101 protein-coding genes, 5 tRNA genes and 1 riboswitch (1 of these 107 running past the window's edge) are annotated in these 115,343 nt (G+C 56.6%); of the genes, 63 read left to right on the plus strand and 43 right to left on the minus strand.

Features of this window, described 5'->3' with window-relative positions; all coding sequences use genetic code 11:
- Positions 1-604, plus strand: a 604-nt coding sequence (locus AEAC466_RS34090) for a M16 family metallopeptidase (RefSeq protein WP_023458331.1), incomplete at its 5' end; no start/stop codon positions are given.
- Between the two features lie 92 nt (positions 605-696).
- Positions 697-2,487, plus strand: a complete 1,791-nt coding sequence (locus AEAC466_RS34095; RefSeq protein ID WP_023458332.1) for a putative bifunctional diguanylate cyclase/phosphodiesterase — start codon at positions 697-699, stop codon at positions 2,485-2,487.
- A gap of 16 nt (positions 2,488-2,503) precedes the next feature.
- On the opposite strand, the gene AEAC466_RS34100 is transcribed toward AEAC466_RS34095, so the two are convergent.
- On the minus strand, positions 2,504-3,133 hold the full coding sequence (locus AEAC466_RS34100; protein ID WP_023458333.1) for a YqgE/AlgH family protein: 630 nt from the start codon (positions 3,131-3,133) through the stop codon (positions 2,504-2,506).
- Between the two features lie 160 nt (positions 3,134-3,293).
- Between AEAC466_RS34100 and AEAC466_RS34105 the strand changes: the two genes are divergently transcribed.
- The gene (locus tag AEAC466_RS34105) at positions 3,294-3,776 is read left to right on the plus strand and encodes a peroxiredoxin (RefSeq protein ID WP_023458334.1); all 483 of its coding nucleotides are present in this window, start codon (positions 3,294-3,296) and stop codon (positions 3,774-3,776) included.
- Positions 3,777-3,862: 86 nt separating this feature from the next.
- Here the strand turns inward: AEAC466_RS34105 and AEAC466_RS34110 are convergent, their stop codons facing one another.
- Complete coding sequence (locus tag AEAC466_RS34110) at positions 3,863-5,650, minus strand: acyl-CoA dehydrogenase C-terminal domain-containing protein (protein ID WP_023458335.1); 1,788 nt, start codon at positions 5,648-5,650, stop codon at positions 3,863-3,865.
- Between the two features lie 40 nt (positions 5,651-5,690).
- Entirely contained in the window at positions 5,691-6,098 is a 408-nt protein-coding gene (locus tag AEAC466_RS34115; RefSeq protein ID WP_023458336.1) for a MerR family transcriptional regulator, read from the minus strand.
- A 199-nt stretch (positions 6,099-6,297) separates the two neighbouring features.
- Between AEAC466_RS34115 and AEAC466_RS34120 the strand changes: the two genes are divergently transcribed.
- From AEAC466_RS34120 to AEAC466_RS34130, 3 genes are all read left to right on the plus strand, one after another.
- Positions 6,298-7,992 (plus strand): hypothetical protein, encoded by a 1,695-nt coding sequence (locus AEAC466_RS34120; RefSeq protein ID WP_023458337.1) that lies wholly within the window; start codon positions 6,298-6,300, stop codon positions 7,990-7,992.
- Between the two features lie 148 nt (positions 7,993-8,140).
- Complete coding sequence (locus AEAC466_RS34125) at positions 8,141-9,811, plus strand: lysine--tRNA ligase (protein WP_023458338.1); 1,671 nt, start codon at positions 8,141-8,143, stop codon at positions 9,809-9,811.
- A 137-nt stretch (positions 9,812-9,948) separates the two neighbouring features.
- Positions 9,949-11,133: a serine hydrolase domain-containing protein gene (locus tag AEAC466_RS34130; RefSeq protein ID WP_023458339.1), complete on the plus strand. Its 1,185-nt coding sequence runs from the start codon at positions 9,949-9,951 to the stop codon at positions 11,131-11,133.
- Between the two features lie 10 nt (positions 11,134-11,143).
- Here the strand turns inward: AEAC466_RS34130 and AEAC466_RS34135 are convergent, their stop codons facing one another.
- Together AEAC466_RS34135 and AEAC466_RS34140 are read right to left on the minus strand one after the other, a co-directional pair.
- The gene (locus tag AEAC466_RS34135; protein ID WP_023458340.1) at positions 11,144-11,581 is read right to left on the minus strand and encodes a PaaI family thioesterase; all 438 of its coding nucleotides are present in this window, start codon (positions 11,579-11,581) and stop codon (positions 11,144-11,146) included.
- A complete protein-coding gene (locus AEAC466_RS34140; protein WP_031238807.1) occupies positions 11,578-12,018 on the minus strand; it encodes a PaaI family thioesterase in 441 nt (146 codons plus the stop codon). The genes AEAC466_RS34135 and AEAC466_RS34140 overlap by 4 nt, the downstream gene beginning before the upstream one ends.
- Before the next feature lie 131 nt (positions 12,019-12,149).
- Between AEAC466_RS34140 and queC the strand changes: the two genes are divergently transcribed.
- Positions 12,150-12,890 carry a 7-cyano-7-deazaguanine synthase QueC gene (queC, locus tag AEAC466_RS34145; protein WP_023458342.1) on the plus strand — a complete coding sequence of 247 codons (741 nt, stop codon included), beginning with the start codon at positions 12,150-12,152 and terminating at the stop codon, positions 12,888-12,890.
- Positions 12,887-13,522: a 7-carboxy-7-deazaguanine synthase gene (gene queE / locus AEAC466_RS34150; RefSeq protein WP_031238808.1), complete on the plus strand. Its 636-nt coding sequence runs from the start codon at positions 12,887-12,889 to the stop codon at positions 13,520-13,522. Before queC ends, queE begins: the two co-directional genes overlap by 4 nt.
- Positions 13,523-13,563: 41 nt before the next feature.
- Here queE and AEAC466_RS34155 read toward each other — a convergent pair whose 3' ends face one another.
- The 4 genes from AEAC466_RS34155 to AEAC466_RS34170 all read right to left on the minus strand — a co-directional run bounded on the left by AEAC466_RS34155 (position 13,564) and on the right by AEAC466_RS34170 (position 17,280).
- Complete coding sequence (locus tag AEAC466_RS34155) at positions 13,564-14,277, minus strand: pirin family protein (RefSeq protein WP_023458344.1); 714 nt, start codon at positions 14,275-14,277, stop codon at positions 13,564-13,566.
- Positions 14,278-14,340: 63 nt separating this feature from the next.
- Complete coding sequence (locus AEAC466_RS34160) at positions 14,341-15,039, minus strand: hypothetical protein (protein ID WP_162148949.1); 699 nt, start codon at positions 15,037-15,039, stop codon at positions 14,341-14,343.
- Positions 15,040-15,081: 42 nt separating this feature from the next.
- Positions 15,082-16,188: a chorismate synthase gene (aroC, locus tag AEAC466_RS34165; RefSeq protein ID WP_031238810.1), complete on the minus strand. Its 1,107-nt coding sequence runs from the start codon at positions 16,186-16,188 to the stop codon at positions 15,082-15,084.
- 75 nt (positions 16,189-16,263) lie between these two features.
- Positions 16,264-17,280, minus strand: a complete 1,017-nt coding sequence (locus AEAC466_RS34170; RefSeq protein ID WP_023458347.1) for a family 43 glycosylhydrolase — start codon at positions 17,278-17,280, stop codon at positions 16,264-16,266.
- 133 nt (positions 17,281-17,413) lie between these two features.
- Here AEAC466_RS34170 and AEAC466_RS34175 point away from each other — a divergent pair, with 133 nt between their 5' ends.
- The gene (locus AEAC466_RS34175) at positions 17,414-18,685 is read left to right on the plus strand and encodes a dicarboxylate/amino acid:cation symporter (RefSeq protein ID WP_023458348.1); all 1,272 of its coding nucleotides are present in this window, start codon (positions 17,414-17,416) and stop codon (positions 18,683-18,685) included.
- On the opposite strand, the gene AEAC466_RS34180 is transcribed toward AEAC466_RS34175, so the two are convergent.
- Both AEAC466_RS34180 and AEAC466_RS34185 read right to left on the minus strand, forming a co-directional pair.
- On the minus strand, positions 18,682-19,407 hold the full coding sequence (locus AEAC466_RS34180) for a GNAT family N-acetyltransferase (protein ID WP_023458349.1): 726 nt from the start codon (positions 19,405-19,407) through the stop codon (positions 18,682-18,684). The genes AEAC466_RS34175 and AEAC466_RS34180 overlap by 4 nt on opposite strands.
- Before the next feature lie 72 nt (positions 19,408-19,479).
- Complete coding sequence (locus AEAC466_RS34185; RefSeq protein WP_162148950.1) at positions 19,480-20,271, minus strand: DnaJ C-terminal domain-containing protein; 792 nt, start codon at positions 20,269-20,271, stop codon at positions 19,480-19,482.
- A 76-nt stretch (positions 20,272-20,347) separates the two neighbouring features.
- Between AEAC466_RS34185 and pdxH the strand changes: the two genes are divergently transcribed.
- The gene (gene pdxH / locus AEAC466_RS34190) at positions 20,348-21,046 is read left to right on the plus strand and encodes a pyridoxamine 5'-phosphate oxidase (RefSeq protein WP_052025122.1); all 699 of its coding nucleotides are present in this window, start codon (positions 20,348-20,350) and stop codon (positions 21,044-21,046) included.
- Here pdxH and AEAC466_RS34195 read toward each other — a convergent pair whose 3' ends face one another.
- Positions 21,047-21,670 (minus strand): HAD family hydrolase, encoded by a 624-nt coding sequence (locus tag AEAC466_RS34195; RefSeq protein WP_031238815.1) that lies wholly within the window; start codon positions 21,668-21,670, stop codon positions 21,047-21,049.
- A gap of 108 nt (positions 21,671-21,778) precedes the next feature.
- On the opposite strand from AEAC466_RS34195, the gene AEAC466_RS34200 reads away from it, so the two are divergent.
- The 3 genes from AEAC466_RS34200 (at position 21,779) to AEAC466_RS34210 (ending at position 27,952) form a co-directional block, all read left to right on the plus strand.
- Entirely contained in the window at positions 21,779-23,200 is a 1,422-nt protein-coding gene (locus AEAC466_RS34200; RefSeq protein WP_031238817.1) for a bifunctional aminoglycoside phosphotransferase/ATP-binding protein, read from the plus strand.
- A gap of 229 nt (positions 23,201-23,429) precedes the next feature.
- Positions 23,430-24,242 (plus strand): DUF1499 domain-containing protein, encoded by an 813-nt coding sequence (locus tag AEAC466_RS34205; RefSeq protein ID WP_023458354.1) that lies wholly within the window; start codon positions 23,430-23,432, stop codon positions 24,240-24,242.
- A gap of 704 nt (positions 24,243-24,946) precedes the next feature.
- Positions 24,947-27,952, plus strand: coding sequence for a TonB-dependent receptor plug domain-containing protein (locus AEAC466_RS34210; RefSeq protein WP_031238819.1), 3,006 nt, complete (start codon positions 24,947-24,949; stop codon positions 27,950-27,952).
- 343 nt (positions 27,953-28,295) lie between these two features.
- Here AEAC466_RS34210 and sppA read toward each other — a convergent pair whose 3' ends face one another.
- The 4 genes from sppA to AEAC466_RS34230 form a co-directional block, all read right to left on the minus strand.
- Positions 28,296-30,080, minus strand: coding sequence for a signal peptide peptidase SppA (gene sppA, locus AEAC466_RS34215; RefSeq protein ID WP_023458356.1), 1,785 nt, complete (start codon positions 30,078-30,080; stop codon positions 28,296-28,298).
- 136 nt (positions 30,081-30,216) lie between these two features.
- Positions 30,217-31,128, minus strand: a complete 912-nt coding sequence (gene trhO / locus AEAC466_RS34220) for an oxygen-dependent tRNA uridine(34) hydroxylase TrhO (RefSeq protein WP_023458357.1) — start codon at positions 31,126-31,128, stop codon at positions 30,217-30,219.
- Positions 31,129-31,147: 19 nt separating this feature from the next.
- A complete protein-coding gene (locus AEAC466_RS34225; RefSeq protein WP_031238821.1) occupies positions 31,148-31,621 on the minus strand; it encodes an MEKHLA domain-containing protein in 474 nt (157 codons plus the stop codon).
- Positions 31,584-32,396 (minus strand): alpha/beta fold hydrolase, encoded by an 813-nt coding sequence (locus AEAC466_RS34230; protein ID WP_162148951.1) that lies wholly within the window; start codon positions 32,394-32,396, stop codon positions 31,584-31,586. Before AEAC466_RS34230 ends, AEAC466_RS34225 begins: the two co-directional genes overlap by 38 nt.
- A 48-nt stretch (positions 32,397-32,444) precedes the next feature.
- On the opposite strand from AEAC466_RS34230, the gene AEAC466_RS34235 reads away from it, so the two are divergent.
- Positions 32,445-32,518, plus strand: a tRNA-Gln gene (locus tag AEAC466_RS34235).
- 377 nt (positions 32,519-32,895) lie between these two features.
- Positions 32,896-33,906, plus strand: a complete 1,011-nt coding sequence (locus AEAC466_RS34240; protein ID WP_023458360.1) for a calcium/sodium antiporter — start codon at positions 32,896-32,898, stop codon at positions 33,904-33,906.
- A 27-nt stretch (positions 33,907-33,933) separates the two neighbouring features.
- Here AEAC466_RS34240 and alr read toward each other — a convergent pair whose 3' ends face one another.
- The 3 genes from alr to AEAC466_RS34255 are packed head-to-tail and all read right to left on the minus strand — an operon-like array spanning position 33,934 to position 37,879.
- The gene (gene alr, locus AEAC466_RS34245) at positions 33,934-35,232 is read right to left on the minus strand and encodes an alanine racemase (RefSeq protein ID WP_031238825.1); all 1,299 of its coding nucleotides are present in this window, start codon (positions 35,230-35,232) and stop codon (positions 33,934-33,936) included.
- Positions 35,229-36,851, minus strand: coding sequence for an N-acyl-D-amino-acid deacylase family protein (locus AEAC466_RS34250; protein WP_023458362.1), 1,623 nt, complete (start codon positions 36,849-36,851; stop codon positions 35,229-35,231). Before AEAC466_RS34250 ends, alr begins: the two co-directional genes overlap by 4 nt.
- Positions 36,848-37,879, minus strand: coding sequence for a cyanophycinase (locus AEAC466_RS34255; protein WP_023458363.1), 1,032 nt, complete (start codon positions 37,877-37,879; stop codon positions 36,848-36,850). Before AEAC466_RS34255 ends, AEAC466_RS34250 begins: the two co-directional genes overlap by 4 nt.
- Positions 37,880-38,209: 330 nt before the next feature.
- On the opposite strand from AEAC466_RS34255, the gene AEAC466_RS34260 reads away from it, so the two are divergent.
- Both AEAC466_RS34260 and AEAC466_RS34265 read left to right on the plus strand, forming a co-directional pair.
- The gene (locus AEAC466_RS34260; protein WP_052025124.1) at positions 38,210-38,722 is read left to right on the plus strand and encodes a sigma-70 family RNA polymerase sigma factor; all 513 of its coding nucleotides are present in this window, start codon (positions 38,210-38,212) and stop codon (positions 38,720-38,722) included.
- Complete coding sequence (locus AEAC466_RS34265; protein WP_023458366.1) at positions 38,715-39,377, plus strand: NrsF family protein; 663 nt, start codon at positions 38,715-38,717, stop codon at positions 39,375-39,377. The genes AEAC466_RS34260 and AEAC466_RS34265 overlap by 8 nt, the downstream gene beginning before the upstream one ends.
- A gap of 23 nt (positions 39,378-39,400) precedes the next feature.
- Here AEAC466_RS34265 and AEAC466_RS34270 read toward each other — a convergent pair whose 3' ends face one another.
- The 3 genes from AEAC466_RS34270 to bufA2 form a co-directional block, all read right to left on the minus strand.
- A complete protein-coding gene (locus AEAC466_RS34270) occupies positions 39,401-40,126 on the minus strand; it encodes an HvfC/BufC N-terminal domain-containing protein (RefSeq protein ID WP_023458367.1) in 726 nt (241 codons plus the stop codon).
- Positions 40,123-40,983, minus strand: coding sequence for an MNIO family bufferin maturase (bufB, locus tag AEAC466_RS34275; protein ID WP_023458368.1), 861 nt, complete (start codon positions 40,981-40,983; stop codon positions 40,123-40,125). The genes AEAC466_RS34270 and bufB (AEAC466_RS34275) overlap by 4 nt, the downstream gene beginning before the upstream one ends.
- Before the next feature lie 66 nt (positions 40,984-41,049).
- A complete protein-coding gene (gene bufA2, locus AEAC466_RS34280) occupies positions 41,050-41,334 on the minus strand; it encodes a BufA2 family periplasmic bufferin-type metallophore (protein ID WP_023458369.1) in 285 nt (94 codons plus the stop codon).
- A 273-nt stretch (positions 41,335-41,607) separates the two neighbouring features.
- Here bufA2 and AEAC466_RS34285 point away from each other — a divergent pair, with 273 nt between their 5' ends.
- The 7 genes from AEAC466_RS34285 (at position 41,608) to AEAC466_RS34315 (ending at position 46,093) form a co-directional block, all read left to right on the plus strand.
- Entirely contained in the window at positions 41,608-41,880 is a 273-nt protein-coding gene (locus tag AEAC466_RS34285) for a BufA1 family periplasmic bufferin-type metallophore (protein WP_023458370.1), read from the plus strand.
- A gap of 22 nt (positions 41,881-41,902) precedes the next feature.
- Positions 41,903-42,751, plus strand: coding sequence for an MNIO family bufferin maturase (bufB, locus tag AEAC466_RS34290; RefSeq protein ID WP_023458371.1), 849 nt, complete (start codon positions 41,903-41,905; stop codon positions 42,749-42,751).
- Complete coding sequence (locus tag AEAC466_RS34295) at positions 42,744-43,535, plus strand: HvfC/BufC family peptide modification chaperone (RefSeq protein WP_023458372.1); 792 nt, start codon at positions 42,744-42,746, stop codon at positions 43,533-43,535. Before bufB (AEAC466_RS34290) ends, AEAC466_RS34295 begins: the two co-directional genes overlap by 8 nt.
- On the plus strand, positions 43,532-43,993 hold the full coding sequence (locus AEAC466_RS34300; protein ID WP_023458373.1) for a DoxX family protein: 462 nt from the start codon (positions 43,532-43,534) through the stop codon (positions 43,991-43,993). The genes AEAC466_RS34295 and AEAC466_RS34300 overlap by 4 nt, the downstream gene beginning before the upstream one ends.
- 62 nt (positions 43,994-44,055) lie before the next feature.
- On the plus strand, positions 44,056-44,325 hold the full coding sequence (locus AEAC466_RS34305; protein WP_023458374.1) for a hypothetical protein: 270 nt from the start codon (positions 44,056-44,058) through the stop codon (positions 44,323-44,325).
- Positions 44,326-44,705: 380 nt separating this feature from the next.
- The gene (locus AEAC466_RS34310) at positions 44,706-45,194 is read left to right on the plus strand and encodes a hypothetical protein (protein WP_155913637.1); all 489 of its coding nucleotides are present in this window, start codon (positions 44,706-44,708) and stop codon (positions 45,192-45,194) included.
- On the plus strand, positions 45,194-46,093 hold the full coding sequence (locus AEAC466_RS34315) for a M23 family metallopeptidase (RefSeq protein WP_023458376.1): 900 nt from the start codon (positions 45,194-45,196) through the stop codon (positions 46,091-46,093). Before AEAC466_RS34310 ends, AEAC466_RS34315 begins: the two co-directional genes overlap by 1 nt.
- 17 nt (positions 46,094-46,110) lie before the next feature.
- Here the strand turns inward: AEAC466_RS34315 and AEAC466_RS34320 are convergent, their stop codons facing one another.
- From AEAC466_RS34320 to AEAC466_RS34330, 3 genes are all read right to left on the minus strand, one after another.
- Positions 46,111-47,265 carry a carbohydrate porin gene (locus AEAC466_RS34320; RefSeq protein WP_023458377.1) on the minus strand — a complete coding sequence of 385 codons (1,155 nt, stop codon included), beginning with the start codon at positions 47,263-47,265 and terminating at the stop codon, positions 46,111-46,113.
- Positions 47,266-47,336: 71 nt separating this feature from the next.
- Positions 47,337-47,903, minus strand: coding sequence for a GNAT family N-acetyltransferase (locus tag AEAC466_RS34325; protein ID WP_235074266.1), 567 nt, complete (start codon positions 47,901-47,903; stop codon positions 47,337-47,339).
- On the minus strand, positions 47,866-49,986 hold the full coding sequence (locus tag AEAC466_RS34330; protein ID WP_023458379.1) for a S9 family peptidase: 2,121 nt from the start codon (positions 49,984-49,986) through the stop codon (positions 47,866-47,868). The genes AEAC466_RS34325 and AEAC466_RS34330 overlap by 38 nt, the downstream gene beginning before the upstream one ends.
- Positions 49,987-50,133: 147 nt before the next feature.
- Between AEAC466_RS34330 and AEAC466_RS34335 the strand changes: the two genes are divergently transcribed.
- Complete coding sequence (locus tag AEAC466_RS34335) at positions 50,134-51,012, plus strand: S1 family peptidase (RefSeq protein WP_031238835.1); 879 nt, start codon at positions 50,134-50,136, stop codon at positions 51,010-51,012.
- Positions 51,013-51,020: 8 nt separating this feature from the next.
- Here AEAC466_RS34335 and AEAC466_RS34340 read toward each other — a convergent pair whose 3' ends face one another.
- Positions 51,021-52,781: an acyl-CoA dehydrogenase gene (locus AEAC466_RS34340; RefSeq protein WP_023458381.1), complete on the minus strand. Its 1,761-nt coding sequence runs from the start codon at positions 52,779-52,781 to the stop codon at positions 51,021-51,023.
- 196 nt (positions 52,782-52,977) lie between these two features.
- Between AEAC466_RS34340 and AEAC466_RS34345 the strand changes: the two genes are divergently transcribed.
- A complete protein-coding gene (locus AEAC466_RS34345) occupies positions 52,978-54,252 on the plus strand; it encodes a YceI family protein (protein ID WP_023458382.1) in 1,275 nt (424 codons plus the stop codon).
- Entirely contained in the window at positions 54,249-55,166 is a 918-nt protein-coding gene (locus AEAC466_RS34350) for an L-threonylcarbamoyladenylate synthase (RefSeq protein ID WP_023458383.1), read from the plus strand. Before AEAC466_RS34345 ends, AEAC466_RS34350 begins: the two co-directional genes overlap by 4 nt.
- On the opposite strand, the gene yaaA is transcribed toward AEAC466_RS34350, so the two are convergent.
- Entirely contained in the window at positions 55,163-55,948 is a 786-nt protein-coding gene (gene yaaA / locus AEAC466_RS34355) for a peroxide stress protein YaaA (RefSeq protein ID WP_023458384.1), read from the minus strand. The two genes, AEAC466_RS34350 and yaaA, sit on opposite strands and share 4 nt — an antisense overlap.
- Positions 55,949-56,325: 377 nt before the next feature.
- Here yaaA and AEAC466_RS34360 point away from each other — a divergent pair, with 377 nt between their 5' ends.
- Positions 56,326-57,144, plus strand: a complete 819-nt coding sequence (locus AEAC466_RS34360) for a response regulator (RefSeq protein ID WP_031238837.1) — start codon at positions 56,326-56,328, stop codon at positions 57,142-57,144.
- 15 nt (positions 57,145-57,159) lie between these two features.
- Here AEAC466_RS34360 and AEAC466_RS34365 read toward each other — a convergent pair whose 3' ends face one another.
- Positions 57,160-58,590: an FAD-binding oxidoreductase gene (locus AEAC466_RS34365; protein ID WP_023458386.1), complete on the minus strand. Its 1,431-nt coding sequence runs from the start codon at positions 58,588-58,590 to the stop codon at positions 57,160-57,162.
- 82 nt (positions 58,591-58,672) lie between these two features.
- Here AEAC466_RS34365 and AEAC466_RS34370 point away from each other — a divergent pair, with 82 nt between their 5' ends.
- The 5 genes from AEAC466_RS34370 (at position 58,673) to AEAC466_RS34390 (ending at position 64,706) form a co-directional block, all read left to right on the plus strand.
- The gene (locus AEAC466_RS34370; RefSeq protein WP_023458387.1) at positions 58,673-59,101 is read left to right on the plus strand and encodes an NUDIX hydrolase; all 429 of its coding nucleotides are present in this window, start codon (positions 58,673-58,675) and stop codon (positions 59,099-59,101) included.
- A gap of 628 nt (positions 59,102-59,729) precedes the next feature.
- A complete protein-coding gene (locus AEAC466_RS34375) occupies positions 59,730-62,240 on the plus strand; it encodes an ATP-binding protein (RefSeq protein ID WP_081714630.1) in 2,511 nt (836 codons plus the stop codon).
- 115 nt (positions 62,241-62,355) lie between these two features.
- On the plus strand, positions 62,356-63,294 hold the full coding sequence (locus AEAC466_RS34380) for an SPFH domain-containing protein (RefSeq protein WP_035429916.1): 939 nt from the start codon (positions 62,356-62,358) through the stop codon (positions 63,292-63,294).
- Between the two features lie 4 nt (positions 63,295-63,298).
- Positions 63,299-63,787: an NfeD family protein gene (locus AEAC466_RS34385; RefSeq protein WP_023458391.1), complete on the plus strand. Its 489-nt coding sequence runs from the start codon at positions 63,299-63,301 to the stop codon at positions 63,785-63,787.
- A gap of 109 nt (positions 63,788-63,896) precedes the next feature.
- Positions 63,897-64,706, plus strand: a complete 810-nt coding sequence (locus AEAC466_RS34390) for a class II aldolase/adducin family protein (protein WP_023458392.1) — start codon at positions 63,897-63,899, stop codon at positions 64,704-64,706.
- Positions 64,707-64,709: 3 nt separating this feature from the next.
- On the opposite strand, the gene AEAC466_RS34395 is transcribed toward AEAC466_RS34390, so the two are convergent.
- A complete protein-coding gene (locus AEAC466_RS34395) occupies positions 64,710-65,243 on the minus strand; it encodes a c-type cytochrome (protein ID WP_235074267.1) in 534 nt (177 codons plus the stop codon).
- Positions 65,244-65,390: 147 nt separating this feature from the next.
- Positions 65,391-65,882, minus strand: coding sequence for a methylated-DNA--[protein]-cysteine S-methyltransferase (locus AEAC466_RS34400; protein WP_023458394.1), 492 nt, complete (start codon positions 65,880-65,882; stop codon positions 65,391-65,393).
- Between the two features lie 153 nt (positions 65,883-66,035).
- Here AEAC466_RS34400 and AEAC466_RS34405 point away from each other — a divergent pair, with 153 nt between their 5' ends.
- Positions 66,036-67,799: a hybrid sensor histidine kinase/response regulator gene (locus tag AEAC466_RS34405; RefSeq protein ID WP_023458395.1), complete on the plus strand. Its 1,764-nt coding sequence runs from the start codon at positions 66,036-66,038 to the stop codon at positions 67,797-67,799.
- 65 nt (positions 67,800-67,864) lie between these two features.
- Here the strand turns inward: AEAC466_RS34405 and AEAC466_RS44475 are convergent, their stop codons facing one another.
- Positions 67,865-68,266 carry a hypothetical protein gene (locus AEAC466_RS44475; protein WP_155913639.1) on the minus strand — a complete coding sequence of 134 codons (402 nt, stop codon included), beginning with the start codon at positions 68,264-68,266 and terminating at the stop codon, positions 67,865-67,867.
- Between the two features lie 11 nt (positions 68,267-68,277).
- Between AEAC466_RS44475 and AEAC466_RS34410 the strand changes: the two genes are divergently transcribed.
- Complete coding sequence (locus AEAC466_RS34410) at positions 68,278-69,588, plus strand: PQQ-dependent sugar dehydrogenase (protein ID WP_023458397.1); 1,311 nt, start codon at positions 68,278-68,280, stop codon at positions 69,586-69,588.
- A gap of 74 nt (positions 69,589-69,662) precedes the next feature.
- Here the strand turns inward: AEAC466_RS34410 and AEAC466_RS34415 are convergent, their stop codons facing one another.
- Positions 69,663-69,923 (minus strand): hypothetical protein, encoded by a 261-nt coding sequence (locus tag AEAC466_RS34415; protein ID WP_023458398.1) that lies wholly within the window; start codon positions 69,921-69,923, stop codon positions 69,663-69,665.
- Between the two features lie 154 nt (positions 69,924-70,077).
- The gene (locus AEAC466_RS34420; RefSeq protein WP_023458399.1) at positions 70,078-71,328 is read right to left on the minus strand and encodes a serine hydrolase domain-containing protein; all 1,251 of its coding nucleotides are present in this window, start codon (positions 71,326-71,328) and stop codon (positions 70,078-70,080) included.
- A 602-nt stretch (positions 71,329-71,930) separates the two neighbouring features.
- Here AEAC466_RS34420 and AEAC466_RS34425 point away from each other — a divergent pair.
- A complete protein-coding gene (locus tag AEAC466_RS34425) occupies positions 71,931-74,810 on the plus strand; it encodes a glycoside hydrolase family 31 protein (RefSeq protein WP_023458400.1) in 2,880 nt (959 codons plus the stop codon).
- A gap of 197 nt (positions 74,811-75,007) precedes the next feature.
- The gene (locus tag AEAC466_RS34430; RefSeq protein WP_235074269.1) at positions 75,008-76,846 is read left to right on the plus strand and encodes a glycoside hydrolase family 97 protein; all 1,839 of its coding nucleotides are present in this window, start codon (positions 75,008-75,010) and stop codon (positions 76,844-76,846) included.
- Positions 76,847-76,894: 48 nt separating this feature from the next.
- Here AEAC466_RS34430 and AEAC466_RS34435 read toward each other — a convergent pair whose 3' ends face one another.
- A complete protein-coding gene (locus AEAC466_RS34435; protein WP_023458402.1) occupies positions 76,895-77,221 on the minus strand; it encodes a hypothetical protein in 327 nt (108 codons plus the stop codon).
- Between the two features lie 43 nt (positions 77,222-77,264).
- Positions 77,265-77,369, minus strand: a riboswitch (SAM-I-IV-variant riboswitch).
- Between the two features lie 644 nt (positions 77,370-78,013).
- Here AEAC466_RS34435 and AEAC466_RS34440 point away from each other — a divergent pair.
- The 3 genes from AEAC466_RS34440 to AEAC466_RS34450 all read left to right on the plus strand — a co-directional run bounded on the left by AEAC466_RS34440 (position 78,014) and on the right by AEAC466_RS34450 (position 85,294).
- Positions 78,014-80,956: a TonB-dependent receptor gene (locus AEAC466_RS34440; RefSeq protein ID WP_023458403.1), complete on the plus strand. Its 2,943-nt coding sequence runs from the start codon at positions 78,014-78,016 to the stop codon at positions 80,954-80,956.
- 184 nt (positions 80,957-81,140) lie between these two features.
- Positions 81,141-81,968, plus strand: a complete 828-nt coding sequence (locus AEAC466_RS34445) for a FadR/GntR family transcriptional regulator (protein ID WP_023458404.1) — start codon at positions 81,141-81,143, stop codon at positions 81,966-81,968.
- Positions 81,969-82,327: 359 nt separating this feature from the next.
- Positions 82,328-85,294 carry a glycosyl hydrolase 115 family protein gene (locus AEAC466_RS34450; protein ID WP_031238852.1) on the plus strand — a complete coding sequence of 989 codons (2,967 nt, stop codon included), beginning with the start codon at positions 82,328-82,330 and terminating at the stop codon, positions 85,292-85,294.
- Between the two features lie 86 nt (positions 85,295-85,380).
- Here AEAC466_RS34450 and AEAC466_RS34455 read toward each other — a convergent pair whose 3' ends face one another.
- A complete protein-coding gene (locus AEAC466_RS34455) occupies positions 85,381-86,592 on the minus strand; it encodes a hypothetical protein (protein ID WP_023458406.1) in 1,212 nt (403 codons plus the stop codon).
- Positions 86,593-86,704: 112 nt separating this feature from the next.
- Positions 86,705-88,051 carry a DUF389 domain-containing protein gene (locus AEAC466_RS34460; protein ID WP_162148952.1) on the minus strand — a complete coding sequence of 449 codons (1,347 nt, stop codon included), beginning with the start codon at positions 88,049-88,051 and terminating at the stop codon, positions 86,705-86,707.
- Between the two features lie 206 nt (positions 88,052-88,257).
- Here AEAC466_RS34460 and AEAC466_RS34465 point away from each other — a divergent pair, with 206 nt between their 5' ends.
- On the plus strand, positions 88,258-90,105 hold the full coding sequence (locus AEAC466_RS34465) for an SLC13 family permease (protein ID WP_023458408.1): 1,848 nt from the start codon (positions 88,258-88,260) through the stop codon (positions 90,103-90,105).
- A gap of 93 nt (positions 90,106-90,198) precedes the next feature.
- Here the strand turns inward: AEAC466_RS34465 and AEAC466_RS43755 are convergent, their stop codons facing one another.
- From AEAC466_RS43755 to AEAC466_RS34475, 3 genes are all read right to left on the minus strand, one after another.
- Positions 90,199-90,447 carry a phage integrase central domain-containing protein gene (locus AEAC466_RS43755; protein ID WP_023458409.1) on the minus strand — a complete coding sequence of 83 codons (249 nt, stop codon included), beginning with the start codon at positions 90,445-90,447 and terminating at the stop codon, positions 90,199-90,201.
- A 160-nt stretch (positions 90,448-90,607) separates the two neighbouring features.
- The gene (locus AEAC466_RS43760; protein ID WP_023458410.1) at positions 90,608-90,817 is read right to left on the minus strand and encodes an Arm DNA-binding domain-containing protein; all 210 of its coding nucleotides are present in this window, start codon (positions 90,815-90,817) and stop codon (positions 90,608-90,610) included.
- Between the two features lie 164 nt (positions 90,818-90,981).
- Positions 90,982-91,057: transfer RNA gene (locus AEAC466_RS34475), tRNA-Thr, on the minus strand.
- Between the two features lie 160 nt (positions 91,058-91,217).
- Between AEAC466_RS34475 and metG the strand changes: the two genes are divergently transcribed.
- Together metG and AEAC466_RS34485 are read left to right on the plus strand one after the other, a co-directional pair.
- Positions 91,218-92,933 carry a methionine--tRNA ligase gene (metG, locus tag AEAC466_RS34480; protein WP_023458411.1) on the plus strand — a complete coding sequence of 572 codons (1,716 nt, stop codon included), beginning with the start codon at positions 91,218-91,220 and terminating at the stop codon, positions 92,931-92,933.
- 99 nt (positions 92,934-93,032) lie between these two features.
- Positions 93,033-93,455, plus strand: coding sequence for a DUF805 domain-containing protein (locus AEAC466_RS34485; protein WP_023458412.1), 423 nt, complete (start codon positions 93,033-93,035; stop codon positions 93,453-93,455).
- Here the strand turns inward: AEAC466_RS34485 and AEAC466_RS34490 are convergent.
- Both AEAC466_RS34490 and rlmB read right to left on the minus strand, forming a co-directional pair.
- Positions 93,452-94,246, minus strand: coding sequence for a YjbE family putative metal transport protein (locus AEAC466_RS34490; protein ID WP_031238855.1), 795 nt, complete (start codon positions 94,244-94,246; stop codon positions 93,452-93,454). The genes AEAC466_RS34485 and AEAC466_RS34490 overlap by 4 nt on opposite strands.
- A gap of 84 nt (positions 94,247-94,330) precedes the next feature.
- A complete protein-coding gene (gene rlmB / locus AEAC466_RS34495; protein ID WP_031238857.1) occupies positions 94,331-95,221 on the minus strand; it encodes a 23S rRNA (guanosine(2251)-2'-O)-methyltransferase RlmB in 891 nt (296 codons plus the stop codon).
- A gap of 163 nt (positions 95,222-95,384) precedes the next feature.
- Between rlmB and AEAC466_RS34500 the strand changes: the two genes are divergently transcribed.
- From AEAC466_RS34500 to tuf, 3 genes are all read left to right on the plus strand, one after another.
- Positions 95,385-95,468: transfer RNA gene (locus AEAC466_RS34500), tRNA-Tyr, on the plus strand.
- Between the two features lie 88 nt (positions 95,469-95,556).
- Positions 95,557-95,630 (plus strand) — tRNA-Gly (locus AEAC466_RS34505).
- A 182-nt stretch (positions 95,631-95,812) separates the two neighbouring features.
- A complete protein-coding gene (gene tuf / locus AEAC466_RS34510) occupies positions 95,813-97,003 on the plus strand; it encodes an elongation factor Tu (protein ID WP_023458415.1) in 1,191 nt (396 codons plus the stop codon).
- A 184-nt stretch (positions 97,004-97,187) separates the two neighbouring features.
- Here the strand turns inward: tuf and AEAC466_RS34515 are convergent, their stop codons facing one another.
- Complete coding sequence (locus AEAC466_RS34515) at positions 97,188-98,030, minus strand: hypothetical protein (RefSeq protein ID WP_023458416.1); 843 nt, start codon at positions 98,028-98,030, stop codon at positions 97,188-97,190.
- Positions 98,031-98,187: 157 nt separating this feature from the next.
- Between AEAC466_RS34515 and AEAC466_RS34520 the strand changes: the two genes are divergently transcribed.
- The 12 genes from AEAC466_RS34520 (at position 98,188) to rplA (ending at position 110,244) form a co-directional block, all read left to right on the plus strand.
- Positions 98,188-98,538, plus strand: coding sequence for a YbaN family protein (locus tag AEAC466_RS34520; RefSeq protein ID WP_031238860.1), 351 nt, complete (start codon positions 98,188-98,190; stop codon positions 98,536-98,538).
- Between the two features lie 7 nt (positions 98,539-98,545).
- Positions 98,546-98,776, plus strand: a complete 231-nt coding sequence (locus tag AEAC466_RS34525; RefSeq protein WP_023458418.1) for a putative signal transducing protein — start codon at positions 98,546-98,548, stop codon at positions 98,774-98,776.
- A 165-nt stretch (positions 98,777-98,941) separates the two neighbouring features.
- Complete coding sequence (locus AEAC466_RS34530) at positions 98,942-101,167, plus strand: S9 family peptidase (RefSeq protein ID WP_035429923.1); 2,226 nt, start codon at positions 98,942-98,944, stop codon at positions 101,165-101,167.
- Positions 101,168-101,303: 136 nt separating this feature from the next.
- Positions 101,304-102,140: a GIN domain-containing protein gene (locus AEAC466_RS34535; RefSeq protein WP_023458420.1), complete on the plus strand. Its 837-nt coding sequence runs from the start codon at positions 101,304-101,306 to the stop codon at positions 102,138-102,140.
- Between the two features lie 120 nt (positions 102,141-102,260).
- A complete protein-coding gene (locus tag AEAC466_RS34540) occupies positions 102,261-104,258 on the plus strand; it encodes a DUF3857 domain-containing protein (protein WP_023458421.1) in 1,998 nt (665 codons plus the stop codon).
- A 61-nt stretch (positions 104,259-104,319) separates the two neighbouring features.
- Positions 104,320-105,522 (plus strand): endo-1,4-beta-xylanase, encoded by a 1,203-nt coding sequence (locus AEAC466_RS34545; protein WP_031238864.1) that lies wholly within the window; start codon positions 104,320-104,322, stop codon positions 105,520-105,522.
- A gap of 108 nt (positions 105,523-105,630) precedes the next feature.
- Positions 105,631-105,706 (plus strand) — tRNA-Trp (locus AEAC466_RS34550).
- Positions 105,707-105,868: 162 nt separating this feature from the next.
- Positions 105,869-106,201: a preprotein translocase subunit SecE gene (secE, locus tag AEAC466_RS34555; RefSeq protein ID WP_023458423.1), complete on the plus strand. Its 333-nt coding sequence runs from the start codon at positions 105,869-105,871 to the stop codon at positions 106,199-106,201.
- 6 nt (positions 106,202-106,207) lie between these two features.
- Complete coding sequence (gene nusG / locus AEAC466_RS34560; RefSeq protein WP_023458424.1) at positions 106,208-106,783, plus strand: transcription termination/antitermination protein NusG; 576 nt, start codon at positions 106,208-106,210, stop codon at positions 106,781-106,783.
- Between the two features lie 150 nt (positions 106,784-106,933).
- Complete coding sequence (locus AEAC466_RS34565; RefSeq protein ID WP_023458425.1) at positions 106,934-108,943, plus strand: TonB-dependent receptor; 2,010 nt, start codon at positions 106,934-106,936, stop codon at positions 108,941-108,943.
- 184 nt (positions 108,944-109,127) lie between these two features.
- Positions 109,128-109,556 carry a 50S ribosomal protein L11 gene (gene rplK / locus AEAC466_RS34570; protein WP_023458426.1) on the plus strand — a complete coding sequence of 143 codons (429 nt, stop codon included), beginning with the start codon at positions 109,128-109,130 and terminating at the stop codon, positions 109,554-109,556.
- 1 nt (position 109,557) lies between these two features.
- Entirely contained in the window at positions 109,558-110,244 is a 687-nt protein-coding gene (gene rplA, locus AEAC466_RS34575) for a 50S ribosomal protein L1 (RefSeq protein ID WP_023458427.1), read from the plus strand.
- 122 nt (positions 110,245-110,366) lie between these two features.
- Here rplA and AEAC466_RS34580 read toward each other — a convergent pair whose 3' ends face one another.
- Positions 110,367-110,978, minus strand: a complete 612-nt coding sequence (locus AEAC466_RS34580) for a tRNA-(ms[2]io[6]A)-hydroxylase (RefSeq protein ID WP_023458428.1) — start codon at positions 110,976-110,978, stop codon at positions 110,367-110,369.
- A 1,127-nt stretch (positions 110,979-112,105) separates the two neighbouring features.
- Here AEAC466_RS34580 and AEAC466_RS44480 point away from each other — a divergent pair.
- The 5 genes from AEAC466_RS44480 to AEAC466_RS44495 all read left to right on the plus strand — a co-directional run.
- Positions 112,106-112,249, plus strand: a complete 144-nt coding sequence (locus AEAC466_RS44480; RefSeq protein WP_155913647.1) for a hypothetical protein — start codon at positions 112,106-112,108, stop codon at positions 112,247-112,249.
- A gap of 25 nt (positions 112,250-112,274) precedes the next feature.
- Entirely contained in the window at positions 112,275-113,027 is a 753-nt protein-coding gene (locus AEAC466_RS34585) for an ATP-binding cassette domain-containing protein (protein ID WP_081714635.1), read from the plus strand.
- The gene (locus AEAC466_RS44485) at positions 113,011-113,862 is read left to right on the plus strand and encodes a HEAT repeat domain-containing protein (RefSeq protein WP_155913649.1); all 852 of its coding nucleotides are present in this window, start codon (positions 113,011-113,013) and stop codon (positions 113,860-113,862) included. The genes AEAC466_RS34585 and AEAC466_RS44485 overlap by 17 nt, the downstream gene beginning before the upstream one ends.
- A gap of 1 nt (position 113,863) precedes the next feature.
- The gene (locus AEAC466_RS44490; protein WP_155913651.1) at positions 113,864-114,775 is read left to right on the plus strand and encodes a hypothetical protein; all 912 of its coding nucleotides are present in this window, start codon (positions 113,864-113,866) and stop codon (positions 114,773-114,775) included.
- A gap of 201 nt (positions 114,776-114,976) precedes the next feature.
- A protein-coding gene (locus AEAC466_RS44495; RefSeq protein ID WP_155913653.1) for a hypothetical protein crosses the window boundary here: on the plus strand, positions 114,977-115,343 show its 5' portion. 215 nt of this gene lie beyond the right edge of the window; only the first 367 of its 582 coding nucleotides appear in the window; it begins with the start codon at positions 114,977-114,979; the stop codon falls past the right edge of the window.

Below are 115,343 nucleotides of genomic sequence, written 5' to 3' on the forward strand. Positions count from 1 at the left end.
GCCGGCGGCTCTGCGTTTCACGGCCAACAAGGCCGTTCAGCATCGCCGTATTGAACAGGCCAATATTACGCTGGCATTCAACGGGATAGGTCGTATGGAGGCCGATATTATTCCTCTACGGCTGTTCAGTGAAATCCTCGGCGGGGGCATGGCGTCGCGCCTGTTTCAGGAGGCGCGGGAGGCGCGGGGGCTGGCCTACAGTATCGATTCCTTCACGACGCCATATCGCGACGGGGGAATTTTCGGCGTCTATGCCGGCTGTGCCGCCACTGATGTCGATCCACTTATCGAACTCATACAACAGGTTATTGTCGATCTTTCGTCAGCACCTTCAGTAGCGGAACTGGAACGGGCCAAGGCTCAGTTCATGACCTCGCTCTTTCTCAATCACGAAGGCGCGGCATCGCGGTCGGGAACGTTCGCCAGCCAGTTGTCGACCTTTGGGAAAGTGTTTACGCTCGATGAGGTGGCTGCGGACATAGACCGTGTCAGCCGGGATGATCTGGCGCGCGTCGGAGCGGGCATAACGACACAGAAAACCTGCGCGAGCGCGCTCCTCGGCCCTAAATCGATGGGCGCCGGCGCCGGTCTCATCGCAGCGTGACGATTTTCGTGTTTTAAGCGGTGGTCGGCAAAATCTTATCCACGTGTTAAGCCTGTCGAGGTTAATCGGTATATAAAGTTTCTGAGAGACCTATGTCGGATATCAATCTGTTCGGATGGAAAATGGGCGGGCCGGGCGGCCGAACCGGACATGAGGTGCTGGGGGCTGCGCGTGATCGCGTGCCCTCGCTCGATGATCCCCGCACTCAATCGGATGCCCTGCGCGCGGCGGATTCTCTGTTGTGGTCTTACGACTTGCCTCAGGGGCGTTTCGAGTTCCGCGGCGATACCCTGGCATTGGACCTCCCTCCGCTTAAGGGCAGCCTTGGTCTGGATGAGTTGGCGCCCGTGTTCGACAAAGGCGAAATCGATCGTCTCGACGTAGCTTTGCGTGCCCTGGAAGTCCATAGGGCGGCGGAAGTGCCGGGTGACGATCATGTGCAGTGTCTGTTACGCCTGAAAGACCGGCGCTTCCTGTATTTCAAGGGGCGCAAAGTCTCCCGCGCACTCGTGCTTGGTACGGTAACCGAATTGAGCCGCGACATGCGCCGCATCAAGCGCAGCGACGAAACCGGTTTCAGCCTGCACGACGTCAATATTGATCCGTTGACCGGCCTGTTTAATCGTCAGGGCTTCCTGAGCGCCGCCCATGCCCTCCTATTGGGGGAAGGGGATTACGATCTGGTTGTGGGCGACCTCAATCGCTTCCGCCGCCTGAATGAGGCCTTAGGCCACGAACGGGCGGATCTGGTGCTGGGCATCCTGGCTCAGCGTCTGCGTGATGCCTTTGGCGATGCGTCAGTACTGGCGCGGCTGGGCGAAGATGAATTTGCCGTCTTGACCTTGCGCGGTTTTCCGCGTGTGTCCGAACGCATGCGCAACGCGTTGGAACGCACGATTCTGGTGGCGGGCTTCGATATTCATCCGACCTTCTCGATGGGCGCAGTGTCGGTTGAAGGCGGAGATGCGGCTCTGGAAAGCGCGGAGCTGCTGCGGCGGGCCGAAATGGCTGTGGAGGCCGCCAAGTCGAAGGGCGTAGGGGGGGTCGCTTCGTATAAGCGCGACCTGGAAAGCGATGGGCTGACGCGTCTGGCGCTGGAAGCCGAATTGCGCAAGGCCTTCATCAGTGGCGAAATCCATGCCTGGTATCAGCCGATCGTCAATCTGGAAACCGGCGTTATAGCGGGCTTCGAAGCCCTGGCGCGGTGGGTGCATCCAAAGCGCGGGGTTATTCCACCAGATAATTTCCTGACCGTGACGCGCGACTTAGGGATGATGACCGACCTTGGGACGATTATCCTGAATGCCACGGTCAAGGCGCTGAGCCGCTGGCAGAAAGCCTATCGCCTGCCAGCCAACTTCTTTGTCAGCGTCAATTTGTCGGCGCCCGAAATTGAGCGTCCCCATCTGGTCGAAGATGTTTCACGTCTGATTCGCGATGCTGGTCTGGCGCCGAAATGTCTGAAGCTGGAAGTGACCGAAAGTGACGTCATGCGCGATCCCGTGGCGTCGGCACGCGTCCTGGAAGCCTTGCGCGACGCCGGCGCGGGCATTGCCCTAGATGATTTCGGCACCGGGTTTTCCTCCCTGAGCTACCTGGCCAGGCTGCCCTTCGATACCTTGAAGATTGACCGATCCTTCGTCAGTACCCTTAAAACCGAGGAATCGTCCGAAAAGATCGTTCGGGCCATTCTCACTCTGGGCCGCGATTTGGGGCTTGATGTGGTGGCGGAAGGGGTCGAGGACATGAGCCTGGCCGAACGCCTGCATGGTCTGGGCTGCGGGTTAGGGCAGGGCTACGGCTTTGCCAAGGCACTGAAGCTTAATGAAGCCGAAGCCTTCATGGTCGCATCGTTGGGATGCGAGGCGGACATGTCCGCGTAATGTGTCGGCCTCTGCGTTAGGCTGTCCCCGCAAGACCGGATAAATGGCCGGGTTCGATACCCATGCTGGCCAGGGCGCGTCCCCACAGATGTTCCGGATCGCCGCCGAAAATCAGCTCCTGAGTCGCGGGCGCGACCAGCCAGGCATTCTGGCTCAATTCGGATTCCAATTGACCGGGCCCCCAACCGGCATAGCCCAGCGCAATCAGGCTGCGCGCGGGACCGGCGCCGCCGGACAGATCTACCAGAATGTCGCGTGAGGCGGTCAGGCCCAGTCCCAGTTCTTCGCCATCGGGACGGCTGATGAAAGGGCCGCCGAGATCAAGCGTAATATCGCTGATCTGGTAATCCAGACTGTGCAACACAAAGCCGCGATCGTTTTGGACCGGGCCGCCGCGATAGATTTTTTGCGTCGCCAGCCGCCGGTTGCCGCTTTCGATCCCCAGTTCCTTCATCATCTTGCTGAAATTCAGCCCGCTGATCGGTTGATTAAGAATCAGGCCCATGGCGTGTTGTTCGTCATGCTGACACACGTAGATAACGCTATGCTCAAACGGCTCGCTCATGGCGGGCATGGCGATAAGAAGCTGGCCCTGATAGGAGACGTGGCCCGGCAGGGGGCCGTCTTCGGTCATCAGATCGCTCATTGTCTGCTCCTTCGTATCCAGCGGTATAGAGATATCATATTAACCCATATAGGTGCCCGTTGTCGCGATTGCAAAAAGGCACAAACCGGCGTAGCCATCCGCATCGCTTTTTGATGGCGTCGCGGTTAAGAGGCGCTTCTTCCTTACAGAAAGATACAACATGACCTTGAAAGCCGGAGACAAGATTCCCGAACTGACCCTGACCGTGGTCGATGAAGCCGGGCCGAAGGCGACCGCCTCCGCCGACTTTTTCGCAGGCAAGACGGTTGTGCTTTTCGCCGTGCCGGGAGCATTCACGCCGACCTGCTCGGCCCGCCACCTGCCGGGGTTTAAGGACCACGTCGCCGATTTCAAGGCCAAGGGCGTTGATACGGTCGCCTGTACCTCGGTGAACGACTACTTTGTCATGAAGGCGTGGGCCAAGGATCAGGGCATCGCCGACGAAGTGGTCATGCTGGCCGACGGCAACGGCGATTTCGCCACCGCTATGGGATTGACCCTCGACGCCTCGGGCTTCGGTATGGGGCCGCGGTCGCAGCGCTATGCAGCCGTTATCAAGGATGGTGTCATCGACAAGTTGTTTGTTGAGGACAAGGGCGAGTTCCGCGTGTCATCCGCCGAATACGTGCTTGAAAACCTGTAGAGCCAAGCAGGTTTCTATATGAAAACAGGCCTTCCGGACGTTCCGGAAGGCCTGTTTTTTTTTAGTGGTTGCGGTGGAGAGCGGCACTAGAATTCGTCGTCAGACAAAGCCATTAAGGCCTCGGCGCCGCCCTTCATCTTGGCCAGATGTGCATCGGCATCGGGCAGTATGCGTTCCAGGAAGACGCGGCCCACCTTGAGTTTGGTGGCATAGAACGGATCGTCCGAGCCGGCGTCGATTTCAGCCTGAGCCGCCTTGGCCATCATCGCCCACATATAGGCGGTGCAGGTCAGACCGAAGAGGTGGAGGTAATCGAGCGAGCCGGCAGCGGCGTTGTCAGGGTTACCCATGCCATTCTGCATCAGCCACATCGTGCCCTCGAACAGCTTGGCCTTCGTTGCTTTCAGCCCTTGGATATAGGCCGGGACTTTGGAGCCCGCTTCTTCCGCTGCGATATAGGCATCGATTTCGCCCATGAAGCTTTGCAGAGCGCGTCCGCCCTTTGACGGCAGCTTGCGTCCGACGAGGTCGAGCGCCTGCACGCCATTCGTGCCTTCGTAGATGAGCGTGATACGGACGTCGCGCATATATTGCGAGGCCGGGAAATGCTCAGTGAAGCCGGAACCACCATGTACCTGCATGGCATCTTGCGTGACCTTCAGCCCCTTTTCAGTCAGGTACGCCTTAATAACCGGCGTGAGCAGGCCCATATAGTCATTTGCTTTTTCACGGCTTTGTTCGTCTTCGGCCACATGAGACAGGTCGGCCTGCAAGGCGACCCAGGTCAGGAAGGCGCGGCCGCCTTCGATCAGGGCGCGGCTTTCCAGAAGCATTCGGCGCACGTCCGGATGGACCAGGATGCTGTCGGCAGGCTTGTCCGGCGATTTGGGGCCGGTCAGGGCGCGGCCCTGGAGGCGGTCCTTGGCGAATTGGTTGGCGGCGACCAGGGAGGCGTGGCCGATGGCCAGGCCCTGAAGGCCGACGCCGAAACGGGCATTATTCATCATGTAGAACATGATCTTCAGGCCTTCGTTTTCCTGACCGAGCAGGAAACCCTTGGCCTCGTCATACATCATGACGCAGGTCGAATTGCCGTGGATGCCCATCTTGTGCTCAAGACCGGCACATTCCAGGCTGTTGCGCTCGCCCGGATTGCCGTCGGCGTCGGGCAGGAATTTCGGGACGAGAAAGAGAGAGATGCCCTTGACGCCGGCGGGGGCGCCTTCGAGGCGCGCCAGAACCAGGTGGCAGATATTGCTCGTGAAATCGTGCTCGCCGGCCGAGATCCAGATTTTCTGGCCGCTGATCCGGTAGCTGCCGTCGCCGGCCGGGACAGCCTTGGTGCGCAGAAGACCCAGGTCGGTGCCGCAATGGGGCTCGGTCAGGTTCATCGTGCCCGACCATTCACCGGAAATCAGCTTGGGCAGATACAGGTCCTTTTGCGCCTGCGTCCCACCGGCGGTGAGTGCGGAAATGGCGCCTTCGGTCAGGCCGGGATACATGCCGAACGCCGACGACGCGCCGGATAGCATTTCAGAAAAGGCCGTATTGACGAAATGCGGCAAACCCTGGCCGCCATATTGCGGATCGCCAGACAGGGCGGTCCAACCGGCTTCGGTCAGGGCGTGATAGGCCTCTTTATATCCCTTCGGTGCGGTGACGGTCTTGTCCGGGTTGAGAACGCACCCTTCCTTGTCGCCACTGATATTGATGGGGTGGACAACCTCTTCGGTAAACTTGGCGGCCTCTTCCAGGATGGCTGCTACGGTCGCTGTGTCCGCATCCGCGAAACCTTTCAGATGGCTGTACTGATCGGTCTTGAAGACGGTCTCGAAAAGAAAACGATAATCACGGACGGGGGCGACATAGGCCATTTTTATTATCCCTGTTTAGAAGATAGATGGTAGACGTTGTTTATTGGGCGTTTTCGGCTTCCAGCTGGTCGATTTGGTCTTCCAGCCAAACGCAACCGTCGCTCATATCCTTGATCGCCGCTTCGATGTCTTCGCGCTGGCGTTTCAAGGTTTCGATCTGTCCGCGATATTTGCCCAGCGTGGCGCGCATCTGGGCGACACCGTGATCCTTGGGCGTGTAAAGATCGAGGATTTCGTGAATTTCAATCAGAGAGAAGCCCAGCCGTTTACCGCGCAGGATCAGCTGAAGGCGGGCGCGATCGCGTGGGCTGTACAGTCGCGTCTGGCCCTTGCGCTCCGGCGATATCAGTCCTTTGTCCTCGTAAAAACGAAGAGCACGGGCCGTGACGTCGAACTCCTTGGAGAGTTGGCGGATTGAATAGGTGCGGTCTTTAACAGGCGTTTCCATGGGCATTTCTTGGCTCGGGGCGAGTGTGGCAGAATCTTACATTTACGTCAACGTAAAGTTATGTAGTTTCATAGCTGTCGTCAAGCGAAAATGTTTCCGTAAGGGGAACTCTGGCCGGCGGCGCGCTGCCTCTGGTTGACTTGGTTCGGTGCGCGTGTAGTCATTGCCGGAACTGAGACAGAACAGGGAATTGCAGATTATGTTGCGCAACCGCTTGATGATCTCTTCGGCGGTATTCGCGCTTATGGGGCTTGGTAGTTGCGCGACCCCGATCGCAACGGCCCCGGCGCCGACCCTGGATGCCGCCACGCTGGCCGCCAGTATGTGCGGCAAGCCTGCGGGAGATGCAGGCGGCAAGGCGATGCCGCTGATCGCCGGGCTGGCGCCGGTGCATTACGAAATTTCCTCTACCGTTCCCAAGGTCCAGTCCTATTTCGATCAGGGATTGGCCCTGCTGTACGGTTTTGAATATGAGGCGGCCTATGACAGCTTCAAAACCGCACGCGGGCTCGATCCAGACTGCGCCATGTGCGCCTGGGGCATGGCGATGGCGTTGGGGCCCAATATCAACAACGGTGACATGAGCGACAAGGATGCCGCCGAGGCGAGGGGGCTTGTCACCAAAGCCCTGGCGTCACCCGGCCTTACTGACCGCGATCATGTCTTGCTTGAAGCGCTTGCGGTGCGTTACGCGCCAAACCCGCCAAAGGAGGCGGGGCATGTCTTCGCGCAGAAATATGCCGATGCCCTGATCGCTGCCTCTGAACGCTGGCCGGCCGATGATTTCATCGCTATTCTGGCGGCCGAAGCGGCAATGGACGTCAATCCGTGGGATTATTGGGAAGCGGGCGGCCATGCCGCCCGGCCTTGGGGCGGAAAGGCTATGGCCTTGGTCGAAACTGTGCTCAAGCGCAATCCGGATCATCCCGAAGCGATCCACCTCTATATCCACCTGACGGAAAATTCTGACAATCCGCGCCGGGCGGAAGCCTATGCCGATCGTCTAGGGGCTTTGGCGCCGAACTCGCCGCATCTCATTCATATGCCAAGCCACACCTATTATCCGCTCGGACGGTTCGCCGACTCCATACGCGTCAACGAGCAGGCAATTGCGGTCGATGAAGGCATGGCGCGCGATCTGGGGGCGGATCCGGCGTGGTACGGGTACTACTTCCATCATTCGCGCTTCATTATGTCGGCTGCCCAGCAGGTCGGCGACCGCGCTACGGCGTTGCGAGTGGCCGCCGAGATGGAGCGCGGCGTGTCGCTCGACAAGGCGCTCAAATCGGAATGGAGTGAAAGCACCCTAGCCCTGACGCTCCAGGCGCGCGGGCAGTTCCAAAGCCCGGCCGAAATCCTGGCCCTGCCTGCGCCTGACAAGCGATTGAAAATCGTCACGGTGGCGTGGCATGCGGTTCGCGCCGAAGCCTATGCCCGATCGGGAAACCTGGACGCCGCCCGTCGTGAACTGGCAGCGACGGCAAAGGCGCGCAAGGCTGTAAAATCGAAGGACTGGCAGAATTTCGCGCAGCGCGTCGACGAAATGGCACAGGGGCGGGTAGCCCTGGCGGCGGGCGACACCTCAGATGCGGCCGGGCATTTCCGCACGGCGGCCCAACACGACGGCGAGTTCGACTATTCGGAGCCGCCGTTGTGGGATCAACCGGCTGAAACGGCTTTGGGCCGGGCGTTGCTGGCGGGCGGAGATGTCGCCGGGGCAAAGGGAGCCTTTGATCGCGCGCTGACGGTCCGGCCAGGCAACGCCTATGCCTTGTGGGGCAGGGCACAGGCCGAAGCCAAGTTAGGCGATGCTGGCGCAAGTCAGGCCAGTTTGTCGGCATTCGACAAGATATGGCTGGGCGATAAGGGCGCTATCGGCCTCGATCGCCTGTAGAGTGGCGGGTGATTTCAGACTTTGGCCGGCGATTGATAAAATCAATTACCCCTTCGTGGCCCTGGCAATTCGTGGCTATGGCAATTGACCTTCGGGCGCATGGGACGTAAAGCCAACCTCTCTCAAAAAGAAAGGCTTTATCCTCATCATGTCGTCTCTTGCCACCCTCGCATACGCCGGCCGTGCTTGGCCGTTTGAACAGGCCCGTGCTCTGATTGCGCGCCTGCTCAAATCGCGCATCGCTGGGCATGAGGATCAGAAACGGGCCTTGAGCCTGATCGAAGCCGGCAAGACCGATGAGGCGCTGACGCAGTTCGAAGGTCTGGGCCGCGCTGTCATCTTCGAAACCGGATACGGTCCGTCGGGCCTGCCGCATATCGGCACGTTCGGTGAAGTCGCACGCACAACCATGGTTCGCCAGGCCTTTGAGGCCATGACGGGCGGCGTATGGCCTACGCGCTTGATCTGTTTTTCCGATGATATGGATGGTCTGCGCAAGGTGCCGGACGGCATTCCGAATGCCGACATCCTGCGCGAAGACCTGTACAAGCCCCTGACCGTCGTGCGCGATCCGTTCGGCGAATACCCGTCGTTTGGGGAACACAATAACGCCCGTCTCAAGGCCTTCCTCGACAGCTTCGGCTTTGAATACGAGTTCCTGTCCTCGACCGACTGCTACAAGGGCGGCGTTTTCGACACGACGCTTTTGACCGCTTTGGAACGGTTTGACAAGATTCAGGGCGTCATGCTGCCCACCTTGGGGCCGGATCGTCGCGCCACCTATTCGCCGTTCCTGCCGATTTCGCCGAAGACCGGTTTCGTGCTCCAGGTGCCGACCCTCGAACGCAATGTCGCCAAGGGCACGATCGTGTTCGAGGAAGACGGCGAACGGTTCGAGGTTCCCGTCACCGGCGGTCACGTCAAGATGCAGTGGAAGCCGGACTGGGCCATGCGCTGGGCCGCGCTGGGCGTCGATTATGAAATGGCGGGCAAGGATTTGATCGATTCCGTCAAGGTATCGTCCCAGGTCTGCAAGATCCTTGGCGGTACGCCGCCGGAAGGCTTCAACTACGAACTGTTCCTCGATGAAGCGGGCCAGAAGATTTCCAAGTCGAAGGGGAATGGCCTGACCATGGAAGACTGGTTGCGGTATGGCGCGCCAGAATCCCTGGCCTATTACATGTTCCAGTCGCCGAAATCGGCGAAGAAGCTGTATTTCGACGTCATTCCGCGGGCAACGGATGAGTTCTTCCAGCAACTGGACGCGTTTCCGAAGCAGGAAGAGGCCAAGCAGATCGAAAACCCGGTCTGGTTCGTATTGCGCGGCGACACCGCGATCAAATCGCCGCCGGTCACCTTTGGTCTGATGCTCAACCTTGTTTCGGCAGCTAATGCATCGGACAAGGAAACGATGTGGGGCTTCCTGCGGGCCTATATTCCGGGGGCATCGCCCGAAAGCGAGCCGGTTCTGGATCGCCTGGCCGGTTATGCGCTGAACTATTTCGAAGACTTCGTGAAGCCGTCGAAAACCTTCCGTCTGCCCGACGACATGGAAAGAGCGGCCATGCAGGATTTAGTGGCGCGGTTCCGGGAATTGCCGGCTGAAACGCGCGATGCCGAGCTATTGCAAAACCTGGTCTTCGAAGTCGGAAAGGTGCATGAATTCGAGCCTTTGCGCGCGTGGTTTCAGGCCTTGTATGAAGTTCTGCTGGGGCAATCCCAAGGGCCGCGTTTCGGGTCTTTCGTGGCTATCTTCGGTCTGGAGCGGACGATTGCATTGCTTGAGGACGGGATAAACGGCCGGTTGGCTGGCGCTTAAAGTTATGGGGTGTGGGGTCTGTGACCCCACATCTGTCTTCCACCTAAAAAATCCTCGTCTTGCGACGGGGATTTTTTAGGTGGATAAGGGAAGTCTTGGGGCCACAGGCCCCAAACCCCATACGTTATGAGGCCACTATGCTGCGTTATGCCGTCGTCCTCAGTGCCCTGCTTAGCGTACCCGCCATCGCTGCGACCCCGCGCCCGATACCGGCACCACTGGCCATCGATGCCCGTATCGCCGAGGCGATGACGGCGACCCACGCCAAGGGTCTGGCCATCGCGATCGTCGATGATGGCAAGGTCGCCTATGTTAAATCCTATGGTGTGCGTAATGCCGCCGACGATCCCTTGCAAACCGACACGGTCATGTACGGCGCCTCGCTGACCAAGACCGTTTTTGCCTACACGGTTATGCAACTGGTTGATCAGGGCAAGCTGAAGCTCGATACGCCGATTGCCGACGATCTCGACAAGCCGCTGGTGGAATACGATACCGAAGCCATTCATCCAAAAAAATACGGGCCATACAAAGACCTGGCGTCGGACTCGCGCTGGAAGGTAATCACACCGCGCCATGTCATGACCCATTCCACAGGCTTCGCCAATTTCTGGTGGCTGGAGCCTGACGAAAAGCTGCGCATCCATTTCGATCCTGGTTCGCGTTATGCCTATTCGGGTGAAGGCCAAATCCTGCTGCAATTCGCTATCGACAACGGCAAGACGTCGCAGGGCTTGGGTGTCGATCTCGGCAAGCTAACGCAGGAGCAGGTCTTCACTCCATTGGGCATGACGCGCACCTCACTGATGTGGCGCGCCGATTTCCGTCCAAACCTGGCAGACGGCTTCAATGACAAGGGAGAGGTCGGCGAACACGATGAGCGCAGTAAGGTCCGCGCCGCCGGATCGATGGACACCACCATCTCTGACCTGTCGAAATTCGCGGCGGCCCTCGTGTCCGGCCAAGGGTTGTCACCGGCATCGCGCGCCGAAATGGTCCGGCCGCAACTGAAAATCACCACCGCCCATCAATTTCCGTCCTTTGCGCCGGAACTGCCGGTGGCGCAGCAACGCAAAGACCTTTACGCGGGCTTAGGTGTCATCGTCTTTGACGGACCGCAAGGGCATGGCTTCCTGAAGGGCGGGCATGATGGTCAGACCGCCAACACGCTCATCTGTATCGAAGCGCATAGGCGCTGCGTCCTCATCCTGTCGAACGACGTCCGTTCCGAAGCCGCCTTTGCCGACATAGTCCAGTTTATCCTCGGCGATACCGGCGTGCCCTATGACTGGGAGTATGGCGACCAGGCCGGGAAATCGTAAGCCGGGTGTCTTAGGCCAGAAGGAAGTGCGCCTGCAAGGTGGCGATAGGGTGGGCGATCTGGTCCTGCCAGGCCGTGACCTCGACATTGGCCACCGTCCGCCCAACGCGATTGACAATGGCGCGGGCATAGGTCTCTTCCGCCCGGCCTGACCTGAGATATTGCACGGTCACGTCGATCGGTTTGGGCGCCTGCTCGAAATTTTTATGAAGAGCCAGTTGCGCCATGGCGGTGATTTCCATGAAGGCGCCGATAACGCCACCATGCAGGGCCGGAATCATCGGATTGCCGATCAGATGTGGCGCGAACGGCAAATGCGCCGTCAGTTCATCGCCGGCCAGTTCCAGCCGTACACCGAGGAAAGCGGCGAACGGGACGCCTTTCAAAAGGGCGGTCGTGTCCCGCTTGGCCTGCGTCGTCGGCAGGGCGGCGGCCAGTTTATCAATCATGTTTTTGCCTGTGCAGGGCTGGAAATGACGAAGGCCGCCTGCGCTGCGGCGACGGGATCGTCGGCGCTGACCTCATAGGCGAAGGCGCGGACGAAGCCGATCGTTCGCGTCAGTTTGTAGCACTTGGCCGTTACCTTCAGCTCCTGGTCCGGTACGGCGGCACGCATGTAGTCGATGCGCAGGTCTAGTGTCGCCACTGGCTTGAATTCATTGACCTTATCCCACACGGCCATCCCACAGCAATTGTCGAGCAAGGCCGTCACGACGCCTGAGGCAATGACGCGTGTGTCCGGATCGCCGATCAGGTCTTCGCGCCATGGCAAGGCCATGGTGATCCCGTCGGGCGATGTCCCAACATAATAGGCGCCAATAGCCTTCATGTAGGGTGTATTGTCGATAATGGTTCCGAACATGTCGGAAAAGGGCGGCTGGGTCATGACGTGATGATTGTCCAGCTTTACCTTCACGTCAAAGGAAACCTGTTTTGCGCCGCGTCAAAAACACTTGCAAATCGCGTCAAAGGCGCGTTTTAGATGACTGATCCCGTTTATTCAGAAAGTTTCGTCTCATGTCCGCGTCTTTGGATCATGTTCCCGCTTCGAAATCTGCGCTGGTTCTGTTTTCCGGCGGCCAGGATTCCAGTGTCTGCCTGGCCTGGGCGCTGACGCACTTTGATCGGGTCGAAACCGTGGGCTTCGACTATGGTCAGCGCCATTCCATCGAAATGACGACGCGCACCCAGGTCCTGGCCCGGTTCCGCGAGGTCTTCCCGTTGGCGGCGACGCGTCTGGGCGAAGACCATGTCTGCGATCTGCGTGGCTTTGGCGCCGTCGCCGAATCGTCCCTGACGCGCGAAACCGAAATTGTCATGACCGAACGTGGCCTGCCGTCATCCTTTGTGCCCGGCCGCAATCTCGTCTTTTTCGTTTATGCGGCGGCCGTGGCCGACCGGCGCGGTCTGGACCATCTGGTCGGGGGGATGTGCGAAACCGATTTTTCAGGCTATCCCGATTGCCGCAACGAAACCCTGCGCGCCATGCAGACTGTGCTGCAACTGGGTATTGAGCGGCCTTATGAAATCCATACGCCCCTGATGTGGATCGACAAGGCGCAGACATGGGCGTTGTCGATGGAATTGGGCGGCCAGCCCCTGGTCGATCTGATCCTTGAGGAGACGACGACCTGCTACAATGGTGTGCGGGCAGAGCGCCACCCCTGGGGATATGGGTGCGGCGATTGCCCGGCCTGTCAGTTGCGCAAGACCGGATTCGAGCATTTTATTGAGACGCGGCAGCACGCCGACAACTGATGTACAGCTTCAAGGAAATTTTTCTTACCCTGCAAGGCGAGGGCGGACAGGCCGGTCGCGTCAACGTCTTCGCGCGTTTCGCCGGTTGCAATCTGTGGAGCGGGCGCGAGCAGGATCGCGCCACGGCGGCTTGTACCTTCTGCGACACCGACTTTGTCGGCACCGATGGCGAAAATGGCGGCAAGTTTGCCGCGCCTGCCGATGTGGTGTCCGCCCTGGACAGGGTGTGGGGTGAGGGGCGGTCGCAAGATAAGGCGGTGGTTTTCACCGGTGGCGAGCCTTTGTTGCAACTGGACGCGGCGTTGATCACAGCGGTCAAGGACGCTGGCTATTTCATCGCCGTGGAAACCAACGGAACGCTCCATGCCCCGGACGGCATAGATTGGGTCTGTGTCAGCCCGAAGGCTGACAATCGCCTGCACCAGACACGCGGTCAGGAACTCAAACTGGTCTGGCCTCAGGCCGGGGTCGATCCGGCAGAATTCGCTGGCCTAAATTTCGAGCGTTTCTATTTGCAGCCCAAGGACGACCCCAACCAGGCGGCCAACACTCAGGCCGTAATCAACTACTGCCTGGCGCACCCGCAGTGGCGCATGAGCGTGCAGACGCACAAATTGGTCGGGCTGAAATAAATAGGGCAGGCCTTTCGGGGCCCGCCCATTTTTTAAGGGCTCTACGCCGCGTCGAGCAAGACGACTTCCGCGTCTTCCAGCGCCAGTATATCCAGCGCGGCTTCGTCCTTGATCGCCGCGCCATCGCGCTCATTCAGTTCCACGCCGTTAACGCTGACCTTGCCTTTGGCGACGACCAGGTAAAGATGGCGCGTCGTGGCCGGTTCGGTGGCCAGCGGGGTGTAGCTTTCCGACTGGTCCTTCAATAGAGTGGCGCCCAACAACCGCGCAGGCGTACGTATTTTGAGGACGTCGCCGTCCGCATCGAATCCTGAGGCCAGTGTGACAAACTTGCCGGAACGGTCGCCCTTGGGGAACGGCTTGGCGCCCCAGGACGGCGCTTCGCCGCGCGAGCTGGGCATTACCCAGATCTGAAAAATCTTGGTCGTTTCATTTTCCAGATTGTATTCCGAGTGCCGGATGCCGCTGCCCGCCGACATGACCTGAACGTCGCCGGCCTCCGTGCGGCCCTTATTACCCAGCGAATCCTGGTGGGTAATGGCGCCTTCGCGGACATAGGTGATGATTTCCATATTGTCGTGCGGGTGGGGCGGAAAGCCCGTTTGGGCCTGTATTTCATCGTCATTCCAAACCCGGATCGAGCCCCAGCCCATCTTGGCGGGATCGTAATAGGAGGCGAACGAAAAATGATGCTTGGCCTTGAGCCAGCCGTGATTGGCGCCACCCAAGGAATGGAAAGGTCTTTTGTCAATCATTGGAAAGTCTCCCTCGATATTGTGAGACCTATATAAGTGTAACTTACACTATTACAAATATGCCTATTTGCAGACCGTTTCTTTGTCCGGAACAAAACGTAAGTTGGTCAAAATCATGGGGCCGATCGGGTGAGGCCAAGTCTCGAATACACCTCTACCCGCTCGTACCGGACAGGTCGATGTGTGAAATTCAGTGTACCCGGATTTTCCAGGGTGCACCACATACATTGTGTCTTCGAATTTAATCGCGCGCGTCAATGTGCTGTCCGAGGACAACATCATTCCGGTTTTATGTTCGCTGGCCTCACCATAAGACAGTATGATGCTATTAGCAGGAAGGGCAGACATATCCACGTTGCCATCCTTTGTCGGCAATGGAGGGAGGTTGGCATCGAGCGGATTGTCGGAAAGCTTGCCGTTGATGTCGACGCGGGCCGGCATCTGAGGTGCGAAGGCCATTATAAATTCAGGCTTCCCGAGCGTGCCGTTGTCAATATTGAATTTAAAGGCCAGTGTTTCTCCGGGGAATATCAATATCGCCCCGTCTTCCAGGACATAGGGTGATCGGCTAACCGGAATACCGATGTAGGTGTGCGCCTTATCATCGGTGCTGAGCATGACTTCGAAGCCCCCTTGTCGACAGGCGGTAAGGGCGCAGGTCGCATCAATATCTCTAGGTTTCTCATCCGCTCGTGCAACGTTTGGAACTGTAATGGCTACTGCGATAGCCAGAATTGCGCGTGTTAATTGTGGCGCTTTCACGAGTGGTATGGTTTCCCCTAAAACATGGACACGGCCAATTATCTATCCACCTACCCGATGCGGACCGCCGCCGGTCTGGCCGCGATGGCGCAGGAAGGCGTCGAGCAGGACGCAGGACATCATGGCTTCGGCGACGGGAACGGCGCGGATGCCGACGCACGGATCGTGGCGGCCCTTGGTCAGCAGTTCCACCTCCGCACCTTTGACATCGATGCTTTCGCGCGTCGTCAGAATGGAGGAGGTGGGTTTCAGCGCCATGCGCGCAATGATCGTCTGGCCGGTGGATATGCCGCCCAATATGCCGCCGGCATGGTTTGATTTGAAGACAGGGCCATCCGGTCCCATGCGCATCTCATCGGCGTTTTCTTCGCCGGACAGCTCTGCGGCACCGAAGCCTTCGCCGATTTCCACACCCTTGACGGCATTGATCGACATGAGGGCCATGGCGAGTTCGGAATCGAGTTTGCCGTAAATCGGTGCCCCCCAACCGGCGGGAATGCCATCGGCCTGTACTTCGACCACCGCACCGATGGAGGACCCTGCCTTGCGGATTCCGTCGAGATAGCTTTCCCACAAGGTTACGGACGCCGGGTCGGGGCAGAAGAAGGCGTTGTTGCCGACTTCCTCCCAATCCCAATTGCCGCGTGCGGCCTTGTGCGCGCCCAGTTGCGACAGGGCGCCGCGTACCTTGACCTCTTCACCGATCAGAACCTTGAGCACCTTTAGCGCCACGGCGCCAGCCGCGACCCGGGCGGCAGTCTCCCGCGCCGACGAACGACCGCCGCCGCGGTAATCGCGCACGCCATATTTGGCGAAGTAGGTGTAGTCGGCATGACCTGGCCGGAATTGTTTGGCGATATCGCCGTAGTCCTTGGAGCGCTGGTCGGTATTTTCGATCAGTATCGAGATCGGCGTCCCGGTGGTGACGCCTTCGAATACACCGGACAGAATCTTGGCTTCATCGGCTTCGCGGCGTTGGGTTACGAAACGCGATCCGCCGGGCTTACGGCGATCCATGGCCCATTGAATATCGTCTTCCGACAGGGCAATCCCCGGCGGGCACCCGTCGATCACGCAGCCAAGCGCCGGCCCATGGCTTTCACCCCAGGTGGTGACACGAAACAGGTGGCCGAAACTATTGTGAGACATGACGAAACCCAAATCTAAATCTGGTCTGGGGAGTAGCCCAGATTACCTCATGGTGCAATTTCATATTGTCGTGGATCAGGGCGCGGTGAAGTGGACATCGACCGGTGCATTGCGGTCGATACTGAGCTGACCATCTTTGAATAGCAGTTCACCGACCTGAATAACGGTGCGTTGAGTGTAGAACGGATCGGTTTGCGCCTCGGGTTCATTGCCCTGGTGGACGAAGTAAAAGAGATAGGCGTGATCACCGGTGACAACGATATCGGGGTGTTGCCCCTTGCCTCTATCCGTGGGTTGGGTTCCTGGCGTTTCCAGTAATCGCGCGTCCTGAAGCGTCCATGTCTGAGCGTCGCTGGAGCGCAATACGATCAAACCTTTCCAGGCGTCGGCAATCATCCAGTAATAGCCGCGGAAGCGAAAGACCTTCGGTCCTTCGGCAGCCATGTCCACGACCGGCGTGTCCTGACGCGTCCAATGGATCATGTCCGGGCTGTCGGCGGCAAACAGGCGGCTTCCCTTGCGTTCGTCCTTGAACCACAGGCGATATCCGTCATTGCGCTTAATCACGCTGGCGTCGATGACGCGATCCGAACCGAGATCGAGGACATCGCTGCAACTCCAGCTTTTGAGGTCTTTGCTGATGAGGTGGACAATCCGCCGGTCGCCCTGCCAAGTCTTGAAGATGCCGGGCACAACGGTCAACCACATATGGTAGGTCCCATCCTCTTCGTAGAGTTCAGGCGCCCATAGGGTGGCGCCGGTGCAGGCAGCGGGGATATCCGCAACGCCCGAATAGGTCCAGGACTGACCGTCATTTGAAGTCGCCACACCTATGGAAGTGCCATGCACCCAGGAGACATCCTTTGGGTCGTCGTGGGTCAAGGTGGCGCGGCGGTTGGTGTAGAACATCATCCAGGTCCGGGCGTGGCGATCATAGACAATCGATGCATCCGCCGCACCGTCATGGACCGGGTCGCGATACAGGGGCTTTGGGGCGACACCGGCACTGACGGGCAGGGCGGCTACCAGCGCGCCCAGCAAGGCAACAAGCAGGGCGCTAATCAGGGCGGCGATCGTCTTCGGGCCTCTCATCTGGACGCTCCTATTTGTCGGACAACCGTCCTTGTTTAGTTAGGATGACGCGAAGGCGCAAATTTTTTAGTGTGCAAATCGGCAGAGTGGGGATCATATATCGCCCAACTGGTTGCACGCGAAAGTATCCCCTATGAAGTGGCTCGGCAAAATTCCGTTCTGGCTGAAAACTCTGGTTGCTTTTGCGGCCGGGGTCGGGGTGGCTTTGTATTGGGGTAAGGATGCCTTGCCGGTGTTGACGCCTATTGGTGACACCTTTATTCGCGCCATCAAGATGTTGGTGGCGCCCCTGGTCTTCTTCACGATCGCGGCGTCTATTGCGCGTCTGGGGCACGGTGAAGACGGGGCGGGAGGCAAGGCGTTCAAGCTCGGGGCGCAGACCATAATCTGGTTCATGCTGACCTCGACCATTGCCGTCTCTTTAGGCCTAGCCATCGGCATCTATTTCCAGCCCGGTGCAGGTCTGGCCGGTTTGCCCTTGACGGTCGAAGCGCACGATCCAATTCCCGGCCCCGTCGATGTCATCACCGGCATCGTGCCGTCGAACATTTTCAAGAGCTTCGCCGATGGCAAGGTCCTGAGCATTGTCTTCTTTGCGATCTTGGTCGGCGCCGCTCTGGGTGCTTTAGGCCAGAAAACCAAAGCCTTGAGCGATATTGTTGAGCAAGGGTCTCAGGTGATGTTCAAGCTGACGCGCTGGATCATCCAATTGACGCCTATCGGCGTGTTTGGCCTGATCGGATCGGTGGTGGCCAGTTACGGCCTAGACGCGCTGATGCCGCTCATTCCCTATATAGGCCTGATCTATCTCGGATGCCTGACCCTCATCTTTGTCGTTTATCCGATCCTGCTTAAGCTGCATGGCCTGCGCGTTGCCGGATTTTATAAGGGCATTTTCACCGCCCAGCAGACGGCCTTCTTCACCTGTTCGTCCATTGGCACCTTGCCGGTGTCTTTGGCGGTGGCGACGGAAAACCTCAAGCTGCCGAAATCCTACGCCGGCTTTGCCCTGCCTCTTGGGGCCAACATGAAAATGGATGGCTGTGGAGCCATTTATCCGGCCATTTCGTCCGTATTCATCGCCAACTACTTCCATGTCGTCCTGACGCCACAGCATTACCTGCTGATCGCGCTGGCATCGATCCTCGGTTCGCTGGCTACGGCTGGCGTACCCGGCGTGGCGACGGTCATGCTGACGGTGACACTGTCGACGGCCGGCCTGCCCCTGGAAGGATTGGCCATTCTGGCGGCTATCGACCGCATTCTGGACATGATGCGCACAGCCACCAATGTTACCAGCCAGATTCTGGTGCCGACCCTTGTGGCGCGTGAAAACGGTATGATCGAGAAAGACTCGCCTCTGCTGACCAAGCCGCCGGCGCCTGTATCGGCCGCGGAAATTTAAAGCGGAAGATTTCGCAGGGCGCGGCGCTGTACGCCATTGACATCAAAATTGGCCGGGTTGAGCCAGGCTTCCAGCCGCTTGCGCACCTGCGGCCACTCTTCGACAATGACCGAATACCAGGTGGTGTCGCGACGGTCGCCGCGCGCGACCTGGGCGTTGCGGAATACACCTTCGAACGTGAAGCCCAGGCGCAGCGCAGCCAGGTTCGACGGCATGTTGAGTTGGTTGCACTTCCATTCATAGCGACGATAGCCGTGTTCAAAGGCGTGCCGCATCATCAGATACATGGCCTCCGTTGCCACGGTCGACCGGCGTAGAGCGGGGGAAAAGGTCACACCGCCCACTTCGACGCTGCCATGGGGCAGATCATAGCGCATGAAGCTGGCGTGGCCAACGGGCTGTTCAGCGTCCAGAATAACGAATGTGTGGAAGTCCTTGTTTTCTTGATAGCTTCTTATGATATCATTGACGGCGGATGCGCTGTCGAAGGGGCCGTAAGGCAGATAGCTCCACATGCCGCCGTCGTCACGAGCATAGGCCTCATAAAGCCCGTTGGCATACATCTCGCTGTACGGTGTCAGACGGCATGTCCGGCCGACAAGATCTACGTCGGGAAGGCGCTGACATCCGGTCCATTCGGGCAAGGCCTTGCCAACCGGATTGCCGTAGGCGTCTTCGCGAACGCCAAGTGAAGGGCTTAGGGTATCGAAGGTCAGCGGCATGTGGCTCTCCCGTTATCGTACGGAGCGCATGCCATATTGGCCTCGAAGACTGAAATCCCGTTTTGTAAAATTTTATGACGCCCAGCGCTGGCGAAATTCACCCAGAACCTGAGTAACCGGGCGCACGCTTTCGGTGCGGGCTTCCAGACGGATATAGAGATTTCCGGCGGCGGCGGTGTCGGTCGCCGGCAAGCCGCGGCCTCTCACGCACAGGCTGGCGCCTTCGGGAACGTTGCAATCGATGCGAAGGGTTTGCTGGCCGTGCGGCGTCTCTACGATGGCCCTGCCACCATAGGTCAGAAGGTGGCGGTCAACAGCCGCCGTCATCCATATATCGTCCCCGCAGACGCGGCCGGCATCGTCATTTTCAATATTGATGCGGAAGAACATGTCGTCACTTGGCCCGCCCTTGACGGCCAACCGAATTTTCTCGCCGTCACGCAATCCTTTGGGGAGATAGATTTGCAACATTTTGGTCTGAGTCAGCGATGTCAGAGCCTCGCCGGCGCGGGACATTTCGAATGCGGGAACCTCCATCACCGCGTAGCCGCCGTGAATCGCCTGTTGCAGATTGATGGATAAAGGCAACATACCGTCATGTACCGCGTTAGTGTTTTGAAATTCCCTCAGTGAGGCGGCAACTTCTACAGGTTTTCTGTCATCCGACATCAACAGATCGCGGGCCAGAATGAGGCGGCGCAGACGGGCGTCCGTGCCACCGGTAAGATCGGGATGGGCCTGTTTGAGGCGTTGGCGGAACGCGATGCGGATATCCTCTCCGTGTGCGTGGGGTGGCAATCCCAGGACATCGAGCGCTTCACTGCGGTCATTGCTGCCAAATGAGTGACTTTTTAACGCCGGCATCTTGAGTTTCTGGCCCCCGAAGTCCATTCTGAAATTAGGCGTCGGGCTAGTTTCTGAACCCGTCCAATTAAAATTAATGCCTGATTATCCTTTTCAAAGTCTTAAAGCCGACATGACCGATTCGCTAATTCCGCACAGCCCGACCGCCGATGAATATGCCGAGGCGCATGCCGCCCATGAGGCCGAGATCGACGTGGCGGAGCCTTTCACCCTTTTCGGTCAATGGTTGAAGGACGCGGGGGCGAAGGAGCCGAATGACCCCAATGCCATGGCCGTTGCCACGGTGGATGCGGACGGATTGCCCGACGTGCGCATGGTGTTGCTTAAGGACTTCGATGAGCTCGGATTTGTGTTTTATACCAATACCTTGAGCGCCAAGGGCCAACAACTGACTTCAAATCAAAAGGCCGCCCTGCTTTTTCACTGGAAGTCCCTCCGACGCCAGGTCCGGATACGGGGCGAGGTGACGCGGGTATCGGACGTGGACGCCGACGCGTATTTTCAGAGCCGGGCGCGCCAAAGTCAGATTGGGGCCTGGGCATCGGATCAATCGCGCCCCATGGAAGACCGCTTCGCCCTGGAAAAGCGTGTCGCTGAATATGCTTTGAAGTTTGGTTTGGGCAAGATCGAGCGGCCGCCGCACTGGACGGGGTTCCGCATCTCGCCGCTCAGTATGGAATTCTGGCGGGATAAGCCGTTCCGGCTGCATGACCGGATGCAGTTTCATCGTGATACGACCTCAGGGAATTGGGAAAAGACAAAACTCTATCCCTAATCACCAATTGGCCGGATCTGTCCGGTAGTAGGGCCGGATATCGATCACGCGCATACCGGCACGCGTGGCCGATTCCACGCCTTCGTCACTATCTTCATAGGTTTGAATAAAGCGCGGCGCTACGCCCAACCTGTCGGCGGCGATTAGGTAGAGATCGGGCGCCGGTTTTCCCACGCCGGCGTCCTCGATCGTTACGACCGTATCGAGGCGGTCCAGCACGCCCACGGTGGTTAAGGTTGCCTCGACGATATCACGTTGGCCACCCGAAGCCACACCCAGTTTAAGCCGTCCGTACTGGCTTCGCAGGATGTCATGTGTGTATGGAATAGGCCGGATCGCCGCCAGGTGTTTGTTGAACACCGCTGCGGTACGGCGTGCCACGTCGGCATCGTCGAACCTAATCCCTTGGGCGTCGCTAAGGGCCTGAAGCAGCTGATAGCGAGACAGGCCTAACCGGGCGAGATAGAATTCCGCCTCGAAACTGGCCTTGTAATCCGCAAGCACCTCCCTGAACGCGCGATAATGCGCCCCAAAGGTATCGGCGAGTGTGCCGTCGCAATCGAAGATAATCGCCTGGACATCTGCGTCCAGTGGGGGAATGCCAAGTACGGGAAGGGAGGTCATGTCGCCGATGTGACGATCAAACCGGCCGCGGTCAAGGTCAAGCTGGTTGCAAAGATAACAAAAAAGCCTTACCCGAAACCCATCCAATGTTGCGTCCGGAATTCGCCCGTGTCCCTGAGTCAGGTTCTCCATCATCTCAAAGACGGCGCTGACGAGGTTATCGAAACCTCCTGCGCCACCGTCGTGCTCAAAGGCACCAAGGCCTATAAGATCAAGAAAAGCGTCGATTACGGTTTCCTTGACTTCACGTCAGCGGAAAAGCGCCGCGCAGCCTTGTTACGGGAGTTGCGCTATAACCAGCGTATGGCGGCGGACATCTACCTGGGCGTGGAAGATATTGCTGGCGAAAGCGTTCTGGTGATGCGCCGCTTCGATACGGCCGGTGTCCTGGGTGAGCAGAGTGCGCGGCAAAGTGACTGGGCCCCAAATCTGGACACCATGCATGACCTGGGACAATTGGTGGCGCGTTTCCATGCCGGTTCGGAAATCTGTCTCGATCCCCAACACCAAAATAACATCAAATATGTTATCGATTCCAACCGCGCCAACATTGCGGTCTTTCGAGATGAACTGGGCGCCGAAGCGGTCGACGCCTATGATGCCGCAATCAACGCCGCCTACGATGACGTGGCCAGTCACGTGCTCGCGCGCTTCGATGCAGGCTTCGTACGCCACTGTCATGGTGACCTGCATCTGGGCAATATTCTGATCGAGCATGGAAAGCCGATTTTGTTCGATTGCATCGAGTTCAACGAGCGCCTGAGCCAGATCGATGTCCTCTATGATCTGGCTTTCCTGCTGATGGATTTGTGCGTCCGTGGGCACGATGTGGCCGCCAACCGCGTTTTGAATGTCTGGCTTGAACAGGCCGCCCGTTTAGAAGACGACGTCAACGCGGTATATGCCGGATTGAAACTGCTCCCCATCTACATGTCGGTAAGGGCCGGTGTGCGTTGTCACGTCAATGCCAACTATGTCGGCGAAGGGGCCTATGCGATGGATAAAGCACGTATGTACCTCCAGGCCGCGCATCGGTTTCTTGATATGAAGCTGCCCTCTCTGGCCGCTATCGGTGGATTGTCCGGCTCGGGTAAGAGTACCCGTGCGCGCGCTGAGGCGCCTCATGCAGGCCGTGCACCGGGGGCGGTTATCCTGCGCAGCGATGAAATCCGCAAACGCCTTTGGGCCTGTCCGGAATATGAGACGCTGCCGAAGGAAGCTTATGCGCCCGACGAAAGCGCACGGGTGTATGAGCACATGTTGGATTTGGCGCGCATCGGTCTGGAAACGGGGCAGTCTGTCATTTTGGACGCGACCTTCCGTGAAGCCGATTGGCGGGATCGCTGTGCGGCTCTGGCCGTCTCGAGCGGGCTTGGTTTCGACGGTCTTTGGCTTGATCTGCCCGCCGATATGCGTGCGGAGCGGGTCGCGGCCCGCACAAAGGACGTGTCAGACGCGACCGCGGACATAGCGATAAGCCAGCAAGCCATTGACGTGTCGGCGATTTCATGGCGCGTCGAGGTGGTTTAAACGTCTTGAATTCCGGCCAGCTTTAGGGTTAATTGAGATCGCCAGGGAGCATTTCGGATCGTTTGTTTAAGGCTGTCGATTGAAGATTCTCCAAGCGGAAAATATCTTTTCGCGTTTTGAAGGTAAATCCGTGACCGATGGCCGTTTTGGGCTAAACTGTGTCACTTGCAACTAGAACAAAGTAACCCCTGAAAGCCCAGTGCCGGATTCACATTCTCCAGACTCGCCTATGACCGCCCGCAAGCCTGGGAAAAAAGGGCTGGCATTCGCGCACCTGTCTTTCATGGTGTCGGTGGTTACCTTTCTGTTCCTGCTTGGCACAATGATGCTGACGCACCTGGAATATATAAGTACAGACCTGGGCTTCGGCACTCTTACCCTCGGGATCGGTCCACGCATGGTCATGGCGGCCTTGGCGGTTGCCGGTATTTCATTGCTTATTTCTCTTTTCATGTGCCCACGCCGTTGCGCCCCCTGGGCCTTGGCCTCTGTCGTGCTATCCGGCGCTATGCTCGGGGGGTATGCCTGGTATCATAAGGAACTCAAAGACAACCCGCCGATTGCCGATGTCGCGACGAACTGGGATCGCCCGCTCAGTTTTTCAGACAAATTTATGAGCCTTCGGGGCGACAATGCCTTGCCCGTAGAAGACCTGCCTCGTGTGCCGAAAAACGAGTCTATTCAGTGGGGAGGGAAGACGCTGGCGGCGATTAATGAAGAAACCTGTCCCGCTGCGAAAACGCTTCAGGATCGCATTGTGTCTGAGGACCAGATACCCGCGATCGTCAAGGCGCTGAAGGCAAAACACTATGTCGTATTTGGCACGTCGCCCTGGCGCATCGAAGCCACTTATCAGGACAATTTCTACGGTTTCAAATCGGACATTGTCATTCGTATAGATCCCAGAAGTGTGGATGTGCGATCCATCAGCCGGATAAAGATGCCGGATTTGGGCGCCAATTGCCGACGCGTTACCGAGGTGCTGAATATTATCAAGGCGCTTCCGATGCCTGCCGTCAATTCGGCTCCGCAAAACGATTGACGGCGTAAGATTTGCTCAGCCCGTTGCCATTATTGGAAACGGGAAATGGTTGCGCGCATACTTCTTTATATTTCAAGACGTTCGCAGCGTATTGCGGTCGCTATTCTGTGTATCACTTTGATGCAGCTTGTGACGGCTGTTCATTCGCAGCGCGAGCCCAGCGCGTGGCCGAAGCTTGCAAGCAGCGGTGTGCATATACAGCTGAGACATTAGAACGGTCGCATTCGGCGCAGTGCGATTTGTGTCACTTTCGTCGCGTTTAAAACCATAAGGTGTGTATCGGGTGTGTATCCTAATTGCGAATCCGCCACAAAAATGCGTGGTAGTGGGCTTTGCGTTGCAAAAGACGGTGAAAATATTTTTGCCGTCCCAAATGAATATGGGGTGATTTCCACCTAGGCAAATTCTTGCGGAGGCAGTTGAGGTCGTTGCAAATAAACACTTGAAATTAGAATAAAAATTTTGAAAATATATACTTTTTGTCGCAAAATTCGGTCGGTAAGTTTCACCAATATGGCGTGCGGATCGTTCCCTCAGGTAAGGTTACCTATGTGACTTTATTGGAACAGGTTTCAATTGATATAGACAAAAATGTGTCGTGTGATTGACGGATTTGCGACTGAGGTCTTTAACTTCATTAACAGCGTGTAATGCTGGAAACTGCGGTGGGTGCGCCTACACCCTCATGTAACCCGGAGAAACAAGTGAAAAAGATATCTTTGCGATCTGGCCTTATGGCCACGACGACCATTTTTGGCGTCGCGTTTGGTCTTGGCTCGAATGCATTTGCGCAAGACGCCGCCACGACGACAGCCGCCCCTGAGCCGGTTACCGAAGTTGTGGTCACGGGCTCCATTCTGCGTAAGAAGAACCTGACCTCCATTTCGCCGTTGACCACCTTGACCTCCAATGACTTGGAAAAGCGCGGCGTGACGACTGTTGAGAACGTTGCGCAACGCCTGCCGGGAAACAACGGCGGCGCCATGACCAACAACTGGTCCGCCAACGGCAACTTCGCCTCGGGCGCCTCGGCGATCTCGCTGCGCGGCTTGACCAGCAACTCGACCCTGGTTCTGGTCGATGGCATGCGCCTGGCCTATTATCCGCTGGCCGATGACGCGACGCGTAACTTTGTCGATCTGAACACCATTCCGAATGCGATTATCGACCGCGTCGAAGTCTTGCAGGATGGCGCCTCTGCCACCTACGGCGCTGACGCTATCGCCGGCGTTGTTAACGTTATCACCAAGAAACAGTTCACGGGTTTGACCGCGAAAGTCTATGCCGGGACATCGGAAAAAGGGGGGGGCGATGTCAAAGGCTTCTCTGCTCTCTGGGGCAAAGGCAATTTGGCCACTGATGGCTACAACTTCTATATCAGCGCTGAATATCAAAAAGATGACCTGCTGAGCTTCAATGAGCGCGGCTATCCGTACAACACCGCCGACCAGAGCTCGACCTGTGGCACTAGCATCGTCAACGGCGCGAAGACCTGCCGGACAAACGGCGTTCAAAACGGCATCCAGTTTGATGGCCGCTTCCTTGGCGTAGGCACAACCACAGTCGCGACCGTGCGTCCCTACAATGCTGCTGCTACGTCTGCCGCCGGTAACTGGCAGTTGCTTAATCCGACAGCCGGTTGCGGAAGCCTGAAGGCAGTTACAATTGGCGCCGCCAACCTGAGCGTTCCCGTCGCCGGTGTTCCAGCAGGCACGGTTCTTTGTCAACAGGATAACGTCAACTTGTACAGCGTTATCATTCCGGAAAATGAGCGCAAGAGTGTCACTATGCGCTTCACCAAGCGTTTCAGCGACACCATGGAAGGTTATGCCTCTCTTAACCTCTATGAAAACAGCACCTACAGCTATGGTTCGCCGCGCAGCATTCGCCAGCAAGCGACGCCAGGTGCCGCAGGCACGACCTATAGCACGGCTGCCGGTTCGGCTGATTTCCCGGGCGCATTTGGTATTTACTTGCCGATCTATGTCTGTCCGCGTGGCACAACGGCTGCTTGTACCTCGGCTAACGGCACGCTGAATCCGAACAACCCGTTCGCAGGTGCCGGCGAAGTGGCGCGAATTGCTTATTCCTTCGGGGATCTGCCCTACTTTGTCACGACTGACTCGAAGACGTCTCGTTTCACCGCTGGCTTCAAAGGCACGGCTCTGGGCTGGGATTACAACGTTGACCTGACGGGGATGCAGTCCGAGCTGGAATACCAGCAACATGGTCGTCTTTATGCGAAACACCTGATTGATGTGGTTAAGGACGGGTCGTACAATTTTATGAACCCGTCGCAAAATACTCAAGCGGTTCGCGACTACCTGGCGCCGACTGTCATCCAGAACTCGAAGTCTCAGTTGGCTCAGCTCCAGTTCACAGCGGGCCGTTCGCTGATGGATCTGGCGGGGGGGCCTCTGCAATTGGGTGTTGGAGCGTCCTTCCGTTACGAAATGGTTGACAACCCCTCCGCCAACCCCGACCCCGTCGGTGGTGATCCGCGCGAGCGTTATTTCACGGTCAATCCGTTCGGCGCCAAGGGGCAGCGCACTGTATCTGCTGCGTCTTTCGAACTTGACGCGCCGTTTACAGATGCCTTGACGTTGAACCTGAGCGGACGCTACGATAGCTATTCGACTGGCTTCTCGTCTTTCTCGCCGAAAATTGCCGGAAGCTATAAGGCGACCGACAAGCTAACCTTCCGCGGTGCCTTCTCGAAGGGCTTCCGCGCCCCGGCTATCGCGGAAACCAATGCCGATCCGTCGACGGGTTTCATCACCCTGACCGCGCCGGATTCTTTCTTGGCCGCTCATAATAACAATGGCTATGGCGAAGGGTATTCGGTCGGTCTGACCACCGTTTCTTCGGCTGATTTGAAGCCGGAAAAATCGGAAGGTCGCAGCCTGGGCTTCGTCTTTACGCCGACCCGCAACCTCGCCTTCACACTGGACTACTATAAGATCCATAAGGACGGCATCATCCAGGGTGGCAATTATGCGCCGGCTCTGGACGCCTACTTTGCCGGCCAACCGATTCCCGCCGGTTTCAAGGTTATCCCGGGCACGCCGGATCAGCTTAACCCTACCGCTTTGCCAACACCTGGCTTTGTTCAGTACGGCCTGATTAACCTGTCGTCTCAGGATAACGAAGGGTTCGATGCCTCCGCCTCGGCGCGCTTCAACTTGGGGCCGGTTCGTTGGACCTCGTCTGCCGAAGCCACCTACATCCAGTCCTTCACCCAGACCTATCCGGACGGTACCAAGCTCCGCTATGATGGCACGCTCGGCAACAACCAGATCACCTCGGGTTCGGGTACGCCGAAACTGCGTGGTAACTGGCAAAATACCTTCGACTACGGCAAGGCTTCGGTTTCGGCCACCGTCTATTACATCAGCGGTTACAAGTCGATTGCCGCCGATAACGGTGACGATTATTACGGCACCTGCGCTGACGGAAGCACCGCTGCCTTCTATCGCGACGGCGCCACTCCGGTTGTGTGTAACGTCGACTCCTTCACCTATGTCGACTTGCATGGCTCGTACCAAATCACGGATAACTACTCGATCCAGCTGGATATCCTGAATGCGTTCAACGCGAATGCCCCTCAGGACCCGAGCTCGACCTATGGCATTACCAACTACAACGTGGCTTTCCACAGCCCGGGCGTCATGGGCCGTTACTTCAAGCTGACTGGCAAGGTTAACTTCTAACCCTGTCTTCAGTATCTGAATGAAGAAGGCGGTGTCGAAAGGCACCGCCTTTTTTTGTACGTCGTTTCGAAGAATATCGGATGCGCATTCAGCCCCTCTGGGCGCGGGGGCTCCCAGGTGAGGAGGATTTGGAGAGCGTATCTGTCAACACCCGCCGGAGAAACAAGCCCGAAACGAACCACTTCGGCGCCGTTAGGTCTCGGTTTTGCGCCAATGCCATCGAGTTATATGACAACTATTCGGCGCCAAAGCGACCCTGACAATTAGTATTCGCCCGAGAGCCGCCACAAAAAAAACGCCCGGATTGACCGGACGTTTTCTCAGCTGAAATTCTGAACCTTGATTAGCGCATAGACGGTTGATACGGCTCCGGGGCCAGAACATTGGCGCCGCGTTCGCGCAGGCGTTCGTCGCTGGCCTGCTGTATCATCATTTCGGCCTTTGGATCGCTCATGGCCCATCCCAGGAAGGAGAGGGCCTTCACTCCGCTCATGCCCATATGGACGCCTTGCTTGGCTGCGCCGAACAAGGTCGCGCGCTCGCCATAATTGATAAGGCGTACGTCGGCTTTGGCATCGATCTTGGCCAAAGACTTGGCGACATCAATGGCGTCATAGAAGCCGCCGAGACGATCGACCAGATGGAGCCCCAACGCCTGTTCGCCCGTCCACACCCGCCCCTTGGCAATGTCTCGAACGGTCGCTTCCGGCAGCTTACGGCCGGTGGCGACGTGCTGGATGAAGCCATTGTAGATTTCATCGATCCAGCCCGACACCGCGGCGCGCTGCGCAGGCGTGAAGGCCTGGTTCTGGCTGAAGGCCTGGGCATAGGTGCCGCCGACCGAGATGTCACGATCATCAATGCCGAAACGGCTCAGCGCGTCGCCGATGGCGAACTTGCCGCCGAACACGCCGATAGATCCCGTGAGAGTCGATGGATTGGCGACAATCGACGAAGCGCCCGAAGACACCCAATAGCCGCCCGACGCCGCGTATTCGCCCATGGACACGACAACCGGCTTTCCGGCCGCCTTGGCGGCCTGCATGGCCTGAGCGATCTGTTCGGAAGCGGTATCCGATCCCCCCGGCGACGACACGCGGAAGACAATGGCCTTTACGCTGCTATCCTTGGCGGCCTTATAGAAGGCGTTGGCGACCTCATCCGAAATCATGCCCTGGCTGCCGCCGAATGTGCTGCGGCTGCCGGCGCGGCCCGTCATGATGGCGCCTTCGCCATCGATGACCGCTATGACGTCGCCCGACATGCCGGGCGTCAAGGTGCGCTCGTAGTCTCCGATATCCATAATCTTGGCGCCGTCACCCGCGCGTTGCAAGGCGGCGTCCTCGGCTTCCTGAACCTGGCCCAGCTTATCGACCAGCCCAAGCTTCAACGCCTGCTCGGCGCCGTAAGGGCCGGCTTCCAGCGTGGATTTCAACTTGCCAGCGTCAGTGCGCCGGTCAGAAGCTGCGGCCTTTATCATGGAGCCATAAATGCTGTTCATCCAGCCCAGCGTCGCCTCACGGTGCGCCGGCGTATAGTCGCTATAGAGATATGGATTGACCGCGTTTTTGAATTCATAACGCTGCTCATATTCGGCCTTGATGCCGTACTTGTCGAAAGCGCGCTTGAGGAACATGGTCGAGGTCGAAATGCCGGTGACCTGGAAAGAGGCGTGCGGCTGCATCCACAGATTGCCCGACGACGCGCCCAGCATGTAGGAGGCAACGACCATGGTGTCGGGATAGAGGCCTTGGCTATGGGCCAGGACCGGCTTATTGGCGCGGCGGACATAGACGATAGCGTTGCGGATTTCCTCAGCAGCGGATGGCGACATGCCACCCTCAGGCAAGCGAATGAAGACGCCCTTGACCTTCGGATCGTCGGCGGCATGATGCAGCGTCGTCACCACGTCGATCGTCGACAGCTTTCCACCGGTCAGGAAGTCCAGCGGTTGCTTGGAACTTTGATCCGTCATCGCCTGGCGCAAGTCGAGGGACAGCACGACATTGCCTGCCACCTTGGGCTTCGATGCCGAGGCAATACCAATGACCAATGCAATGGGGAGGACCACAAAGACGACCAGCAAGGCGGTGACGACCGCCGCCAGCGTAATAAAGAACTGTTTCATGCTTAACCCGAAGTCCCCCGATATATTCAGCGGATACCATAACGTTTAATACTACAACGTCAAATGAAGTCGCTGTCATATAGAGGCAATGAGGCGCAGCTGTGGCCTGAAAACAAACCCCAGGATGGCAAATCGATCAGAACTTAATTCGACCGGTATGCTGGCGCGGTGTCTGCTTTTGCGTCGGTGGGCGGTCATGGGCGTGGCGGGATTGCCCCAGGCAATGCGGGCAGGAAGCGCCCTTAATATAGCTTGGTTGCGCCTGGTCTTCGGCGGTGAGGGCGTGGTCGCAGTGCAGGCATAGGACGGCGGTCGTTGACGGGTTCAGGTCGTGATCGACGGCGATGCGTTCATCGAACACGAAACACTCGCCCGCCCATAATGATTCCACACGCGGCACGTCTTCGAAATATTGCAGGATGCCACCTTTAAGGTGATAGACGTCCTCAATGCCTTGGTCGATCAGCCAGGAGGTATATTTTTCGCAACGGATGCCACCGGTGCAGAAGGTCGCCACCTTTTTGCCTTTCAAGGCTTCGGCATTGTCGCGCGTCCATTGCGGCAAATGCTTGAAGTTCGGAATATTCGGGTCGATGGCATTGCGGAAGGTGCCCAGATTCACTTCGTAATCGTTGCGCGTATCGATGATGACCACGTCGTTTCGGGAGATCAGAGCGTTCCAATCCTTAGGCTCGACATATTGGCCGAACCGCTTCATCGACACCGGCTCACCCAGGCCGATGGTTTCCTTTTTCAACCGAACCCGTACCTTGCCGAAGGGCTGGTAGTCCGCATAGGACTCTTTCCATGTGATGGGGGCGCCGATCAGGTCGGTTTGAAGATAGGTCAAAAAACTGTCGATCGCCTCGCGCGTCCCCGCCATGGTCGAATTGATGCCCTCGGCCGTGATCAGCAGTGAGCCCTTGATGCCAAGGTCAGTCAGCCGCTCAAGCAGCGGCGCCTGCATCGCTTCGAAATGGGGAAAGTCGAAGAAATGATAGAAGGCGGCGATGACGTAAGGGGGCGGGCTTGGCGGGCGATCAAACATGGCGCGCACCTATCACATTTTACAGGAAGCGCCAATCCCGGATAAAGGCAGCCTGACCGTGACGGACACCTTCTGTGTCGACGACGTTCCATAAAACCGTGTTGCGTATTTCGAACCGCTGGCCATTGGCGGATACGCGCACCCCGGCATAGTAATCGATGCCGCCGGTTTCCAGGGCAGCTCTAAGCAGCGCGTCTCGATCCGATTGGATATCGGGCGTGCCTTCGGCACTCAGGCGCGAGGGCAGGCGGGTAAAAGCCGCCCAATCCATTTCCCACAACTCCAAGGCCTGCGCATTGGCGTAGCGAAAGATCGGATCGGCCTCTATGCCGTGAGACACTATGGCTTGCGGCGCGTCGAACAGCGCCCGAGCCAGCTCGTGATCCGGCAAGACAGCCGCATCCGGCACTATGAATTGACCGGTGAAGCGATGAAAGCTTTGCGCCATCAGACGGTTATAGGCGGAAACTGCGGGGATGAGAAAAGGTGGCATGAATAAAGGGCCAGATGACATCGGAGACGAGATAGGTTGGATCGTCCTGCAAGACAAAGTGCGGCGCGTCAACCTCCACAACAGTTATATGTCGGTTGACGGCGGTCATGTCATCCACGCATCGTTTGGGTATCAATCGGTCGCGCCGCCCGCGAATGTACATGATAGGCATGTCCAGAGCCGCCAACTGTGGACGAACATCACAATCAAGCACAGCGCCCAGGCGCGTTCTCAAGACGTCGCGATCAATCGCTTGAAGAGACGCGAGAATGTCCTTTGCCATGAATTTTGTCTTCTGACTGAGGAGCGTGATCGCGACCACCCAGGCCGGTACTTTCACGCTGTCTGTCAGGAACAGGCACCGCTTAAGTAGAAGTGCCATTCGCGGCCAAGGCGTAACCGCGAAAGTCGCAGTCAATATCAAAATATCTGGCGGATGGCTCACCATCCCGGCCATCAGAATTGCCAATGGGCCGGAAAAGGATTCGGCGATGAGGATATAATTGCGGTCTGTAGGTATGTCCGGAAGCAAATATTCGCACAGTTTCGCATAATCCATTGCTTCGTTCGCCGGATAGCTCAGGATGCGAGTCTCCAGATGCAGGGACAAGGCTGCCGCGAAATGCATTGAAAAATAACCTGTCCCATCCGTTCCAGGCAGCAGCAGACATAGCGGTTTTCGGTCGGAATGTGCCATATGCCTATGATAATAAAAAGATTGGGGAAAAAATAAGCTAAAGGGATTGCGTTCGTCAAAACCTTGCGCTATCTCCACGCCTCTCGCGGCGACAAGCTACTTGGTCACGCGGGACCGGCTATATGCTGGGGAATGGTGTAATGGTAACACTCCGGTTTTTGGTACCGTCATTCTAGGTTCGAGTCCTAGTTCCCCAGCCAAACAGCTTATTATTTTTTCCAAAACTCAATTGCGCTAGTGGTGTTCGGCTCAGATGGGCTTTGAGCCGTTGAATTGCGCTTTGTATTCCGCAAAAATGTAGCCGCGAACGGCTGAGCGAACAGACGGTAGCCGCGCATCTTCATTTCCCCTGCCAAGCACATACCGGGGAAGGTGAGGAGAGCGATGAGCAAGCGCCAGGAAAAACGGGCCGCCCGCATAAGGCGGCGGTACCCTCGGGTCAGAAATTTAAGTCGTCATGACGGATAAAGACAAGCTTACCGCCGTCAGTTACCTTGTATGTAGGCTTGCAGTCGGATTTCAGTGCGCAAGTCCGCAGATTGAGATAGGGTGATCCGGTTTAGCGCGGGGGGAAGGCATGGGGTTTATTCATAGCTATCTAAACTGGATTTACGTTGCCGGCGGCTTCGTGGCGCTTTTCTTCGGCGGAGAGGGGTTGATCCGAGGGGCTATTGCGCTGGCAGAGCGCTTGCATTTGCCCAAGCTGTTAATCGGCCTGACTATTGTCGGCTTTGGAACCTCCATGCCGGAACTGCTTGTGAGTCTGAAGGCGGTTCGGGACCACGCGCCGGATGTGGCCGTTGGGAATGTTGTTGGTTCAAACATCGCAAATATCTTGCTGATCGCGGGGCTCGGCGCCCTGATTCGCCCCATGTCTACGCAAAGCCCAGGGCTTAAGCGGGACGTCCTCGTAATGCTCGCGGCTTCCATTGCGCTGGCTGTCCTGGCATGGAGAGGTGTTATTGACAGTGCGGCTGGTATGGCGATGGTAGGCGCTATCGGCATCTACCTGATCATCGCGCTCATTACCGGCCGCAAAGCGGCGCGCCTGAACGAAACCGATGCTGCCCCAGGGCGGCCACTCTCCATCCCACTTTCCCTGGTCTTCATTTCCGTTGGTATGGGCTTGCTTGTCGCGGGAGCCAATTTTCTGGTCGAAGGAGCGACGGCCATTGCCAGCTCGATGGGCGTCTCTCAGGCGATAATTGGACTCACACTTGTGGCGGTCGGTACGTCGCTGCCGGAACTGACGGTGAGTGTAATCGGCGCAGTAAAAGGTCAGAATGAGGTGAGTTTGGGTAACGTCCTCGGCAGCAACATATTCAATATCTTCGCCGTCCTGGGCGTTACCGCGTGGCTCCTTCCAATTGCCGTTTCACAACGGTTTCTGGCTGTCGATATTCCCCTGTTGGTCGCGGTGAGCCTGGCGATTTGCGTAGTGATATTCTGTAGCCGACGCGTTGGCCGGTTAACAGGCCTCATGTTCTTATTCATCTACGCGGCTTACATGTATTGGCTCAGCATGGGAGCTGAACAGTTGACGGCGTTGCAACATCTGCTGCGCGTCCACCCTGCGACTGGCGCCTAAAGACGTAGAGGCCGCCTCAGAGGGCAACTATCCCAACTTTTTGGCAGCCCCGCGCGGTTTAAGCACGCGGGGTAGAGCCGCGCCCAGCACGCCCAGCATCTCAGGACCGTAGGCCGAGCCGTTGGCTTCGAATTCGGCCTGGGTGATGCGCTCGTTGCCTTGCGCGCCAAACAGAACGACTTCGTCATCCGGATGCACGAGGTTCGGGCTATCGGTCACATCGACCATCAGGGTGTTCATCGTCACTCGGCCAACAACGGGGAACCGCCGGCCGCGTATCAGCACCTCAGTCCGGTTCTTACCCTCGGCAGGAAATTCGGGCCGGTTGGCATGGCTGAAGCCGCGCCGGTAGCCATCCGAGTAGCCAAGCGGAATATTGGCGAGCCAGCTTTCCCGTTCCAGCCGATAGGTGCGGTCATAGTTGACCGTTTGGCCCGCCGGGTAATGATTGACCACGGCGACCCTGGACTTGATCGTCTGGGTGGGAAGATAGGCGCTGGTGCTCACAGAACCGGGATCGCCATAAAGAAGGCCGCCCACGCGCACCATGTCCAGCCATGTGTCCTTGTGTTTCAGGGTCGCAAAGCTATTGGCGGTATGGTGTGTTGGCTTGTCGGCATCAAACTCTTGAGCTTTTAGCCAGGCCATATCTGACTGGTAATGGCGCAGCTGGCCAAGAATGTCGGCGTCTTCTTCACTGGGATAGTGGGTCATCAAACCTGTAATACGAAGCCTGTCGAACGATAGTATGGCGCGTGCATCCGCCTGGCCATAGGCCGTGGAAAGCTCAACGCCGTTTCGCGACATGCCGCCGCTGTTGAGCGCGAGGTGTATCGGAAGGCTGGCTTGCCCGGTCCGCCGTTTCGCCAGGGCCTGAAGAACAGCCGCCGAATCGGGATTGCCGATCAGTTCTTCAACGACGAAGGGCAGTGCATCCTCCATCTCGTCCGGTGTGGCTGTGCGCACCCGGATCAGACGGCCGCGATAGCCGAGTTCGCGGGCAACCCGGGCCTCATCATTGGAGGTGATGGCGACATCGCCGATCCGCTTGTTGATAATGGATGGCATCAACAGGGCGATACCGTTGCCATAGGCGTCCGCCTTCATGACGGCGCAGAGGCGGACCGGTCCGAGTAAGGCGCGGACCGTGTCGATATTGGCCTCGAACGCTTCGGCATCAATTTCAATCCAGCCGTTGCGGCGTCTTGCCTGTTCCAGGGTCAGGCCAAAATTGTTGGCGGAGAGGACAGGGGCGGCAGCGGCGGGCATCGCTGTAATTGCTGTCAGGCCCGTCGCGCCGGCAAGAAAGGTACGTCTGTGCATCATTGCGTCTCCCGCGTCAGAAACGCGCCCGGATATTGGCCCGTCGGCTGAGCCTTGCGGTAAACGAGCACGCCATTCACCATCACGTCGGAAACGCCAACGGCCATCGCGCCCGGATTTTCCACCGTGGCCCGGTCCGTGATGCGATCGGGATCGAACAGCACCAGATCAGCCTTGTAACCCACGCGGATCAGGCCGCGTCCTTTCAGGCCCACATTCTCCGCCGCGAGCGACGTCATCTTGCGGATTGCCTCTGGGAGGGTGAGCCGGTGTTGCTCCCGAACATAAACCCGCAGCATCTTGGCAAAGGCGCCGGCGCCGCGCGGATGACGCGACCCGATCATCCCGTCTGAACACAGGTTGCTGTAAGGCCAGGCGATGAAGTCCGCGACATCCTTTGGGTCCATAGCGGTGCCGATTACCGCTTCGACGGGTTCTATTCCCGGATGCGCCGCTTTCCAGGTTTCAGCGGTCTGAATGAGCCAGAGGTAAGTGACAGCGGGCTCCTCGTGTCGCTGCGCCGCAATCTCGGCGATCGTATGCCCCACCAAAGACGGATCGGGCGCGTAGGCACCCAGCCGCATGCCTTCAGGCGTTGTGAGATGGGTCAGGGCGAAGCGCGCTGCCGAAATATCGGTGAAATCGCGCTTGGGGAACAATACCGTCAATGTTGATTGCCAGTATTCGTATGGGTAGACGTCGGCGGTGACATTGATACCGCGCGCACGTGCCGCGTCCAGCTTAGCCAGCACGGCCTTGGCGTCGCCCCAGCGATCGACGATGCCCAACTTGAGGTGGGAAATCTGAACCGGGATGCCCGTTTGCGCGCCTATGTCCAACAATTCATCGAGGGCCGCGTCGAAACCTGTGTCTTCGCTACGCATATGGCTGATGTAGCGTCCGCCGTCGGCCGCGGCGGTGCGGGCAAGTGCGACCACTTCGTCATGGTTGGAATAAATGCCCGGATCATATTCGAGACCTGTCGACAGGCCGAGAGACCCGGCCTTCATGTCTATATCGAGCAGGCGCTGCATGGCCTGTATTTCCGACAAGGTTGCCGCCCTTTTGAAATCCGCGCCCATGACCTTCGCACGCAGATATCCGTGGCCGGTATAGGCCGCTACGTTCACCGCTGCGGGGCGCGCGGTGAACTGGTTGGATATGTCGGCAAAAGCGCCCGAACTTTCACCATCTTGGCCGATGACGATTGTCGTGACGCCTTCCGCCAATAGCTGTGGCATGGCGCGATCCGCGTAAGCGCCGCGATCATGGTGGCTGTGGCTATCGATGAAGCCGGGCGCCAGCGCCAGCCCATTCGCCTCAATCACGGTTTCCCCCTTATGGGGACGCAGCTTGCCGATGGCCGCTATTCGATCATTCTCCACTCTCACAGATACCCGCTTGGCGGGGGCACCGGAGCCATCATACACCACGGCGCCTGTGATTAAGGTAGATGCCGCCGCGCCGTTGCTTGACAAAATAAGCGCGGCCGCGGCGATGCCAGCGCCTATCAGCAGGGCAAGACGCGAAAAGATGGGCTTGCGGGAAACACCCGGTTCCTTGGCGATGCCGGCCGGGAGATGCGCATAACGGCGGTTCAGATTCACGGTCAGGGCGTTCATGGCTTCACCGCCTCGTCGCTGGCAATGGTCATTTTCCCGCCGTTGACAGAGTAATAGCGATCAAAGGACGGGTTTTCCACCTTGCCATCGGGCAGATGGATTATCGACTGATGACCAATGCCGATAACGTGGATACGCGGTACATCCAGCGGACCGGGTTTATTGGGCACACGCAAGGACGATCCGTCGACCAGCCAGGCCCCGCCGTTGGCATCGGTTGCGTAGATACGCCCCGATCCGTTAGGTTCGACGGCGAGTGCGGCACCTTCGTCGACGCCCAGGCCCAGGATTGGGCTGGCGTCGGCCGGACGACCAAGCTGTGCTTTCGCTACAAAGGCAAAGAGCCTGCCCAGCCTGTCGCGCTCTTTGAAATGCGTGTCGGTCAGCACACCCTTCAGCAGGGCGATGTGGAGGAAATCGCCTTCGATGGTGTTGCGAGGGCCAAAAGGATCAGCAAGGCCCTCATCTGAGGTCAGGCTTGTGCTATCCATGCAGCCATAAAGGACTTCGCCCAGTATCGCGAGGCCTGCGCTGGTGCCGGCAATGGGTTTTCCACTCGCGACATGCGCGTCAATGATCTCGGCGACCGGCGTGCCGCGCCAGAATTTGACATAGTCAGACTGGTCGCCGCCTGAGATAAAGATGCCGTCAGCGTGCTTCAGGGCCTCCAGAACTTTCGGATCGTAGGCGGCGGTGCGGTCCGTGAACTCAAAGGTTTCCGCCGAGAGAATACCGCCGATTTTCTGCTTGAATTCCTTGCCGGCAGCCGGGCCGTAAGCCGCGCTCAGGATGACGATATGACCATGTCCGGCCTTGGCGAAAAACCATTTCATGGCATCGAGGTTTCGATCGCCACCGCCGATCAGAAGAAGGCCCCCCGTTACCGGATCCGGCGTCTGCGCTTTCAAATCCCCCACGTCATAATGGTTATATCCCGCGGGCCTTGCCTGGACTGCGAGTGTTCCGGCGAAACTGGCGGCGACGCCGGCGATAATTGCGATCAATATCCGTGTGTGACGTTTTATCATGTCTCGGCGCCCTTAGATTTTATGAACAGGGCTATTTGGTTGCACGTATCGGTCCAACAGAAAACAGAATGTCGCGGGCAAAAAGCAAAATATTGCGAATTAGCGACAAAATGGATACATAAATATACATTTTGATACTATCGCCTTACGGCTCACTGTCTGCCGCGGATTGGCCTCGATTGATTGAGCTTGCTTTGAAAATTCACCTGTGAGAGTCAGTCAAGCGTTGGGGCTGGAATGCCAGTCCAGAATGCGTCCGCCCTTAGTTCAGGCCTTGGTGTAACTTTCGCGATCATGTCAACGTATAGATCAGATGAATGGCAGGCCTTGATGCTGAGTGCCCAAGGTGGAGATGCAAAGGCTTATCGCGCTTTGCTTCAGTCCTTGCGCCCCTGGCTTCTGTCCTATTTTAACCGCCGCCTGAGAGGCGGCGATGTCGAAGATCTGGTACAAATGACCCTGTTGAGTTTGCATGAAAAACGTCACACCTATAATCCTCAGGCTGCCTTCATGCCTTGGATTGCTGCCGTCGCGCGGCATAAGTTGATTGACTATGTGCGTTGGTCTGGCCGGCGCGTGCACGTCGAATTAACCGAAGACCTCGGCCTCGAAGATGGTCTGTCGAACGATTTGGCCCAGCGCGATGTCGCGGTGTTGCTGGCGAAATTGCCAAAGGACCAAGCGCAACTGATTTCACTGCATAAGCTTGAAGGGCTGACCTCCGAAGAAGTGGCGGCCAGAATCGGAAAGAATGCCTCCGCAGTAAAGGTTTCCATACACCGGGGTCTGAAGAAATTGCAGGCGCTTGTCGGTGTGAAAAGCGGTGAGGTCTCCGATGACTGATTCCCGCGATGACATCATTGACAGCCTGGCAGATAATTTAAAACCTGTCAGGCCGATGCGTGACAGCCTGCTATGGGCCGGGGCCGCGGGTGGCTTGCTGTTGGCGGTCCTCTATATTTCGACCTTTTATGGTTTTCGCCCCGAAATCGTGAACCTGCCAAAAGGAACACTGCCGGCGCATTTCACACCGGTTGGCAAGCCTCTGCTCTTTTTCGGTCTAGGCGTCACAGCCTTGTGGACAGTGTCCCGCTTGACCCGTCCAGAAGGTGAGATGAAGGCGATTTATCTATTGCCGGTGCTTGCCGCCTTGGGCCTGACGCTGTTCAACATGACGGTCGAACTGATAAGTGACGGCTGGGCCGCATCGGCTGAGCGGTTGAATGGCGGGGTAGTGGTCTGTTTTACGACGATCCTGTGCGGCGGCATGGCGGGGCTTCTTTTGCTTTGGCGCTTTTGGTTGCGCCGTTCCGCGTCCTCGCACCCAACGGCTCTCGCGGCCATGAGCGGTCTTGCGACTGCCTCGTTGATGGCATCCGCCTACGCGCTTCACTGCAACATGGACGCGCCGGTCTACATGGTTTTGATCTACGGTCTTGCCGTGGCTATATTCACCGGTTTCGCAACATTGCTCGGTCGCCGTCTTTTGAAATGGTGAATTTATTCGTAGACCTATATGTGTCAGTAAATGTCGCAGATCAGGCCGTTGGATATCCATTGCCCAAGCCACTGCGAGGCGGTGAGGGTGGTATCCGTTTCGGGATAGCGTCCGTCTAGATCGGCGCAAAGGCTGGCGAATGACGCACCGCGTTCCAGCATCACTATTGCCGCATACTCATCCGCCTCAAGGGTACGAAACACGGGCTCAAGTCCGTTTCGCCAAACAATAAGCCCGGCCGCTTTGCCCAAGGTCTGAACCGGTGGTGGCGTCTCGTCGTGAGACAAGGCCTGCCAGATGGCTACGGAATTGGTGGATAGCGGCCTATGGCGAAAGCCTGATGCCAGCCGCAACCGGGCAACCGACCAGTCCGCATTTGCGAGAGCGGTTGGGTCGATAACGGATGTATCGGCGGCGGAGAAGGCCTGTCGAAGGGCCCAATCAAGCCAGGCGAGTTCAGGCACTTCAGGGTCATCGGGATAGAGGACCGCCAGAGTCGCTTCGAAACCGAGGCCAACCGCATCAAGTGTCCATGACGTGGGTGGATGAGTGCTGATATATGTTCGGCCGGCAGCATCAAAGGCGTCATCACCGAGCCAGGACCAGACACGGCCGTAGGTGTCACGCAGGGCCTCCAGCAGACGGCTGCGGTAGGCGAAATGATATACGGCTTCACCGGGCGTCAAAGATGGCGGGGCATCATTGAGAATGAGGTCAAGGAACCGGGCTTGCGTAGTCGCTAAGGTCATTCGGCGGGCTCAGCTTGAGGGGCTAGGACAGCGCGGTTGATGATCGCGCGGGCATGATCGACCTCGGCGAGCAACTCGGCCAAGGGGGGTATATTGTCGTCGCGTTCGATCATGATAGCGACCGTGTCCAGGCGCGGAGCCAGGCTTTCGAACAGAGACCACACGCCGTCCGGAACAGGCTGGTCGTGTGTATCGATTAGCAGGGACTGATTTGTCGAATGACCCGCCAAATGGATCTGACGAACGCGGGCCGCCGGGATGCCATCGATATAATCGGACGCTTTAAATCCATGATTATGAGCGCTTACGTAAATATTGTTGACGTCGAGAAGCAACTCGCAACCGCTGCGTTTGCAAACTTCCGACAGAAAATCCCACTCTGTATAGCTATCCTCGGGAAAGGTCACATAGCTTGACGGGTTTTCAATCAGCAGATTTCGCCCCAGCGCCGTCTGGGCCTGATCAATATTACGGCAGACGCGCTCAAGGGCTTCCTCGGTCAGAGGCAAGGGCAGCAGGTCATGGCTGTTGGTGCCACCGATACCGGTCCAGCATAGATGATCAGATACCCATAGGGGCTCAACTCTGTCGATTAGGATGCGTAAGCGGTGCAAATATTCGCTGTTTAGACCGCCACTGGCGCCCAGAGACATGGATACCCCATGCATACAGACGGGATAGCTCTGCCGAATCTGGTCGAGAACCCACAAAGGGCGCCCGCCGGCGATCATAAAATTCTCGGAAATGATCTCGACAAAATCGACCGGCTGAGGGGCGCTTAGGAAGTCCGAATAATGGGGTGTGCGCAGGCCGAGGCCGAAGCCGGAAAACGCTGGGATAGGCGAAAAGGCGTGCATTGAGAAACCGAGATCAGGAGAGGCGCCTGACGCAAACGCGGTCAGGCGCCAGAGTGGAAGTGTGGATTACATAATGTCGCCGATGGTGCCCTTCTTGGCCAGGCAGGCCTTGGCGGTGACGGCCTTGAAGCCCTGGCCCTTGCAGGCGTTCATGCCCTTGCAATCGTGAGCCGTGGTCTTGCAGTCGGACGTGCCTTTGCAGCTATTGATGCCGTAGCAGTGAACGGTGTCGGTCGCGGAAATAGCGGCGCCGGAGGCTCCAGCCGGGGCGGTGGCGGCCGTCGCGAAAGTTGACATCGCCAGGAAGGCAGCAGCGGAAGCAATGGCGGCGCCGGATTTCAATGTGATCATGGGGGCAGTCCTCTCAGATGTGTGTTTTGCCGGAGTGGCAATGAGGATTACGCCGGTCTGTCGATGAAAGTTACACGCCTCTGGAAATGTTTTGTAACCGTCAATGCGGGAGGGGACAGCATAATCAGGTTCAGCCTTTTCTTCCTAAAAGCGAGAATTTTTTTATGACTGTAACCGAATGGCCCCTCGCGGCGTAATCCTCAGCATGGCCGACAACACGCCTGGCCAGTTCGAAACTTTAACCCGCCTTCAACACCTGCATGGAGCTTGACTATGACCTATATGAAAACCGGCATCGCTGCCGCCGCCATCCTCGCCCTCGTATCCGGCGCGGCACTCGCCGCTGACAAGAAGCCGGCGGAAACCGAAAAGTGCTACGGCGTCGCCAAGGCCGGCCAGAATGATTGCAAGGCCGGTGCGGGTACGACCTGTGCCGGCACGTCCAAGGTCAACTACGATGGCAAGGCCTTCAAGGAAGTGCCCAAGGGTACCTGCGTGACCATCAAGACCCCCAAGGGCTTCGGCTCGCTTACGCCTAAGGCCTAAGCGTTTACAGGGGAGATAGGATATGAGCCACAGACCCACCGCCGGCGTTGGCCTGAAGCCCGAGCATTACGCTGAGGCCGCGGAAGACGTTCGCGATGGGCTGTGGTTCGAAGTCCACCCCGAAAACTATATGATTGATGGCGGACCCCGATTAGCCTGGCTTGAGAAGATAGCTTCCTCTCATCCGCTATCCCTGCATGGCGTCGGCATGTCGCTGGCTGCCGATGAACTGCCCGATGCCCGTCATTTGCGGGCGTTGAAACAGTTGATCGAGCGGTTCCGGCCGTTTGCTGTGTCGGAGCATCTGGCCTGGTCTAAGCGGCGAGGGGGCTATGCCCCCGATCTCCTGCCCTTTCCCAGAACCTTACGCACTTTGGATCGCGTTGTCCGAAACATCGACCATGCCCAGTCGTATTTGGGTGTCAGGCTTCTGATCGAAAACCCATCGCTCTATATGCCATTGTCTGGACATGAGATGGACGAAAATGCGTTTCTTGGCGAACTCGTTCAAAGGACAGGCTGCGGGCTGCTGGTCGATATCAATAACGTCCACATCAGCGCGCACAATCTCGGCTACGATGCCGAGGCGTATCTGGCCAGACTGCCTGCCGATGCCATAGGTGAAATTCATCTGGCGGGCCATGAACTTGATCCCGGACCGCGCAGCCAGATGTTGATCGATACCCATGCGGCGCCGATTTCCGAGCAGGTTTGGCAACTTTATGAGCGCTTTGTCGCGCGCATCGGTCCACGGCCAACCTTGATTGAACGCGACGATAATATCCCAGCCTACAGCGATTTGATGCGGGAACGGGATCGCGCCCATAGGTGTCTCATGGCCTTAAACGTCAAGGATTTGGCGAATGTTTGAAGATGGGGCAGAGCCATTTTTTGATGCCTTCTCCCGTGCGCTGGCAGGTGATGATGCCGCCTTGGCCCCATGGTGGTCAGACGATGCGCACGGCATGGCCGGCCTGAGCATATACCGGAATACGGTTTACAAGGGCTTGGCGGATGCAATTGCCGCATCCTATCCAACTGTTTTGAAAGTGGTTGGCGAGGATTGGTTGCGTGAGGCGGCTGTCCTGTTTGCACGCAGCCATCCGCCAGCGCATCCGGTCCTAATTGACTATGGCGCGGGGTTTGCCGACTGGCTGGATGCGTTTGAACCGGCGGGAGACATGCCGTTTTTGCCCGATCTGGCGCGTATGGACCGTCTGTGGACCGAGGCGCACCTGGCAGCGGAGGCTGACCCATTTGACCCGCAGACCTTGGTGAGTCTGTCACCGGACGCATATGACCAGGTTACACTCCAACTCATCCCATCGGCGCGGCTGGCGAGCTTCGCGATGGGAATCCCAGCCCTATGGGAGTCCTTGAGGTTGCCTGAGGGGGCTGACGCGCTTGAGTTGGAGGACGCGCCCCGGGCCGTATTGCTCTGGCGGCCCTATGGCGAAGTCAAGGCGCGGCCCCTGACACCAGACGCCTATGCGTTCCTGGCGGCGTGCCGCGCTGGCCAAAGCCTGGCGTCCGCCGTCGCTGAGGCCTCCGCTCTGGCTGACATCACTGATCTGCCTGCGATGTTTGCCGATCTCATCTCAAACGGCATTTTTGCCGCATTGGTCCCATTTCCAATTGAAGGAGTTTCCCCATGACAACACCGCCAAGTGATAGTCCGGCGCTCGTCAGGCCCATCAACGCGATAGGTGACGCGTTGCAGAGATTAATCCCCGATGATTTGATCTTGCTCATCACCCGTCTGGGCGTCGCGGGCGTGTTTTTCCTGTCGGGGCGAAGCAAGGTTGATGGAGTGCTGCATATCACCGACGGCACCTATACGCTTTTTCGGGAAGACTATCATGTCCCTCTGATCCCGCCCGACATTGCCGCTCACCTGGCGACCTATTCCGAACACCTCTTCTCGATCCTGCTGGTGCTGGGGCTATTCACCCGCTTTTCGGCCGCGGCCTTCTTTGGCATGACGGCCGTTATCGAAATTTTCGTCTATCCAGACGCCTGGCCAACCCATTTGAGCTGGGCCGCCCTTTTGATCTTGCTCATTGCTCGCGGCGGCGGCGCATGGAGCCTGGATCGCCTGCTCAAAATCCGCTGATACATCAGGCAATGTTAGATGTTTCATGGCAAAATATCTTCTAACCACAACAGGTGGACAGAATGTCAATCAATGGCGACTACCCGCATCCCGTTACGGTCAACGGCTTTAGCTGCAAGAATTGCACGGACGTAGATTATGCGAAAAAGCACATAGATCCGTCACATCCAAAGTCTGGTCCCTATAATATAAGTGCCGACAGCGATCCGTCACGGACACAGGCGGTGACCTTCGGTGGTGCGCTGCGTGACCTATCGGCGGCGCCGTCGACTGCGTCGATAACGACACCTGCTATGCCTGCACCGGGGCAGGTCTTGAATATCACGGTGTGAAGCAAGTCAACACAGCTGTTTCATATGGCGATCGTCCATCTCGGACTTCGCCGTGATATATATTTTGACAAATGACCATTTCGATCCACAATGGTTAACGGGTGCTGCCGGATTTTAATCCTCAGCTGGCGGGGGGGCATCAAGTGTTAAAGTGGAATCTTAAGGCCGTCGTGTTGAGCATTTCGGTTGGAACTGTTTTCCTGCTCGGTGTTAACGCCGCCACGGAAACATATGCGCAGACCCAACCCAGCGCGACCGCCGCGGGACGCGCGTCTCCCCCTCGGCTTTTACCGCCGGCCCCTGTACAATGGCAAAGCGTCCTTGACCAAATCGCCAGGGTGCGTGCCAGCCGCAAAGGGCCTGGCACTGTCGTGAGGCTGGTGGCATCTGAACTTGATAAGACTGAACTCCCGGTCATATTGCCGCGTGAGGGCATCGTCGACACGATCAAGGCGAAATTGATCAGCTTCGGAGATGCCTATGCGTTGGACCTTCCGCAAAAAAATGGCGTCCATATCACGATGTATGGCAACCGAAACTTTTTGCAGGTCGCCAAGGGAGCCATCTCCAATCGGCCCGCCATGAGACTGAAAGGTGTGGCGGAGGATATTCGCGTCGCGCAGATGGAAGACGGCTGGACGGCCACATTCATGAGGTTTGGCGTCGTCTACAGTTTAGATGTGTCCTGCGATGATCCGGCAGCGCCGGAATGTAAATCGGACGGGTATTTGAAAAAGATACTGACCGAGTTTGACGATGTGGGGATAGGCTCAAAGGCGCGTGCGGCGGCGGCCCGTTTCAAGCCGCCGGGCGGTCTGACAAAAACGCCACCTGATGCGGCACGAAATGACCAGAAGGGAGCCGGATAATGCGCCCCTTTATCTCCATGTCCCGTCTCTTGCGTGTCGGTTTGCTTTTCGTGGTGACGGCCTGCGGTCCACAGACCCAAACCGGCAGCCAGGTGAGCTCGCAATCCGCGTCGGCTGTTTCAGAGGATATGGTGTCTAGCTTTGTTGATACATCTTCGGTCGAAGAGTCTGACAGCGCATCTGAACCTACGGCCGGCGCGTCAACGTTGGATTTCCCCCATGAGGCGCCTACGGTGCTTGTCGCGGGATCAGGCAGCGGATACTCAGACCTCAGCAATTGGGCGCCCGGCATCTGCTTCCCGGTTCAGGGCGCCGCCTTTGCAAATTCGCAGGTCTATAGCCCCGGTGGCGATCACTACCCCAGCCCATCGGCGACCAACCACGGCAGCCAATGTGATGGCAAAAACTACGCTTTCCCATGGCACGACAATTTCTGTGAGGCCAGGAGTTGGACAAACCCGGTCTGTGCGAGCGGCAGTGGGCATCAGGGCCAGGATATCCGTCCGGCCAGTTGCAAGGCCAATCAATACTGGGCCGTCGCCGCCGAAGACGGTGTCGTCACTCAGGTGGGCTCATATACGGTCGCGATCACCGGCAATGCCGTCCCGCACAGAATTTTCCGCTACCTGCATATGCAAAAGTCATCCGTTAAGGTCGCTGTTGGCGACAAGGTTCTGCGTGGCCAAAAGCTCGGACTGATTTCGAATAACCTGGGCGTTTCGAACGGTGTGCAGCAATATACAACCATCCATTTGCATTTCGAAGTGCGTGTCGCTCAGGCCGAAACCATGAGCGATGGCAAAGTCTTAGCGGCAAACGCCTTTGTGCCGCCCTATACCGCGCTTGTGAATGCTTACCAACGCCGTATGGCGGGAGATTGCGATACGACGTCTCAATAGAACAAGCTTGCGACCATTCAGCGCAAAGCCATCAGGTCTGTTTTCAGGCGCAGATTGAATACGGTCGCGTCGTCGATATCGCTGCGGCCATAGGGATGCGATATATATTGCAGGTCGGGCTGTATCGACAGTCCGTCGCGAATGTCCCATCGGTAGGTCAGTTCGTAGGTAATTTCCCGCTGTAGCGTATCTCCTATCGACGTTTGATAGGGTTTGCCGAAATGGGCCGCAGCGATAGCAAAGCCCACCTGGTCTGTGTCGCGTCCTTTAAAAGGGGCGGTGTAGACCAGTCCGCCGCCGGCATATTGGTCTATCGTCATGACTTGAGCATTGGCGACGCCGGTGCGGAGCCAGCCCTTAAGTCCGCGGGTGTCATCGCCGGTGAGCGTGACCGCGAGTTGAGCATAGGCGCCCGAGTTACTGTCGGACCAGCCAGAGCCGTCAAGGCGCTCCGCGGCGGCGCTATTGTGCCAGGTGGCCAGCTTCAGGTAACCGCCTTCAAAATCGTACTGATATTCCCCGACGATATGGCTGCCTTCGCGTCGCGACAGTCGGATATAGGCAAACGCCTTGTCATCGTTGGGATTGCCCGGCACGGCGTCGAAAACGCCCGCGCGAAAGCTGTTGCGGTCATCGAAACGCCATTGACCGACGATGCCCAGGCCGCTTGTCGGAAAAATAGACAGGCCGATCTGCGAATAGTCGACCCCAATGCCATGCGAGGCATTCAGGAACAGCCCGCCGACCGTCTGGACGTCGAAAATGCCATTGAGATTGATCAGGCCCGCCATGACATAGCTGTCCTTGCGGAATGTTTTTTTGCCGTAGGTTTCGAACAACCGCCACCCTTCGATGCTATCGATGTTGGACGTCGTCTGGATATCGCCGGCGTGAGAGCCTGAAAACGGGCCGCCGAAATCGCCCAGTATATAACCGAAGGCTTCCCAGCCATTGTCACCCGTCCAGTGGGCGGTCAGGTCAAGATTGCTCAGGCTGCGCGATCCAACGTCGAGGCCGCCACTCAGTACATTGTCGACTTCCGTTGTCAGAACGGCGCCAGCCACGGTATCGGCCCGGCCTTGTGTGGCGAGGGCTAGTCCGATGACGAGTGCGGAGATGAAGCCGTAGATGCCGAGGCAGCTCGACTGGCGATGGGTGGATAACGAAGGCATGTACGCTCAGATACGGGGGCACGGAGGTGTATTATTCCATAAATCCGATACTATATCGTGAATGGGTGGGCCTAATCCGCCCAGCCGTCGCCGTGTGGCACATCGCTGGGGGGCAAAAGGTCGCGGGTCATGAAAACCACATCGAGCCAGCGGCCAAATTTGAAGCCTGCCCTTGGTAAATAGCCAGTGTGCGTGAAACCGCAGGCCGCGTGGACACCGATCGAGCCGCCGTTTTCTCGGTCGCCGATAACGGCGATCATGCTGTAAAGCCCACGCGCGGTGCACAGGTCTATCAATCGGTTTAGCAACTGTTTGCCTATCCCACGTCCTGTGGCGTCTTGGGCCAGGTAGATACTGTTCTCGACCACATAGCGATAGGCGGGGCGTGTGCGGAAGGGCGCCGCATAGGCGTAGCCGACGACACGGCCATTTTCGACCGCGACCAGATAGGGCAGGCGCAGGTCGTGTACCGTCTGGAAACCGGACCGCATTTCCGCTTCGGTGGCCGGTTCCAGCGCGAAGGTGCCAGTGCCGTGCAAGACGTTATGGGCATAGATGGCCGTAATGGCGGCAAAATCGCCCTCGACGGCGTCGCGGATATCAACCATGGCGATCGACCGCCCAAATGGCGAAGGCATAATCGAAGGCAATCTCTTTCAGGAAGTCGAAGCGGCCCGAGGCGCCGCCATGTCCGGCGTCCATATTGATCTTGAGAAGCATCGGCGCGCCCGACGTCGATTTTTCGCGCAACTTTGCGATCCACTTCATCGGTTCCCAGTAGGTCACGCGCGTGTCCGACAGGCCGCCCGTGGCCAGGACCGGCGGGTAAGGCTGGGGTTTGATGTTATCGTAAGGCGAATAGCTGGCGATATAGTCATAGGCTTCGGCGTCTTCCAACGGATTGCCCCATTCGGGCCACTCCGGCGGGGTGAGCGGCAGGCTTGTGTCACTCATGGTGTTCAGCACATCGATAAATGGCACCGCACCAATGACACCGGCCCACAGGTCCGGCCGCATATTGGCGACCGCGCCCATCAGCATGCCACCAGCCGATCCGCCGTAGGCGACGATCTTGCCACGCGTGCCATAGCCGGCGTCGCACAGGCTTTCGGCACAGGCGATAAAGTCCGTGAAGGTGTTGACCTTCTTGAACTTGCGACCATCCAGGAACCAGCCATAGCCTTTTTCCGAGCCGCCTCGGATATGGGCGATGGCGTAGACCCAGCCGCGGTCGACCAGGCTAAGTGAGCGGATCGAAAACCCCGGGTCCATCGGTATGCCGTAAGAGCCATAAGCATAGAGCAGGAGCGGGGCCTTGCCGTCGAGCGGCGTGCCGCTTTTCATCAGCACCGTAATAGGCACATCCTGGCCATCCGGGGCCTTGGCATAGAGGCGGCGCGCGACATAGTTGGCCGGATTATGGCCGGAAGGGATGATCTGCGTCTTGCGCAGGACGCGGTCGCGCGTCTCCATATTGTAGTCGAAGGTTTGGGCGGGCGTGGTCGGGGAGGTGTAGCTGTACCGAATGATGTCGGTATCGTACTCGTAGCCTCCTGACGCGCCGAGGCTGTAGGCCTCTTCATCCACCGAGACGATGTGCTCGTTCATGTCCGCCTTGCGGGTGATAACGATACGCGTATTGGCGTTTTCGCGCTCGACCCGAAGCATGTGGCGTTTATAAACGCCCGATCCGGTGATGTAGATACCGGGGCGATGGGGCACGAGGTCTCGCCACGTGTCGCGTGACGGGCGTTCAGCCAGCGATACCATAAGCTTGAAATCGATGGCGCCGTCGGCATTGGTGCGAATGATGAAGCGGTCATCCCAGTGATCGATATCGTATTGGACGCCATCTTCGCGCGGTTGCACGCAAAACGGCAGTTCTTCCGGCGTCGCGGCCGGAATTAGCCAGGTTTCGTTGGTTTCATGATTGCCGCCGCCGATGCTGATAAAGGCGTCGGAACTCAGCGTGCCGACGTGCAGGAAAAAGCCCTCATCGGGTTCGTCATAGACCAGAACGTCTTCGCCACCGCGCGCCGGACGGCGGTAGACCTTGGCCGGCCGCGAGTTTTCATCGCGCCAGGTCCAGAAGATGTAGCGGGAGTCCGGCGAGAAGGTGAAGCCGCCGTCGCAGCTTGTGATCGGGTCAGGCAGGATCTCGCCGGTCGTCAGATCCTTGACGTAGACGGTGTAGTACTCGGAGCCTTGCGTGTCTTCGCCCCAGGCGAACAGCCGGTGATCGGGACTGTGCTGGGCGTCGGAGGTTTCGTAGAATTCGGTGCCCTTGGCCCGTTCTTCTTCGTTGAGTAGTATCTCTTCGGCGTCGCGGGTCGTGTCCGTCGCTGGGATTGCGGCGTGGAAATCGCCGCGCGTGCGCGGCCGGCGCGCCACGATGGGGTGTTGAGCGCCGGTTTCAAAGCGCGAATAGTACTCCCAATCGCCGTCGGGCGTAGGGACGCTGGCGTCGTCTTCCTTTATTCGTCCCTTCATTTCAGCGAAAAGGGCGTCTTGCAATGCCTGCGTGCCATCCAGGACGGCGGCGGAATAGGCGTTTTCTTCGTCCAGCGCGGCCTTGATATCGGCGCGGATGGAACCCGGGTCGCGAAGAACCGCCTGCCAGTTGTCGTCCTTCATCCAATGGTAATCGTCTGTCCGTGTCCGGCCCAGTTGCTCGATGGTAAACGGCTTGCGGGCGGGCGAGGGGGCTTTGGGCAGGGTCACGGGCGATCAGACTTTCTAGTGTGGCGGTAAAACACCGAGGCCATTCAAAAGACAGCGAATGGTAAACAACGCTATGGGGTGCAGGATTGACCCAATCCGGAAATGCCGTCAAATGTCTATATCGTATTTGTGGGGGATAAGCGCGTGATGATGGACGTTGACTTGACCGTGGCCTTGATCAAGGCAACCGTCCAAATCGATCAACCGATCAATGAAGCCAAGCGCATGGTCGGTACGGGTTTTTTGATCTCCGTCCAGAAGCCGGATGGCGCCACCCAGATCGTATTGGTCACCGCCGCCCACGTCTTCGAAAAGATGCCAGCGGCGGATGTGCGCATCGGCTGGCGCACGCAGGCCAAGGGGAACTGGAGTTACGTTCCGGCCAATATGACGATCCGTTCTGCGGCAGGGCCGGTCTGGTATCAGCACCCCAGCCAGGACATTGCAGTTATACCGGTTAACGTACCCGATGCCCTCCGTGACTCCGCCATCCCACAAAGCTGGCTGGCCGACGAAAACACTTTCGCAAACGAGAAGGTCGGGGCCGGCGACGAGTTGATGACGCTTGGCTATCCGCATGGGTTATCTGCGAACGTGGCGGGTTTCCCGATCCTGCGGGCGGGCCGCGTGGCGTCATATCCTGTGTCGCCGCCAAGCGCCTATCCGACCTTCCTGATCGATCTGACGGCAGTGCCGGGTAATTCGGGCGGTCCGGTATTCATGACATCGCAAGCGGGAAAGGGACACACCTTCATCGCGGGCGTTCTGATAAAGCAGGTCGAGGACGACAGTCAGCGTCTGGAACTGGGTGTCGTTACGGACGCGGTCTTTGTGCGTCAAACCATTGACATCATGCTCAAGGCTGAGGCCAGCGGTGTCAATCCGTCGGCCAATCTGAAACCGGCGGCGCCGGCGCCAATGCGCACACCCGGTGGGCCGACAACCTCCAGTCCCGATATGACCCGCCGTACAACGGCCCGTCCGTCCGATAGTGTCGGCGGCGACCAGCAAACGCCAGGCCAATAGGCGTTAGCCTAATCTAGGCTGAGGCTTAGTCCGTCCAGGGCGCCGTACCCCGAACGTATCGCGGCCAGGTGCGCCGGTGCGTGGCTTAGGGTGTGGGCGTAGAAGAGGCGCATCAGTTTGATCCGGTCGTTGAGCCACTCCACGTCGCCGTTTGCCAAAAGGCCTTGCGCCGCCAGGGCGCCTTTCAGCAGAAGCCAGCCACCGATCAGGTCGCCGCACAGGGTCAGATAGGTCGTGGCTGCCGTAGCCACGTCGAGCGGCGCAGCCGCTTTTTGCGCCAACAGGTGGTCAGTGGCGGCGGAAAATTGCGTCACCGCGGCTAGAAGTTGCTCTGCCTCGACGGCGAATCCGTTCGCCAGTTCCAGCTTATTGACCTCCAGGAAGGAGCGGATGTCCGCCTCGATATCCCGCGCGGCGGCGCCATCATTGGCCAGCTTCCGGCCGACCAGATCGGCGGCCTGGATGCCATTGGTGCCTTCGTAGATTGGAGCGATGCGCGCGTCGCGATAATATTGCGCGGCGCCGGTTTCTTCGATGAAACCCATACCCCCATGGACTTGCACGCCCAGGGACGCTACCTCAACGGCGCGGTCGGTGGACCATGCCTTTGCTATTGGCACCAGAAAATCCTCGCGACGTTTGTGACGCGGATCCGGATCGCGCCGGCCGGCGTCGATGGCGGCGGCGGTGGCCATGCATATGGCGCGCGCGGCCTCGGTCTTTGCCTTCATGGTGGCCAGCATCAAGCGGACATCCGGGTGGTCATAGATCGGAGCGTAGTCCTGACCGGTAATGAGCGACTTGCCTTGACGGCGGTCCCGCGCATAGGCCTGCGCCTTTTGCCAGGCGGCATCGGCCAGGCCCACGCCTTCGAAGCCTACGGCCAGGCGTGCGGCATTCATCATGGTGAACATGGCGGCCAGGCCGCCATTAGGTGGGCCAATCAGTTCGGCCTGCGCGCCTTCGAAGGACATGACGCAGGTCGGAGAGGCGTGGATGCCCAGCTTATGTTCCAGCCCGACGCAACTCACGCTGTTGCGCGCGCCGGGCTTGCCGTCGCCAGTGACCAGGAATTTCGGGCACAGGAACAGGGAAATGCCACGCGTTCCCTTAGGCGCGTCGGGCAACCGTGCCAGAACCAGGTGGATAATATTCTCCGCGCCGTCGTGTTCGCCCCAGGTGATGAATATTTTCTGGCCGGTGATGTGGTAGGTGCCGTCGTCGGCAGGCTCAGCGCGAGTGGTCAGGGCCGCAAGATCCGAACCGGCGCCCGGTTCGGTCAGGTTCATGGTTCCGCACCATTGCCCGGCTATAAGCTTAGGCAGGAAAAGATCCTTTTGCGCTTGAGATCCATGGGCGTGGATTGCTTCTATGGCGCCCTGCGATAGGGTCGGCAGCAGGGTGAAGGCCATGTTGGCGCCGTGGAACATGTCGAAACACGCCTGTTCCAGCATCTTGGGCAGTCCCTGCCCGCCATAGGCTGGACCGGCTGCCAGGCCATACCACCCGCCATCGGCATAGGCCTTAATGGCATCGAGAAAACCCGGCGCGACAATTACACGATCGCCGTCAAGCTTGGTCCCGCCCAAGTCACCGATATGGTTTAGCGGCGCCAGCACATCTCCGGCCAGTTGCCCGGCGGCATCGAGCACGGCGTCGCGCAGGTCTGCATCAAAGTCAGGAAAGGCTGAGCTGTTGTAACTGTCTGCCATGCCAATGACATGGTCGAGGCAGAAGGTAATATCTTTGACACTGGCGCGATAGGTCATTGGGCATCCCTGTTTTTCTTGCAGTCTATGACGGAGCCTCGCGCCTCGCAAGTTCCTTTTACGTGAACGTCAACTTTTTAAACTGGCTGCGATTTTCAACCGGCCGGTGCTTGAAATGAAATAGTATCTGTTACATATATTTTCGCATGACGCTCTTGGGCGTGTGGTGTATGCAAACATATCCGAGGAGACGACTATGACTGAACCCATGACCGGGCTGACGCCGACCAGCTATAACCGCTACAGCCGCTATCTTCACTGGTTGATGGCGTTTCTCATCCTGTTCATGGTTTTTCTGGGGTGGCGGTTCGACGACAAGGACAGCCTGATCTTCACGCGCGCCAATCTGCACAAGTCGATCGGTATTCTGATAATCCTTCTGACACTCCTGCGTATCGCCTTGCGCCTGGTCTACAAGGCGCCGCCAGCCGCCCCCATGTCAAAATGGCAGATATGGGCAGCGCATGCCCTGCATGTCGGTTTTTATGTCGTGATGATTGGCCTGCCGCTGTCCGGCTGGCTGATGGTTTCGACCTCGACGCGTGACATTCCATTCTTTGGCATGACGTGGCCGCATTTGCCGGTGCCGCAGACTCACGACGCGCATGAGACGTTTGAAGCCGCGCACGGACTGATCGCCAAGCTGTTGTTCTACGTCATGATCCCACTGCATGTCCTGGCCGCGCTGAAGCACCAGTTTGTCGACAAGGATACGGTGATGGAGCACATGGTGCCGGGTCTTAAGCCCAGACCAATCCTGAATTATCGCTGGTTGTTGCCGATTGGCGTTGTTGGCTCGGCGGTGGTGCTTGGTTTTGGTGTGCTGCGCGGGACGCCGCAGACGCGTAACGATGCCCCGCCACCTGTGGCCTCAGTCGCCAGCAGTGAGGCGCCGGAGGCGTCCGCGTCGGTAAGCGAGGCTGCGGCGTCGTCTGTGTCTGAAACCGCAAGCGCATCACAGGCCGCAGCGGTCACAAACTGGGTCGTTGATAAGTCCGCCACCAAAATCGCTTTCAGCACCAGCCTGTCGGGGGAGGCGATCAATGGTGGATTCAGCAGCTATTCCGCCGCCATCGCGTTCGATCCGGAGCAGTTGGACAAGTCGCGCGTAAAGGTGACGATCGATCTGTCGTCGGTCAGTTCCGGCGACAATGACCGCGACGGCAGCCTGAAAAGCGATGCCTTCTTCAATGTCGCCGTGACGCCGAAAGCGGTATTTGAAGCGACAAGCTTCACGAAGACGGATGCGACCCATTTTGTCGCCAAGGGGCGGTTGACCCTGCACGGTAAGAGTCAACCATTGAGCTTGCCGTTCAGCCTCATCATCAAGACTGACACCGCCACGATGACGGGCAGCACCACCATCGACCGGACCGCTTTCGGGGTCGGGTCGGGTGAGTGGGCGGCGACGGACGCTCTACCGGCCAAGGTGAAGGTCGATATCAGTCTGAAAGCCAAAGCCGCGAAATGAGTCTGGTCGAGGCGGCTGTCGACGCCCTGAACGCCGGCAATCTGATCCATCTGCCCACTGAGACCGTCTACGGTTTGGGCGCTTCGGCGGCTGACCCCGAGGCGGTCATCAAGGTGTTCGAAGCCAAGGGGCGGCCGCGATTCAACCCGCTTATCGTTCACGTCGGCGATCTGGCGTTGGCTGAGCGAATTGGGCTCTTCAATGATCGGGCCAGGGCGTTGGCTCAGGCGTTCTGGCCGGGGCCCCTGACCCTGGTCCTGCCGGTCCGTGATAGGGATCAAGCCTGCGATCTGGCGCGCGCTGGTCTGGACAGCGTTGCCTTGCGTATGCCGGCGCATCCCATGGCGCTGGACATCCTGCGGGCATTCGGTAGCGGGGTTGTGGCGCCATCGGCCAATCGCTCCGGACGACCGAGCCCGACCACCCAGGCTGACGCTTACGAAGAAACCGGGGCCTCAGTCGCCGTATCGCCCGACGGCGGCGATTGCGGGGTCGGGGTGGAATCCACCGTGGTCAGTTTGTTGGGAGAGGCCCGCTATTTGCGGGCCGGTGCGGTCACGCGTGCTCAGATCGAAGCCGTGGTCGGGCCTCTGGCTGCCGATACTGCAGAGGGGCATCGCTCTCCCGGTCGCCTCAGCACCCATTACGCGCCGGATGCGCCGGTGCGCATCAATATTGATATACCGTCTGAAGGTGCGGTCTATCTCGCTTTTGGCGAAACGGCGTATGCGGGCGAGGTCATTCAACTGAGCGCTGGTCGTGACCTCCACGAAGCGGCCGCCAATCTGTTCCGCGCGCTGCGCGACGCCGACCGCCTTATGCCATCGGTTATCGAAATCGCCCCCATACCAGATCACGATATCGGCGAGGCGATCAATGACCGGATTCGCCGCGCAGCCGGCTTTGTCGGTTAGGCGGCTTTTGCGCTTTTCAATTCTGGCTGAGGGCGAGTGAAAACCCAATCGTCGCCGGTCGTCAGGTCGGCGCGGAAGGTGTAGTCTGCGACGTTGAAATCCTTCAACCCGTCGATTGTATCCACACGGTTGTCGATCATGAAACGTGCCATCAGGCCGCGCGCTGTCTTGGCAAAGAAGGAAACAATCTTTGCCTGATTGCCTTTGATTTCAAGAAAACGCGGAGTGACGACCCGGGCCTTGAGCGCCTTGGTCAGCGCGGCGCGGGCATATTCCTGACTGGCCAGATTGACCACAATGCCTGTGTCGTGGTGCGTCAGTTCAGTTGTCAGGCTTTTGGCCAGTGTATCACCCCAAAATTCGTAAAGCGAATTGGCGCGCCCCGTTTTCAGATGTGATCCCATTTCCAGACGATAGGGCCGGATCAGGTCGAGCGGCCGCAGGACGCCGTACAGGCCGGAAAGTATGCGCAGGTGATCTTGGGCCCATTTGATGCCCGCCGCGTCCAGAGTGCGCGCTTGCAACCCTGTATAGACATCGCCATCGAACATGAAAGCGGCGGCACCCGGCGTCTGGTCTTCGAAGCCTTGGTAGCGCGCATAATTCAATTCACCGAGCGTTTGGGAGATGTCCATCAACTCCATGATCTGCTTGGGCTTGAGCCGCTTTGCACTCTTCACCAGCTTCGCTGTCTCTTGCGGGAAACGCGGTTCTGTCGGTACGACGCCGGCATCGAACGGAGACAGGTCGAGTGATTTCGCGGGAGATAACAGGGTTAGCATGAGCCGATTTTTTGAAGATTTGCGGGGCTGAATTTCCTTTTTCAGCTTATAGGCAGGTTCGATATCGGTGACAATAGAGTGAGCTAGGCAGCGCTGCCAGTTATGCGGTTCTTCTCTACTAAGTACGCCTTTCCGATCAAGCACTTAAAGCTCAAAAAACCTGATGGCCGGCGTAAAACGGAAAGGCAGAATACGTAATGTTGTTATTATAGTAAACAACGGGACGTAGAGTCTTTACGATATGTTTCCATTAAAATAATGCCGCATTCATTTTGAATAATATGCCGTCTATAGGTGTAAATTCGTGTGTTATGTAGTTGTTAAGGATTTATTACTTATTTTAGCCCGCCTTAGTAAGGCTTCTGGACGAGGATCGAATGAGTTTAGGTAGCGTCCTTGTCATGGATCACAACCGTGACCAGGCAGAGCGTATTTCTTCTATGCTGCATGATCAGAAGTGGACGTCTGTCCTTAGCTTCGACCAGAAGATGGCTATGCGGCTATTAAAAGGAAGTCGTTTTCACCTTCTGCTGTTTGATGCCTATGATGGTCAGGGCAGCACGATGCAGATCATCGATCAGATTCGTACGCATTCCCAGGAAGCCCCCCTCGCCATTATGTCCAGCGCTTGGCGTGGACAGGCGCCTGGCACCGGGAGTGAGATCACTGCCGCCGGCGCCGATTTCGTCATTGCCAAACCGTTCGCACCCGACAAACTGAAGACGCTTCTGGCCGACACCAATGCTTATCACCGCGCTCGATCCAAGGACCATCATGTTTTGGTGGTGGAAGACGATCAGGACTTGCGTCTCGATATTTGCCGGGTGCTCAAACAGGTCGGATACAAGGTGTCCTTCGCCTCAAACATGGAAGATGCGTTTTTTGATCATAATCTGGGCATGATCGACGTCGTGCTGACGGCTGTGCTGATCCCGGGCATCGGGGGCATCGAAGGCACGTTCCAGATCAAAAAGGACTTTGCCCACTGCAAGGTCGTAGCCATGTCTCAGGGCGTCGATGACACGATCACAGCTATCCACGTCCTGGCGGCGGCGAAGGCGGCCGGCGCCGATGCATTGCTGCCCAAGCCCTTCAATATGCATGACCTTCTGAAATCGGTGCAGAGCGTCATCCGCGCCAAAGAAGGACCAGAAGAATCGAATCAGGCGGCCATTGATGCCTTGTTCGACAACTGATTACACCCTGTACAATCAGAATAAGACATGCGGATTCATGATCCGCTTCGGGTCCAGGGCTGATCTGAGGGCCTGCATGGCGGCGACGGCCACCGGGTCTTTGTACACCAGCGCCTCGTTCGTCTTCATGCGGCCCAGTCCGTGTTCCGCCGAGATCGATCCTTCATAGGCATTGACCAGATCGTGAACCACCTTGGCGCCTTCGTCGCGCAAGGCATTGAACTTGGCTGCGTCCATGCCTTCCGGCACGATAACGTTGAAGTGGACATTGCCGTCACCGACGTGGCCAAACGCCACGAGCCGCGCGCCAGGCAGGAAGGCTTCAATTGCGGCCTTACCCTCTTCCATATACTCGGCCATGCGCGATAGCGGCACGGAAATGTCGTGTTTCCAGGCTGCCCCCTCGGCTTTTTCAGCGGCAGAGTGATCTTCGCGCAGGCGCCAGAATTCTGCGGCCTGCGTCTCGTTTTGGGCGATTACGGCGTCAAGCACGAGTTCTTCTTCGAAGGCGGCTTCGAGCAGACGTTCCATGGCGGCGGAAGCTCCTTGCGGATCGCCCGAAGCAACCTCGATGAGGGCATACCAGGGATACTCGCCCTCCAGCGGTTCGCGCGTGTCGGGAATGTGCTTCAATACCAGAGACAGACCGTAACGCCCCATCAGTTCGAAGGCTTCGACCTGTCCCCCCGTTTCCTGCTTAGCGCGGACCAGAAGGTCTATGGCCTTCTGCGCGCTGTCGAAGGCAACTATGGCTGTGGCGCGTGAGTTCATGATCGGGAAGAGTTTAAGCGAAGCGGCGGTGATGATACCGAGCGTGCCTTCCGCGCCGATGAACATGTGTTTGATGTCGTAACCGGTATTGTCCTTGCGCAGGCGCTTCAGGCCGTGAAAGACATCGCCGTTCGGCAGGACGACCTCAAGTCCGGACACGAGGTCGCGGGTGACGCCGTAACGCAGTACAGCTGTGCCGCCGGCATTGGTCGAGATGACGCCGCCGACTGTTGCCGTACCTTCGGCTGCGAGCGACAGGGGAAAATAACGGTCGGCCTTTTCGGCGATCTGCTGCGCGTCGAGGAGGGTAAGGCCGGCTTCCAGAACCATGGTGTCGTCGGTCGGCGCCACGTCACGGATCGCCTTCATGCGCTCAAGCGAAATCAGGATTTCGCCAAAGGGGATTTGGCCGCCAACCAGACCTGTATTACCGCCCTGAGGGGTTATCGCGACGCCATTGTCGAAACAGATTTTGACGACCGCGGAGACTTCATGTGTCGATTTCGGCAAGACGAGGAGAGGGGTGTGGCCTTTCCACTTTCCTCGCCATTCGGTCAGCTTGGGATCGACACGCATCGGATCCTCGCTCCATCCGGCGTCACCGACCACGGCCTTTATCCGGGCGATGACCTCTGGTGAAACGGGCGGGGTTTCGGAGACGGCGGGCGTAGACATCGATCTGACCTTGATGGATATAGGATGAGCAGGGCGCGGCGAGCGCAATCTTACGCGCTGCGTTAAGGGAGAGAGGCCGGAAGTGCAAGACACAAAACCTAATGCTTCCGATGAGTTGCACTTATATCCTATTCCCGCGGTTGGGGTTGTATGCTGGCGCGGCGATGACGTGCTGTTGATTCGTCGCGGGCGCGCGCCACGTCTGGGCGAATGGTCAATTCCCGGCGGTAAAATAAATCGCGGCGAATCTCTTGCTGACGCAGCGTTAAGGGAACTGTTTGAAGAAACGCGTGTGACGGCTCAACTTGGTGAGTTAATCAACGTTTACGAGATAATAGAGGCCGGCTTTCACTATATTCTTATCGACTATTCCGCGAACTGGGTGTCGGGAGAGCCGATTGCTGGCGATGATGCGGACCTGGCTGCCTTTATGCCGTTAAGTGAAGCTATTGCATTGATAAAGCAGGAAGATATTCGCGACGTGATCTTGCGGTCGCGCAAAATCTATTAGTTTTTAAATACAACCTTATGTCGGTGAAACTGTCTCGCATTTGCGACAACTGGCCGCGTTGCAGTGAAAACTCTCTGTCTCGAGGAATTGCATCTTGTGGTAATGATAAAAACATGGTTAAGTATTAATTAACGGCGGCAGAGTGTGAAGCTCCTGTAATCCGTTACGGACAGGGATATTCTCCGAGCTTCTTCAGGGCGGGGACGAAGAGCCTGTTTGGTCCATGGTTTTAGTTTGTTAGGAGTTTGCTATGAAGAAGTTTGCCGTTGCCCTTACCGTCCTGGCTATTGCCGCGGGCGCCACGTTTGTTGCCACTCAGGCGAGCGCCATTCCGCCGGTTTGCAATCCTGTCAAGGGTTATTGCTAAGATTGGCGAATGATCTGTTCTGAACAGATCTTTTGAATAATGTAAGGCGGGCAAGGCTTCGTGCTTTCCCCGCCTTTTTCATGACTTGAATACTCATCAGGCGCCATTTCCCAGGCTTAAGCGAATACTAAGGTCTTTGCGGTCTAATCGCCGGTAATGATTACCGAAGCAGACACGGATTTCCCTAAAAGGGGGATAATAAAAGCGGGGCGTTGGCTGACAATATGTCTGCTGGGCGTGTTCTGTTGTGTGTTACTGCCTATGTCCAGGCAGGCGTCAGCGCGGGAGGTTGGCGCAACCACCCCACCATACCATGACAAGCTGGCAAGGGTTTACGACACGGTATCTGCCACACCGTTTGTCTATACGCCAAATGAGGTCGACAACTATGGTCAGGTGGCCATGGCCTTGTCCGGTGACGAGCGCATATATGCGCTCTGGCGGGTCCTGTATGCTTATAAGACCAATCAGAATGAGGCCAAACTTATGGCCTGGCACGATCGCATCATGCAATTAGCCCAAAGCGAGAACGATAGTAATCTCGACCTGCTCGCCCGCTTCATGCTTCAAACCTATCAGAATGAAACCAATGGCTATGACACGCTGACCGAAAGGGAGTGGGCGACCTACATGGCGTCTTCGGATGTCGCGCTGCAGAATATCACGACCCTGGAACGCATCAGGCAGTTGCAATACAGTTTCCAATGGGCCGAAGCCATCGATCTGGGCGAAAATCTGATCGTTCGGCTGCACGCCCAGGGCAAGGCGGCTGAGGGGTTGCTTAGCGTGGCGCAGCAAAGTCTGGCCTATAATATGATGAATGTTGGCGATTATAAAGCCTACGCCGATCATATGCTTGCCTCGGCGCAGTTATCGCAAACCAATGCCTTCTTCCTACAAAAAATGGATATGTTGTATGATCTGGCCTATTTCGCGGCCCAGAATAACGATATCGATCTGGCGCAGAAGCTTCAAAAGCTCTACGCGGGCTACGTCGCCAAGTATAGCATTTCCGATTTGCGCGCCTGGGATCGCGAACTGTGCGCTGTGGTCAGTGACAAGAGCGGCAACTATGCTGCGGTTATCCAGTGCCTGGAGGGATCTGCGGTCATTCAAGGCGTCGTCAACGGCCCGCATGACGCCTACACTCTGCGCCTGATCACCAACGCCTATGCGCGACTCTATGACGTCAATCGCACGCGCTTCTATTTAAGCAAGCTACAGACCGTCCCGGAGGCCATCTATCCGCGTGACCGCCTTTTCGAAAAATATATAGGTGCCTACCTCAAGGCGGCCGGAGGTCAGTACGAGTTGGCGTTCCGCGATCTGGGTGACTATGCGCTCGATGTGCATCGCGATGACCAGAACAAGGGGATCGCAGCCGTTCAGGACATGTATAAGGCGCTCCGCAAGGAACTAGACAGCCAGACTGCCGAAAGCCGTCTTCTGGTCAAGCAGGTCCAGATGGGCAACCTTCTGCTTGGTGCTGCCGGACTGATTGCTTTCCTTTTACTTGTTATCGTGGCTGGCGGCGGTCTTTGGGTATGGCGGATGCGGCGGATGCAATGGCATCTGCGCGACGCGCATGAACATGCCGAAGCGGCTAACGCCGCCAAATCGCGCTTCCTGGCTGTGATGAGCCATGAACTGCGCACACCGCTGAACGGTGTTCTCGGCATGGCGCAGGCTTTGAAGAAAGAGGAACTCAACGACGTTCAACGAGAACAGGTTGAAATACTGGTCGATTCCGGCCAGACCCTGCTCGTCCTTTTGAACGACGTGCTGGACATGTCGCGCATTGAAGCCGGAAAGATCGAATTGGCGCCGACGCCGTCCACAATGAAGGACATGATCGAGCGGGTCATCAATACCTACAGCTCCTTGTTGGACGGCAAGGATATCATGCTGCGTTATGAAATCGCTGAAAATGCGTGCGGGGCGATGATGTTTGACGTCCTGCGTGTTTATCAGTGCCTGTCCAACCTGGTATCCAATGCGTTGAAATTCACTGAAAAAGGGACCGTTCGGATTTTGACGTCGGCCGAACATCACAAAGACGGCGGCTTCAAAGTCCGTGTTGAAGTGCGAGACACCGGTATAGGCATGTCTAAAGCTACGCTCGACAAGCTTTTTGAAGCCTACAGCCAGGCGGATGCTGGCACGACGCGGAAATATGGCGGTACTGGTCTCGGACTGAATATAAGTCGTCGACTGGCGGAATTGATGGGCGGGTCATTGAGCGTCACAAGCGAAGAAGGAAGCGGCTCCACATTCGTGATGACCTTTGAAGCCGGAGAGGTTGTCGCCTCGACCAAAACCGCGGAAACGGAACCGTCTGTACTGACCCACGATGAAAACGAGGACTTACCAGGTATGAAAATCTTACTCGTTGATGATCATCCGGTGAACCGAAAGGTGGCGCGCTTGTTTCTTGAGCCGTTCGGCTTCGTCATTACTGAAGCTGTCGACGGCCGTGAAGCTCTTGATCTGGACATGTCACGCTTCGACCTGATCCTTATGGACTTGAACATGCCACGGATGGGCGGACTTGAAGCCACACGCATCTTCCGCACCCAAGAAGCCGAAGGTAAGCACGTTCCGATCGTTGCCTTGACGGCCGATGCCATGCATGACCAGATCGAAGCCTGCATGGCTGCCGGAATGGATGCCCACATCTCTAAACCGATCATCATGGATAATCTGGTGGATACGGTGGCCCGCCTGTTGCGCCTGCAGGATGATACCGGCGCAACGAAATCGGAAGTTGCCTGACCGTTCACGCCGATTTGGCTAGGGTTCGCATAAAACGGACTGTATACTTCCTGAAAGGTCCCCATATTTGAGGGGTATCTGTTTCGGGGAGGCCCAATTGCTGCAATCCATTTCTATTTTCGGACCGGTAACCTTGGTTATCGTCGTCCTCGGCATTATGCTGTTGTTCAGCATCATCAAGATCGTGCCGCAGGGATATGAGTTCACCATCGAGAATTTCGGTCGCTATACCCGAACTCTCAAGCCTGGTATCGCGTTTCTAACGCCGTTCGTTGAGGCTGTTGGCCGTCGGGTCAATATGATGGAGCGGGTGTTCGATGTGCCGCAGCAGGACGTGATCACGAAGGACAATGTGAACGTCAAGGTTGATGGCATTGTTTTCACTCAGGTTATAGACGCGGCTCTGGCGGCGTATCGCGTCGATAATCTCGATAATGCGATTACGCAACTCGCCATGACCAATCTGCGCACCGTGGTGGGGGCTATGGAACTGGATGAGGTTCTGTCCCAGCGTGATGCCATTAATTCCAGGCTGCTGAATGTCATCGATCATGCGACATCGCCATGGGGTGTGAAGGTCAACCGAATTGAAATCAAGGACCTCAAGCCGCCACATGACATTACGGATTCGATGGCGCGCCAGATGAAGGCCGAGCGGGAGCGTCGCGCTTTGATCATCGAGGCCGATGGCGAGAAACAGGCGGCGGTGGCGCGCGCCGAGGGGCAGAAACAGGCAGCGGTGCTTGAAGCCGAAGGCCGCAAGGAGGCCGCCTTCCGCGACGCCGAGGCGCGCGAGCGGTCCGCCGAAGCGGAAGCCAGGGCGACCGACATGGTGTCCCAGGCCATTTCCAAAGGAGACGTCAACGCCATCAACTACTTCGTGGCGCAGAAATATGTCGAAGCGTTTGGCAAGTTCGCCGACTCGAACAACACCAAGACTCTTATCCTTCCGGCCGACATGTCGTCGCTGGCCGGCACAATCGGCGGCATTTCCGAATTGATCAAATCCGTCGCCACTGATCCCGTCAAACCGGCGCCCGCTAGGAAGGCGTAAGGCCATGGATCTAAGCAACATTTTGCTGATAGGGCCGGTGGGGATTAACGCTTTTTGGGTGTGGTTCGTCTTCGGTTTATTGTTGCTCGGCGTTGAGGTGTTTCTCGGCACGCAGTGGCTGCTGTGGGCGGCGGCGTCCGCCGGGGTGGTGGCCGTGGTCTGCCTGACTGGGTTACCGTTCGGCTTTTTCTTCCAAGCATTGACGTTCGCGCTTCTCAGCCTGGCCATGGGTATTCTGACGCCGAAATTCATGAAAGTCGCTTCGCACAGCGCCGATATCAACGATCCTCACCGCCGGATGGTCGGCAAACAGGCGCACGTCCTGAGCGGGTTTGAGCTGGTCGCGGGTGGCGAACGGACCGGTCGTGTCAGCTTCGACGGCGTCGAATGGCCGGCTGTATTGGTCGAAACAACGGGCACCGCTCTGGCGGCGAATGATCGCGTCGTCATCGAACGCATTCACGAGGGGCGCGTTTTCGTTCGTCGCACATAATCGCGACGATAATATTTCCCTTACGGCAATGGGGTTTGCGGATAAGAATTGATTTGCCAGGGTAAAAAATCGGGTTTCCTATGTCGCAAAAGACAAGAGGAAACCCGACATGGCTCATGATGATCAATGTCCGTTACGCCCCCATATTTCCGATGCCGAATGGAAGACTCGGTGCGAATTAGCGGCGCTCTACCGCCTCGCGTCCCTGTTCGGTTGGGACGATCTGATTTTCACGCACATTTCGGCCCGCGTTGCGGGCCGGGACTCGCTGGTAAAACAGGCGGACGGAAGCTATGCGGCCTCTGATACCGATCATTTCCTGATCAATCCCTACGGCACCTTCTTCAACGAGATGAAGGCCTCGGACCTGGTCAAGGTCGATATCGACGGGCGCATGGTCACGGAGGTGCCCGTCATGATCAATCCGGCCGGCTTTACCATCCACAGCGCCATTCACGGCGCCCTGGCCGACGCCCATTTCGTCATGCACCTGCATACGGATCACATGACCGCCGTGTCGGCGCAGGCCGAGGGTCTGTTGCCACTAACGCAAAACGCCCTGCTGCTGCGTCCTCAACTCACCTACCACGATTATGAAGGGGTGGCGCTGGATTTGGAAGAGCGGGGGCGGTTGGTTGCCGATATCGGCCAGAAACGCATTCTTATGCTGCGTAATCATGGCACCCTGACCTGGGGAACGACGGCGGCGGAAGCCTTTGTTATTATGTACTTCCTTGAACTGGCCTGTCGACAGCAGGTCATGGCGCTTAGCGCCGGTCGCGGTGGCGTCCTGGAAGTGGGACAGGCCGTACAGGACAAGGTTGCCCCCCTGTCGGGCGGCATCGGCTTTGTCGGCGGTTTAGTCTGGCCTGGTCTTATGCGCAGGCTGGCGCGGGAAGCGCCAGGCTATGATTCTTAGGACCTACTGGCTTGAAGCGGTTTCCGACGCTCCAGCCGATGCCGTTGCCGGCGGAACATAAGGAGTAGTTTCCAGCTTGAGATAGGCAATCAGGTTGCGCCGATCGGTCTCATTCTGAATGCCGGCATAGCTCATTTTCGTCCCCTTCACGACGGCTTGCGGCGCAGCAAGATATGTATCCAGCGTGTCAAAATCCCAAACGACATTGTGCCGTGTCATCGCCTCGCTGAAGGTGTAGCCAGGCTCAGTTCCTGACTTGCGTCCGAAAACACCGTACAGGTGTGGTCCGACCAGGTTCATCTTGTCGGCGGAAATCGTATGGCAGGAGCGGCATTTTCCGAACTGAATCTGTCCAGCGTTCAGGTCGGCTGTGTTGTACGGGGCGGGGAAGGTGGCCTGAATCGCCGCTTTTTCGGCGTCGGTGTATATGTGCGGCGGCGCTAGGGCGATGTCCTGGCCGTTATCATTGTCCGCCGTACGTTGGCAGCCGCTTAAGGCCATGGTCGCCAATATGAGAAATACCACCTGCTTCATCATCTTGTCCCGATACATGCATACTTAGATCGGAACTCTTACGTCAGTCCGGCAGGTTTGGCGATATGGGAATTGCATTTGATATCCAGCCGCGATGATGAAAGTCGCAGGCTGCCGCTTTACGCCAGACCGAGCGCTTCGCCAGCTGCGCTAGAACAGCGACGGGGTTTCGAAATCGAGTAGTTTCTGCTTGAGCGGCAGTCCGCCGCCATAACCGGTGAGGGTGCCGCTCTTGCCAATGACGCGGTGGCAGGGAATTATCAATGCGATAGGGTTTTTGTTGTTGGCGCCGCCAACCGCCCGGGTCGCCTTGATATCGCCGACGGCCTTGGCGATTTGTTGATATGACCAGGTTTCGCCGAAGGGTATATCGCACAGCGCCTGCCACACTTTATGCTGGAACGGCGAGCCTTGCGGCTTCAGAACTAGGTTGAAGTCTGTCCGCTTTCGCTCAAAAAATTCGTGGACTTGACGGGTCACCTCCTTGAGCCGGTTCGGCGCATGTTCGGCCCGGTCCCTATGAGCCAAGCGAGTCGTCATTTCGCTGTTCAGAAACGTAAATTCCATGACGGCACCGTCTTCGTCCACGGCGGCCGCGGCCATACCAAATGGCGTTTCGATGTGTGAGAAATATAGGCTCATGACGAACGGTCTCATGGAAAGTGGCGATTCTCAAATCACCGTTTGGCTATCGTAGGCGCCTGTTTATACCGAGACCGCTCCCGAAGACGTGTCTTTAGTAAAACGGAAACTCTTATTACTGTACATTAATTCTTCTGGAAATTGAGTATTTGCATGGCCGACCCCCCCTTTGAAAGCGTGCCGAAAATCGACAATCCATCGCAGTCCTATACCCGAGCGATGGAATATCTGGTTGGCGTGGTTCAGGCACTGTCTCAAGCCCGTGACGTCGGCGAAGTGGCGGTCATTGTTCGAAATGCGGCGCGGAATCTAACCGGTGCCGATGGGGCGACCTTCGTCCTGCGTGACGGGAACGCCTGTTATTATGCTGATGAAAACGCCATCGCGCCCTTGTGGAAGGGGAAGCGGTTTCCAATGGAAATGTGCGTCAGTGGATGGGTTATGCTCAATCGGCAAGCGGTCACTATTCCTGACATTTACCAGGACGCGCGCGTTCCAACGGAAGCCTATCGGCCGACGTTCGTCAAGAGTCTGGCGATGGTGCCTATTCGGCGCGAGGCGCCCATCGGCGCTATCGGCAATTATTGGGCAGTTAACCGGACACCGACTTCGGAAGAAATGGCCATTTTGCAGGCCTTGGCCGACACCACTTCGGTCGCCCTGGAAAATATTCAGCTTTACGATACGCTGCGCGAAAAGGTGAAAGCCCTTGAAGCGCAGCAGGCGCGTATTCAGGCTCAGCATGAAACGCTTGAGGTATTTACCCGGGCGCTGGCGCACGATTTGCGTGAGCCGGTTCGCACGGTCCGTTCTTTTTCCGATCTGATTGTCGAAGGCGGCGGTACGCCGGAAACCCGCCCCGACTATTTCGATTTTATTCGAAAAGCCGCTGACCGAATGGCGATGCTGATCGATACCGTTTTTCTCTATACGCAACTCGACGACCCGTCTCGTCTGGTGCGTAAGCCTTGTGACATGAATGATGTGGTTCAAGCAGCGAAGGAAAATCTGGCGCATCTGATTATTGAACGTGGCGCTGGTGTGACATACGATATCCTGCCAAAACTATCCGCGCACCCGACCCATATGATGCAGGTTTTGCAGAACTTGATTGCCAACGCCATTCACCACGGTCCAGAAGGCGTAAAGGTCCATATCTCGGCCGAGCAGGGCGAGGATGGCTGGCAGTTCAGCGTTCTAGACGACGGACCCGGGATTGCCGCCAACGACACGACACGGATCTTCCAGCCTTTCAAGCGTCTGAATCAGAATGAGGAGGGGGCTGGGCTGGGCCTGTCATTGTGCCGCAAGATCGTCGGTCTGCATGGTGGGCGAATCTGGTGTGAATCGACAGTAGGCAAGGGTGCCAAATTCATATTCACCCTGCCGCCGCCGGACTCCGACCAAAAAAATATTGACCGTAGAACGGATAAATGGATGACCCGGGACAATTTAGCCACCGACGGTTCAACTCAGGAAAAACTGGCCAACGTCCTCCTGGTCGATGACAGGAAATCAGATGTGGAACTCACGCGGGTTTTTCTGCAGGTGCGTGACAAGATGAAGTTTAACCTATCTGTGGCGAATGGCGCGCGTGAAGCGCTGGAGGCACTGAAACAGGCGCGTAGCCGCGATGAGAAGATTGACCTGCTATTGCTGGACATCAACATGCCTGGAATGGACGGGTTTGAAATGTTGGAAAAGCTTCAGGCAGACGACAGCCTTAAGCATGTCGCGGTTATCATGTGCACCGGATCCACCTACGATCAGGATCAGATGCGGGCGCGCGAACTAGGCGCCTCGGGTTATATGGTCAAGCCAGCGTCCCTGGCTCAACTGAAGCCGATGCTGGACGCAATTCCGGCGTTGAGACTGAAAGGCGACGGTGAGTCGGTGCACTTGACGCGGGCGGCGTAGACTGCTTACGACATACTTATCTTTGCCGGTAAAATAGGCCGTGCATCTTCACCGCGACGCAATGCCTAATGCGGCATCGCGTTTGTCAGGGAGTGCAGGTTATGCGAAATCATCCGGAACATATTAAGGTTTGCATCGAGCTGTGCTGGCAATGCCGCGATACCTGTCAGGACACCTTTTATAACCATTGCCTCGATATGGGTGGTGCCCACGTTGGACATGACCATGCGCTGGTCATGAATGACTGCATTCAAGCTTGCCAGACGGCAGCGGATTTCATGACGCGGAACTCTGAACATTATCTCGCTGAATGTGCGGCCTGCGCGGAAATATGTGAGGCTTGCGCAGAGTCTTGCGATGCGTTCGACTGCGATGAAATGAAGCGGTGCGCGGCTATGTGTCGCCGGTGCGCACAATCCTGTCGTGACATGAGCCAAATGCCACAAATAGCTTTGCCCCACGGCCAAATGGTCACCCAATGAAGATCGCAACGTCTCTGTTGGCCCTCTCAGGAGCCTGTCTTTTAACGGCCTGCGGTGAAACAGCAAAAATACCACTGTCCGAAGGCTTTGGCCCCAATCCAAAATTGCCTGCGCCAAACAAGACGCTTCTTCCGACGGTAAAGGTGGCCGATGCGGTGGGCTGGCCAGATGGCGGAAAGCCCATAGCCGCACCGGGCCTGTCCGTCGACGCCTTTGCCCGCGGTCTGGATCACCCGCGATGGATATACGTTCTGCCGAACGGCGACGTGCTTGTTGCCGAAACCAACGCGCCGCCGAAGCCGGACGATGCAAAAGGCATCAAGGGGTTCTTCATGAAGGCCATCATGAAGAAGGCGGGTGCGGGACCGCAGAGTCCCAATAAGATTTTGCTGCTTCGCGATGGTGATGGAGACGGTAAAGCCGAGTTGCAGACTGTGTTGTTGAACGGTTTGAACTCGCCGTTTGGCATGGCGCTGATCGGGGATCAGCTCTATATCGCCAATACGGACGCCGTCGTAAGGTTCCCTTACCATAGCGGAGATACGCAAATTACCGCGCCGGCCACTAAGGTCGTGGACCTACCCGCCGGCACAATCAACCATCATTGGACCAAAAACATTCTTGCCAGCCCAGATGGGCACAAGCTGTACGTCACGGTTGGATCGAATAGCAACGTGGCTGAAAACGGCATTCCCGCCGAGACGGAACGGGCAAATATTCTGGAAGTTGACTTAACGACCGGCCAAAAGCGGATATTTGCCTCCGGTCTGCGCAATCCCAATGGCATGGCCTGGCAACCACAGTCCGGCGCCCTGTGGACGGTCGTCAACGAGCGCGATGAGATTGGCAGCGACCTCGTGCCCGACTATATGACATCCGTGAAGGACGGCGCCTTTTATGGCTGGCCATATAGCTATTACGGGCAAAATGTCGATGTCCGTGTGAAACCGCAGGACCCCAAAAAGGTCGCCAGCGCAATCAAACCAGACTACGCTCTCGGGCCGCATACCGCATCGCTCGGCTTGACCTTCAACACCGGCAAACTAATGCCACCAAAGTATGCCGATGGGGCGTTTGTCGGTCAACATGGATCGTGGAATCGGAATCCCCCGAGCGGATACTCGGTTATTTTCGTGCCGTTTTCAGGCGGAATGCCGTCTGGCGCACCTGAAGATATTCTCACGGGATTTTTGAAGGATGCAAAAGCGCAAGGCCGGCCTGTCGGTGTAGCAATTGATGGCAAGGGGGCGCTGTTGGTGGCCGATGACGTTGGAAATGTCATATGGCGCGTGACACCTTCGCGTTGACGCAATCAGTAGTATCGGGGCGATTGTGGACGTATCCCGATCCGATTCAGGCAGATCAGGATACGCTTTAAGGCTTATGAGCGGCGGTAGGCCTGATCGCCTTCCTGATTGTCGCTGTTGACGCGTTCTTCGGTGCCGTCGACATACAGGTTTATCGAGCCATCAGCAGCGGTTTCAACGCGATTTACGATTGCCGGGCCACCGAAACGATCGCGCATGTTTTCGTCATTGATATGGTGTTCCGGCTGAGGCGTATCGAGGAAACGGAAGTCGTTCGACAGGTAGATTTCCTCGCCGGTATTGTTGTCGAAAATATGGTACGTGATGTCGGCCATGTCTGTGCTCCTTGAATAGCATCCAGTCTGCCATAGCGCGGTATAAAAAGAAGATACGGAACTTGCCGGCAGCGAAGATGTATCGCCGTCATCTAAGCCATACAATTACGAGGTGTACAGCGGACAAAATGCCGCGGAGAGGCAAACGACGAAGTCAGGCCTTGCTGAGACCCAGATATTCCAGCCCGAGGCGGCTGGCTTCGGTTTTAAGCCCCCTTTGGGCAGCGGCGAAACCAGGCGCACCGCCGCCATCGCTATTGTAGAGGATGGCGACGGTCAGTTTCTGTTCGGTGAAACTGCGTAGATGGCCAGTAAACCCGTTGATGCGGCCGCCATGTGAAGCCAGTTTGAGATTGTTCATCGAGCCTAGGCCCTGGCCCAATCCGTATTCCATCGGGTCATTGCCGCGCCGTTCATAGGCTGGCGTTCCGTTTTTCAGGAGTGTCGGCGTCAGCATGGCGCGCAAGCTTTGTGGCTTAAGCACCTTGCCCTCCAGAAGGGCGTGGTGCCAGAGCGACAGGTCTTCTGTTGTTGATCGGATTGCGCCTGCGCCTCCGGCGAAGCTGGCCGACACGGGCAGGACGGTGTCGAACTTGGTCGGCGCCTTATAGTTTGGGCGGTAGCCGTTGCAAACCGATGCGACGGTGCAGGTCTTGTCGATGCTGGTCTGGGTTAGCCCGGCCGGCGTGAACAATCGTTTGAAGACAAAATCAGCGAACGTCATGCCGGATAGTTTTTCAACGACGATGCCGAGTATAGTGAAGGCGCTATTGCTGTATAGCCAGGTCGCACCGGGCTGTGCACGGTAAAGCGGTTGGCGGGCGCTGATGATCTTGACCAGTTCATCGGTCGTATAGTCGCGTGTCTGGGCCCGGGTCAGGACGTCCATCGACTGACCGTTGATATAGTCGCCCATACCGGAGGTATGGCTGAGGAGCTGACGAAGGGTAATATCAGCGGCGCGCGGGAAATCCGGCATGAATTTCGACAGCGGATCATCGAGCGTCAGCAGGCCGTCCTCCGCCAGAAGCAGGATGGATGCGGCGGTGAACTGCTTGGTGATCGAGGCAATGCGGAATTCAGTCTGGGGCGTAACAGCCGTGCTGCTGTCAACATTGGCCAGCCCAAAGCCCTTTGAATATAGAAGCGCACCCGCATGCATAACGCTCAGCGACAGACCAGGGGTCAGCTTTTTGTCCACCATGGCTTGGCCAAGGGCGTCAAGCGACGGCCACGACTGCGTCGGCGCGGCCAGCTTTTTAACGACAGGCGCCGCAGCGGTGGCGGCGACTTCGACAGTCTTGACGAGTTGTGGGGCAACTGCGTTTCCGGCCAGGCCGGCCAACAGCAGTCCGAGAGTCGAGCGGCGTGTCAAAAGCGCCGGATTTGCGTGCGATGCGGTCATAAGCTTACAAACCAAACCTAATTCCGTGAGTGCTGGCCCGCCGTCCTGCACCAACCGAAGTAAAAAATCGATGGCGAATCCCCGCCGCGATGGGGGAGAACTTAATCTAAATCCTCAATGGTTTCCAAATCGTTTTGGTAAATAACAAATTTATTACGCTCATATTTTTGTGAGTTCTGACCGCTCAGCATCGACCTTTCCCTAATAAAAATGGCTTTCATGGCGATTGACTTATTCCGCGAGGGCGATAAATTGGCCGCGGTAATAATTTAGAAGAATCCCGCATAGGATTGGCGATACTGAATAATCGTGGATATTCGACGACGGGCCTTTATTGCGGTTGTTTAAATTTAGGCTTTTTAGTAGGTCGCGTTGATCGCAATTTAGAGACATTGATTACGGGAAACAAACAGGACTTCGCTTAAAATAGAATGCAGGCCTGTACGATATGCTCGGAAAGACATCCGGATATATTGTAAATAAGCTGCGTTTTAGCGTGTCAAAAATCGTCTCCCGACGGGGGCATGACAGCAGGCGGGCCACAAAAAGGGGAATGCTGGATGAAGCATCTGCACATGAAAACGCTTCTACTAACAACATGCATGTCGTTACTGGCATTTTCACCCAGCATGGCCGACACGGGCCTGGATGAAAACGGCCATCTCTTGCAGGTGTATGAGCCAGTGACCGCGGGCATATCATTTGTACGCCTTGACGATGGCGTTCAGATTTTGCACGACGGCATCACCAAGAATATCATTTTTTACGGGCCGGAAACGGTTCGTGTAAATGCGAACCTGGGCAAAAATTACTGGACAGCGCCCAGTATTGTTATTGTCGATAAGCCCCAACCCGTCGCTTTTGATATTAAGGAAACGCCGCTTGAGCTGATTATCGTCTCGGCAAAGCTCACAATCGTCGTCGATAAAAGCTCAGGCGCCCTGACTTTCAAGGACGCTGCGGGCAAGGTCTATACCCGCGAGCGCGCGAAGGCGCCGGAAACGCTGAAGCTGGTCGATATATCAGGCGCGCCGACCTATGAGGCGCAAAATACCTTCACCCTGAAACCCGATGAAGGCATATTCGGGTTCGGTTTCATTGATGAGGGTGAGCTCAACCGCCGCAACAAGGATATCCTGCTCGTCCAGACGAATACAGGGATTGTGATTCCGGTCATGGTCTCCTCTGAGAAATATGGCATTCTCTGGGACACCTATTCCAAGATGACGTTCAAGGATGACGCGAAAGGCGCGACCCTATGGGCCGAAAGTGCACCGGGCGGCGTCGACTATTATTTCATGGGCGGGCGAAGCATTGATGATGTGGTGAAGTCATATCGCCACCTGACGGGCGAAGCGCCGATGTACCCCAAACAGGCCTTCGGCTTGTTCATGAGCAAGGAACGCTACAAAACCCAGGCGCGCCTTCTTGAGGTCGCCCGCACATTTCGCGAAAAGCAGTTTCCGCTCGATTACATCGTGCAGGACTGGCAATACTGGGGCAGCGACGCTGATGGTACATGGAGCGGCATGATCTGGAATAAGGAGCGGTATCCCGATCCGGAAGGCATGATCAAGACGCTGCATGACGAACATTTGAAATTGATGATTTCAATCTGGCCGTCTGTCGGAAACGATACAGAACTGGCGCATGAGCTTGATGCCCACAATCTGCGCTTTGAGCCGCTGCACTGGATTTCAAAAAAGGCCCGGATTTATGACGCGTACAGTCCGCTCGGCAGGCAAATCTATTTCAAATATATCAAGAAAGGTTTGCTTGATAAGGGCGTTGATGCGCTGTGGATGGACGGCACGGAGGTAGAAGTCGGCACAGCCGCGTGGAACCCCGACGACAATATTCGCGACATCAAGAGTCTCGGCACCAACGCGCTTGGTGATTTCTCCCGATACCTCAATCCTTATACCCTGATGACGACGCAAGGCACCTATGACGGTCAGCGCGCCACCAGTGACAAACGTGTGTTTACCTTGACGCGTTCGGCCTGGGCTGGAGCGCAACGCACGGGCGCCGCGTCTTGGTCGGGGGATATTTTCGCGAACTGGAAGACGTTCGGCGAGCAGATCAATGGTGGTGTCAATGTGACAATTACCGGCAATCCCTATTGGTCTCAGGATACGGGCGGGTTCTTCGTAACGGAATATCCTGGCGGGGAGCAAAACCCGGCCTATCGCGAACTCTTCGCCCGTTGGTTTCAGTTCGGTGCCTTCAACCCCATCTTCCGGGTTCATGGAACCAGTATTGAGCGCGAGCCCTATATTTTCAAAGATCTGGATCCGGAAATGTATGGTTCCCTGGTGAAGAGCGTCAACCTGCGCTACCGGCTGCTGCCCTACATCTATAGTCTCAGTTGGAAAATCACTTCTGATGGCTATACCCTGATGCGCGCCGTCCCCATGGATTTCCCTGCCGATAAGGCGACCTACGCCATCAATGACGCCTTCATGTTCGGGCCGTCCTTACTGGTGCATCCGGTTACCCGGCCAATGTATCATGTCCAGAACCCGCCGGCCGAAACCATACCGGCTCAGTTTTTGACGAACGATGCTGGGCGGGCGGGGCTGGACGGCCAATATTTCGCGGGCGAAAACTTCGAAACCGCCAAAGGGAAAACAATAGATGCGACCATCGATCTGAAATGGCCGGGGCCACCTTTGGCGCAACCGCCGGCCGGGCTTGACAGTGTTGAGCACTTCTCCGCGCGCTGGGAAGGCGACCTCATTGCCCCAGAAGATGGGGAATATGAGCTTGGCTTGGAAGGCGATGATGGCTTTCGCCTTTTCGTCAAGGGCGAGAAGATCGTAGAAGACTGGAATACGGGCGCCAAGCGGTACCGGAGTGCAAAGGTCACGCTGACAAAAGGCGAGAAAGTTCCGGTTAAAATAGAGTATTTTCAAGGGACGGCTGAACGTGGTTTGCGATTTGCCTGGCGAACGCCGAGCCAGATTCATGCCTTAGCCGCTGCTTACAAAGGCATTGACCTCAAAATGGCGACCTATCTGCCGGCGGGGGCAGGGTGGTATGACTTCTATACCAATGCCCGGTTGAACGGCGGACAAACAGTTGTCCGCGAAGCGCCTCTGGATATCATCCCGCTATATGTGCGGGCCGGTTCGATCATCCCTATGGGACCCGTGCAGCAATACGCGACGGAAAAGCCCGATGCTCCGTATGAAATTCGCGTATATCCCGGCGCTGACGCAAAGTTCACCCTCTATGAGGATGATAACGAGACATATAAATACGAAAAGGGCCAGTACGCCACCTACGATCTTGTCTGGAATGACAAGGCGCAAACCTTGTCAATCGGCGCCCGTAAAGGCACCTATCCGGGTCTTGTGACCACGCGCACACTGAATGTCGTGATCGCCAAACCTGGCCACGCAACCGGGGGCGAAATGGGTGTGGCAACGAAGACCGTCGTCTATACGGGAAAGCCTGTAACCTTGAGCTTTAAGCAGTAACCAGGCGCGGCCTGCTTGAGGGGCCTGAAGGCAGAACGGTGAACGCATCCAGCTGGCCATACCCCCCCCTGTGCCTTGGCCAACCAATCGTTTACAGCGGCGACGTCTTTAGAAGCGAAGACATTGATCGTGCATGACCTGTGCAATATCTATTCTAATTTGTACGGAAACACCTGTTGGAAAAAGTGTGATCGGCCATGAAAATTCCTGCCTTCTCTATCTTGCCTCTATGTGCGGGGCTGATCTCCTTGGTGCTTATGGCGTCTACGGTACAGGCGCGCCAAGTCAGGGTCGTGAGCCCAGACGGTAAGGTTTCAGCTTTCGTCAATGACGATGGCGGTGCCTTAACCTATCGCGTCACGGCCGATGGCAAGCCGGTTTTAGACTCATCACCCATAGGCCTGCGTTCGAATGGGCGCGACTTGGGTAAGGCGGTGTCTATCAAGTCGTTTCGCCGCGGCAAAATAGATGAACGTTATGCCATCTTTGGTGGCAAAGCCTGGGCCAGCAATAAGGCGAATACAGCGACCATTTCTTTGGCATCGAACGGCGAGACGATAGAGGCAGATGTTCATGTGGCCAATGATGGCGTTGCCGTGCGGCTTAGACTGCCGGCATTGCCGGGACGAAGTGTAGATGCCGACCTATCGGGTTGGAACCTGGCCGGTGGCAATCCGCGACTCTGGGCGACCGAATTCCTGCCCGATTACGAGAATGTCTATGCAGCGACGACATTAGATAAATTGGGCAACAAAAACTATGGTCTGCCCCTGACAGCAAAGGTCAATGGGCTGTGGGTCACGTTGAGCGAGGCCGCTGTTGTCGATTATGGCGACAGCTCCATCCATTTAAATGACGGTACGCTGGTGACGAGCCTCTATGCCGACCCTCAAGGCTGGCATACGGACGAGGCGGTGGTTCAGCCGTGGCGTGTCACCATAGTTGCGCGCGATTTGACGGGGCTTGTGAACACGACCTTGGTCCAGAACCTCAATCCGCCGCCGTCAAAAGCACTGGCAGGGGCAAAATGGATACGTCCAGGACGTTCGTCGTGGCAGTGGCTGGCTATTGGGGACCCGCTGGAAGGCGATCAAAAGCAATGGGTTGATTGGACACATCAGCTTGGTTTCGAGTATTATCTGATCGACGATGGCTGGGCGAAGTGGCAGCAGCCTTGGCAGTCTCTCACCGATACAGTCGCCTATGCTCGCACGCAAGGGGTTGGTATTTGGGTTTGGGTTCACAGCAACGACGTGGCGACGCCGGCGGCGCGGCAGGCTTTGTTCCGTCGGTTTGCTGATATTGGTGTTGTGGGCGTCAAGGTCGATTTTCCGCAGGGCGCCAACAGAGAATGGACAAACTGGTATATTGACACAGCCAAAGAGGCTGCGGCTGACCATTTGATGGTCGATTTTCACGGCGCTGCTAAACCGTCAGGCACGGAGCGGACATGGCCTAATGTTTTGACCCGTGAGGGGGTGCGCGGGCATGAATGGCATATTACGCGCTATAACCGCAAACTGCCGTCCGAACACGACACGATCCTGCCCTTTACGCGCTATGTTGTGGGCCCCGGGGACTATACGCCTACGGTGTTTGAGCCCAAGGAGCTTCAAGGAAATAGCTGGGCGCATGAACTGGCCCAGATGGTCATTTTCACCTCGCCCTATCTGTCTATGGGCGGGCATCCGGAGACCTATTTGTCCAACCCGGGTCTGGACGTATTAAAAGCGGTCCCCGCCATTTGGGATCAGACGCTTGTTTTGGATGGCAGCGAGCCGGGCAAGGCCGTCATAATGGCCCGCCGTAGCGGGAACGATTGGTACATCGCTGCCATTAATAATGGCGAGGCGCGTGACGTAACAGTGAAGCTGAGTTTCCTGCAAAAAGGCCCTTGGCAATTGGTTGAACTTAGCGATAGTCAAGACAAGCCCGATGCCTATAACCGTCACTCTAAACCCGTGACGCCTGATCAATCTATCACCTTGAATATGCGCGCACGCGGCGGCTTTGTGGCGCGTCTTCAAATAAGATAGCCGGGCAAAGCCATTAGAATTACCGACTCACCCGGACGTCCTGGCCAATCAACCCAAAAGAGACGACGGGGCCGGAGAGATCAAGTGTTCTACGGTGGCGCACGTAACGCCAGGCATCATGGCAAGTCGCCCCACCAAGGATCGCGCCTCTTTGGGCTTGATGCCTGTCACCCTTAGCTTGTGGTGCATAGCGCCACCTGTGCGCGATCGGCTCATCCCGTCGAGTTTCGCGCCGATATGGGAGATGGCCGTTAGCGCTGCGACCGCAATATCCGTTTGGTCGCCCGTCAGGTAAAAGCAATGGGTGAGGACGCAGCCGGGAAATTCGCTGTCAAAATTATCATCCGCCGCGTGAAGGAGGGAGGGCGCATTCATGCTTCAAGCCTTAAGCTTCAAGGTCTCGAAAGGGAGGCAAGTGTAGATCCCATTTCGTTGCCGACGATCGGCCGCATCGCCCTAAGGCTGCCACCTTGCCTGGGAGGGCAGGTTGGCGTTGGGGTGGACCCAACTCTTGATGCAAAAGCGGTATAGCCTAGCCCGGCACCTTGCTCAAGACGTTTTGGGGGTAAGGAAGCGCGTAAAGCACGCCAGTCTTATACCGCCCGATCGGAAAGCGTCTAAGGCATACAGCGACATGAGAGCTGGCGGGAAACGTGGCTGCGCGCTATTCGACGTCGTGACAGCGCCTCTGCACGCAACTTCGCAGTCAAGCCCGAACCCATCCCGGCTGATTTATGTCCCGTATCTCCTTTGGCGGGGCAAGGCGGGGCTTTGCCTTGCAGATAAACAAACCTGCGGCAGCCTGCCACAACCGTCCTCTGGCAATCCGTATCGCGAACGCCCCTTCACGATTGATGGCCTTACGGGAATGAAAATATCTTCGATCCAGGCCCTGATGAACCAAATTTACATGAAATGGCCTTACCAATTTCACCCTTTTGTAAATTCTAATAATAAATAAATCTAATAAAAACAGATATATAGATGTAAGTATTACGTCTCTGTTGTAAATCTGCTACGTTTCCCTCCATTTTGGCCTGACCACATTGACGTTTTTCTAATTCGGGCATACGACAGAAATGTGAGCGGTAACAGACTCACCGTTTCGCTCCATCGAAACGAATAAAACGGTACTGTGACAGTGCCATATAGCCAGGAGGAAACATTATGAATTTGGGACATCGGCGTAGCTGCGCCATCCGTTCGGCGCTTTTGTGCGCCACAATGCTAGGGGGGATAGGCGTCACTGCCGTTCACGCCCAAACGACGCCTGCGCCCGCTGCGGATAACAGTACCGTCGTCGTCGTCACGGGATATCGTGCCTCTCTACGCAGTGCCACCAAAGCAAAGAAAGATTCCACCAACTTTGGTGAAACCATCTTCTCGGAGGATCTCGGCAAATTCCCAGATCTCAATCTTGCTGAGTCCATGCAGCGCGTACCGGGCATGGTCGTGCAACGCGACGCGTTCACCGGTGACGGCGCTCAGATTTCCGTTCGCGCCCTGCCATCGGCCTTCACAATGGTCACCATGGATGGCAACCGCGTTGCCGTCGCATCGGATTTCGGCTTTACGGGTTCCTCTTCGCCCAACCGCCAAGTTGATCTCGACATGTTCCCGACCGGGCTGTTCAATCGGGTTGATGTCGCGAAGACGCCTAGTGCTGATGCTCTGGAAGGAGGGATCGCGGGGACTGTCAATATTCAGAATGCGCGCCCATTCGACCGCAAGGGTGAACATATCGTTCTGGCGGCGCAAGGCAGTTACAGCGTCAATGCCCGTGCGGTTTCGCCACGCATTACGGCTGTGTATTCCAAAACCTGGGACAAATTCGGCGTTCTTGTCGGATACACCCAATCCGACAAACATATCTTTTCGGATGGATTTGAAACCCTGGGATGGGGCGATCCAAATCTGAGCAATTTCTGCACAGGCTGCGACCCCAACGCCCAGTTTCCGGGCAACGGCGCGGTCATCAATCCGCAAGGATCGAACCAATTCCGCTTCAGCGACACGATCTATGGCTATACAGGCAACGGCCTGACGCCCGGCACTCTGAACGAAGCCGGCCTTATGGCGCTGAACCCTGGCCTGAGCGAGACGCAAATCAAAGGGGCGGTCATTCCGCGCCTTGGCCGCGATTACTTCCTCGACGGCACAGGCAAGAACAAGGTGGGCTCTATCGCCCTCGAATACAGGCCATCTGAAAGCCTGCGCTTCAACCTGGATATCCTGGGTGGCGGCGCGGAACGGACGGCCGAACGTTCGGACATGATGTGGGCGGTTCGGAATACGGGGCCTGGTGACGACTACAATGGGGGTATGATACCCATTGGACTGAAGGTGGATTCCAACAACGTTGTTACCGCCGGTACATTTGCCAATTCGACATTCTTTGAAGAAACCAACTTCTATCGCGACAAAACGGCCTTCTACAGCATTAACGGCGGTATGGTCTGGCAGATTGCGGACGGCTTTAAACTCGATGGCAACCTTGCTTACATGCGATCCACTTATGAACGCGGCGTGACCTTCCTCAAGTTCCGCACGCCGTTCCAGTCGAACGTTACGGCAACTTACGCCAATGTGTCCGGCAATGACATGCCGACGATCACGCCCAATGTCGATCTCAATAATCCGAACCTCGGCTGGCGCACCTTCGCGGGCCAGATCAATATGCAGCTTGATAAGCGAAATGTCGAAACCAAGTCAGCTCACCTGAATCTGACGAAGGACTGGGGCGACTGGACATTCAAGACGGGGGGGGCGTACGATACCTATACCCGACACATCAATATCCAGGATAAGTCGGCTGCCCTGACGACCGCGTTCACGACGGCGATTCCGGATTCGGCCTTGCCTAACTACCTGAAAACCATGAAGTCGCCGTTATACCGCGACGGCGTTTCGGGAGCAGGCTTCAACAAGTTCGTTACGCCAGACTTTGACAAGATCGCCGGCGCCATAAACTATGATAAGCTGATCAACTCCCCCGGTAACGTGGCCGTTGGTAATTCCTACAACGGCGCCGGTGCCAGTAATATCGACGAAAAAATTGGCGGCGCCTATGTCATGGCCTCCAACCGGACAACCATCGGTGGCATCGCGATCAAATCGAACTTCGGTCTACGTTATCAGACGACCGACCAGACGATTACCTCACCGTCGAATATCAACAACCAGATCGTCAGCATCACCACGGAACGCAAGTATCAGGACTATCTGCCATCCTTCAACGCAGTGGCCGCGGTTACGGACCATCTGAACCTGCGTATTGCGGCGTCGAAGACAATGACCCGTGCCAACCCGTCGCAAATGAGTTCGCAACTGGGCTTTAGCGATCCGGGCGCCCAAAACGCCAGCCAAGGAAATCCGGCACTGAAACCCTATTATTCGAACAACCTCGATATCGGTGGGGAATACTACACGGGCGCTACGGGCTATGTTGGCCTGACCTTCTATAAGAAGGACATAACCAACTTCACCGTGAACAAGACGGTCGTGGTCCCATTCAGCTCGATCGGCATTCCGTATTCGTCTCTGGGGACAACACAACAAAACGCGATGGCCGTCGCAATCGGCAGAACGTCGGCGGACGTACTGGCAAACCCGTCACTGGTGGACAATAATCCCATCAATCTGTCGACGACTGTCAACTTGGCGACGACATCGAAGCTGACTGGGCAGGAGTTCATGTGGGTTCAGCCGCTCGACAATCTGGTTGAGGGATTGGGCTACACGTTCAACTACACGCACTTTGGCAAGTCGACCTTGCTGAGCATCCCGAACGCCACCTATAACTTCACCGGTTACTACGAGCGTGGTGGGTTCTCCGCGCATATCAGCTACGTCAATGTCGGTAAGATGAAGATTGGCTTCCTGCCGTCCGCCAACAGCATCCCCTACGATATGTATCAGACCGCGCGTCACCAGATAGACCTGTCGGCAGCCTACAAGTTCAAAGCCTTTGGTATCGAGCAGAGCATTACACTCGATGCTACCAATTTGGACAACCAAGGTTTCCGAAGCTATATGGGTTACGACAACCTGCCATATGGCTTCAATAATCCCGGTCAAACCGTGATTTTAGGCTGGCGCGCCCAGTACTAACACGTTTCCGGAGTCTCTATAATACGCAATCACTGGCCCGAGACCTCGGTCTCGGGCCTTTTGCGTCCTGGGTCGCCAACGAATGCTACCCTACTATTTCGAAATTTTGGGCAGTGGCATCGCTGATGAGATATTAAGGTCACCGACTTTGACTAAAAAGCTGGACTGACCAATTTACCAATATATGGTACAGCGCATCTTTAGCACTTCAAACGACGCCGCCGGCCAGGTTAAGGGTGAGATGATAAATTCGAGTAACTCCTCACGCTTGTATCGCCGTGTCGCCGATGAATTGGCAAACGCCATTCGGGCAGGGAACTATCTGCCCGGAGAAAAGTTTCCTGGAGAACGGGAGCTTGCCGAAAAATTTGGTGTGAGCCGGCCGACCATCCGCGAGGCCATGATAGCCTTGGAAATCTATGGTGTGGTCGAAATTCGCCATGGATCGGGTATCTACGTCGCTCAACCCCAGGCGCAACCGGAGCCAACGGAAAGCACCAGCGGGCCGCAGGACCTGAACGTTGGCGCATTCGAACTCATTGAAGCGCGTATAATCATCGAAAGTGGCACCGCCGCTGTGGCCGCCGCTGTCATTACGCCTGAGGATATCGCCTATCTTGAGGACTGCGTGAAGCGGATGGCCGTGGAAGACGAAGACGAAGCGGAGGAGGCCGATTACCAGTTCCATGCGCGCATCGCAGCTGTAACGAATAATGGGCCGCTTATAGACGTCGTAGAAAGCCTGTGGCAGTTGCGTACGAGCTCGCTTTTGGCGTCAAATATCATGCAACAGGCACGCGGCGGCGGGATTCCGGCGCGCCTGGCCGAACATGGTGACATTTTGGATGCGCTAAGTCGTAACGATCCGATTGGAGCCAAAGCCGCTATGCAGAAACATCTTGAAAATGTTCGCCAATACCTGCTGGACGCGACCGAAATCGAAGAGATGGAATCGTTGCGCAATCGCCAAATAGCTGCGCGAGCGGCGATGACCGTGCGTAGCGTGTACTAGCGTCGCCTGCTTATGTTGAGCGGTCTGGATTGGCTGTCCGAAGGCAACGCGGCGCGTTGGGGTAAAGTTTCCTACTCGCTTTGAGCTTTCGGGCGGACCTGCCGCTTTCGCAAGAGCCTCATAAAGATCAACCCGTTCGTCGGACAAAATGCCGCGAATGGCGCACATCGGTGGTTACAACGGGTCGCGCACATACATTCAGAAAATTGGTCTGACCAGTTAAATTAGTGGTAAGGCCGGATGGGGTGTGGTATCCCATGGGTTGCGGCGGATACACGGACCTAAGCCCTAAGTCGTTGCTTTCAATCACTATCAATAAAGCGCCCGGACTAAACGGGTCATTTACAGTGAGGCTCTCCATGACGCACACGCGACGGCTATTTCTCCTTTCGACGGTAGCCGCTAGCGCGACGGCTGTCGTGCCTGTGCAGGGATACGCGTCACCGAGGCGGGCAGGGGGTGATACAGCGACCGGCGTGTTGGGGATTTCGATTGTCGATAGCGCCGCGTCCCATGGCGCGTTTCCATTGGTGGTAAAGGGTACGGCCGCCGCCCTATGGTGCGACGCCGCTGACTTCGCGGGCGTCCGTCGGGCAGTGTCGGACCTGCAAAGGGATGTCGACAGCGTAACAGGCGTGACCCCGGACTTGGCGATGGCACTGGCCGGCAAGCGTGTTGTTTTCATTGGAACAATTGGTAAGAGCCAGATCATCGACCACCTCATCGCCACGAACAAACTGGACGCGATCGACCTGAAGGGCAAATGGGAAAGCTTTGTTATCACGGTTGTCCGCAACCCGGTGCCCGGGGTGGATCAGGCGCTCGTCATCGCAGGTAGCGATAAGCGCGGTACGATCTATGGCATCTATGAACTATCAGAACAGCTTGGAGTGTCGCCCTGGTATTGGTGGGCCGATGTGCCGCCAAAGACCCGGCCTGCGGCCTACGTCAAGGCAGGGCGGTACGCCTCCGGTGAGCCCGTCGTGAAATATCGCGGTATCTTCATCAATGATGAAGCTCCGTGCATGACCCGATGGACGATCGAGAAATACGGCGGCTTCAACAGTAAGATGTACACCCACATGTTCGAGCTGCTACTTCGCCTCAGGGCCAATTACCTTTGGCCTGCTATGTGGGATTCCGCTTTCAACGAAGACGACCCCGAAAATCCGCGGCTGGCCGACGAATACGGGATCGTCATGGGCACATCGCACCACGAACCCATGGTCCGGTCTCAGAAAGAGTGGACGCGCAAACACGAAAAATACGGGAATGGAGAGTGGGACTACGCCACCAATGCGGAGGGGCTCAAGACATTCTGGGCGGAAGGCATTCGCCGGAATAAGGCTTATGAAAACGTGGTCACGATAGGTATGCGTGGTGACGGCGATGTCGCCAAACCATCGGCGGGGGGCGTGCAGGCGGACGTGCGGCAGCTCGAAACCATTATGGCGGCGCAACGCGAGATACTGAAGACGCAACTGAATGTCGATCCCGACCAGGTGCCGCAGCTTTGGGCGCTTTTTACTGAGGTACAAAAGCTCTATGACGCTGGCGTCAAAGTGCCCGATGATGTCACCTTGCTCTTCACGGATGACAACGTCGGCAACCTGCGTCGATTGCCGACAGAGGCCGAACGTAAGCGTAAGGGCGGGTCCGGTATCTATTACCACCTCGATATGCACGGGGGGCCCTATGCCTATCAATGGATCAACACCAATCCGTTCCCCAAGATTTGGGAACAGATGACGTCGGCAAATGAGCACGGGGCCAACCACATATGGATTGCCAATGTCGGCGATCTCAAGCCTCTGGAACTACCGATAGAATTTTTTATTCGCCTGGCCTGGAATCCGCGAGCGATCGGTCGCGACGCGATCAACGAGTACACTCGACGATGGACGGCACGCGATTTCGGGGACGCGCGCGCCACAGAGATTGCCGATATCGTCACGCTTTACACGAAATATAACGGTTGGCGTAAGCCGGAAATGGTCGTGCCGGATACCTATAGCTTTGCGCACTATCAGGAGGCCGATCGCGTCGAAAAAGCTTGGGACGATGTAACAGCGCGGGCGGAAGCCGTCTATAAGGCGCTTCCAGACAATCAAAAGGATGCGTTCTTCCAATTGGTTTTGCATCCGACGAAGGCTTCGGGCATCGTCACCAAGATGAATATCGCCGCCGGCCGAAGCCAGTTTTACGCTCGCCAGGGGCGGGCAAGCACCAATGCCGCGGCCGCTCGGGCGCGCGATCTTTTCCGCCAGGATCGGGAACTGAGCGATTATTACAATCACGTTCTGGCCGGCGGCAAATGGAACCATATGATGGACCAGACACACCTCGGCCAATACACATGGCAGCCGCCGCGCGTGGATATGTTGCCACCCGTCTCGGAAGTCCTTATCCACGATACGGCCGATTTCGGGGTGGCCATTGAGGGAGATCCCAGCGCCTGGCCCGATCACTATGGCGACGCGATCTTGCCGGTGTTCGATTCCCTCAATCCCGGGCGGTCTTATATCGATGTTTTTGCCCAAGGCAGTCTGGCGCCGGAATTCAAGATATCCGCAGACGCATCGTGGGTACGCCTTACGGAAGACAAGACGCCCGATGCCGATCGCCGCTTCTGGGTGGAGGTTGACTGGTCGCAGTTGCCGCCGGGTGAAAGCAAAGCCGTCGTATCGATCGCCGGCGACCGACCTGTGTCGGATGCGAAGCCGGCGAACGTCGAGGTGCACGTTCGCGCGCTCAAGGCCTCGGATCAGATTCTCGGCGATGCTAAAGGCCGGTACGCCAGCTTGTCCGATCCGATTGCGATTGCCGGATCCGGCGCCACGAAGCTGGTGCCCACGAAGGATGCGGCTTGGGTTGCTATTCCAAATTACGGACGCGGGGATGCTGCGATGGGCATCGTGCCCATAACGGCGCGGAGTGTCTTGCCGCCGGCGACCGGCCCCAAAATGCTGTATGCCGTCTACCTCCCGCAGCCTGGCACCTATCATGTGCAACTCATCCTTGGGCCAACCATGGATTCGTCGCCAGATCATGGTGTGCGGATCGGAGCGGCGTTTGATGACGCGCCCATACAGATCCTCGATCTATTCGAAGATCGCCAGGCTCAAACCTTCTTGGGAGACGGCTGGGTTCAGGCTGCCAAAGATAATGTCCGCGTCGTTACATCGACGCATGTCATTGAGACGGCTGGCAAACATGACTTCACGCTTACCATGGTAGACGCCAATGTCATCGTGCAAAAGCTGATTATCTATCAGGATAAACTCCCCGCAAGCTACTTCGGTCCGCCGGAAAATAGGTTAGTGTAGAGGCTCGTCGCGGGCATCATCGAGACTGAAATCGAACCTGTGACCTGATGGTTACAAGACAGATGCTCTACCATCTGGGCATGCCGTCATTCCGCAGGTGCGCCCATTACCGCCGCCACGACACAGATTGCAGCCAAACTTCCAAACCCGATCCGGGCCGCCAGGCTTCCGACATTGGTCTTCAAGGAGACCCATAGCGCCAGAATGGCCTGCATGGCATAGAAGATGGCAAACGCGCGCGAAGACAGGGCGACGACCTGGAACGGGTCGGTCAGCCAAACCACGGCGATCGCCAGTGCACTGGAGGTTATGAAGGCCAAACTGATGCCGAGTTTCCCCCGCGAGACTTCGATGAGCAGCCCCCCTGAACCGATGGAATCGGCAATAGCCGCGCTTAGCTGGCTGGAGACGGCGCCAACGAGAACAAAGATGCCGAGCAAAGGCGCGACAAAGGTCATAATGTCCAGAATGCCCGCCACACCTTCCGCATGCGAGGCGCGCTCAAGAAACGGGGTGAGGCAGAGTAGGAAGGCCATGTAGATGGCTGAAGATAACCACTGAGCATATCGCATCGTTTTAACACGGGTGACCTGATCATAACTCGCTCCCATATATCGGGAGGTTTCAAAACCCTGGACGGTAATCAACAAGCCAAGCAGCAGTGGCAAGCCGGACCAACTCAGCTTCATTGGGGGCGTGTCGGTCTGGATCGCCAAATGGGTGATCCACCAAACTGCTAGACCTGCCAGCAACCCGGCGATTATGCCGAGCTTTAGCGATACGGTGGCATGTGCCGCGTGTTCGATTTTCTTGATACTGCCAGAAAAGGTCAAGGCCGTCAGAGCGATGATAATCAACGTTACGAGCAGGTTTGAGGTGAGGATATGCAGATTGTCAGGAACGTTGAACGGCTTCATGGCGAATTCGGCCAGCAGCTTTAAGTAATAGGCTACTGACACCGCGTAGGCGATAGCCAGCATCGTCTGGGCTGCACGCATGAACCAGGCCATGGGCGCATGCAGGTTCAGTTGCGGGCCAATGTTTTCAATGTGGACGATATTGAAACGGATTACGGCACCAACGGCGTAAGCCAACAAAAGCAGAAGAGCCATGGCGATGGCGGCGGCCGATCCGAACTCTTTGGCAAGGAGCGGGCCGCAAATCAAAAATCCACTACCGATGATCGAAGCCAGGGGTGTGACAGTTGCGCGCCAAGTCTCAGTGCGAGTGAAACGACCGAAAGATAACAATGCGGTGACGATGAGGGTCACAATGACGGCACTGATGGCGACAATCATAGACTAAAACCAAACAGGATTGGTGATGTAAAACGAGCAGGCTTCGTCATAGTCGATCTCCGGTTACTGTGTGACTGGGCATGAAACGGGGACAAGTTTGCCCGGCCTGTCATTAGTTTATGGCAATACGAGCATCATCGGTTTGCGTGCGTGCACGAAACCATCGTTCGAGCCGCTCAGTGTCCTGACGGGATAGTCGCCGTGGCGATTTGGCGATCAGCACAGGCACCTTAGCCGACGGTTCCGGTTCAGCTTGCGAACTCACCGAGCTCACTGCCGCTTCGGTTTCCGGTGCTTGGGGGGGCGCAATCCGGACGCCTTCACCGATGACGATATCTGTCAGCGCCGGAAACTGCGCTTTTAATTCAGATGCAAGTTGATTCGACTGGTCACTCCAGACGACTTGTTGCTGAAGCTGCGCAATCTGCTGGTCCTTGGCAACGACGACCTCCAGCTCTTTGCTGGATAGCTCTTTCATGATGCCCTCACGCAAGACGTTGACATCGAGATTTGCGTCGCCCGATTGGTGTACTGTCAGGATCGCGCCGGGTAGCCCTTTCGGCGACAGATGGGTTTTGATTTCTTCTATAGTCTTGGTTTTTAACCTGTCGCCAATCAGCGTCACCTCGATGTGTTTATTTTTAGGAGTAATGCCAATTTCGATAACGTGCGACTTGGGAAAGGCAAATTCGCTGCGGACGAACTGTGTCGCCTTGTTATGAAAGACCTCATTGCCAACCAGGCGATAGGCGAGATAAACGCTGGGCAGGGCCGTCAGTAGAACAACCGCCATCAAAGCGCGTTTTACCCGTTCCTCGATTTTGGGATCGACGAATTTCTTGTGCGGCGGATTAAGAAAGCCAACCACAACAACGGCAGCGACGGCAATATAGACGCAATTGATCGAGAACAGATAAATGGCGCCTAGAAAATAACCCCAGTTGCCATGTGCGAGGCCATAACCGGCCGTGCAAAGCGGTGGCATCAGGGCCGTCGCAATTGCTACGCCCGGAATGACATTCGACTTCTCCTTGCGCGTGACGCCGATAATGCCGGCAAATCCGCCAAACAGAGCGATGAGCACATCCCAGATTGTCGGCGAGGTTCGGGCAAGAAGCTCTGAGTGCGCCTCGGTCAACGGCGTCACGGCGAAATAAAGGGTCGACGTAATCAGACTTATGACGGCAGCGATGCCGAGATTGAGGAAGGAGCGTCGGATAAAGGCAAAATCATAAATGGCTATTCCGTAGCCGATACCCATGATGGGCCCCATCAGCGGGGAAATAAGCATGGCGCCGATAATTACAGCGGTCGAATTGACGTTCAGGCCGATAGACGCAATGAAAATGGCAAAGATCAAAATCCATGGGGTAGCGCCGCGCAATTCGATGCCATTGCGCAGGCTTTCGTCAATCATCCCATCCTCGGCCTTGTCATCTAGCAGGCTGAAGCGCGCCAACAGGCTGTGCCATAAAACCGAGGCGGCGTTTGGCTGTGGGCTTTTCGAGCTATTGCCCATCATGACCTCCGGAAACCAATATCCCATCACTATCAGGAGATTCCCCCAATAAATACCCAAATTCGTCGTTGCGCATGCTATCGCAGGCTTTGGCGCCGTTGACGGAGTGCCTACGACGCAGACGCTTTATGGGATGGCCTGAGCACATGACCTGGGAATTCGGCCTAACTCTGTTTACAATTTCAGCCCTGTTCATTGGTTTCATCCGGCAGGTCGCAGAGGTCGAATTGCTCGCTCTTGTTGCGGTAGCCGTCCTGCTGGCGGGTGGTGTTCTGACGATTGCCGACGTGCTGAGCGTATTCAGCAACCCGGCGGCAATGACCGTTGCCACCATGTTCATCCTGAGCGCCGCGTTGGATAAGACAGGGGTGATCGACCTTCTCGGCAAGCTCGTTCTCAATGCGGCCGACCGAAACACTGGTTTGGCCCTAGGCGGCCTACTGCTGGCGGTGTTTTTTGGCTCGTTTTTTATCAACAACACATCCGTTGTCCTGATTATGATTCCGATCATGATCCGGTTGGCGCAAAGACTTAAGCTGGCGTCCTCCAAGCTGCTCCTGCCGTTGTCCTATGTCGCGATTTTAGGGGGGGCCTGTACCCTGATCGGGACTTCGACAAGTCTGCTAGTCGATGGCGTCGCCCAGGATATGGGCTTCAAACCATTTGGCATGTTCGATATCCTTGTGCCGGGATTGTCCCTGGCGGCGGCCGGCGGACTTTATATGGCCGCCATTGGCCACAGGCTCCTGCCCAATCGCCAGTCTCTTAGTGACGCACTGGGCGACAAGGTTGAGCGGCGCTACATGTCGCAAATTCTTATTGAACGAGACTCCCCATTGATCGGCAAGACGGTTGTGGAAACCGGGCTGTCTAAAAGTGATGAAGTTGAAATCCTCCAGCATATTCCAGCTAACGATCAAGCGTCCTCTCTGGTGAACTTACTGAGATATCTCGACGTCTCGCGTGTTTTCAAGAAAGACCCAGGCGCGAAAAGGGACCATGACGGCGTAACGTCTAAAGCAGCTTTGAGAGAAGGTGATCGTTTGGTGATCCTGTCAGATCAGCGCAACATTCTGACCGCAGACAAAAACAAAAAAGTTGCCTCGCTATCGGGAGACTTTATCACAGCGGCCAACATCACCATGGAAGGTATCATCGCACCCGGATCGACCCTGGTTGGGCAACTGATTGACGGGTTCAATCGTGAAAACGCCTACAAGGTTCAAATTTTGGCTGTTCATCGCGTCAACGGAAAGATCAACACAGACTTCAGTTCTGTAAAGGTCTCGGTTGGCGATACTGTACTGATTAAAGGCGAGACGCGTGCACTGGCCAGTCTGATTGAAAACGGTGAGGTGAACAGCCTCAACGCGCCCGAACACGAACCGTTCAACCGGCGGCATGCCCCCATTGCGATATTTGCCCTTTTCATGGCGGTTGGCCTGGCGACCTTGAATCTGGTGCCAATCGCAGCGGGTGCGTTTCTGGCTGCGGTTCTGGTCATGGCGAGCCGGAGTCTAAAGGTAACCGACGCCTACAAGGCGCTGCAGGGCAGCGTCTTGCTTCTGATCTACGCGATGCTTGCCATCAGTATCGCCATGCAAAAATCAGGCGCCCTTAATCTTCTCGTAGGCGGCATTATGGAAGTCATCCATGGTGCGCATCCCATTCTCGTCATTTCATGCCTCTATCTGGCGACTTCATGCATCACAGAAGTATTCAGCAATAACGCTGCCGCCGTCATGCTGACGCCTATTGCGCTAGGGCTGGCGCAAAGCCTGGGCTTGGCGGCGGCACCGTTTGAGGCGGCCATCATGCTAGGGGCGAGTGCTTCCTTCGCCACGCCGGTCGGATACCAGACCAATACGCTTGTCTTCAACGCAGGTGGCTACCGGTTCTCGGACTTCCTGAAAATAGGCGTACCGTTGAACCTTATCCTTTGGGCGGTCGCCTCTATCGTCATTCCGCTGTATTGGAATATCCCATGGAACTGATCAAAGTCATTGCGGATTACAACCTATCCAAATTTACACTAAGCTGCTTGTTGGGCGTCTTTATTGTTGTCCTCGCCTTTGTTCTGACTGGAGTCATTTGGTGGCGTGTTGCTTCACCTTTGGAGAAACATGGGCGGCGGACAGGCTTACGGCTGGGTTGGTACGGCGCCGGCTGGTGATGATTCCGTAGTTGAAAACGCGGATGGCGAACTCGCGGACCCGTCTGGCGGACTCGTGCTTTCCACGGCGCTCCATGCGTTTGAGGATCGTCAGAATTTCAAAAGGCTCGATTTCCGGGAGTAGACGCCGGCCCAGATCCGGTTTAGCTTCGTCGTAAGCCACCTCGTCTTTGCCATGGTCGCAGGCGAGCGACCACCTGTATCAGATCTACGAATTTGTCGCAGATGGTTTCGAATGTGCCCGCTGCGGCGATCGCGGCTTAGAGTGCCATGCGATTCTTCTCGTCCCCAGGGTCGATATTGTTGGCCAGAATCTTTCTGGCCTAGTCGCGTTTGCCATGCGCGTCTTTCAGGGTGACGTCCGGATATTGGCCCAGTGACAGAATTTTGTCGAACCCGGCAAAGCGATACTTCAGGCGCCACAGTTTGCTGCCGGACGGGTTGAAAAGGAGATAAAGTCCACCTGCGTCGTAAAGTTTGCTATTTTTCTTTTGCGGACGGGCGTTTCCGACAGCGGAACCAGTAAGACTCATTTTGGAGGGCTCGGCCAATTGGGAGTTTCTTCGAGCCCCCCAAAAGACCCCTAAATGGCTCAAGAAGTGCTCGGAAGCCATCGGGTGTCAGCGGACGTCACTCCGCCAAAGTGTCAGAATTTAAGGGAAATTCAATTTTTCCCGGACGTTACCGGAGGGGGCGCTGGTGCCGGCTACAGGAATCGAACCCGTGACCTGATGTTTACAAAACAACTGCTCTACCATCTGAGCTAAGCCGGCACATAGCGGAAGGGCGTTATGCCGAGGCTATGGCGGCTTGTCCATATCTGTAACGCGTGGAATGCGGATTTTTTTGCCCTTTTGCACATCATGCCTATATTTCGCGAGGCAAATTGGTTTAAGACCACGGCCTTCTCACCATTAGAGAGCGAAAATATCCATGTCCCGCATCCTGATCACCTCCGCGCTTCCCTATATCAACGGCATTAAACACCTCGGCAACCTGGCCGGGTCGATGTTGCCCGCCGATGTCTTCGCGCGGTTCCAAAGGGCGCGGGGCCATGAGGTGCTCTATATCTGCGCCACCGACGAACACGGCACGCCGGCCGAACTGGCCGCGGCCAAGGCCGGTCAGGACGTGCGGACCTATTGCGACGAGCAGCACCAGATCCAGAAGGATGCCGGGGAAAAATTCGGCCTGTCCTATGACTGGTTTGGCCGGTCGTCTTCGCCGGAAAACCGTGAACTGACGCAGATGTTCTGCGAAGCGCTCGACCGCAACGGGCTGATCGAGGAGCGCGTCGATAAGATGGTTTTTTCCATCGATGACGGCCGCTTCCTGCCAGACCGCTATGTCGAAGGCACCTGTCCGCATTGTGGTTATGAAAAGGCGCGTGGTGATCAGTGCGACAATTGCGGGCGTCTGCTTGACCCGACCGACCTGATCAATCCTTATTCGGCTGTCTCCGGCTCGCGTAATCTTGAGGTGCGCGACACGCGCCACCTGTATCTATTGCAGACCAAGGTCGAAGGTCAGCTCCGTGACTGGATCGCCACCAAATCGGAATGGCCGCAACTGGCGCTGTCGATCGCCAACAAGCACCTGGAAGAGGGCCTGATCGATCGCGGCATCACGCGCGATCTCAAATGGGGCATCCCGGTCACCAAGGACGGCAAGCCGCGTCCTGGGTTCGAGGATAAGGTGTTTTATGTCTGGTTCGATGCGCCCATCGAATATATCGGTTCGACGCGCGAAATGTATAACGCGAAGAACGATCCAGACGGTTGGCAAAAATGGTGGCGCCTCGACAAAGGCGCCGACGATGTGCGCTATGTCGAATTCATGGGCAAGGACAATGTCGCTTTCCATACGGTGAGCTTCCCGGCCACCATCCTGGGGTCCGGTGAGCCGTGGAAGATGGTCGATACGCTGAAGGCCTTCAACTGGCTGAACTGGTACGGCGGAAAATTTTCGACATCAATGAACCGCGGTGTGTTCATGGATCAGGCCCTGGAGTTGCTGCCGGCCGACTACTGGCGCTGGTATCTGATCGCCAATGCGCCTGAGAGTTCCGACTCGTCTTTCACCTGGGAACAGTTCCAGGCGACGATCAACAAGGACCTGGCTGACGTTCTGGGCAATTTCGTCAATCGCATCCTGAAGTTCACCGAGTCGAAGTTTGGCGGCGTCGTGCCGGCCGGTGGCCAGGCAGGGCCGCTCGAAGACAAGCTCTATGCCGATGTTTCGGCCCTATTGACCGAAGCGACCGAAGCGCTCGAGGCAATGGAAATGCGCAAGGCCGCGCAGGCTGTTCGCCGTATCTGGGTGCTCGGAAACGAATACCTTCAGGAAGCGGCGCCATGGACGGCTTTCAAGACGGATGTGGAACGCGCAGGCGTCATCGTGCGACACGGCCTGAATTTGGTGCGGTTGTACGCGGTTCTGGCCCAGCCGATCATCCCCTTCGCGGCGCAATCGATCGCGGACTGCGTCGGTGTGAGGCTGCCGCTTGCCTGGCCATCGGCCGATGCGCGCGTCGAGCTGTCTAAACTTGAAGCGGGGCAGGGCGTCCAATCGGGCGAGGTTCTGTTCAAGAAGATTGACGATGACATGGTGGCGGAGTGGACGGCGCGTTTCGGTGGCAGCGAGACCTAACCTTACCGAAGCTTCATAAAGTTACGAAGAATTCAGTAGGTGGCCAGGCGATCAGCGCTATAATCGTTGCAATATCAACGATTGTGCGGAGCCCTTCCGATGTCCCTGGCCCAATTTCTGTTTAGCTTTCAAGGCCGCGTTCGCCGCTTGCACCTCTGGCTGTTTCTGTTGGCGCTGTCAGTCGCCTATGGCGGGCTTTTCTGGCAGTTTGGGCATTTCCACGTCGATCATGGCGGCGGCTGGATGAATGGCAGCCACTATGCGTGGTACGGTCCTGGCTTCTATTTCGTTTCTCACAATCCGGCGTTCGGGCTTTTTGCCCTGGTCGCCGTGTGGATGAAATTGGCGGTTCTGGTGAAGCGTTGGCACGATCGCGACAAGTCCGGATGGTGGATGCTGATCGGCCTGATCCCCTTTGTCGGCGGGTTGTGGATACTGATCGAGTGCGGTTTCCTTGACGGTACACCCGGCCCGAACCGGTTCGGACCATCTCCGAAGGGGTTGATGCGCGAAGCCTATTAAGCCTTGGTGAGGAGCCCGGCGAAAAACTGATGCCACCACGTTCCCATGTCGCGCGCCATTACGGGTACGCATTTCAGGGTGGTGTCGCAGTGGCCAAATTCCCAAATCTGGTGGCCGCCCTCCCAGATCATCTTGAGCGCCACGAGCAGGACGACGGCAACGCCCGCATAGGCAATCCAGCGATATTTGTGCAGAATGTTGGCTATGAAGTTGGCGGCGACACCCATGGCGGCAATCGACAGTAGAAGCCCGAAGACCAGGATTGGCACGTGATGCTGGGCGGCGCCGGCCACGGCCAGCACGTTGTCCAAGGACATGGAAATGTCTGCGGCCAGGATTTGCAGCGTCGCCGACAATAAGGTCTTGGTCTTGCCCGATTTGGCCGCAGCTCTGGCTTTAGCTTCGGCGGCGGCCACCTTGGCCGCCATGTCCGGGTCATCAAGTCCGATATTGGCTTTCGCCGCGTCGACGACAGCCGCTTCGGCGGCCTGGGTTTCGTGGTGCTCGATCAGTTCGCGCCACATCTTCCAGCACACCCACAGCAACAGAACGCCACCGGCCAGCAGGAGGCCGACGATATTCAGCAGCTCTACGGTGAGCAGTACGAAGCCGATGCGCAATATGACTGCGCCGATCAGCCCGTACACTATGGCCAGCCGTCGCTTGTCTGGCGCGAGTCCAGCCGCGGCGATACCAACGGCGACCGCATTGTCGCCGGCCATCACGACGTCGATGAAGATGACCTGCACGAGAGCCAGGCCCTGCGACAGCAGGGTGGGGTCGATAGCCATGAATGAGGTCTCGATCGCCACTGCACACCTTGGGATTTCACGCTGGTTCTTCTAGATAAGGCATGGACCCGTGGTGTCAACGCCTTATACCCGAGCGCAGGCCTCATACAGGGATATGGAGGCGGCGTGACTGACATTGAGGCTTTCAAAGCCGCCCGGCATAGGTATACGCGCCAAATGGTCGCAATGTTCGGCCACCAGACGGCGGATGCCTTCGCCTTCGGCGCCCAGCACAAGTACGAGCTTTTTCAGCGTGTCGCCCCAACCCTGCTGGGTCAGTAGGTCGTGAAGGTTGAACTCGCCTTCTCCCGCCAGCCCGATGCTGACATAGCCGTTGTCTGTGAGCGTTTCGAGCGCGCGCGACAGGTTGGTAACCCGCGCGAACGGGACCACGTCCACCGCGCCAACGGCTGTCTTTGCCAGGACACCTTGCAGGGGAGGAGAGTGTCGATCCTGAAGAATCAGGCCCCTGGCGCCGAAAGCGGCGGCGGAGCGGAAAATGGCGCCAATATTCTGTGGATCAGTGACCTGATCCAGCATCAGAATAACGCCGTTACCGCGTTCCATGAGGTCGTCAAGCGATTCGCCCTCCAGCACGGGCGCGTGCATCGCCATGCCCTGATGCACCGCATCCGGGGGCAAAAGGCGCGATATTTCGACCGGCGGCAGAACGCTGATCTTGATTTCCGGCCGCTTGAAAAGGGCAGGCGGGGCCGATTTCGCGCGTTCTTCGCTAAAAAACAGCCGAATTTGGCTGGTCCGCGCAGAATTTTTCAAGGCGGCTTCGACAGCGTGCACGCCCCACAACCAACCATCATAATTTGCTTTAGATTTATGATTTTGTTGAGGTTTTACGCGTCGTTCTTCTTCACGCGGCGGCTTTGGTGCCGCGGGTTTGCTCCTGTCCACAAAATTTTGTGACCTGTTTTTCGCTGAATGCGATTTACGGTCGTTGCGTTCACGAAAAGAGGACACTATAAGACGCGCTCCGATTTGAGGCCTTGGGAAAGGCTTTTTGATAACTCCGGACGGTCTTTACGACCAAAGCCTGTGAATCAAAAAGTTTTTTTTCACTTTAGGGCTTGAGCTTTTTCGGAAGCTCGGGTTTAAGGCGTCCGGCTAGACTTTGTGAGTGTTTGGGGGAATGTCCCGAGCGGCAAAGGGGGGGGACTGTAAATCCCCTGCGTAAGCTTCGCAGGTTCGAGTCCTGCTTCCCCCACCATCACTCAAGTCAGCTAGACAGGTCCTCCGGTCAAATAAACGCAGAAACGGCGCCCCCACCCCGGGGCGGCGGTTCACGGCCCTTTCGGGCGGGTATAGCACAATGGTAGTGCAGCAGCCTTCCAAGCTGAGGATGTCGGTTCGATCCCGTCTACCCGCTCCAGAAATCATCTCGTGAAAAGGTTTTGGCCTTCGGGCCACTGCCGCTTTTCGCGGTCCGATGTTGAAAGTCAGAAGCCGGGACGGTCCTCGCTTCGACTTGCCCTATAGTTAGCTGTTTTGGCTGGCCAAAACGGTGTCACATTTCAACCTGAGCCCGCTTGGGCAAACTGGAGCCTTACGAGTATGGCCAAGGAAAAATTCAACCGCAGCAAGCCTCACTGCAACATCGGCACGATTGGTCACGTTGACCACGGCAAGACGACGCTGACGGCGGCGATCACGATGACGCTGGCGAAGTCTGGCGGCGCCGTTGCCAAGAACTATGCCGACATCGACGCTGCCCCTGAAGAAAAGGCACGCGGCATCACGATCAACACGGCGCACGTCGAATATGAGACGGCCAACCGTCACTATGCGCACGTCGATTGCCCGGGCCACGCCGACTACGTGAAGAACATGATCACCGGTGCTGCCCAGATGGACGGCGCGATCCTGGTTGTTTCGGCCGCTGACGGCCCGATGCCGCAAACGCGCGAGCACATTCTGCTGGCCCGCCAGGTTGGCGTTCCGGCCCTGGTCGTGTTCATGAACAAGGTCGACCTGGTCGACGACGAAGAACTGATCGAACTGGTCGAAATGGAAGTGCGCGAGCTTCTGTCGTCCTACCAGTTCCCGGGCGACGATATCCCCATCACCAAGGGCTCGGCCAAGGCCGCGACCGATGGCGTGAACCCGGAAATCGGTGAAAACCAAATCCTGGCCCTGATGGCCACGGTTGACGAATACATCCCGCAGCCGGAGCGTCCGATCGATCTGCCGTTCCTGATGCCGGTCGAAGACGTGTTCTCGATCTCGGGCCGTGGTACGGTTGTGACCGGCCGCGTCGAGCGCGGTATCGTTAAGGTAGGTGAAGAAGTCGAAATCGTCGGCATCCGTCCGGTTCAGAAGACGACCTGCACGGGCGTTGAAATGTTCCGCAAGCTGCTGGACCAAGGTCAAGCGGGTGACAACGTCGGCGTTCTGCTGCGCGGCACCAAGCGTGAAGACGTTGAGCGCGGCCAAGTTCTGTGCAAGCCGGGTTCGATCACGCCGCACACCAAGTTCGTTGCCGAAGCCTACATCCTGACCAAGGAAGAAGGCGGCCGTCACACCCCGTTCTTCACCAACTATCGTCCTCAGTTCTACTTCCGCACGACCGATGTCACCGGCATCGTGAAGCTGAAGGAAGGCGTTGAAATGATCATGCCTGGCGACAACGCCGAGCTGGACGTTGAACTGATCACCCCGATCGCCATGGAAGAGAAGCTGCGCTTCGCTATCCGTGAAGGCGGCCGCACCGTCGGCGCCGGCGTCGTGTCGAAGATCGTCGAATAATCAAGGGCTAGTCCCTGGATTAATCGATACAGTCGCTTAAAACCCCGCCGGTGCAAACCGGCGGGGTTTTTCGTTGTGGAGGGGCTAGAGCCTCATGCCTAAGAGTGGACCCACTTTTCGGAAAAACATGAGGCGTTACAAAAAATTAGAGCCATGAGACGGCTCAACTGAGCCGACGAATGCTCTAGGAAAACTCAGGCTTTACGTCTGCTTCCCAGATCTGTCCGCCTGAACGGCCGATTTCGCCGTTTTCATTTATGGCTTCCAGCGGGCATTCCGGCAAATAGATCTGTACCGGTACATATCGTACCTTGAGCGGGCCATTGTCGACCTCTACGGCCGGGAAGGTGAGGCCGAATTTCAGCAGGTCCGGTTCCAGGCGCAAATGTAGGTCCTCATCGAGATGCCCGTCCATCGAGTCGAAATAGCCACGCATCCGCCAGCTTACGACATCCGATACGTGCGGCGAAATCTGTCGGGCGCTTTCCGCCGCGACGAACGGCGGCAGAAGGCGCGTTATCGGGTCGTTTCCCCATTGCTGGAGCGCCACCGTCGCGTCCACAACGATATAGGGCGGAACCACCAGCCAGGCATGGCCAAGCACAGCGTCCTGAAAATCCTGGAAATCATGCTTGTAGAAGCCGCAGCACAGGCCTTCGCTCGGCGCATCGAATGTGGTGCTGCCCAGAACGCTGAAGCTCCAGATGCCAAGGCGGTCGAGCATGCGTGACATCATGGTCGAGGCCTCCACACAGCCGCCGTGCCAGTTATCGGCGTGGAAGGCGGCAATGATCCGCTCGCACAGGCGGGGCACGATATCGCGGACATGCGCGTCATAGGCCTCAGTCCGCGGCCGTATCTGTACCCAGTGGGCGTACAGCTCGCGCAGGTCCGTTGCCGGCATATTTGACGGCTGGTCGTAGAAGGCGAAACGTGACGTATCGATCCCTGCGGCGCGCAGATCCGCGTCAAGCCTCTCGAATTCGACGCCGGAAGCGGTAGGCGGCGTCGATGGCCTGACAGACATGTCGTTTTCCTCTTGGTACAGACTGATACTGGGTACAGATCGATACTGTGGTGCGCCGCAAGGGTGATGTCCAGCGCAATCAGAAATCGATGCGTTTCGTGGATAGCGGCAAAATGTCGGGCTAGGCGCGCCGGCCTTTTGCCGATATGGTCTGCATATGAGAATTCTTTTCATGTTTGGCGGTCTGGTCTTCGTCGGGCTGGGTGTTCTCGGCGCGTTTTTGCCGGTTATGCCTAGTACGGTGTTCTTCATCATCGCCGCTGTTTTCTTTGCCCGCTCCAATCCGGAATGGGAGGCAAGGATCATGAACCATCCCAAAATCGGTCCGCCGATCCGCGCATTTCGTGAGCGCGGTGCGATAGGCAAGCCGGCCAAGATCGCAGCCGTCTCAGCTATGGCGGTCAGCTCGGTTGTTTCGGCCATCCTGTTGCATGGCTACTGGCGGTTCGCGCCGGCCGCCGTCTGTGCGGTGTGCGCCCTGTTTATCCTGACCCGTCCCAGCGAATAGAAACCCCATGAAAGACCTGATCCGAACCAATAATCCAGCCCTGATCTCCTTCGTGGAGTCATTGTTGAAAAGCGCGGACCTAGCTTACTTCATCGCCGATCAGGCGATGAGCGCCGCCGAAGGCTCAATAGGCATGTTCCCCAAACGCATTCTGGTTGCCGACGAACAGTTCGCGAAAGCGCGTGACCTATTGATCGACGCCGGTCTGGAAAACGAGTTGCCGCCGATCAAACCCTGACATTACGGATTTGTAATCTTACTGGCCTTCGTTTCCCGTGCAACCGTCTTGACGGCTTTGCCGGGGCGGGGCTAGCGTTCGCGCCTCTTTTATGGGGAGTGTGCCTTGATTAAATCCGCCCGTTTGCCGTTGATCCTTCTGGGGTCTTTCTTGATGACCACAACCATGATGACGGGAGCGGCCATGGCCCAGACCTCGACAGCGCAATCCCCGACCGCCGCAATGCAGGCAACGCATAATATCCTGACACCGGAACGTGTTTTCGCCGACCCCGATATCAACGGGCCCAAGTCGGTTGGTGTCAAATTGTCGCCGGATGGCACGCTTCTGACCTGGCTCAAGCCGAAGGCCAGCAATGCCCAGGTCCAGGATCTGTGGGCTGTGCCGGTCAAGGGTGGTGAGCCGTTTTTGCTGGTCGATGCGGATAGTCTGTCGTCGGAAAACAAGGAACTGTCCGAGGCCGAAAAATCCCGCCGCGAACGCATGCGCGTTTCCGCCCGCGGTGTCGTCGCCTATGAGTGGTCTGAAAACAGCCAGTCGATCCTTTTGCCGCTCGACGGTGACATTTACCTGGTCGACCGCGCCACAAAGAAGATCAGCCGTCTCACCGAGACGCCGGGGGACGAAGTCGATGCCAAGCTGTCGCCGAAGGGCGGCGCCGTGGCCTTTGTCCGCGACCAGACCCTATACCTGAAGGATTTGAAAAGCGGTGTCGAAACCCAGTTGACGCCGAAGGGCGAGGGGACGACGACCTACGCTACGGCCGAGTTTATCGCCGAAGAAGAACTGGCCCGCCATACCGGCTATTGGTGGTCCCCTCTGGCGACCCAGATCGTTTACCAGAAAACCGACGAAAGCGGCGTCGCCGTTGCCCAGCGCGTGGAAATCGGCGGCGAGGGTGTCAAGATTGTTGATCAGCGCTATCCCTTCGCCGGCAAGCCCAACGCTATTGTCGAACTCTATGTGAAGACCATCGGCAATGACGCGCCGGTAAAGGTCGATCTGGGGAGCAATCCTGACTTTTACCTGGCCCGCGTCAACTGGGCCAAGGATGGAAAAACCTTTTATGTGCAGCGTTTGAGCCGTGACCAGCACAGGCTTGATCTGCTCCAGGTCGATCCGGCTACTGGCGCGACCAAGACCATTCTGTCGGAAACCTCCGATACCTGGGTGGAACTGAATGACAATTTCAGACCGTTGAGCGATGGCAGCTTTATCTGGTCGTCCGAACGTGACGGCAACAATCATTTTTACTACTATGGGGCGGACGGCAAGCTGATCCGCCAGGTGACGCATGGTGACTGGCCGGTCGACAAGCTGGCCGATATAAACGAAAAGACTGGCGAGCTCTATTTCGAAGCCTCGAAGGATACGCCTATAGAGCATGGCCTTTACAAGGTCAGCTTCCGCAAGGCGGGGGAGCCGGTGGCCATCACCGCACCTGGCGGCTGGTGGACGACGTCGGTGTCCGGCGGCGGCGCGGCCTTTATCGGCAGCTATTCCGACCCGACGACCCCGCCGCAATCTGCGCTTTATGACGGCTCGGGCAAACGCCTGCGCTGGATCGAGGAAAACAAGCTGGATGCATCGCATCCCTACTATGCGTACAAGGATACCTACAGTGCGCCGGAGTTCGGCGAACTGACGGCAGCGGACGGGGAGAAGCTGGAATATTACCTGTTGAAGCCGCGCAATTTCGATCCGTCGAAAAAGTACCCGGTGATCGTCTCCATCTATGGCGGACCGGCCAGCGCGACGGTCAAAAAGACCTGGGTGGCGGCCAGCAACCGCTTGTTCCAGGAAGCCGGCTTCATCGTCTTCTCGCTCGATAATCGCGGCACACCCGGCCGCAGCGTGAAATTTGGCCGCGCTATCTACAAAAAGTTCGGTCAACCCGATATCGACGACCAGATCATGGGCGCCAAATGGTTGCAAAGCCTGCCCTATGTCGATGGCGCGCATATCGGCATCATGGGATGGAGCCAGGGCGGGTTTGTTACGCTGATGGCTATGACGGCCAAGGACACGCCGTTTGCCGCCGGTGCGGCGGGGGCGCCGCCGACGCAATGGGAGCTCTATGACACGGCCTATACCGAACGATACATGTCAACACCGCAGGCCAATCCGGAGGGCTATGCTGCTTCGGATGTGTTGAACCGCATAGATAATCTCAAACCCGGTGCGCTTCTGCTGATGCACGGCATGGCCGATGATAATGTGCAACTGGCCAATTCGACGCGCGTCATGGCGGCCTTGCAAAAGAAGGGTGTGCCGTTCGAGCTGATGCTCTTCCCCGGTGAGCGTCACGGCCTTAAGGGGAACGAACGCAACCTGCAACGTTTCCGGTTGCAGCTCGATTTCTTCACCCGCAAGCTCAAGCCAAAGGCGTAAGGTCGTGCGGGCCGGGTGCGTGTCTCCGGCCCGTCACTTTGATTACAAACGGTTCATGACAGCTAATTAAGTTGTAACCGGCGTAACCTGTGTCCAAAATGTGTTCAACAGATCATTTCCTACAGGATCAAACACAATGAAGACCTTCGCCCTGATCGCCTCTGCCTCGGCATTTACCGCTATCGCCCTGACGGCATCCGCCGCTTCGGCGCATACGGACGTGCAACTCGAAAACATGGCCGCGCGGGTCGTTGTCACGCCTGAAAATCGCGCCGACGTCGAGCTCAAGGTCGTTTACGGAAAGGCGCAGGTGCCACAGATCATGGTCCGTACCAAGGGCAACACCCTGGTTGCCGACGGCAAGCTGAAAGGCCGCGGCCTGAATTGCAAGGCCGGCGGGGTCAATATTAATGGCCTGGGCCAGGTGGCCAGCGCCGATCTTCCGACAGTGTACATAAAGGTCCCCATGGACGCTAAGATTGCCGCAGGCGGGGCGACCTACGGCACCGTTGGGGCTAGCAAATCCTTGGAGTTCAGCGAAGGAGGTTGCGGTAGCTGGCAGTTGGCAAGCGTTTCCGGTAAGGCCGAAATCAATATCGGCGGCTCAGGTGACGTGTCTCTGGTCAACAGCGCCGACGCCGCGGTCAATATCGGTGGTTCCGGTAATTTCACCGCGCAATCGGTCAATGCCCTTGAGGTCAATATCGGCGGCAATGGCGATCTGTTCGTCAACAAGCTGAACGGGCCGCTGGAAGTAAATATTGGCGGCTCCGGTAATGTGAAGGTCGACAGCGGCGTCGCCACGTCGATGGAAGTCAATATTGCCGGTTCAGGTGACGTCCGTTTCGGCGGCGAGGCCAAGAGCTTGGAAGTCAACATCGTTGGCTCCGGTGATGTGCGCGTCAAGTCGGTGACCGGCAATATTTCACGCTCGATCATGGGGTCGGGCAAGGTGATTGTTGGTCAGTGGTAAAGCGCAAGGGAATTCTCCTGCAACTGTGGCGCTTTAGCCCTTTACACGGTTAACGCCTGTGTTAACGATTTGAGCCCGGTGGATCGCATCCGCCGGGCTTATGCTTCAGGGGTGGGGATCGTGTTCGAGGAAGAGGTCAGGCGGCGCATTCATTTTGCACCTGAACCCGATTGGGTGAAGGTGCAGGATTTCAGCCGCCCGGCGACGCTCGATCAGTCCAAGGCGCCATACGGTTTTTATACCTGGCTGGTCGATGACCAGTCGAAGCTGGATTTTCGTCCGCACCGCTACGACCGCACGATCGAGGAAGTCGTGAATCTGTCGGCCATGAGCTATCTGGCCAATGTCACAATCCCGTTCAACCCCTATTACGATGAACTGACCATCCACCACATCCGCATTCTGCGCGGCGATCAGGTCATCGATGTAGATGTTGAATCGCGCTACATCGTTATGCGGCGCGAACGCAGTTTCGAGCGCCTGGTGCTGGACGGGCGGTGGACCTTGGCCGTCACCTTGCCGGACGTGCGTGTCGGCGACATCATCGATACGGCCATGACCTTGTCTGGAGATCCGGCCTGTTTCCAGGGCGAGTTCTCTATTCCGGTCCTGCTCCAGAACCTCATTTACTGGGATCGGCGTCACGTCCGTCTGCTGGTGCCACCAGAGCGCCAGATATACATGAAGCCGTTCCCCCTCGGCTGGACGGAGCCACGCATCTCGGTCCTGGCGGACGGTTACAGTGAAATCCTGTTTGAGGCATCGCAGGTGAGCGAGTGCGATTACGAGTCCGATGCGCCAGGCTGGGTTATGCCGGTAAGGGGCGCCTACGCTTCCAGCATAGATACCTGGAAGCGCGTCGGCGATGTGATGCGCGCCGGTTTCGAAGGCGATAGCGACTATCCGGACGGATTGCTGGACATCATCCACCAGATAGAAACCGACCATGTGGCGACCTCGGATCGCATTGTCGCCGCCGTGCGCTGGGTGCAGGAAAACATCCGCTACTTCGCTTTTTCGTTCGGCGAAGGCGGGTTCGTGCCGCGTAGCCTTAAGGACATTTTCGCCGACCGTATCGGTGACTGCAAGGACGTCTCGAAAATGATCGCGGCCATGCTGACGAAGATGGGCGTGGAGGCTTGGCCGGCCCTGGTCGATACTAGCCGTGGGTTCGACCTCGCCAGTACCCAGCCCCGCCTGGGCGCGTTCAACCACTGTATCTCCATGTGCTACCATGACGGCCGGATGTACTGGTTCGAAGGCACGTCGGATGTGGCGCAGGGCGGGGATCTCGACCACATGGCACAGAACGATCTTGGCTACGCCTTGATTTTGAAGCCCGGCGGCGATCTGATCCGCATGATGGATAAGGCGCCTGGCCTGGATTACGAAGTTCGCGAGGTTATTCACTTGCCGGTTAAGACGGGTGAGGAGACGGTCATAGAGATTGACTATATCTATCGCGGTGCGCGGGCTGACGGTGTGCGTCGGGAACTCCGGCACCAGAGCCTTACCAGCTATGTCGAAGACCGTTGTGCCCTGTTCAGCTATATCTATGGCATGAACATGTGTGCCATTCCGCAAATGACCGATGACCGCAAGCGCAACGAGATCACGATCACCACGCTCGTCACTACCGATAATCCCTGGCACACGACCAGCCGCAACGGAGAAAGGGTTTTCTTCAGCCCTGAGTCCGGCTTCGATTATGTGCTGGAGGAACCGGAAGGACGGCGTCGGTTCCCGTTCGACATCGGCGATGTCCGCGAAGGGCGCATCACCACCTTGATCAAGACGGCGTTGCCGCTCAGCTGGCCGGCCCAGGCCAGAAGCTGGGATTTTGGCGGCTTGCGCTTGAGCTTCACCCCGCGCCAGACCGCGCAGGGCTATGAGGCGGTGCGTGATTACACGGTGTTACGACCATGGCTGACGGCCGAGGAAAAAATGGCGCTTGACCGGGCATATAGCGAGATTGGCACTTACGACCGGATGAGCATCTGTGCGCCGGGCCGTGCGCCTGTCAAATGGCTGCCGGGTTTGATGACACGCGCGGCGCTATGGGGCGGCTTGCCATTGCTTGGCCTGGCCATATGGGGCGTGGTCCACCTGCTGACTTGACAGGGTGCGTCTGCCGGATGTCAATGACGGATATAATATAAAAAACGTCAGGGAAGACATCATGAAGGGTTTGGCATCCTCCAGCCGGCGAACGCTGTTGTTCACGGTCGCTGCATCGGCGCTCGTTGCAGCCTGCGGCGGCGGTGGCAGTAGCAGTGGGGGAGTCGGCGGGACGTCTTCCGGCAGTTCCAGCTCTTCATCGTCTTCGGTGACCTTACCCGATCCAGCGACGGCGCCCGCGCTTAAAACCGTCTTTGCCAGCAAGTTCAAGATTGGTTTTGCTGTCGATCCGGCGCTTACCAGCCAGGCGCCGACCAATGCTCTTCTGCTCAAACATGCCAGTACCCTGACCGCCGAAAGCGTCATGAAGGCCAATCCGATAGGCGTCTCGGCGGGTGTCTATGATTTCACCCAGTCCGATGCTTTGATCGCCTTTGCGCAGGCCAACGGAATTTCCGTGCGGGGACATGCCCTGGTGTGGCACCAGACGTCGCCATCGTGGTTTTTCGACGGCGACCGTACCGATATGACGGCCTATAAGGCCCTGGTGCGCGGCCGACTGGAAACCTATGTGACGGACGTCGTCACCCATTTTAAGGGCAAGGTCTATTGCTGGGACGTGGTCAACGAAGTGACCAGCGATAGCGCGGCAGCTACATATCGCGACAGCGAATGGTATCGCATCTTCGGGGCTGACTTCATCGACTACGCCTTTCGCGCGGCGCGGGCTGCCGACCCTGGCGCGCAATTGTTCATCAATGAATATTTGACTGAGGAGGCTGGGAAGCGCGGTCGCCTGATGACGATTGTCCAGGGAATGCTTGACCGTGGTGTTCCGGTCGACGGCGTTGGGCATCAGATGCATATTGATATTTCTTATCCGGGCGCGGCCGAAGTCGAGGCAGCTCTTGCGGCGGTTGAGGCGAAGGGGCTCGTCAACCATGTGACCGAAATGGATGTCTCGGTCTATGCCGACCCGGGAAGCTGCGATGCCAACGCCACGGGCTGTCTGCCCGCCGTGACGGTAGGGGCGGCAGGGTATAGTGCGGCCTTGCGGTCACAGGCCCTGAAATATCGTGAACTGTTCGCCGTTTTCGCTGCGCATGCCAGCGTCAAGTCCGTGACGCTCTGGGGCGTGGCGGACAATCATACCTGGCTAGACACCTATCCTGTGACGCGGAAGGACTATCCTCTGCTGTTCGACACCTCCGGCAATCCGAAATCGGCCTTCTGGGCGGTGGTCGATCCGGCTTTCGTGCCTTAAGCTGTAAAAATTCCCACAATGGGTGTTGCGCGCTGCGCTTTCGGCTGATAAACCGCACGCCTCCCATGGATAAGCCGAGACTCAGGTCTGGCTGTCCCTGAGAACTGCAGGGGTGTAGTTCAGCTGGTAGAGCGTCGGTCTCCAAAACCGGATGTCGTGGGTTCGAGTCCCTCCGCCCCTGCCATTTCTTTTCGGAACGCGTTTTGAAACGTGTCACGCTTGTCGTGCACTTTTTGGATAAAATGCGGTCCAAATTAAATGTAGGCTTGAAACCTGGGTTTCGAGCCTCATTTTTGTTGTTCGGAAGCCGCGACGTGCGCGGCGCAGACTGATAGGCGTTTTAACGGTGAAGAAACCTGAAACCCAAAAAGCGGGTACAAAGACGAAGACCGTGGAGCCGGGCCGCAAGGTGGCAATCGGTAAGGTCGATCCAGTAAAGGCGCCCGCCGGGGCCGCCGCTGTCGAAAAGACGCCGAAGAAACCGTTCAACCCGGTGAAGTTCTTCAAGGAAGTTCAGGTCGAGGCCAAGCGCATCACCTGGACGACGCGCAAGGAAGTGTGGATCACGACTGTTATGGTCCTGATCATGGTTGTCCTGGCGGGGCTCTTCTTCTTTGTCATTGACGGCGCGCTCGGTTTCCTGACCAATTACGTTACCAAGATCGGCATTCAAGGATAATCTGACATGGCAAATCCCGCACACTCCGAGGCGCCGGTCCTCTCCAACCCGAATCACAAGTGGTATATCGTCCACGCCTATTCCAACTTCGAGAAGAAGGTGGCCGAATCCCTGCGCGAGCAGGCCAAAAGCCAGGGTCTGGAAGACAAGTTCTCCGAAATCCTGGTTCCGACCGAGGAAGTCGTTGAGGTCCGTCGCGGCCGCAAGTTCAATTCGGAGCGCAAGTTCTTTCCGGGCTATGTCCTGGTGAAGATGGAACTGTCTGACGAGGCCTATCACCTGGTCAAGAACACCCCGAAGGTCACCGGCTTCCTGGGTTCCGGTTCCAAGCCTATGCCTGTGTCGCAAAAGGAAGTCGATCGCATCGTTGGCAATTCCGCCGCTGCGGTTGAGCGTCCGATGCCTGTCCTGTCCTTCGATATCGGCGAAAAGGTCAAGATCACGTCGGGTCACTTCGCATCGTTCGACGGCGTTGTCGAAAGCGTCGATCAGGAACACGCCCGTCTGCGTGTGTCCGTGTCGATCTTCGGTCGCGCCACACCGGTTGAGCTGGAATATGCTCAGGTCGAAAAAACCGCCTAACCGCTTCGTATCGCGAATTCAAAAAAACGCTTCGGTGTATGCCGGAGCGTTTTTTTGTGCCCTACAGCCTGGGGCTCGGCATCTAGCGTAATCGCTTTAGGCCATGCTATCTCTTGCGTTGTGTCTGACCGAGGTTTTAACCGTTTTGCGATGAGTAGCGCCTGCCTGACGGCGGTGGGGCTGGCTCTTGCCGGCGGAGCAACGGCTCAAGACTCGACTGAGGTCCTGGTCGTCGGCAAGAAACCGGACACTGTCGAAAAGATAGATCGCCTCAGCTACGATATTGCGTCCGATCCGGACGCGCAGACGGGCGTCATCCTCGATATATTGCGCAAGCTGCCCTCGGTCACCGTATCCTCCGACGGCCAAGTGCAATTGCGCGGCGCCAATGTGACCATATTGATTGATGGCAAGGTGCCGGCGGACGGAAATGCTGTCGTGAAGGTTCTGGCGTCCGCCGATGTCGAACGAATCGAAGTGATTACCAACCCGTCGGCGCAATTCGCACCGGACGGTACGGGGGGCATTATCAATATCGTCACCCGCAAGCGCCACAAAATCCATCTGTCCGGCGATCTAAACGTTCAGGCAAACACGCTCGGGCAAGGCGGACTGTCCCTATCCACGACGCTCAACAGCGGGCCATGGTCAGTGGGCGGCCAGTTACGCCTCGACCGCTGGCGCAATCGAACGCGACTATTTGAGCGCCAAGCGGCGCTGAACCCCGACGGTGGCTACGATGTCCTTGATCGTGAAGATCACTTGCATACGGCCTCTGACGAGGCGACGGGCGGTCTGTCGCTTGAATATAAGGCATCCCCTCGAAGCAGCCTGTCCGTCAAGGGCAATTACGGCAAATACGACGCGATGACCAAGGGGCTGAGCCATTACAGCGGTATCGCCGACTACGACGAGACCTCTCTCGTTACGTCGGCAAGCCATAATGGGGATGTTCTGGCTCAGTACGATTATCGCGGCGATGAGAATAACGAGACCCTTAGCCTGAGTTTCGATCATTCCGATTACGCCAATCTGACCCGTTCGACATATGATCGGGGCGATGGCGACATCTATGGCACGATTTCGGATATCAGTGGCAACAGCGATCGGGTGCAGGGTGATTATGAGCGGCGCTTCGGCCGGCGTCTGCTGACGGCGGGCCTGTCCATCGATCGGACCTTCAATCGCGACGCCTCGCGCCTGGATAGCCGCGGCACGGACCTGGACCTGGCCGTTTCCGACTATGATTACGCCTTTTCGGGCACGCGAACTATATCGGCCATATATGCGACGTGGCAGACGCCATGGGGACGGTGGACTGTTCTGCCCGGCCTGCGTCTGGAGGTGGCGCGTCTGGATCTGGTGGGGGATGTTGGTGTTTCCGACCTCACCCTTTATCCCTCGCTTCACATCAGCCGTTATCTCGGAGACACCGATCGCGTGAAGTTCAGCTTTTCGCGTCGGGTATCGCGTCCGTCTATCGGTGAATACAACCCCAATGTCCAATATTGGGGCAATAATCTTGGCGTCACCGGTAATCTGGCGCTCAAACCACAATTCACCAATGCCTATGAGGCGGCCTATGACCGCAATATCGGCGATTTCGCAATGGGCGCCACCCTATATTTCCGCGATACGCGCGGTAGTTTTTCGCCCTACAGCTTGATGACTGCTAACGGCCTGCTCCTGAGCACCTCAATCAATTCCGGACGCAGCCGTTCGGGTGGAACGGAACTGACCCTGCATGGCAAGATGTCGAAACGCCTCAAATATTCGATCAACGCCAACCTGTACTACGCGCAAGCCCCGTATATAGACGGGTATGTGCAAAAGATGCGCGGGCGATTTTCCGGTTCGGGCAACGGCCTTCTCGAATACAATGCACCGAACGGCGACCAGTTTCAGATCAATCTCACGGGGTTCGGCCGCCGGTTGACCTATCAGGGCCAGACCAGCGGCGCCTGGCGCGCGGACATGACCTACCGCCACCCGCTGACCGACAAGGTCGCTGTGGTGGTTAGCATAACCGACCTGTTCAATAGCTTTCATTTTCGCAGTGTCGTCGATACGGCCGTGTTGAAAACCGAGTCGGGAGGGGCGGCAAATATGCGCGCGCTCAAGGTCGCCTTGTCCTACCGGTTCGGCGATGGTAGCCGCTGAGCCCGCGGGCTATTTCTCGCCCAGGGATACGTCCCCGCGATGAGGCTTGCCACCCCTGAACAAATAGGTTATAGCGCGCGCTCTTCGTTTTACGACGGAGATAAATCCGTGGGAGGCCAAAGCTAAGCCAGGCCAACTATACCACGGCTCACAACGCGCCTTAGGGCGCTTCAGGAGATTTCCAATGGCTAAGAAAATCCTGGGCTATATCAAGCTCCAGGTGAAGGCCGGCTCTGCCACGCCTTCGCCCCCCATCGGCCCTGCACTGGGTCAACGCGGCGTCAACATCATGGGTTTCTGTAAGGAATTCAACGCCCGTACCGAAAATGTCGAGAAGGGCACGCCGCTTCCGACCATCATCACTGTCTATCAGGACAAGTCTTTCACCTTCCAGACGAAGACGCCTCCGGCGACCTTCTTCATCAAGCAGGCGTTGAACCTGAAGTCCGGCTCGAAGCTGCCGGGCCGCGACGTTGCTGGCAAGATCACGCGCGCCCAACTGCGCGATATCGCCGAAAAGAAGATGAAGGATCTCAGCGCCCACGATCTCGATCAGGCGACCAAGATCATTGAAGGTTCCGCCCGTTCCATGGGCCTGCAGGTGGTGGATTAATATGACCCATATCGCAAAACGTGTTAAGGCCTGGAATGCCGACAGCAGCAAGCTGTACGGCCTGACCGAAGCTCTGAACGTCGTCAAGGCAAACGCCAAGGCTAAGTTCGACGAAACGGTCGAAATCGCCATCAACCTGGGTGTTGACCCGCGTCACGCCGACCAACAGGTCCGTGGCGTTGTCAACCTGCCGTCCGGCACGGGTAAGGACGTTCGCGTCGCCGTGTTCGCCAAGGACAAGAAGGCCGAGGAAGCTCTGGCTGCTGGCGCTGAAGTCGTTGGCGCCGAAGACCTGGTCGAAAAGATCCAGGGCGGCTTCATGGACTTCGACCGCGTCATTGCGTCTCCGGACATGATGGCTCTGGTTGGTCGCCTCGGTAAGGTGCTGGGCCCGCGCGGCCTGATGCCGAACCCGAAGGTCGGCACTGTCACGCCGAACGTTGCCCAGGCCGTCAAGGACGCCAAGGGCGGTGCGGTTGAGTTCCGCGTCGAAAAGGCCGGTATCGTCCACGTCGGCGTCGGCAAGATCTCGTTCACCGTCGAAGCTCTTGAAATCAACATCAAGGCTTTGGTTGATGCGCTGGTTAAGGCCCGTCCGTCGGGCGCCAAGGGCCTCTATGTCAAGAAGATTGCTTTGTCTTCGACCATGGGCCCTGGCGTAAAGGTTGATACGGCGTCGGCTCAGTAACCGTTCCGATTGTCGATTTTACATCGCAAGTGAAAAGCCGCTCCTGTTAAGGGGCGGCTTTTTCCTTTGTAGACAGGAGCGGGGTGGCCAGGATCAGGCCGGCGAAGATCAGGTAGGCAAGATCAGGCGGGTACGCCGCTATGGAAGCGGAAGTCTGGATCGGGATCGGCGATCAACGCTTGCTCGACCGGTCGGATGAGGGCGATACGCTCAGCGATATCCTGCGCGTCGCCGTACAGGCTGGCCAGCTTGATATAGCCCTGATAGTGGCGGGCTTCGCTTTTCAGCAGACCAAAATAGAACTTGCCCAAATCGCCATCCAGGTGTGGCGCCACTGCGCCGAACCGTTCGCACGACCTGGCCTCTATGAAGGCGCTGATCAGCAGAATATCGATCATCATGCCGGGCTCTGTGCGCCGGCACAGGCGGCGCAACCCCATGGCGTAGCGCGACGGGGTGAGGGGGCGCAAAGCTATGCCGCGTTTCTTGAGGATTTTCATCACCTGCTCGTGGTGCGCCAGTTCCTCGCGTGCCAGGCGCGCCATGGCCATGACCAGGGCTTCGCTTTCCTGATACTTGGCGATCAGGTTGATAGCGTTGCTGGCGGCCTTGTACTCGCAATTTTTGTGGTCAAGCAGAAGCAGGTCGAGATTTTTCAGGGCGGCGTCGATCCATGCGTCTGGCGTCCGTGAGCCCAGAAACGCGTGAATATCTGCCAAGACGTCGGTCGGCATGATGACTCCTTTTAGCGTGCGTCTTTGGCAAAGCTGCACATTGGAATCAAGGGTGAAGATATGGAAATCAAGCGTGAAGATATGGCCTGAATTTGCGACTGTCTTCAAATTGTAACAATATAAACAATGTTTGCTGTATATTTCAGGACTTAAGGAAGTGACGCCTTAACATTACCTATAATTCATTCGACATAGGCAAGTTTTCGGTTAAAACACACCTTGTCAAATACCACCTGTGAGATGCGACTGCGAGCCAAATGGTCTTGGCTTCTATCTAATACTCAGGTGACACTGTATGTCCTGTAATAATAACTTCAGGCTATAAGTTTATCTGAGTGAACTTCCTCTCCGGGTTGCCGCAGCTCAGGTAATGCGGGGGAAGATGTAGGCGCATCTTCCCCTATTTAATATATCACGCAGTATTTACAATCCGATGCCCCCCTTCTGGGCAGCCGCCGAACGACTGCCACCATCATAGACAACCGCAAGCCAAAAGACGACGCGCTTGTTTCGCATCCCGGCTTTGACGCGCATGCATCCGCAAAGTCTCAGAAGAAAAATCAGATCGAAGTCCAACTGCTGCTGCCATGATGACGCCTCCTGCTGGAAGTGAATCAGAGTTCGGTCGGATTGGGAATCCCGTGAGTCAAACTTTGCTCAGCTTGGCATCAGGCGGATCAGACGACGAGCGCCCAATCCAGGCGGGCGTTGGACCATGCCTAGTCTATTGAAATAATGATGAAATCACATGCCCGCGCAAAGGTCTCATTAAAGTAGTATAGGTCGCACTGATGGAGTCAGCAAAACCAAAATTTGATATGTAATATTAATGAGGGATTGATCCTAAATTAATGTTTCATTTAAGGCTAAAAAAACAATCTATAATTTAGTGCTATTTAATATGGAAATTCAGCCATATAAAACAAAAAAATAAAACCACCATAGATTGAGCTTGACAGCCCTTTATTTATAGGCAATTTTGGATTTAGAGGTATTATAGGCACCCAAACGCTTAGATGAATATCGCAATGCGTGTTGCAGGCTTAGGTGGTGCTAAATAAGATCGTGGCCAAATTGTCCACGTTTAGTGGCGTGCTTTTCAACAAAACATCCAAAGGAGACTTGAAATGGTTGATACAAATACGCGTAGTCTAATCGTCGAAGATCTAGCATTTCCCGTAGGGCCATACGGGTCCAATGATACCGTTACCGGGCCTGTTTGTGTTCTGGTTGCCATCGCCCTTGTGGTGATCGATGCGACTATCAACTAAATAACGGAATAGTGGAGGCGCGGAAATGAATAGTCTTCGTGTAAAAGATGCCTATAAGCACCATCCAAATAGGCACCTCCCATCTTTGTCGGGACTATCCGGAAACTTCACTGAGGGATGCGTAAGCGCTATAGTGGGGCCAAACGGTGCGGGTAAAACTACACTCCTGTCGGCAGTTTCGGGTTTGCAGACACTGGATCACGGCAGCATTTGCTACGGGAATGAGAAGGCTGGCTGGCGCAAACTTACGAGGGCCGATGTAACATTTTTTATGGATGGCCATGCGGGCTACTACCCTAAATTTACCGTGCTTCAAAACTTTCTCTATTTCGCGTCCATGGGCAACCCTGATCTGCGTTTTAAAACTAAAGAAGAGGCCGAGTTGTGGTTAGATCGGGTAGGAATCCTATCAGCAAGAAACAGTCCTTCACAAACCCTGTCAAAAGGAATGTTGCAACGCTTAAACATAGCGATTGCCTTGTCATGTAACTCCAAAATATTGTTACTCGACGAGCCGACATTGGGACTAGATATAGTGGGATCAGCGGAATTATGTGCGCTTATAAAAAAGTTAACTGTAGAACATTCCCTCATAACAATATTCACAAGCCATGAGCCTGACGCGATCATTTCCATCAGTGACGAAATATCCGTCATTTGTAAAGGCGAAGTGCGCCGCCGTTTCGACAGTGCTGAAACCTCAAAACTTTCTGGAGTGGGTTTGGTCGAGGCATATCTGCGTTTAGTGGGAGGGGGCAGCAATGACGAGAGACATTGAATATTATATTTTGGAATTAAATAAAATTATTCGTTCGCCTGAATATGTGCTGAGTTGTAAGCCGCTATTTTTGGAAATTTATAATGATCAAAGTGCTGTCCACAATGCCATTAAAGGCCATTTGCGCAAATTAGCAGAAGACCCATATTATTCGCCGAGATCATTTTCCAATGACCACTTCATTTTTACGGCAGGGCCGTCTGGCTTTCCCCCCAATGAGAAAGCTTTAAATTTTGATCTAATGGTAGGGATACATACCTCCGGTCAGGCTGTTGCGACATCAAATTCAGCATATTGCCTTTGTATGCCGTTGCAGCACCAATTAGACGTCGAAATATACGCCCTCCCAGACACTTGGGACTCATCTATATATGACCCAACTATTGTCTTACAGAAAACAGGCGAAAAAATCGTGCACCCTGGTGAAATTCTCGAGGTTGTGCCGATGGGAGATATCTTTAGATTTTCTCCCGAGTGTCCCACTGCGCTTTTAAAGCTTGTGTCAAAGTCTGCCGATGCGTTTGAGTGGTCATTCGATTTGAAAACTGGTTTGCCTTGGCAATCAATTGCAACGGACCTCATGGTGAGTCAGATTGCGGATGCGTGCGAGGGGGCGAAATCACTTGGAGATGTTGAGTTCACGAATGCCCTTCTTGATGCGACTTATCATAACGCCCATTTTATTAGGTGGGCCGCAATTCAAGCACTCGCTACTCTCAATCAGGAAGTCGCGCTGCTACGTTTGGCTGAACTTACAAAAGACCCGCATCCACATATCGCATCGGCTGCTCGGAAATCGATTGAAGCGAATCTGATGGTCGGCGAGAGAGGTTAAAATGGCTATTACAATTGAGAGTGCATCAGAAGCGGTGATTTCGCCATCAGAGCTATTGGAATGGGCGCATGATAATATTGATCCATCCGACCCTGATAACATTATGGACGCGGGTCCAATGCTTACAGCATTAAGTAATAATAGGACGTTTATCCGCAACGCAATACTTGATCAATTACGCACATTGTCTGGTTATGCCCCCTCCGGACGAGCCAAAATGATATCTGGTCAGTCGTTTATATTTGGTGGTCTTGGAGCATTTACTATCCGGGCAAATATTTGGTCAAAACCTAAGGTGGTCAACGCTCGGGCACAGCGGTATGTTGATAAAATTTATTCCTATACAACACCTCATGATCATAACTTCGCTCTTCTGACGGTAGGTTATCAGGGGGCGGGGTATGCAACTTCCATTTTCGAATATGATCGTGAGAAAGTATCTGGATTCGTGGGAGAGGTTGTGGATATCAGGTTTCTTGAGCATACAACGCTTTCGAAAGGGAAGATTTTATATTACCGACCAAGCAAGGATATTCATATTCAGAAATATCCGGAAGAGACTTCGGTATCCTTGAATCTAATCCTTGACACGCCAGCATTAAAGAAGTTTGAGCAATATGCCTTCGATGTGGAGGAATGTAAAATTAGAGGGTTGCTTTACGGATCATTTGTGTTGAGACAGTTATCACTTTTAAAAGTGTCTAGCCTTTTAATTGGTTCAGATGAAGAGGCTGTCGCGGAAATATCCAATATTGCAAGAAATCATTACTCGCCTTACGTAAGACTAATAGCATTTCAAGGATTACTTGATGCTGACACGAGACATAATCTAGATCGCGACATGATTACGCATTGTATGCGTCGAGACCCAAATCCAATAGTCAATTTAAACGCTGCGGTTTCAATATATTAAATTATGAAAATGCATTTCCCCTATATATCGCAATTATTGCTAGCGCTAAAATGTGAAATTTATCGCACGATCTCAGAAATCCGAAATGGTAAATTCGAATATATAGTAGGCAATATTATCCTGTTAGGAATGATGTTCGGTATACGCAGTCTCAAATTTTCGCCCGAAGGCCACGCATCTTCAACTCTGATATCGGCGATAATGTCACTTGCATCTATGTCTATTATTGGAATATCAGGTGCCGTTCCACGTGAATTCCTCATTGACTGCGCCCATGGAAGCCTTGGACGCATTTTCGCGAGCCCACTTGGCTTCGACATGATTTTAATATCAAGACATCTCATCAATACCGTGCATTCTTATATATCGATTAGCTTTCTTTCGGTTATTCTACTTGCGTTCGGGGCCATCCCAATGGATTCGGTGATTTATTACCTTTTACTATTTCCTTTAATTTTTATATATTCTTTAGCATATGGAACACTGTTTGTTTCAGTTGCCTTGCTGACCAAAAGCGAAAAAATCACCCAACTTTCGTCCTTTTTTGTAGCGGTTGTTTTTATTTTCT

This window comes from Asticcacaulis sp. AC466, assembly GCF_000495815.1.
GTDB lineage: Bacteria > Pseudomonadota > Alphaproteobacteria > Caulobacterales > Caulobacteraceae > Asticcacaulis.

Excerpts from the sequence above, each read along its gene's own strand:
- AEAC466_RS34095 (WP_023458332.1), top strand. The coding sequence starts at position 697 with ATGTCGGATATCAATCTGTTCGGATGGAAAATGGGCGGGCCGGGCGGC.
- AEAC466_RS34100 (WP_023458333.1), bottom strand. The coding sequence starts at position 3,133 with ATGAGCGATCTGATGACCGAAGACGGCCCCCTGCCGGGCCACGTCTCC.
- AEAC466_RS34105 (WP_023458334.1), top strand. The coding sequence starts at position 3,294 with ATGACCTTGAAAGCCGGAGACAAGATTCCCGAACTGACCCTGACCGTG.
- AEAC466_RS34110 (WP_023458335.1), bottom strand. The coding sequence starts at position 5,650 with ATGGCCTATGTCGCCCCCGTCCGTGATTATCGTTTTCTTTTCGAGACC.
- AEAC466_RS34115 (WP_023458336.1), bottom strand. The coding sequence starts at position 6,098 with ATGGAAACGCCTGTTAAAGACCGCACCTATTCAATCCGCCAACTCTCC.
- AEAC466_RS34120 (WP_023458337.1), top strand. The coding sequence starts at position 6,298 with ATGTTGCGCAACCGCTTGATGATCTCTTCGGCGGTATTCGCGCTTATG.
- AEAC466_RS34125 (WP_023458338.1), top strand. The coding sequence starts at position 8,141 with ATGTCGTCTCTTGCCACCCTCGCATACGCCGGCCGTGCTTGGCCGTTT.
- AEAC466_RS34130 (WP_023458339.1), top strand. The coding sequence starts at position 9,949 with ATGCTGCGTTATGCCGTCGTCCTCAGTGCCCTGCTTAGCGTACCCGCC.
- AEAC466_RS34135 (WP_023458340.1), bottom strand. The coding sequence starts at position 11,581 with ATGATTGATAAACTGGCCGCCGCCCTGCCGACGACGCAGGCCAAGCGG.
- AEAC466_RS34140 (WP_031238807.1), bottom strand. The coding sequence starts at position 12,018 with ATGACCCAGCCGCCCTTTTCCGACATGTTCGGAACCATTATCGACAAT.
- queC (WP_023458342.1), top strand. The coding sequence starts at position 12,150 with ATGTCCGCGTCTTTGGATCATGTTCCCGCTTCGAAATCTGCGCTGGTT.
- AEAC466_RS34155 (WP_023458344.1), bottom strand. The coding sequence starts at position 14,277 with ATGATTGACAAAAGACCTTTCCATTCCTTGGGTGGCGCCAATCACGGC.
- aroC (WP_031238810.1), bottom strand. The coding sequence starts at position 16,188 with ATGTCTCACAATAGTTTCGGCCACCTGTTTCGTGTCACCACCTGGGGT.
- AEAC466_RS34170 (WP_023458347.1), bottom strand. The coding sequence starts at position 17,280 with ATGAGAGGCCCGAAGACGATCGCCGCCCTGATTAGCGCCCTGCTTGTT.
- AEAC466_RS34175 (WP_023458348.1), top strand. The coding sequence starts at position 17,414 with ATGAAGTGGCTCGGCAAAATTCCGTTCTGGCTGAAAACTCTGGTTGCT.
- AEAC466_RS34180 (WP_023458349.1), bottom strand. The coding sequence starts at position 19,407 with ATGCCGCTGACCTTCGATACCCTAAGCCCTTCACTTGGCGTTCGCGAA.
- AEAC466_RS34185 (WP_162148950.1), bottom strand. The coding sequence starts at position 20,271 with ATGCCGGCGTTAAAAAGTCACTCATTTGGCAGCAATGACCGCAGTGAA.
- pdxH (WP_052025122.1), top strand. The coding sequence starts at position 20,348 with ATGCCTGATTATCCTTTTCAAAGTCTTAAAGCCGACATGACCGATTCG.
- AEAC466_RS34195 (WP_031238815.1), bottom strand. The coding sequence starts at position 21,670 with ATGACCTCCCTTCCCGTACTTGGCATTCCCCCACTGGACGCAGATGTC.
- AEAC466_RS34205 (WP_023458354.1), top strand. The coding sequence starts at position 23,430 with ATGACCGCCCGCAAGCCTGGGAAAAAAGGGCTGGCATTCGCGCACCTG.
- sppA (WP_023458356.1), bottom strand. The coding sequence starts at position 30,080 with ATGAAACAGTTCTTTATTACGCTGGCGGCGGTCGTCACCGCCTTGCTG.
- trhO (WP_023458357.1), bottom strand. The coding sequence starts at position 31,128 with ATGTTTGATCGCCCGCCAAGCCCGCCCCCTTACGTCATCGCCGCCTTC.
- AEAC466_RS34225 (WP_031238821.1), bottom strand. The coding sequence starts at position 31,621 with ATGCCACCTTTTCTCATCCCCGCAGTTTCCGCCTATAACCGTCTGATG.
- AEAC466_RS34240 (WP_023458360.1), top strand. The coding sequence starts at position 32,896 with ATGGGGTTTATTCATAGCTATCTAAACTGGATTTACGTTGCCGGCGGC.
- alr (WP_031238825.1), bottom strand. The coding sequence starts at position 35,232 with ATGATGCACAGACGTACCTTTCTTGCCGGCGCGACGGGCCTGACAGCA.
- AEAC466_RS34250 (WP_023458362.1), bottom strand. The coding sequence starts at position 36,851 with ATGAACGCCCTGACCGTGAATCTGAACCGCCGTTATGCGCATCTCCCG.
- AEAC466_RS34255 (WP_023458363.1), bottom strand. The coding sequence starts at position 37,879 with ATGATAAAACGTCACACACGGATATTGATCGCAATTATCGCCGGCGTC.
- AEAC466_RS34260 (WP_052025124.1), top strand. The coding sequence starts at position 38,210 with ATGCTGAGTGCCCAAGGTGGAGATGCAAAGGCTTATCGCGCTTTGCTT.
- AEAC466_RS34265 (WP_023458366.1), top strand. The coding sequence starts at position 38,715 with ATGACTGATTCCCGCGATGACATCATTGACAGCCTGGCAGATAATTTA.
- AEAC466_RS34270 (WP_023458367.1), bottom strand. The coding sequence starts at position 40,126 with ATGACCTTAGCGACTACGCAAGCCCGGTTCCTTGACCTCATTCTCAAT.
- bufB (WP_023458368.1), bottom strand. The coding sequence starts at position 40,983 with ATGCACGCCTTTTCGCCTATCCCAGCGTTTTCCGGCTTCGGCCTCGGC.
- bufA2 (WP_023458369.1), bottom strand. The coding sequence starts at position 41,334 with ATGATCACATTGAAATCCGGCGCCGCCATTGCTTCCGCTGCTGCCTTC.
- AEAC466_RS34285 (WP_023458370.1), top strand. The coding sequence starts at position 41,608 with ATGACCTATATGAAAACCGGCATCGCTGCCGCCGCCATCCTCGCCCTC.
- bufB (WP_023458371.1), top strand. The coding sequence starts at position 41,903 with ATGAGCCACAGACCCACCGCCGGCGTTGGCCTGAAGCCCGAGCATTAC.
- AEAC466_RS34295 (WP_023458372.1), top strand. The coding sequence starts at position 42,744 with ATGTTTGAAGATGGGGCAGAGCCATTTTTTGATGCCTTCTCCCGTGCG.
- AEAC466_RS34300 (WP_023458373.1), top strand. The coding sequence starts at position 43,532 with ATGACAACACCGCCAAGTGATAGTCCGGCGCTCGTCAGGCCCATCAAC.
- AEAC466_RS34305 (WP_023458374.1), top strand. The coding sequence starts at position 44,056 with ATGTCAATCAATGGCGACTACCCGCATCCCGTTACGGTCAACGGCTTT.
- AEAC466_RS34315 (WP_023458376.1), top strand. The coding sequence starts at position 45,194 with ATGCGCCCCTTTATCTCCATGTCCCGTCTCTTGCGTGTCGGTTTGCTT.
- AEAC466_RS34320 (WP_023458377.1), bottom strand. The coding sequence starts at position 47,265 with ATGCCTTCGTTATCCACCCATCGCCAGTCGAGCTGCCTCGGCATCTAC.
- AEAC466_RS34325 (WP_235074266.1), bottom strand. The coding sequence starts at position 47,903 with ATGCCTTCGCCATTTGGGCGGTCGATCGCCATGGTTGATATCCGCGAC.
- AEAC466_RS34335 (WP_031238835.1), top strand. The coding sequence starts at position 50,134 with ATGATGGACGTTGACTTGACCGTGGCCTTGATCAAGGCAACCGTCCAA.
- AEAC466_RS34340 (WP_023458381.1), bottom strand. The coding sequence starts at position 52,781 with ATGACCTATCGCGCCAGTGTCAAAGATATTACCTTCTGCCTCGACCAT.
- AEAC466_RS34345 (WP_023458382.1), top strand. The coding sequence starts at position 52,978 with ATGACTGAACCCATGACCGGGCTGACGCCGACCAGCTATAACCGCTAC.
- AEAC466_RS34350 (WP_023458383.1), top strand. The coding sequence starts at position 54,249 with ATGAGTCTGGTCGAGGCGGCTGTCGACGCCCTGAACGCCGGCAATCTG.
- yaaA (WP_023458384.1), bottom strand. The coding sequence starts at position 55,948 with ATGCTAACCCTGTTATCTCCCGCGAAATCACTCGACCTGTCTCCGTTC.
- AEAC466_RS34360 (WP_031238837.1), top strand. The coding sequence starts at position 56,326 with ATGAGTTTAGGTAGCGTCCTTGTCATGGATCACAACCGTGACCAGGCA.
- AEAC466_RS34365 (WP_023458386.1), bottom strand. The coding sequence starts at position 58,590 with ATGTCTACGCCCGCCGTCTCCGAAACCCCGCCCGTTTCACCAGAGGTC.
- AEAC466_RS34375 (WP_081714630.1), top strand. The coding sequence starts at position 59,730 with ATGTCCAGGCAGGCGTCAGCGCGGGAGGTTGGCGCAACCACCCCACCA.
- AEAC466_RS34385 (WP_023458391.1), top strand. The coding sequence starts at position 63,299 with ATGGATCTAAGCAACATTTTGCTGATAGGGCCGGTGGGGATTAACGCT.
- AEAC466_RS34390 (WP_023458392.1), top strand. The coding sequence starts at position 63,897 with ATGGCTCATGATGATCAATGTCCGTTACGCCCCCATATTTCCGATGCC.
- AEAC466_RS34395 (WP_235074267.1), bottom strand. The coding sequence starts at position 65,243 with ATGATGAAGCAGGTGGTATTTCTCATATTGGCGACCATGGCCTTAAGC.
- AEAC466_RS34400 (WP_023458394.1), bottom strand. The coding sequence starts at position 65,882 with ATGAGCCTATATTTCTCACACATCGAAACGCCATTTGGTATGGCCGCG.
- AEAC466_RS34405 (WP_023458395.1), top strand. The coding sequence starts at position 66,036 with ATGGCCGACCCCCCCTTTGAAAGCGTGCCGAAAATCGACAATCCATCG.
- AEAC466_RS34410 (WP_023458397.1), top strand. The coding sequence starts at position 68,278 with ATGAAGATCGCAACGTCTCTGTTGGCCCTCTCAGGAGCCTGTCTTTTA.
- AEAC466_RS34415 (WP_023458398.1), bottom strand. The coding sequence starts at position 69,923 with ATGGCCGACATCACGTACCATATTTTCGACAACAATACCGGCGAGGAA.
- AEAC466_RS34420 (WP_023458399.1), bottom strand. The coding sequence starts at position 71,328 with ATGACCGCATCGCACGCAAATCCGGCGCTTTTGACACGCCGCTCGACT.
- AEAC466_RS34425 (WP_023458400.1), top strand. The coding sequence starts at position 71,931 with ATGTCGTTACTGGCATTTTCACCCAGCATGGCCGACACGGGCCTGGAT.
- AEAC466_RS34430 (WP_235074269.1), top strand. The coding sequence starts at position 75,008 with ATGAAAATTCCTGCCTTCTCTATCTTGCCTCTATGTGCGGGGCTGATC.
- AEAC466_RS34435 (WP_023458402.1), bottom strand. The coding sequence starts at position 77,221 with ATGAATGCGCCCTCCCTCCTTCACGCGGCGGATGATAATTTTGACAGC.
- AEAC466_RS34440 (WP_023458403.1), top strand. The coding sequence starts at position 78,014 with ATGAATTTGGGACATCGGCGTAGCTGCGCCATCCGTTCGGCGCTTTTG.
- AEAC466_RS34445 (WP_023458404.1), top strand. The coding sequence starts at position 81,141 with ATGGTACAGCGCATCTTTAGCACTTCAAACGACGCCGCCGGCCAGGTT.
- AEAC466_RS34450 (WP_031238852.1), top strand. The coding sequence starts at position 82,328 with ATGACGCACACGCGACGGCTATTTCTCCTTTCGACGGTAGCCGCTAGC.
- AEAC466_RS34455 (WP_023458406.1), bottom strand. The coding sequence starts at position 86,592 with ATGATTGTCGCCATCAGTGCCGTCATTGTGACCCTCATCGTCACCGCA.
- AEAC466_RS34465 (WP_023458408.1), top strand. The coding sequence starts at position 88,258 with ATGACCTGGGAATTCGGCCTAACTCTGTTTACAATTTCAGCCCTGTTC.
- AEAC466_RS43760 (WP_023458410.1), bottom strand. The coding sequence starts at position 90,817 with ATGAGTCTTACTGGTTCCGCTGTCGGAAACGCCCGTCCGCAAAAGAAA.
- metG (WP_023458411.1), top strand. The coding sequence starts at position 91,218 with ATGTCCCGCATCCTGATCACCTCCGCGCTTCCCTATATCAACGGCATT.
- AEAC466_RS34485 (WP_023458412.1), top strand. The coding sequence starts at position 93,033 with ATGTCCCTGGCCCAATTTCTGTTTAGCTTTCAAGGCCGCGTTCGCCGC.
- AEAC466_RS34490 (WP_031238855.1), bottom strand. The coding sequence starts at position 94,246 with ATGGCTATCGACCCCACCCTGCTGTCGCAGGGCCTGGCTCTCGTGCAG.
- tuf (WP_023458415.1), top strand. The coding sequence starts at position 95,813 with ATGGCCAAGGAAAAATTCAACCGCAGCAAGCCTCACTGCAACATCGGC.
- AEAC466_RS34515 (WP_023458416.1), bottom strand. The coding sequence starts at position 98,030 with ATGTCTGTCAGGCCATCGACGCCGCCTACCGCTTCCGGCGTCGAATTC.
- AEAC466_RS34520 (WP_031238860.1), top strand. The coding sequence starts at position 98,188 with ATGAGAATTCTTTTCATGTTTGGCGGTCTGGTCTTCGTCGGGCTGGGT.
- AEAC466_RS34525 (WP_023458418.1), top strand. The coding sequence starts at position 98,546 with ATGAAAGACCTGATCCGAACCAATAATCCAGCCCTGATCTCCTTCGTG.
- AEAC466_RS34530 (WP_035429923.1), top strand. The coding sequence starts at position 98,942 with ATGATGACGGGAGCGGCCATGGCCCAGACCTCGACAGCGCAATCCCCG.
- AEAC466_RS34535 (WP_023458420.1), top strand. The coding sequence starts at position 101,304 with ATGAAGACCTTCGCCCTGATCGCCTCTGCCTCGGCATTTACCGCTATC.
- AEAC466_RS34545 (WP_031238864.1), top strand. The coding sequence starts at position 104,320 with ATGAAGGGTTTGGCATCCTCCAGCCGGCGAACGCTGTTGTTCACGGTC.
- nusG (WP_023458424.1), top strand. The coding sequence starts at position 106,208 with ATGGCAAATCCCGCACACTCCGAGGCGCCGGTCCTCTCCAACCCGAAT.
- AEAC466_RS34565 (WP_023458425.1), top strand. The coding sequence starts at position 106,934 with ATGAGTAGCGCCTGCCTGACGGCGGTGGGGCTGGCTCTTGCCGGCGGA.
- rplK (WP_023458426.1), top strand. The coding sequence starts at position 109,128 with ATGGCTAAGAAAATCCTGGGCTATATCAAGCTCCAGGTGAAGGCCGGC.
- rplA (WP_023458427.1), top strand. The coding sequence starts at position 109,558 with ATGACCCATATCGCAAAACGTGTTAAGGCCTGGAATGCCGACAGCAGC.
- AEAC466_RS34580 (WP_023458428.1), bottom strand. The coding sequence starts at position 110,978 with ATGCCGACCGACGTCTTGGCAGATATTCACGCGTTTCTGGGCTCACGG.
- AEAC466_RS44480 (WP_155913647.1), top strand. The coding sequence starts at position 112,106 with ATGGTTGATACAAATACGCGTAGTCTAATCGTCGAAGATCTAGCATTT.
- AEAC466_RS34585 (WP_081714635.1), top strand. The coding sequence starts at position 112,275 with ATGAATAGTCTTCGTGTAAAAGATGCCTATAAGCACCATCCAAATAGG.
- AEAC466_RS44485 (WP_155913649.1), top strand. The coding sequence starts at position 113,011 with ATGACGAGAGACATTGAATATTATATTTTGGAATTAAATAAAATTATT.
- AEAC466_RS44490 (WP_155913651.1), top strand. The coding sequence starts at position 113,864 with ATGGCTATTACAATTGAGAGTGCATCAGAAGCGGTGATTTCGCCATCA.